The sequence below is a fragment of the Fodinibius saliphilus genome (genome assembly GCF_005869845.1).
Taxonomy (GTDB): domain Bacteria; phylum Bacteroidota; class Rhodothermia; order Balneolales; family Balneolaceae; genus Fodinibius; species Fodinibius saliphilus.
This window is the reverse complement of the sequence record NZ_VAWF01000003.1, coordinates 57,672-173,014: the sequence shown is the minus strand read 5'-3', so window position 1 is coordinate 173,014 and position 115,343 is coordinate 57,672. Positions and strand designations below refer to the sequence as shown.

Annotated in this window: 95 protein-coding genes and 2 tRNA genes (2 of these 97 cut by a window edge); 50 read left to right on the top strand and 47 right to left on the bottom strand. The window is 43.3% G+C overall.

Annotation, left to right across the window (positions count from 1 at the left end):
- Together hemG and pruA are read left to right on the top strand one after the other, a co-directional pair.
- Positions 1-1,296, top strand: partial view of a protoporphyrinogen oxidase gene (hemG, locus tag FCN14_RS11395; protein ID WP_138431408.1) — the 3' portion only. 75 nt of this gene lie to the left of the window's left edge; only the last 1,296 of its 1,371 coding nucleotides appear in the window; its start codon lies off the left edge, out of view; its stop codon occupies positions 1,294-1,296.
- A gap of 103 nt (positions 1,297-1,399) precedes the next feature.
- A complete protein-coding gene (pruA, locus tag FCN14_RS11390) occupies positions 1,400-3,031 on the top strand; it encodes an L-glutamate gamma-semialdehyde dehydrogenase (protein ID WP_138431407.1) in 1,632 nt (543 codons plus the stop codon).
- Positions 3,032-3,182: 151 nt separating this feature from the next.
- On the opposite strand, the gene FCN14_RS11385 is transcribed toward pruA, so the two are convergent.
- Positions 3,183-3,623, bottom strand: a complete 441-nt coding sequence (locus tag FCN14_RS11385) for a sll1863 family stress response protein (protein ID WP_138431406.1) — start codon at positions 3,621-3,623, stop codon at positions 3,183-3,185.
- A gap of 153 nt (positions 3,624-3,776) precedes the next feature.
- Between FCN14_RS11385 and FCN14_RS11380 the strand changes: the two genes are divergently transcribed.
- From FCN14_RS11380 to FCN14_RS11365, 4 genes are all read left to right on the top strand, one after another.
- Positions 3,777-4,592, top strand: coding sequence for an SDR family oxidoreductase (locus FCN14_RS11380; protein WP_138431405.1), 816 nt, complete (start codon positions 3,777-3,779; stop codon positions 4,590-4,592).
- A gap of 97 nt (positions 4,593-4,689) precedes the next feature.
- Entirely contained in the window at positions 4,690-5,337 is a 648-nt protein-coding gene (locus tag FCN14_RS11375; RefSeq protein WP_138431404.1) for a CDGSH iron-sulfur domain-containing protein, read from the top strand.
- A 142-nt stretch (positions 5,338-5,479) separates the two neighbouring features.
- Positions 5,480-5,854 carry a DUF423 domain-containing protein gene (locus FCN14_RS11370; protein WP_138431403.1) on the top strand — a complete coding sequence of 125 codons (375 nt, stop codon included), beginning with the start codon at positions 5,480-5,482 and terminating at the stop codon, positions 5,852-5,854.
- 359 nt (positions 5,855-6,213) lie between these two features.
- A complete protein-coding gene (locus FCN14_RS11365; protein ID WP_138431402.1) occupies positions 6,214-6,576 on the top strand; it encodes an MmcQ/YjbR family DNA-binding protein in 363 nt (120 codons plus the stop codon).
- Positions 6,577-6,579: 3 nt separating this feature from the next.
- On the opposite strand, the gene FCN14_RS11360 is transcribed toward FCN14_RS11365, so the two are convergent.
- The 11 genes from FCN14_RS11360 to FCN14_RS11310 all read right to left on the bottom strand — a co-directional run bounded on the left by FCN14_RS11360 (position 6,580) and on the right by FCN14_RS11310 (position 18,125).
- Positions 6,580-6,891, bottom strand: coding sequence for a DUF6787 family protein (locus FCN14_RS11360; RefSeq protein WP_212747631.1), 312 nt, complete (start codon positions 6,889-6,891; stop codon positions 6,580-6,582).
- An 18-nt stretch (positions 6,892-6,909) separates the two neighbouring features.
- Positions 6,910-8,205, bottom strand: a complete 1,296-nt coding sequence (hemL, locus tag FCN14_RS11355) for a glutamate-1-semialdehyde 2,1-aminomutase (RefSeq protein WP_138431400.1) — start codon at positions 8,203-8,205, stop codon at positions 6,910-6,912.
- Positions 8,206-8,274: 69 nt separating this feature from the next.
- Positions 8,275-9,273, bottom strand: coding sequence for a porphobilinogen synthase (gene hemB / locus FCN14_RS11350; RefSeq protein WP_138431399.1), 999 nt, complete (start codon positions 9,271-9,273; stop codon positions 8,275-8,277).
- Positions 9,274-9,418: 145 nt separating this feature from the next.
- Positions 9,419-10,360, bottom strand: a complete 942-nt coding sequence (gene hemF / locus FCN14_RS11345; protein WP_138431692.1) for an oxygen-dependent coproporphyrinogen oxidase — start codon at positions 10,358-10,360, stop codon at positions 9,419-9,421.
- A 72-nt stretch (positions 10,361-10,432) separates the two neighbouring features.
- Positions 10,433-11,479, bottom strand: coding sequence for a uroporphyrinogen decarboxylase (gene hemE, locus FCN14_RS11340; protein ID WP_138431398.1), 1,047 nt, complete (start codon positions 11,477-11,479; stop codon positions 10,433-10,435).
- A gap of 75 nt (positions 11,480-11,554) precedes the next feature.
- On the bottom strand, positions 11,555-12,295 hold the full coding sequence (locus FCN14_RS11335; protein ID WP_138431397.1) for a uroporphyrinogen-III synthase: 741 nt from the start codon (positions 12,293-12,295) through the stop codon (positions 11,555-11,557).
- A gap of 71 nt (positions 12,296-12,366) precedes the next feature.
- Entirely contained in the window at positions 12,367-13,293 is a 927-nt protein-coding gene (gene hemC, locus FCN14_RS11330) for a hydroxymethylbilane synthase (RefSeq protein WP_138431396.1), read from the bottom strand.
- Complete coding sequence (gene hemA, locus FCN14_RS11325) at positions 13,286-14,551, bottom strand: glutamyl-tRNA reductase (RefSeq protein ID WP_138431395.1); 1,266 nt, start codon at positions 14,549-14,551, stop codon at positions 13,286-13,288. Before hemA ends, hemC begins: the two co-directional genes overlap by 8 nt.
- Complete coding sequence (gene hemH, locus FCN14_RS11320; protein ID WP_138431394.1) at positions 14,552-15,673, bottom strand: ferrochelatase; 1,122 nt, start codon at positions 15,671-15,673, stop codon at positions 14,552-14,554.
- 230 nt (positions 15,674-15,903) lie between these two features.
- The gene (locus tag FCN14_RS11315) at positions 15,904-17,301 is read right to left on the bottom strand and encodes a sensor histidine kinase (RefSeq protein ID WP_138431393.1); all 1,398 of its coding nucleotides are present in this window, start codon (positions 17,299-17,301) and stop codon (positions 15,904-15,906) included.
- Positions 17,302-17,423: 122 nt separating this feature from the next.
- A complete protein-coding gene (locus FCN14_RS11310) occupies positions 17,424-18,125 on the bottom strand; it encodes a response regulator transcription factor (RefSeq protein ID WP_138431392.1) in 702 nt (233 codons plus the stop codon).
- 175 nt (positions 18,126-18,300) lie between these two features.
- Here FCN14_RS11310 and FCN14_RS11305 point away from each other — a divergent pair, with 175 nt between their 5' ends.
- Positions 18,301-19,095, top strand: coding sequence for an SDR family oxidoreductase (locus FCN14_RS11305; RefSeq protein WP_138431391.1), 795 nt, complete (start codon positions 18,301-18,303; stop codon positions 19,093-19,095).
- 92 nt (positions 19,096-19,187) lie between these two features.
- Here the strand turns inward: FCN14_RS11305 and FCN14_RS11300 are convergent, their stop codons facing one another.
- Positions 19,188-20,108: a DUF58 domain-containing protein gene (locus FCN14_RS11300; protein ID WP_138431390.1), complete on the bottom strand. Its 921-nt coding sequence runs from the start codon at positions 20,106-20,108 to the stop codon at positions 19,188-19,190.
- Between the two features lie 181 nt (positions 20,109-20,289).
- Here FCN14_RS11300 and FCN14_RS11295 point away from each other — a divergent pair, with 181 nt between their 5' ends.
- From FCN14_RS11295 to mdh, 11 genes are all read left to right on the top strand, one after another.
- The gene (locus FCN14_RS11295) at positions 20,290-21,243 is read left to right on the top strand and encodes a dimethylarginine dimethylaminohydrolase family protein (RefSeq protein WP_246043154.1); all 954 of its coding nucleotides are present in this window, start codon (positions 20,290-20,292) and stop codon (positions 21,241-21,243) included.
- Between the two features lie 62 nt (positions 21,244-21,305).
- Positions 21,306-23,735, top strand: a complete 2,430-nt coding sequence (locus FCN14_RS11290) for a penicillin acylase family protein (protein ID WP_138431389.1) — start codon at positions 21,306-21,308, stop codon at positions 23,733-23,735.
- A gap of 4 nt (positions 23,736-23,739) precedes the next feature.
- Positions 23,740-24,087, top strand: a complete 348-nt coding sequence (locus FCN14_RS11285) for a hypothetical protein (protein ID WP_138431388.1) — start codon at positions 23,740-23,742, stop codon at positions 24,085-24,087.
- Between the two features lie 175 nt (positions 24,088-24,262).
- Positions 24,263-24,466, top strand: a complete 204-nt coding sequence (locus tag FCN14_RS16095) for a CPXCG motif-containing cysteine-rich protein (protein ID WP_138431387.1) — start codon at positions 24,263-24,265, stop codon at positions 24,464-24,466.
- A 305-nt stretch (positions 24,467-24,771) separates the two neighbouring features.
- The gene (carA, locus tag FCN14_RS11275) at positions 24,772-25,890 is read left to right on the top strand and encodes a glutamine-hydrolyzing carbamoyl-phosphate synthase small subunit (protein ID WP_138431386.1); all 1,119 of its coding nucleotides are present in this window, start codon (positions 24,772-24,774) and stop codon (positions 25,888-25,890) included.
- A 108-nt stretch (positions 25,891-25,998) separates the two neighbouring features.
- On the top strand, positions 25,999-28,836 hold the full coding sequence (carB, locus tag FCN14_RS11270) for a carbamoyl-phosphate synthase large subunit (protein WP_138431385.1): 2,838 nt from the start codon (positions 25,999-26,001) through the stop codon (positions 28,834-28,836).
- 177 nt (positions 28,837-29,013) lie between these two features.
- Positions 29,014-31,188, top strand: coding sequence for a DNA helicase RecQ (gene recQ / locus FCN14_RS11265; protein ID WP_138431384.1), 2,175 nt, complete (start codon positions 29,014-29,016; stop codon positions 31,186-31,188).
- Positions 31,189-31,599: 411 nt separating this feature from the next.
- Positions 31,600-32,790 (top strand): D-alanine--D-alanine ligase family protein, encoded by a 1,191-nt coding sequence (locus FCN14_RS11260; protein WP_138431383.1) that lies wholly within the window; start codon positions 31,600-31,602, stop codon positions 32,788-32,790.
- A gap of 38 nt (positions 32,791-32,828) precedes the next feature.
- Entirely contained in the window at positions 32,829-34,319 is a 1,491-nt protein-coding gene (locus FCN14_RS11255; protein ID WP_138431382.1) for an ABC transporter substrate-binding protein, read from the top strand.
- A gap of 8 nt (positions 34,320-34,327) precedes the next feature.
- A complete protein-coding gene (locus FCN14_RS11250; protein WP_138431381.1) occupies positions 34,328-35,203 on the top strand; it encodes an NAD(+)/NADH kinase in 876 nt (291 codons plus the stop codon).
- A 311-nt stretch (positions 35,204-35,514) separates the two neighbouring features.
- Positions 35,515-36,471, top strand: a complete 957-nt coding sequence (gene mdh / locus FCN14_RS11245) for a malate dehydrogenase (RefSeq protein ID WP_138431380.1) — start codon at positions 35,515-35,517, stop codon at positions 36,469-36,471.
- Positions 36,472-36,592: 121 nt separating this feature from the next.
- Here the strand turns inward: mdh and FCN14_RS11240 are convergent, their stop codons facing one another.
- The 6 genes from FCN14_RS11240 to FCN14_RS11215 form a co-directional block, all read right to left on the bottom strand.
- Positions 36,593-38,269, bottom strand: coding sequence for a formate--tetrahydrofolate ligase (locus tag FCN14_RS11240; RefSeq protein WP_138431379.1), 1,677 nt, complete (start codon positions 38,267-38,269; stop codon positions 36,593-36,595).
- Positions 38,270-38,523: 254 nt separating this feature from the next.
- Positions 38,524-39,333: a LabA-like NYN domain-containing protein gene (locus tag FCN14_RS11235; protein ID WP_138431378.1), complete on the bottom strand. Its 810-nt coding sequence runs from the start codon at positions 39,331-39,333 to the stop codon at positions 38,524-38,526.
- 78 nt (positions 39,334-39,411) lie between these two features.
- Entirely contained in the window at positions 39,412-40,905 is a 1,494-nt protein-coding gene (locus FCN14_RS11230) for a lipopolysaccharide biosynthesis protein (RefSeq protein ID WP_138431377.1), read from the bottom strand.
- 52 nt (positions 40,906-40,957) lie between these two features.
- Positions 40,958-41,392, bottom strand: coding sequence for a type II 3-dehydroquinate dehydratase (gene aroQ, locus FCN14_RS11225; protein WP_138431376.1), 435 nt, complete (start codon positions 41,390-41,392; stop codon positions 40,958-40,960).
- Positions 41,389-41,787, bottom strand: a complete 399-nt coding sequence (locus FCN14_RS11220) for an HIT family protein (RefSeq protein WP_138431375.1) — start codon at positions 41,785-41,787, stop codon at positions 41,389-41,391. Before FCN14_RS11220 ends, aroQ begins: the two co-directional genes overlap by 4 nt.
- 94 nt (positions 41,788-41,881) lie before the next feature.
- Positions 41,882-42,835 (bottom strand): MBL fold metallo-hydrolase, encoded by a 954-nt coding sequence (locus tag FCN14_RS11215; RefSeq protein ID WP_171032900.1) that lies wholly within the window; start codon positions 42,833-42,835, stop codon positions 41,882-41,884.
- A gap of 174 nt (positions 42,836-43,009) precedes the next feature.
- Between FCN14_RS11215 and FCN14_RS11210 the strand changes: the two genes are divergently transcribed.
- The 3 genes from FCN14_RS11210 (at position 43,010) to FCN14_RS15760 (ending at position 45,475) form a co-directional block, all read left to right on the top strand.
- Positions 43,010-43,082: transfer RNA gene (locus tag FCN14_RS11210), tRNA-Lys, on the top strand.
- 162 nt (positions 43,083-43,244) lie between these two features.
- Positions 43,245-45,269 (top strand): ATP-dependent zinc metalloprotease FtsH, encoded by a 2,025-nt coding sequence (gene ftsH, locus FCN14_RS11205; protein WP_138431373.1) that lies wholly within the window; start codon positions 43,245-43,247, stop codon positions 45,267-45,269.
- 32 nt (positions 45,270-45,301) lie between these two features.
- Entirely contained in the window at positions 45,302-45,475 is a 174-nt protein-coding gene (locus tag FCN14_RS15760; protein ID WP_171032899.1) for a hypothetical protein, read from the top strand.
- Between the two features lie 104 nt (positions 45,476-45,579).
- Here FCN14_RS15760 and FCN14_RS11200 read toward each other — a convergent pair whose 3' ends face one another.
- Positions 45,580-47,130: a Na+/H+ antiporter NhaC family protein gene (locus FCN14_RS11200; protein ID WP_138431372.1), complete on the bottom strand. Its 1,551-nt coding sequence runs from the start codon at positions 47,128-47,130 to the stop codon at positions 45,580-45,582.
- A gap of 136 nt (positions 47,131-47,266) precedes the next feature.
- On the opposite strand from FCN14_RS11200, the gene FCN14_RS11195 reads away from it, so the two are divergent.
- Complete coding sequence (locus FCN14_RS11195; protein WP_138431371.1) at positions 47,267-48,034, top strand: lysophospholipid acyltransferase family protein; 768 nt, start codon at positions 47,267-47,269, stop codon at positions 48,032-48,034.
- A 96-nt stretch (positions 48,035-48,130) separates the two neighbouring features.
- The gene (locus FCN14_RS11190; protein ID WP_138431370.1) at positions 48,131-49,042 is read left to right on the top strand and encodes an AraC family transcriptional regulator; all 912 of its coding nucleotides are present in this window, start codon (positions 48,131-48,133) and stop codon (positions 49,040-49,042) included.
- Positions 49,043-49,090: 48 nt separating this feature from the next.
- On the opposite strand, the gene FCN14_RS11185 is transcribed toward FCN14_RS11190, so the two are convergent.
- From FCN14_RS11185 to FCN14_RS11165, 5 genes are all read right to left on the bottom strand, one after another.
- On the bottom strand, positions 49,091-50,140 hold the full coding sequence (locus tag FCN14_RS11185; protein WP_138431369.1) for a WD40/YVTN/BNR-like repeat-containing protein: 1,050 nt from the start codon (positions 50,138-50,140) through the stop codon (positions 49,091-49,093).
- Between the two features lie 95 nt (positions 50,141-50,235).
- On the bottom strand, positions 50,236-51,498 hold the full coding sequence (locus FCN14_RS11180; RefSeq protein ID WP_138431368.1) for an NAD(P)/FAD-dependent oxidoreductase: 1,263 nt from the start codon (positions 51,496-51,498) through the stop codon (positions 50,236-50,238).
- A 70-nt stretch (positions 51,499-51,568) separates the two neighbouring features.
- Positions 51,569-52,570: a 4-hydroxyproline epimerase gene (locus tag FCN14_RS11175; RefSeq protein WP_138431367.1), complete on the bottom strand. Its 1,002-nt coding sequence runs from the start codon at positions 52,568-52,570 to the stop codon at positions 51,569-51,571.
- A gap of 5 nt (positions 52,571-52,575) precedes the next feature.
- Positions 52,576-54,123: an aldehyde dehydrogenase (NADP(+)) gene (locus FCN14_RS11170; protein WP_138431366.1), complete on the bottom strand. Its 1,548-nt coding sequence runs from the start codon at positions 54,121-54,123 to the stop codon at positions 52,576-52,578.
- Positions 54,124-54,183: 60 nt separating this feature from the next.
- Positions 54,184-55,104 (bottom strand): dihydrodipicolinate synthase family protein, encoded by a 921-nt coding sequence (locus FCN14_RS11165; protein WP_138431690.1) that lies wholly within the window; start codon positions 55,102-55,104, stop codon positions 54,184-54,186.
- Positions 55,105-55,388: 284 nt separating this feature from the next.
- On the opposite strand from FCN14_RS11165, the gene FCN14_RS11160 reads away from it, so the two are divergent.
- From FCN14_RS11160 to FCN14_RS11135, 6 genes are all read left to right on the top strand, one after another.
- Positions 55,389-55,913, top strand: a complete 525-nt coding sequence (locus FCN14_RS11160) for a class IV adenylate cyclase (RefSeq protein WP_138431365.1) — start codon at positions 55,389-55,391, stop codon at positions 55,911-55,913.
- Positions 55,914-56,093: 180 nt separating this feature from the next.
- Positions 56,094-57,662: a glycerol-3-phosphate dehydrogenase/oxidase gene (locus tag FCN14_RS11155; protein WP_138431364.1), complete on the top strand. Its 1,569-nt coding sequence runs from the start codon at positions 56,094-56,096 to the stop codon at positions 57,660-57,662.
- 210 nt (positions 57,663-57,872) lie between these two features.
- Positions 57,873-60,374 (top strand): glycoside hydrolase family 31 protein, encoded by a 2,502-nt coding sequence (locus tag FCN14_RS11150; RefSeq protein WP_138431363.1) that lies wholly within the window; start codon positions 57,873-57,875, stop codon positions 60,372-60,374.
- Between the two features lie 284 nt (positions 60,375-60,658).
- Entirely contained in the window at positions 60,659-61,129 is a 471-nt protein-coding gene (locus FCN14_RS11145; RefSeq protein ID WP_138431362.1) for a hypothetical protein, read from the top strand.
- An 85-nt stretch (positions 61,130-61,214) separates the two neighbouring features.
- Positions 61,215-61,691, top strand: a complete 477-nt coding sequence (locus FCN14_RS11140; RefSeq protein ID WP_138431361.1) for a nuclear transport factor 2 family protein — start codon at positions 61,215-61,217, stop codon at positions 61,689-61,691.
- 287 nt (positions 61,692-61,978) lie between these two features.
- Positions 61,979-63,370 (top strand): PAS domain-containing protein, encoded by a 1,392-nt coding sequence (locus FCN14_RS11135; protein WP_138431360.1) that lies wholly within the window; start codon positions 61,979-61,981, stop codon positions 63,368-63,370.
- Between the two features lie 260 nt (positions 63,371-63,630).
- Here FCN14_RS11135 and FCN14_RS11130 read toward each other — a convergent pair whose 3' ends face one another.
- Positions 63,631-64,401 (bottom strand): DUF5995 family protein, encoded by a 771-nt coding sequence (locus FCN14_RS11130; protein WP_138431359.1) that lies wholly within the window; start codon positions 64,399-64,401, stop codon positions 63,631-63,633.
- 234 nt (positions 64,402-64,635) lie between these two features.
- Here FCN14_RS11130 and FCN14_RS11125 point away from each other — a divergent pair, with 234 nt between their 5' ends.
- Positions 64,636-64,929 carry a GIY-YIG nuclease family protein gene (locus tag FCN14_RS11125; protein WP_138431358.1) on the top strand — a complete coding sequence of 98 codons (294 nt, stop codon included), beginning with the start codon at positions 64,636-64,638 and terminating at the stop codon, positions 64,927-64,929.
- A 396-nt stretch (positions 64,930-65,325) separates the two neighbouring features.
- Here the strand turns inward: FCN14_RS11125 and FCN14_RS11120 are convergent, their stop codons facing one another.
- Positions 65,326-67,551, bottom strand: coding sequence for an amino acid permease (locus FCN14_RS11120; protein ID WP_138431357.1), 2,226 nt, complete (start codon positions 67,549-67,551; stop codon positions 65,326-65,328).
- 1,164 nt (positions 67,552-68,715) lie between these two features.
- Between FCN14_RS11120 and FCN14_RS11115 the strand changes: the two genes are divergently transcribed.
- On the top strand, positions 68,716-70,539 hold the full coding sequence (locus tag FCN14_RS11115) for a DNA cytosine methyltransferase (RefSeq protein ID WP_138431356.1): 1,824 nt from the start codon (positions 68,716-68,718) through the stop codon (positions 70,537-70,539).
- On the opposite strand, the gene FCN14_RS11110 is transcribed toward FCN14_RS11115, so the two are convergent.
- A complete protein-coding gene (locus tag FCN14_RS11110) occupies positions 70,536-71,537 on the bottom strand; it encodes a hypothetical protein (protein ID WP_138431355.1) in 1,002 nt (333 codons plus the stop codon). The two genes, FCN14_RS11115 and FCN14_RS11110, sit on opposite strands and share 4 nt — an antisense overlap.
- A 15-nt stretch (positions 71,538-71,552) precedes the next feature.
- Between FCN14_RS11110 and FCN14_RS11105 the strand changes: the two genes are divergently transcribed.
- A complete protein-coding gene (locus tag FCN14_RS11105) occupies positions 71,553-73,832 on the top strand; it encodes a sensor histidine kinase (protein WP_138431354.1) in 2,280 nt (759 codons plus the stop codon).
- Positions 73,829-74,224 carry a response regulator gene (locus FCN14_RS11100; RefSeq protein WP_138431353.1) on the top strand — a complete coding sequence of 132 codons (396 nt, stop codon included), beginning with the start codon at positions 73,829-73,831 and terminating at the stop codon, positions 74,222-74,224. Before FCN14_RS11105 ends, FCN14_RS11100 begins: the two co-directional genes overlap by 4 nt.
- Here FCN14_RS11100 and FCN14_RS11095 read toward each other — a convergent pair.
- Positions 74,189-74,848, bottom strand: coding sequence for an HhH-GPD family protein (locus tag FCN14_RS11095; RefSeq protein WP_138431352.1), 660 nt, complete (start codon positions 74,846-74,848; stop codon positions 74,189-74,191). The genes FCN14_RS11100 and FCN14_RS11095 overlap by 36 nt on opposite strands.
- Positions 74,849-74,940: 92 nt before the next feature.
- Between FCN14_RS11095 and FCN14_RS11090 the strand changes: the two genes are divergently transcribed.
- The 3 genes from FCN14_RS11090 to FCN14_RS11080 all read left to right on the top strand — a co-directional run bounded on the left by FCN14_RS11090 (position 74,941) and on the right by FCN14_RS11080 (position 77,695).
- On the top strand, positions 74,941-76,155 hold the full coding sequence (locus FCN14_RS11090) for a type II restriction endonuclease (RefSeq protein ID WP_138431351.1): 1,215 nt from the start codon (positions 74,941-74,943) through the stop codon (positions 76,153-76,155).
- 10 nt (positions 76,156-76,165) lie between these two features.
- A complete protein-coding gene (locus tag FCN14_RS11085; protein ID WP_138431350.1) occupies positions 76,166-76,405 on the top strand; it encodes a hypothetical protein in 240 nt (79 codons plus the stop codon).
- A 180-nt stretch (positions 76,406-76,585) separates the two neighbouring features.
- Positions 76,586-77,695, top strand: a complete 1,110-nt coding sequence (locus FCN14_RS11080) for an alkene reductase (protein WP_138431349.1) — start codon at positions 76,586-76,588, stop codon at positions 77,693-77,695.
- A 269-nt stretch (positions 77,696-77,964) separates the two neighbouring features.
- Here the strand turns inward: FCN14_RS11080 and FCN14_RS16025 are convergent, their stop codons facing one another.
- The gene (locus tag FCN14_RS16025; RefSeq protein ID WP_281280658.1) at positions 77,965-78,099 is read right to left on the bottom strand and encodes a hypothetical protein; all 135 of its coding nucleotides are present in this window, start codon (positions 78,097-78,099) and stop codon (positions 77,965-77,967) included.
- Positions 78,100-78,188: 89 nt separating this feature from the next.
- Between FCN14_RS16025 and FCN14_RS11075 the strand changes: the two genes are divergently transcribed.
- Positions 78,189-79,013, top strand: a complete 825-nt coding sequence (locus FCN14_RS11075) for a collagen-like domain-containing protein (RefSeq protein WP_138431348.1) — start codon at positions 78,189-78,191, stop codon at positions 79,011-79,013.
- Between the two features lie 287 nt (positions 79,014-79,300).
- Here the strand turns inward: FCN14_RS11075 and FCN14_RS11070 are convergent, their stop codons facing one another.
- Positions 79,301-79,498 carry a DUF3185 family protein gene (locus FCN14_RS11070; RefSeq protein ID WP_138431347.1) on the bottom strand — a complete coding sequence of 66 codons (198 nt, stop codon included), beginning with the start codon at positions 79,496-79,498 and terminating at the stop codon, positions 79,301-79,303.
- A 309-nt stretch (positions 79,499-79,807) separates the two neighbouring features.
- Between FCN14_RS11070 and FCN14_RS11065 the strand changes: the two genes are divergently transcribed.
- Positions 79,808-80,278, top strand: coding sequence for a YehS family protein (locus tag FCN14_RS11065; RefSeq protein WP_138431346.1), 471 nt, complete (start codon positions 79,808-79,810; stop codon positions 80,276-80,278).
- Between the two features lie 254 nt (positions 80,279-80,532).
- Positions 80,533-82,203 (top strand): energy-dependent translational throttle protein EttA, encoded by a 1,671-nt coding sequence (gene ettA / locus FCN14_RS11060; protein ID WP_138431345.1) that lies wholly within the window; start codon positions 80,533-80,535, stop codon positions 82,201-82,203.
- Positions 82,204-82,386: 183 nt separating this feature from the next.
- Here the strand turns inward: ettA and FCN14_RS11055 are convergent, their stop codons facing one another.
- The 9 genes from FCN14_RS11055 to FCN14_RS11020 all read right to left on the bottom strand — a co-directional run bounded on the left by FCN14_RS11055 (position 82,387) and on the right by FCN14_RS11020 (position 94,711).
- Positions 82,387-85,539, bottom strand: a complete 3,153-nt coding sequence (locus tag FCN14_RS11055; protein WP_138431344.1) for a WD40/YVTN/BNR-like repeat-containing protein — start codon at positions 85,537-85,539, stop codon at positions 82,387-82,389.
- A gap of 94 nt (positions 85,540-85,633) precedes the next feature.
- Positions 85,634-85,774: a hypothetical protein gene (locus FCN14_RS15755; protein WP_171032897.1), complete on the bottom strand. Its 141-nt coding sequence runs from the start codon at positions 85,772-85,774 to the stop codon at positions 85,634-85,636.
- A 26-nt stretch (positions 85,775-85,800) separates the two neighbouring features.
- Entirely contained in the window at positions 85,801-86,745 is a 945-nt protein-coding gene (gene egtD, locus FCN14_RS11050) for an L-histidine N(alpha)-methyltransferase (protein WP_246043153.1), read from the bottom strand.
- 229 nt (positions 86,746-86,974) lie between these two features.
- Positions 86,975-87,226 carry a hypothetical protein gene (locus FCN14_RS11045; RefSeq protein WP_138431343.1) on the bottom strand — a complete coding sequence of 84 codons (252 nt, stop codon included), beginning with the start codon at positions 87,224-87,226 and terminating at the stop codon, positions 86,975-86,977.
- A gap of 180 nt (positions 87,227-87,406) precedes the next feature.
- The gene (locus FCN14_RS11040) at positions 87,407-87,604 is read right to left on the bottom strand and encodes a hypothetical protein (RefSeq protein ID WP_138431342.1); all 198 of its coding nucleotides are present in this window, start codon (positions 87,602-87,604) and stop codon (positions 87,407-87,409) included.
- Positions 87,605-87,754: 150 nt separating this feature from the next.
- Complete coding sequence (locus tag FCN14_RS11035) at positions 87,755-88,546, bottom strand: endonuclease/exonuclease/phosphatase family protein (RefSeq protein ID WP_138431341.1); 792 nt, start codon at positions 88,544-88,546, stop codon at positions 87,755-87,757.
- A 329-nt stretch (positions 88,547-88,875) separates the two neighbouring features.
- The gene (locus FCN14_RS11030) at positions 88,876-90,210 is read right to left on the bottom strand and encodes a Gfo/Idh/MocA family protein (RefSeq protein ID WP_138431340.1); all 1,335 of its coding nucleotides are present in this window, start codon (positions 90,208-90,210) and stop codon (positions 88,876-88,878) included.
- 30 nt (positions 90,211-90,240) lie between these two features.
- Positions 90,241-91,746, bottom strand: coding sequence for a RagB/SusD family nutrient uptake outer membrane protein (locus FCN14_RS11025; protein ID WP_138431339.1), 1,506 nt, complete (start codon positions 91,744-91,746; stop codon positions 90,241-90,243).
- Positions 91,747-91,792: 46 nt separating this feature from the next.
- On the bottom strand, positions 91,793-94,711 hold the full coding sequence (locus tag FCN14_RS11020; protein ID WP_138431338.1) for a SusC/RagA family TonB-linked outer membrane protein: 2,919 nt from the start codon (positions 94,709-94,711) through the stop codon (positions 91,793-91,795).
- A 222-nt stretch (positions 94,712-94,933) separates the two neighbouring features.
- Here FCN14_RS11020 and FCN14_RS11015 point away from each other — a divergent pair, with 222 nt between their 5' ends.
- Genes FCN14_RS11015 through FCN14_RS10990 form a run of 6 tightly spaced genes read left to right on the top strand, consistent with a single transcriptional unit; the run spans position 94,934 to position 101,656 of the window.
- Positions 94,934-96,124 (top strand): SIS domain-containing protein, encoded by a 1,191-nt coding sequence (locus tag FCN14_RS11015; RefSeq protein WP_138431337.1) that lies wholly within the window; start codon positions 94,934-94,936, stop codon positions 96,122-96,124.
- A 4-nt stretch (positions 96,125-96,128) separates the two neighbouring features.
- A complete protein-coding gene (locus tag FCN14_RS11010) occupies positions 96,129-97,052 on the top strand; it encodes a 1-phosphofructokinase family hexose kinase (RefSeq protein ID WP_138431336.1) in 924 nt (307 codons plus the stop codon).
- Positions 97,053-97,057: 5 nt separating this feature from the next.
- Positions 97,058-98,032 (top strand): carbohydrate kinase family protein, encoded by a 975-nt coding sequence (locus FCN14_RS11005; protein WP_138431335.1) that lies wholly within the window; start codon positions 97,058-97,060, stop codon positions 98,030-98,032.
- Entirely contained in the window at positions 98,016-98,837 is an 822-nt protein-coding gene (locus FCN14_RS11000) for a class II fructose-bisphosphate aldolase (RefSeq protein WP_138431334.1), read from the top strand. The genes FCN14_RS11005 and FCN14_RS11000 overlap by 17 nt, the downstream gene beginning before the upstream one ends.
- Before the next feature lie 6 nt (positions 98,838-98,843).
- Complete coding sequence (locus tag FCN14_RS10995) at positions 98,844-99,845, top strand: amidohydrolase family protein (RefSeq protein WP_138431333.1); 1,002 nt, start codon at positions 98,844-98,846, stop codon at positions 99,843-99,845.
- A 17-nt stretch (positions 99,846-99,862) separates the two neighbouring features.
- Positions 99,863-101,656 (top strand): sodium:solute symporter family protein, encoded by a 1,794-nt coding sequence (locus FCN14_RS10990; RefSeq protein ID WP_138431332.1) that lies wholly within the window; start codon positions 99,863-99,865, stop codon positions 101,654-101,656.
- 10 nt (positions 101,657-101,666) lie between these two features.
- On the opposite strand, the gene agaR is transcribed toward FCN14_RS10990, so the two are convergent.
- Both agaR and FCN14_RS10980 read right to left on the bottom strand, forming a co-directional pair.
- A complete protein-coding gene (gene agaR, locus FCN14_RS10985; RefSeq protein ID WP_138431331.1) occupies positions 101,667-102,434 on the bottom strand; it encodes a transcriptional repressor AgaR in 768 nt (255 codons plus the stop codon).
- Positions 102,435-102,511: 77 nt separating this feature from the next.
- Entirely contained in the window at positions 102,512-103,864 is a 1,353-nt protein-coding gene (locus FCN14_RS10980) for a DUF3472 domain-containing protein (protein WP_138431330.1), read from the bottom strand.
- Between the two features lie 362 nt (positions 103,865-104,226).
- On the opposite strand from FCN14_RS10980, the gene FCN14_RS10975 reads away from it, so the two are divergent.
- Positions 104,227-105,768 (top strand): Fic family protein, encoded by a 1,542-nt coding sequence (locus FCN14_RS10975; protein WP_138431329.1) that lies wholly within the window; start codon positions 104,227-104,229, stop codon positions 105,766-105,768.
- A 122-nt stretch (positions 105,769-105,890) separates the two neighbouring features.
- Here FCN14_RS10975 and FCN14_RS10970 read toward each other — a convergent pair whose 3' ends face one another.
- Both FCN14_RS10970 and FCN14_RS10965 read right to left on the bottom strand, forming a co-directional pair.
- Complete coding sequence (locus FCN14_RS10970; RefSeq protein WP_212747628.1) at positions 105,891-106,316, bottom strand: transposase; 426 nt, start codon at positions 106,314-106,316, stop codon at positions 105,891-105,893.
- A 408-nt stretch (positions 106,317-106,724) separates the two neighbouring features.
- Positions 106,725-106,798, bottom strand: a tRNA-Val gene (locus FCN14_RS10965).
- Positions 106,799-106,983: 185 nt separating this feature from the next.
- On the opposite strand from FCN14_RS10965, the gene FCN14_RS10960 reads away from it, so the two are divergent.
- The 4 genes from FCN14_RS10960 to FCN14_RS10945 all read left to right on the top strand — a co-directional run bounded on the left by FCN14_RS10960 (position 106,984) and on the right by FCN14_RS10945 (position 112,362).
- The gene (locus tag FCN14_RS10960) at positions 106,984-108,294 is read left to right on the top strand and encodes an acetyl-CoA C-acyltransferase (RefSeq protein WP_138431328.1); all 1,311 of its coding nucleotides are present in this window, start codon (positions 106,984-106,986) and stop codon (positions 108,292-108,294) included.
- 32 nt (positions 108,295-108,326) lie between these two features.
- Positions 108,327-110,450, top strand: a complete 2,124-nt coding sequence (locus tag FCN14_RS10955) for a 3-hydroxyacyl-CoA dehydrogenase NAD-binding domain-containing protein (RefSeq protein ID WP_138431327.1) — start codon at positions 108,327-108,329, stop codon at positions 110,448-110,450.
- Between the two features lie 314 nt (positions 110,451-110,764).
- Positions 110,765-111,076 (top strand): preprotein translocase subunit YajC, encoded by a 312-nt coding sequence (gene yajC, locus FCN14_RS10950; RefSeq protein WP_212747627.1) that lies wholly within the window; start codon positions 110,765-110,767, stop codon positions 111,074-111,076.
- A 20-nt stretch (positions 111,077-111,096) separates the two neighbouring features.
- A complete protein-coding gene (locus FCN14_RS10945; RefSeq protein ID WP_138431326.1) occupies positions 111,097-112,362 on the top strand; it encodes a bifunctional 3,4-dihydroxy-2-butanone-4-phosphate synthase/GTP cyclohydrolase II in 1,266 nt (421 codons plus the stop codon).
- Positions 112,363-112,649: 287 nt separating this feature from the next.
- On the opposite strand, the gene FCN14_RS10940 is transcribed toward FCN14_RS10945, so the two are convergent.
- The 3 genes in view from FCN14_RS10940 to ileS are tightly spaced (at most 28 nt apart) and all read right to left on the bottom strand, a layout consistent with a single transcriptional unit that may run on beyond the window.
- Positions 112,650-113,237: a signal peptidase II gene (locus tag FCN14_RS10940; protein ID WP_138431325.1), complete on the bottom strand. Its 588-nt coding sequence runs from the start codon at positions 113,235-113,237 to the stop codon at positions 112,650-112,652.
- A 28-nt stretch (positions 113,238-113,265) separates the two neighbouring features.
- Complete coding sequence (locus FCN14_RS10935) at positions 113,266-113,676, bottom strand: TraR/DksA family transcriptional regulator (protein ID WP_138431324.1); 411 nt, start codon at positions 113,674-113,676, stop codon at positions 113,266-113,268.
- A 16-nt stretch (positions 113,677-113,692) separates the two neighbouring features.
- On the bottom strand, positions 113,693-115,343 hold the 3' portion of the coding sequence (gene ileS, locus FCN14_RS10930) for an isoleucine--tRNA ligase (protein ID WP_138431323.1). 1,520 nt of this gene lie beyond the right edge of the window; 1,651 of the gene's 3,171 nt are visible here — the last part of the coding sequence; its start codon lies beyond the right edge, outside the window — the gene reads right to left on this strand; the stop codon is at positions 113,693-113,695.

Genomic DNA, 115,343 nt, shown 5'->3' with positions numbered 1-115,343 from the left:
CAACAAAATGTATCGGTCACGGTTTATGATAAACGTGACGAAGTAGGCGGTGCGATTCAATCGAACCGTCGTAACGGCTGGCTCATTGAGGAAGGTCCAAATACTTTAATGGTACGCTCACAAGAACTGTGGGATCTGTTGGAGAAGTTAGATTTAAATGACAATATTCGGGAAGCAAATACCGCAGCAAAAAAACGTTTTATTGTCAAAGAAAAAAAACCCGTGGCTCTGCCCCATTCGCTGGGGAGCTTTCTATCTACGCCGCTATTTTCTACAGGCGCAAAACTGCGATTACTGAAAGAGCCCTTTGTTGGCGCTTCTCAAAAACAGGATGAAAGTATTGCTAACTTTATTGAGCGTCGCCTCGGAAAACAACCCCTTGATTATGGGGTGAATCCTTTTGTTTCGGGTATCTTTGCCGGCGATCCCAAACAGCTTTCTATTAAACATACCTTCTCGAAACTCTGGGCGATGGAACAAGAACATGGAAGTCTGCTTAAGGGCTTGTTTAAAAAAGGACGCTCCAATAATACTCCGCGAAAAGCGCTGCTTTCTTTTGATGAGGGGAACCAGGTACTCCCCCAAGCGCTGGCGAATACTCTTCCCGAAGGGGTTAATACTTCAGCCACCATCACCTCGGCAACAAATAATAACAACGGATGGACAATTGAAGCAAAAGTAGAAGGAGATACGATCAGGAATCGGCACCATTGTTTAGTATCCACCGTGCCTGTCTATACCGCATCCAACATTTTTAACAATCCCCTTTTTGATGAACTGGCAGACCTCCCCTATGCCCCTCTTAGCGTATTAGCCTTGGGTTATAAAAAAGAGCAGGTTAGTCATCCATTAGATGGATTCGGCATGCTCATCCCCGAAAAAGAAAAGTACAAACTGCTGGGATGTTTATTCTCTTCCACCCTTTTTAAAGGGCGTGCTCCTGAAGGGCATCATCTTATCACCTGTTTTATTGGAGGAGCTCGAAACCCAGATTTGGCCTCAAAACCTGAACAAAAATTACGTTCAATAGTAACAAACGAACTGAGTGAACTACTGGGAGTAGCAGGAGACCCCGTGTTTTGCCATCATAAATTTTGGAATAACGCTATTCCCCAATACGAGGTTGGCTATGATCACTTCATTTCCCAGATGCAAAAAATAGAGCAGCAACAACCGGGGCTCTTCCTCGATGGGAACTTTCGCAATGGGGTATCAGTACCCGATTGTATATCATCAGGAATGGAAACCGCAGAAAAGGTATCCTCATTCTTAAGAGATCATAATAAAAAGGGCTAAGCTCCCTTCGCCAATTCTGCTAAAATTTTAGTACCTTCATAGACGAAATCAAGGAACTATTTTTTGTAGCAAAGAAAATCTGAAAACAAAGTAAGACAGTATTATGGCTAATGCATTTTTTGAAATTCGGGAACCGGAAAACGAACCGGTTTATTCCTATGCTCCGGGTACTCCTGAACGGGAAAAACTTAAAAAAGAAATAGAACGACAAAAAGCACAGCAGATAGAGATACCTGCTATTATTGGCGGCAAAGAAGTAAAAACAGGACGCACTGCTGATCTTGTTATCCCCCATAACCATGATCACAAATTGGGAGAAACACATCTTTGTGGTGAAAAAGAAGTACAGATGGCCATTGACGCTGCTATGGAAGCCCGTGAAGAATGGGCTAAAATGGACTGGCAAGATCGTGTAGCCATATTTAAGAAAGCCGCAGATCTTCTTTCCGGCTCTTGGAGATACAAGATCAACGCTTCTACCATGTTGGCACAATCCAAAACGGCCTACCAGTCTGAAATTGATGCAGTAGCAGAACTTGCAGACTTCTTCCGTTTTAATGCCTATTACCTTACAGAGATCTATCAGGGCCAACCGGATTCTCCTGAGGGTATGTGGAATCGCTCGGAGTATCGTCCGCTTGAAGGATTTGTTTTTGCCGTTACCCCCTTCAACTTTACCTCTATTGCCGGCAATCTTCCAACGGCACCCGCCATTTGTGGTAATGTAGCTCTTTGGAAACCGGCAACTTCATCGGTCTATTCCAATTACTTTATCATGAAGCTTCTTCAAGAAGCAGGACTCCCCGATGGTGTTGTTAACTTCTTGCCCGGAAACGGTGCGGATATCGGTGACCCTGTTCTTGAAAGTGAACATCTCTCCGGGCTCCACTTCACCGGCTCTACCGGAACCTTCCAACACCTGTGGAAAAGCATCGCCGAAAAAATTGAAAAATATAATACCTACCCACGCATTGTAGGGGAAACCGGCGGTAAAGACTTTATCTTTGCCCACAACGAAGCTGATGTCGATGCACTGGTTGTTGCCGCTCTGCGTGCCGCTTATGAGTATCAGGGACAGAAATGCTCTGCTGCTTCTCGCATGTATATCCCAGAATCCATTTGGAATGAATTCCATGAAAAATTCACTGCTGAAGTGGAAAAAATAAAGATGGGCGAAGCAGAAGACTTTAGAAACTTTATGACCGCTGTTATCGACCAAAAAGCTTTCGACAGCATCACCGAATATATCGACTATGCACATGATGCTGATGACGCTGATGTTCTGCTCGGCGGTAACTATGATGACTCTGAAGGCTTCTTTATTGAGCCAACTTTTGTGCTTGCTGAAGACCCTCACTTCAAAACCATGGAAGAAGAGATCTTTGGGCCTGTACTAACGGCTTATGTATATGAAGATGATAAGTTTGATGAAACACTCGAACTCTGTGATAACACTTCCCCTTATGCGCTGACCGGGGCTATCTTCTCTCAAGACCGTTATGCTCTCAACAAGATGGCGGATCGTCTGCGACAAGCTGCTGGTAACTTCTATATTAACGACAAGCCCACAGCAGCCGTTGTTAACCAACAGCCCTTTGGTGGTGCACGAAAATCCGGAACCAACGATAAAGCCGGAAGTGCTGCCAATCTGATGCGCTGGATCTCAATCCGTTCTCTAAAAGAGACCCAGGAACCACCTAAAGACTGGACCTACCCTTTCATGGGTGAAGAGTAAAGTCGAACAGACTTCGCATTTATTATTTAGGCTCTCGATTTCTAATCGAGAGCCTTTTTAATTTTAAAGGAAGGAAACATTTAAGTACTACATTTAAAAAACACCAGTACCATTTTGTAGGTAACGCTTAGTATGCTACTTAAAATTCAGCTTAGGAGTCGGAGTTACCTCCCACCTCTTTCTTTAAATTACTAGATGAATCTTTTAGGCTATCAAGCTGATCGTTTACTCCATCCTTAAGCTCTTGCCAATTTTTCTTGGAACGGGCTCTTAGCTCTTCCAGATCGTTTTCCAGGCTTTTCTTCTCTTTCTTAAGATCTTCCCACTTCTTTTGGAGTTCACTCTTGGCATTACCGGATTCATTGTTGATCTTACTTTTTAACTCTTCCATATTACTTTCCAGCTTTGTCATCTGCTCTTCTACATTATTAACAAACCCCGTTTTGCTATTTTTGAGATCTTTCTGAGCCGATTTAATAACTTCTTGGGCTTCTTCTTTCACCTGGCTCATTTCCTTTTCTGACTTTTCGGAACAACCCATAAATACAAACGCTATTAAAATAGCAGAAATCAATATTATAATACGTTTCATAATAATAGAAATGTAAATTACTTCATTTTCGTTAGGAGTAACTATTATGGTTCTAAATACTATCACAATACGATAGTGTTCCGACTACCAACAAATGATATTGGATAACACTTTTTAGATATTAAACTTCATTTTTAATATGATTAATTAACTATGACGATCAGCATTTTAGGTTGTGGATGGCTAGGTCTTCCCTTAGCAGAAAAACTTCGTGATAAGGATCATCTTATAAAAGGATCCACAACTTCTGAAGAAAAAATCGAACTACTTAAAGGGAAGAAAATCATTCCCTTCTTATTGACTCTGAACCCAACCCTCAACTGTGAAGATTGCACTGATTTCTGGGATTCCGATCTACTCATCCTAAATATTCCTCCGGGCCGGGGAAGAGATAACATTGTGGAACACCATCTCCAACAGATTAAATCGGTCATCAAACAGCTTGAAAACTCCCCTATTAATCGACTCATCTTTATTAGCTCAACATCGGTATACCCGCCTAATCCGGGCATTGTTACCGAAGAGGAAACAGAAGAAGGAAATGCCAAACGTCCCTCAGGCAATGCCTTACTCAAGGCCGAAAAGTTATTAATGAAGCAAGATTCTTTTGACACCACCATCATCCGTTTTGGTGGACTGTATGGCTACGATCGAAATCCTGCAAACTTTTTGGCAGGGCGTAAAAATGTATCCGGTGGAGAGGCCCCTGTGAACCTTATTCATCGCGATGACTGTATCGGTATTATTGACCGTATTATCGATGAAGATGTTAGAGGTGAGATATACAATGGGGTTTCTGACGGACATCCACCAAAAAATATGTATTACCCTGCTGCCGCCCGGGCTATGGATCTGGAACCGCCCACTTTTGAAGATGATGACACCGAAAATCATAAAGTAGTATCAAACAAAAAAGTTACAGAGCTTTTGGGATACGAATTCAAGCATCCAAATCCAATGGATTTTTAATTATTATCAATAATGACTTGGGCTTGCTATTATTATAGCCAAGACTTGATGATCCGTATAAATCGTATATTTTACTATAAAAAACAGAGTATAAATTATGGATAAAAAGATACATACCTACGAATCTGATGACATTACAATAGAATTTGACAGTAAGCGATGTCTCCATACGGCAGAGTGTGTAAAAGGAATGCCCTCTGTTTTTAATCCCGATAACAAGCCTTGGATTCAACCAGAGAAAGCCTCGGCTGATGATATTAAAGAAATTGTTCATCGCTGCCCAACGGGGGCGTTACAATATCAAGACAAAGAGGAAAAACCCCCTCGCGAAAATACCATAACCATTGTACCAGATGGCCCACTATATATGCGCGGTGATATAGAAATTCAAAATTCTGAAGGTGAGACTCTTCTTGAAGATACCCGAGTAGCTGTTTGTCGCTGTGGCAAATCTAAAAATAAGCCACTCTGTGATAACTCACATCAAGATATTGATTTTAAAGCTCCGGCCTCTTTTAAAGAGTCTAAACTTCAACCCACTGACAGTGGCGATCCATCCAAGAAAAAACTAACACTAAAATTGATGGATGATGGCCCCATCCTGCTTGACGGCACCTATCGTATTCATTCTATTGCTACTCAGTCCGTGAATAGCTCTAAAAATGTGGCTCTTTGCCGATGCGGAGAATCCGAGAGTAAGCCATTTTGTGATGGCACCCATAAAGATATAGGCTTTGAAGGATAGTCCATTTTCAATTGATATCACTTCTCCAATTATAGGCGGAGAGGTGATATTTTTTTTACTATTTATATTTACTTCATCTAGCCTCGGTACATTTTGTTTACTCAAAAGTAAAACAACCTGTACACCTTTAAGATAAAAACCTATGGCAAAGATTTTTTTAACGGTAGGCAGTATCGCTATGGTACTGGCTGTAACCCTTGGAGCTTTCGGTGCTCATGGCCTCAAAAATTCGTTAACACAAGAAATGCTTGATATTTTTGAAACAGGAGTACAATACCATTTCTATCATGCCCTTGGCCTTCTTGCTATTGGACTTACAGCTAAATATCTGCCAAGTTCGAGTCTGCTTTCCTGGTCTGGTTGGCTCATGATAACAGGAATCTTCATCTTTTCAGGAAGCCTCTACACACTTTCCATCAGTGGAATTCGCTGGCTCGGAGCCATCACACCAATAGGTGGCATCTGTTTTATTGCTGCATGGGTATTACTGGCACTGGCTATCTGGAAAGGATTTTAATTTCTCTTTAGAGATGTATTGCGGTAAACGTAGCCATTGATTATTAGCAACCCTACTCCCCAACTTCACTATATTAATTAGGCGGGAAAAATCCCTTATAGGTCTTCTCAAAAAATAAACTTGCAGTTCCCATTGATTATTATAACTTAACACTAATTATAAAAGGTAGTTTTACTGTGCTTAAAGCCAACTTTGTGACTTTCTACAAGCACAAAACTACATTTGTGTGTAATCGAGGCACATAAAAAGCTGACAGACGGCAGGGCAATACCATATCGAACTTAGCCCCTTCTGAAATTATAAATCACACTGCTACGTTATATAAGCAGTAGCTAACTCTTCACAAATATACAGTTTCCATGAATATAGAAGACTTCAGAGAATTTTGCCTATCATTTAATGGCGTATCCGAAGGCTTTCCTTTTGATGATGAATCCACCTTGGCTTTTAAAGTCATGGATAAAATTTTTGCTATTACTGATGTCGATGATTTCGATGGCATCAATCTCAAATGTGACCCCATTAAAGCAGCTATGCTCCGCGACTTATATAAAGATGTAGAGCCGGGATATCACATGGATAAGAAACATTGGAATACTGTTAATCCACAAGGAGAGCTTGATGATGAAATTATCAAGGAGTGGATAAAGGATTCATACAATTTAGTTGTAGAAGGTCTTTCGCGAAAGAAGCAGAAGAAGTTGGAAAAGATGGATAACTAATAACTAGTCGCGCACAAAAAGGTTTTTTATACGATGGAGACTCTTCTTCTCGAAGTTCCATACGAATTCAAATTGGCCCAATAAAAAGCCGTAGATCAAAAACAGAATTTGATACGATGGGAACACTACCAAAACCCATGCTATCAATTCTATCCAGAGAGGAGTCTCCGCATCAAAACCCAGCCACCCAAAAACAAACTTTCTAACATAAAGCGCTGTCATCCCGGTAATAGAAAAAATGAATAGGATGAGAAGCACCCCTCCCAAGGTCTCCACCCCCCACCGCTTTTTCATTTTCTCAATCAATTCACCCATTAATACCCTCATTATGAATTAAACCTCGGCCAATGCTTGCTGGATAGATTTATCCGCTACTTCAATTGTTTTATCTAGCAACTCTTCGGTTAACGAATTAGCAAGAAAGAGGGCCTCAAATGGAGAAGGTGGCAAGTAAACCCCATTTTGAAGCATTCCATGAAAATACTTCTTAAACAGTTCCTGGTCCGTGGTATTAGCAGTTTCAAAATCTACCACCTCTTGTTCAGTAAAGAACACACTCATCATTGATCCCACACGGTTAATAGAAACAGGAACATTATGATTTTGGAATACTTCTTTGAGTCCTGTAAAAAGATAGGTCGTTTTTTCCTCAAGTTCGTCGTAATGACGTGGATTTTCATGTAACTCTGAGAGAAGCGCATATCCAGCCGCCATTGCCAGTGGATTACCCGACAATGTTCCGGCCTGATAAACAGGGCCAACCGGCGAAACAACATCCATAATCTCTTGGCGACCGCCAAATGCACCAACCGGTAATCCTGCACCAATAATTTTGCCATAGGTAACCAAATCAGCCTCTACGCCATAACGTTGCTGGGCGCCCCCTTGTGCAACACGGAATCCAGTCATCACTTCATCAAAAATAAGTACTACTTCATGGGCATCGCAAAGTTCTCGCAGCCCATCCAAAAATCCTTTTTTAGGTGGGATACACCCCATATTACCGGCCACCGGTTCCACTACCAGTGCTGCCACTTCTCCTTCATTTTCACTGAGGATTTTCTTCACAGAATGAAGATCGTTAAAATTTGCTGTAAGCGTATCTTTTGCAGTTCCCTCAGTTACCCCCGGACTACTGGGTTGGCCCAATGTCAGCGCTCCGCTACCCGCGTTTATCAGGAAAGAATCGGCATGCCCGTGATAGTTTCCCTCAAACTTTATCACTTTATCACGATCAGTATATCCACGAGCTACACGAATGGCACTCATACACGCTTCGGTACCAGAATTTACCATTCTGATCATATCAACGTTTGGAACCATCTTCTTAACAAGCTCGGCAATCTTTATTTCAATATTGGTAGGCGCCCCAAAAGAAGTGGATTTTGCTGCCGTCTTCTGCACAGCTTCAACAACCGGCTCATAAGAATGGCCCAAAATCATTGGTCCCCAAGAGCCTACATAGTCTATATACTCATTTCCATCGACATCAGTAAGAATTGACCCTTCAGCTTTATCAAAGAACACAGGCGCCCCTCCAACAGAGTTAAAGGCGCGCGCCGGTGAATTCACACCACCGGGAATAGATTTTTGTGCTTGCTCAAATAATTTTTCACTCGTTTCAATCATAGCAATAAATAATATTTTAATAATTAGACAGTAGGCATAAGGGATATCAAATTCTCACCCATCCTTCTATTACTCATTTTCTGCATTAATCAATTTCGATGCTTCTTTTGCAAAATAGGTTGCAATAAGATCGGCACCGGCTCGCTTAAATCCGACAAGTGTTTCCATCATAACCTCTTCTTCATCAAGCCAGCCTTTCTCAGCCGCCGCCTTTAACATCGCATACTCACCGGATACATTATAAACAGAAACCGGTATTGAGACGTTTTCTTTAACGGCTCTGATTACATCCATATAAGGTAACCCCGGCTTAACCATTACAATATCGGCTCCTTCCTGCTCATCAAGCTGTGCCTCCTTTATCGCCTCTTGCACGTTTGCAGGATCCATCTGGTAGGTTTTCTTATCACCAAAACCGGGCGCAGAGTCCAAAGCGTCGCGGAACGGCCCGTAATAGCTTGAAGCATATTTGGCACTGTAGGCCATAATTCCGGTATGCTTAAAGCCTGCTTCATCCAATTTTTCACGCATAGCCCCAATACGTCCATCCATCATATCAGATGGTGCTACCATATCGGCCCCAGCTTCGGCGTGGCTAACCGCCATCTGCTTCAATACTTCTACAGACTCATCATTAAGAATCTCGCCACCTTCAACAATACCGTCATGCCCGTAGCTAGAGTAAGGATCCATGGCAATATCGGTCATCACCAACATATCCGGAAATTCCGCTTTTATTTTGCGAACGGCCCTCTGCATTAATCCTTCAGGATTCAAAGCCTCAGTTCCCTTATTATCTTTCTTTTCATCAGGAACTTTTGCAAATATTACCAGCGATCGAATTCCAACTTCTTGCAGCTCTTCAACTTCTTCAAGCAGAAGATCCAGTGTATACCGATAGTAGTCTGGCATGGAAGGGATTTCTATTTTTTCGTCCTCTCCTTCCATAACAAATACCGGTGCAATGAAATCGGCGGGTTTAAGATTATGCTCAGCTACCATATCACGAATTGCTGCTGATGTCCGCAGGCGACGTCCTCGTATGTAGGGAAATTGTCCGTGTGTCATATCAATGTAAGCTGTTGGGACGTATCGCAATACGCCATTTCGTTCTCGATTTTTAATTCAAAATTCCTTCTTAGTTCTAACATACATAACGCGAACGTCTCACTCGTACAGTTTTTAACTGGTCTAAGTACCTGTTGTTCTCAGCCTAGTTATGCAGCATTCCTTCTTCTTTACCATATTCAATCCAGTTAATAGGGTTTTGGAGCCGCTCAATTAAATAGGCTTCTCGGCTATTTTCTTCAATCTCAAAATCATAATCCCAACGAACGCGTGGCGGTAAACTCATCAAGATCGACTCAGTTCGGCCGTTAGTTTTAAGACCAAATAAGGTACCACGATCGTGGATCAAATTAAACTCTACATAACGACCGCGCCGTACCTCTTGAAAATAACGCTGCTGATCATCATAGACCTCATCTTTGCGGCGCTCTATAATAGGAGCATAGCTGTCAATAAACGCATTGCCGACCTCGGTTGTAAAATCAAACCAGTCTTCTGCAGATCGCTTGTCTGTAGGACGCAAGTAATCAAAAAACAGGCCACCAATACCCCGCCCTTCCGAGCGATGACTATTATAAAAGTATTCGTCACATTCTTTTTTAAAGTTGGGATACAGATCCTTGCCATGTTTATCACACGCAGCCTTTAGCACTTGGTGAAAATGAACAGCATCTTCATCCCATAAGTAATAAGGCGTTAAGTCTGCTCCCCCACCAAACCAGCAATCACGCACGTCAATCATCGACTCATCATCATAAAGCTCAAAATAACGGTAGTTGGCATGTACGGTCGGTACCATGGGGTTACGGGGATGAATAACCAGTGATAAACCGCCGGCCCAAAACCAACCTTGATCAACCTCAAAACGTTTACGAATCAGCTCAGGGAGCTCGCCATACACGCTAGAAATATTGACGCCTCCTTTCTCAAAGACATCTCCCCCTTCAATAACGCGGGTATGTCCCCCGCCCCCGCCATCACGCTCCCAATCATCATGTCGAAAGCGAGCCTTATTATCTATTAGTTCAAAGCGGTCACAAATCTCATCCTGCAAGTTCCGGATATAGGCCTCAAACCGATCTTTAATACTTTCTTTACTCATTCAATTTTAATTATTAGAACAAATATTCAACTGACCACTATATGTGTTATCAGCGTACTAGCTAGTTGAGTATTCTTTAACCGTATCTACAAAAGCACGGGCATGGTCAACCGGGATATTCGGCAGAATACCGTGGCCAAGGTTAGCTACATATTTCTGGGAACCAAAACGATCTATCATGCGCTTGGTTTGTCGTTCAATATTTTCAATAGGCATCATTAGTTTGGAGGGATCAAAATTTCCCTGCAGCACGATATCACCTCTTGTTTTTTCACGAGCATATTCTGGAGTGATCGTCCAGTCAACGCCTAGGGCCGCTGCATTACTTTTGAAACTCAATCGCTCCAGTGCATACCAGCTGCCTTTGGCAAATAAGATTACCGGCACTTCATCAATAGCATCACAAATTTCCATCAAATACGGCATGGCCCATTCATTAAAATCCTCAGGGCTTAGCAAGCCGGACCATGAATCAAACAGCTGCACAGCCTGTGCACCGGCATCAATCTGTGCTTGCAGATAATCAATAGTTGCTTTAGTAAGCTCTTTCATTACATGCCGTGCTGCATCGGGGTGCTGATACATGAAAGCTTTTGCCTTGGCAAAGTTTTTAGATCCTTCGCCTTGTACCATATAACAAAAGAGTGTCCACGGTGCCCCTGCGAAACCGATAAGCGGTACTCGTCCATTAAGCTCTTTGCGTGTTAATGTTATGGCATCCATCACATGACTCAATTTCTCTGGCACATCTTCTGCAAGTATAGCAAAAGCATCATCCACATTTTCAATAGGGTTTTCCATGACCGGCCCCTTACCTTTTACCAAATCGACATCAATACCCAGTGCTTGTGGTACCGTTAAGATATCCGAGAAAATAATAGCGGCATCGGGCTCTAGCTCTTCAATAGGCTGGATGGTTATTTCGCAAGCCAATTCCGGTGTTTCAACACGTTCAAAAAAAGTGTATTTCTTACGCAGTTTCATGTATTGCGGTAAATACCGGCCCGCTTGGCGCATCATCCATACCGGTGGTCGTTCAACTTCTTCGCCACGCAGTGCGCGTAAAAAAAGATCATTCTTCAACTCTGGAAAATCGTTACTCATAAGTAATAATATTTGCTGATAATATCGGGAGTACAACTCCCGTCAAACGTTCTAAATTTTATGTTTGGTGTCTATTTACTTTTTATGCTCTTCTTTATTTTCATCCCTGAAAATATAATTAGAGACTGTACGCAGGAGTACCTCCGTATCAGGTCGCTTAGCGATCTGGACTTCCTGTCCCGACTCTTCTTTTAATGCTTTAGCCGTAGTAGGCCCAATAGCGAAAAGGGTTGGCAACTCACCCTCAAAACCATGTCCGCGCTTAAACCCTTCAACTGCGCTGGGACTATAAAACAGAATTCCCTTCACAGGCACATGCGGCATTTCAACCGGATTAATGATGGTTTTATATACCTCCAATTCTATTACTTCTATACCGTCATCCTCTAATCGACTTACCATCTCGCCGCGGCTTAAATTACCGTGAAAATAGATAACTGAATTAATTTTCCCTTCCTCAATAATTAGCTCAGCTAAATGCTTGCTATCTTCGGTTCGCGGGATTTGGGCATCCAACCCCAGGTCCTGTAGGGCTTCCTGTGTTTTAGAACCAACTGCAAAAATCTGGACCTCGGGACGAACCTGCAGGCCCGACTTCATCAGCTCCTCAAGAGCTTTAACGCCATTAGTACTCGTAAATATCCAGTCTGATTTGTGATATTCTGTAATAACTTTCAGTACCCCATCCCAGTATTCAGGAAAGTTAAACTCCAGGGCAGGCTCAACAATAGGTTCAAGACCTAAAATACGGGCATATTCAAATTGCCGAGCAGATAAAGGACGTGTAACTAAAATATTTTGCTTGTTTTGTCGCATGGAACACTGATTTCGCGGTTTAAGCTGATTCTCACAGGCTATGCTGTGTTATCTGCGTTACCCATGTTCAATTATTTTTCTGATTTCATCTGTTCAATAACTTTGATAGCTCCTTCGCCCAGTAGGGCTTGAGCAGCAGAGTGGCCTAATCCCCCAGCTTCGCCTACAGATACAACCTCTTCATAGTCATAAGATTCGCGTCCATCCAAGGTGAGGGCAATTGCTTTAAAGTACACTTTACTATCATCAATAAAAGCATACGCTCCTACCGGGGCACTGCAGCCCGCTTCCATGTCGTGTAGAAAGTCGCGCTCTATCATCGTACACAGGGCGGTTTCGTCATGGTTCAACTGAGAAATAATCTCTTCCATCTTTGAATCCCCTTCACGTATCATGACGGCCATTGCGCCCTGGGCCGCAGCTGAAACCATCCAATCCAAATATTCACTGATATGATGTCCCAAATCAATACGCTCCAACCCAGCTGCAGCAAAAATTGCGGCATCCCAATCATTCTTTTCCACCTTCTCCAGTCGGGTATTCACGTTTCCGCGGATATTCACAATGTTATGGTTTGGATAACGGTGTAACCATTGTGCGCGCCGCCGATTACTGCTGGTAGCTATCGTAGCTTCATAGTCCGGATCTTCAAGAAAACCTATGCCATCAGGCGCAACTAAAGAGTCCCGGGGATCGGCCCGCTCCATAATTGCTGCTACTTTAAGGGGAAGCGGATTTTCGGTGGGCAAATCCTTAAAAGAGTGAACTGCTATATCGATCTCGTCATTAAGCTGAGCATCATCCAAGGCTTTGGTAAATACACCCTTGCCTCCCATCTCGGTAAGTGGAGTTTTCAGATCAATATCACCCTCCGACTTCACAAAGATAAGTTCAGTATCATGACCAAGCTCCTGTAGCTTTTTAGCCACTTGTTTTGCCTGCCAAGTAGCCAGTTGGCTATCTCGAGTACCAATATGAATAACGTTCTGCTTACTCATTACTTGCTTTCGTTTCGAGCTTAAACATATCATTAACTACTTTTGTAACCTGTTCAGACTCGTGATGATCACGTAAGTGCTCTATTGAGTAAGCGGCAATCTTATTAACAATTCGACGGGTCAAGTTCTCAACTTTGTCCTTATCGGTATCAGATATTTTATTTTTGAAGAAGTCGAACTCATCTTCCCGTATAGTATCAAACTTATTCGTCAGTGCTTTAATAGTTGGCACAATTTTCTGCTTACTGAGCCAGTTTTTGTAATCCGTTAATTCATCGTCAATAATCTTTTTAACAAGCGGAATATTCTCCTCACGTCGCCGATAGGCCTCATCGGTAACATCCGTCAAAAAGTCCATATTCGCTAAATCAACAAATTTAAGCTCGCCTATCTGCGGATCTATATTTCGAGGTACCGACAGGTCTACCATCACCTTAAAGCTTGGGGCCATCACTGACGGTTTCATATCATCAAGCGTCAGCACGGGCTCTTGAGCGCCTGTTGCTACAATAACCAAGTCAGCTTCGGCAATCTCTTGGGGCAACTCTTCCATATCGGCCACCTTTAAATCAAACTTGTCGGCCACAAACTCAGCACGATCACGCGTACGATTTATAAGAGTTAATTTCTTAGCTCCCAGGTTAATCAGGTTCTTGCAGGTCACCTTTCCGATCTTGCCCGTGCCTACCAATAGAATATTTTTATCCTTAAGGTTGTCGAACGTTTCTATAGCAAATTTCACTGCTGCATAGGCCGTTGTCGCTGCTCCTTCGCCCAGTGAAGTTTCGTTGCGCGAGCGCTTGTGTGCCCGAAATACATGCTGCATCAAACGATGGAGCTCTCCTCCAACTGCATCTAACTCACCGGCAAACTCATAGCCTTCCTTTACCTGGTTTACTACCTGTACATCACCAAGAATCTGAGAATCGAGCCCTACCGTAACTTGGAAAAGATGCTCAACGGCTTGTCGACCTTCTTTCTCAAAGCCGTAATTATGGAACTCTTCGAGTGTACCATCTGAATAGGTAACCAACAAGCGAATAAGCTCTTGTAAAGAGACATTCTGGGCAAAAATCTCGGTGCGGTTACAAGTTGAAACCACAAACAAGCTCTCTATCCCTTCACGCTGGGCGCCATCAATAAGGTCCTTCTTCCGTGCATCGCTTAAACTAAAACGCTCACGTACATCGATACTCGCCTCCCAGTGATTTACACCCACTGCACAAAAATCTGATATTTTGGGGGCTTCAGCTGACATCTATTCTGCAGAAACTTTTTTTGATTCTGATTCCAGTTCTTTTGTACTCAATGTATGATCCAACTTATCCAGTACTTGAGTGCCTAAGGCTTCAATGTATTGAGGATGATCATTTATACCCGGCATAACCTTCAGATTTTCAAACTCATAGCCTTCTTCTTCAAGATCTTCAACCAGCTCAACACCCAATTCGTACAGGGTTTCAATATGATCAGTCACAAAGGCAATAGGGATCATCAAAAAGTTCTTAATACCATATTCGATATGACGCTCAACCAATTCGGCGGTATTAGGCTGTGTCCACTTTTGGGGCCCTACTTTAGACTGGTATCCTAACCAGTAATCGTAATCATATCCTCGCATTTCCATAATCGCTTCCATCGTCTGGTTGATCTCATTTGTATAAGGATCACCACTTCGCACTTCAAGTAATGGAGTACCGTGAGCACTAAAAATAAAATGCGTTTTATTGCGAGTCTCTTCATCCATTTCTGCTAAAGCCTCGTCGATACGGTCATTCATGGCCGACAAGTAACTTTCGTCAAGGTGATAGTTTTTGACATGAAACTCTTTCCAGGGTGTATCATGGCCAAACTTCTCATCACGTTTGGTTTCCCAATCACGATAACTACTTCCAGTCGTGGTCCATGAAAACTGAGGATAAAGCGGAACCATGACGGCATGCGTAATGCCATCTTCTTCCATATCGTCCATGGTCGTATCAGCAAAAGGAAGCCAATAACGCATACAGGTATACACCTTGACCGTATGATCTGGAATAACCTTCTTCAAATGCTTCTCCAAAGCCCGGCGCTGTTTTTCGGTAAGACTATTAATTGGTGAACAACAGGTAGACTTAATACTGTTTTTACGATTCAGGCAATGCTTGTTACCCATACAGCCTTTAGGACAACCGTTAATCTCTTCATAATCTTCCTGAACACTGGGCGCTCGAAATTTAGAAATTATCTGGGCAAAGAGGTCCTGAAACTTCCCCCCTCCCAATTTTATAATATCTTCATCACTGAAAAGATTATTCAGAAATGGGCGAACGGCATAGTCGGCCGTTGGACCGCCCAAATTCATTAATACCACACCAATACGTTTTTCGTCTGTCGACATTTCAACTCTTTTTTACTCTGGCATCGAATGCCTGTTATCAATTTCTTTAAACGCTAAACTAGTCTCCTGTTCATCAGGGTAAATAAACCCAATCTTTATGAAGGGAATTTGAAGAAAGGGAGTCATATTTTATTTAGAACGAATCTATCCAAAAAACCTTCACATCCCCAATAGAAGTGCCTTAAAGCCCTACTTCAGAAATACATTTCCACCGTATACTCTCTCACAATCTATCCTTTGGGGAGAGTGAATGAAAACCGTGTTCCCTCACCAACCTCACTTTCAACCTTAATTTCAGCTCCATGCCCATCAATAATACTTTTCACCACCGCCAACCCAAGTCCCGTTCCTCCCTTATCGCGAGAACGCGCTTTATCTGTTCTGTAAAATCGATCAAACAAACGGTTAATATGTTCCTCTGAGATTCCGATACCATCATCTTCAATACTTATGTCAACCTCTTCTCCATCAGAATCATACTGCACTCGTACCGTTCCTTCATTAGTATATTTCAGGGCATTAGTGACTAAATTATCAATTACCTGTTCAATTTTCGGTGGGTCACCAATAACTGTACACGAATGCTGATCGAGCACTAGATTAATTCCTTTCTTTTTTGCACGATCACCGTACAACTCCTCCATATGCTTAGTGATAGGGCTCAGATCAAACTCCTGTTTCTCTACGAAATACTCATCCGAATCGTAGCGCTGCAGGGTCTTTAAATGCTTAAAAAGATGAGAAATACGATCCGTTTGTCGCCGGGCAGACCGAATATATTTTTCTTCTTTTCCGGGATCCAGGTTCGGAAGCTGCAACATCTCGAGTGCCCCTGAAATAGTATGCAGCGGGTTTCGAATCTCATGTGTAATATCTGCAAAAAACTGGCGCTGTTTTTCAGCAAACTGCTTAATCTGCAAGGTATCGGCTCGCAATTTTGAGGCCATCTGGTTTAATGCATCAGCCAGTGTCCCAAACTCATCGCTCCTTTTAATATCGATCTGTCGGTCTACATTACCATCAGCAATATCCTGTGCAGCGTTTTTAATCTGAGTTATCGGTTTCGTCAAATAGCGTGATATCCAGAGGCTTACCATTACCACCAACCCAATGGAGATAAACATTCCGTAGTAAATAATCCATCGAATAGTTTTAATAGGCGCATATATTTGATCTTTCAACTGGCTGGCCAACAGGTAATGGGCAGAACTATTCGAAGAAGGAATAGCTATATAGCTTGTTAAAGTCTCAGACTGCTCATCTACAGGCAACAGGGGAAGATCTTTGCGGGCCTCAAGGCTTTCCAATATACCTGCTGTTAGCCGCTGATTAGGAGCAAAAGTAGAATCATTGTTGCTATAAGCTTCAAGCAGCATACCTGCTGAGTCATATACTGCCAACTTATAGCCTGATGTTTTAGCTGCCGAAGCAAGGCGTTTATCAAGATTTTCACCATCGGCTAAATTTGCTACTGTAATCGCGAGCCAACGTGTATCCTGCTCCATCTCCTCGCGCCCCTCTTCCAGCAGATAGTCGCGTATAAAAACAATGGAATAACTACTGATAGAGGTAATCCCAAAAATCAAAAGTAAAATAAAAGTCCACGCCAGTTTCGAACGTATACTCATCGCAGTTTCATAAATTTATTAATTATCTAAACGGAGGTTTCGTTGTTGGATGCCTTATTAATCAAGAAAAAACAATAAAGCAGCATTAAACCTCCTGTAACAACAGTCTTCCAAAAGCAATGTCACACTTTTACAATTTCACGATTTAACCCATAACCAATACCGCGGTAGGTTTTAATTACCTCACCGGCCTCTCCCATTTTGAGGCGTAAATTTTTTACATGCACATCAACAGTTCGGTCAAAAACATACCGATCCTCTTCAGTTATATGCTCCAAAATCTCTTGACGGGTATATACCCGCTTGGGATTTTTATAAAAAAGTTCAATGAGCGTGTACTCTGTAGAAGTAAGTTCAATTTTCTCATCATCCACATACAACTCCTTTGCATCGGTATCCAGGTATGTATCTCCGTACTGTAACCAGTTCGCTTTTTGTGGATTTTGGCGACGAAGTAGCGATTCAACATGTGCTTTTACCAAATTTAAGCTTGCCGGCTTAGGAATATAATCGTCCGCGCCCAGCTCTAAACCCTCAATTTCATCCTGCTCTTCGTCCTTTGCCGTCAGAAAAATAACTGGTATATCATTCAATACCGGATGCTTCCGAATATGCCTGCAAATTTCTTTGCCGTCAACATTGGGAACCATGATATCAAGAATGGCCAAATGGATTTCACCGGCATGTTCTTCGATAAGTTCTAACGCTCTATTTCCTTCATGCGCTACTAATACTTCATAATCATTCATCTCAAGGAAATTGGCTAACATTTCGGCCGATTCCTCTTCGTCCTCAACTAATAGTATGCTGTGCTTGGGTTTCACAATAATAATTTTTTCTTAGAAGAATGAGATCAAAACAGGAGTTCTATTTAAATCGTTGGCACAATAAAATATGAAACTTTATTCAGTATCTGAACAGAACTTAATAAGCCCTTGTCATGCTGACATTGATTCAGCATTTTAAGTAGAACACAAAATTATAGTTGCATACAGCAAAATGTCTTTTGAAAACAAAGTAGCATGGATTACCGGGGCCTCATCGGGAATTGGTGAAGCACTGGCTTATGCTCTCCATAGCGAGGGAGCAAAGCTTATTCTATCTTCGCGTCGAGAAAATGTACTCCAAAAAGTTAAAGACAACTGTCGGGGCGATACTTCGGATATTTATATATTGCCCATAGATTTGGCCAAAGCAAAATCACTCTCGGCCAAAGCCCAAGAGGCACTCGATGCCTTTGGTCATATCGATTACCTTTTTAATAATGGTGGTATTAGTCAACGGTCAAAAGTTGTTAACACCGATATGGATGTCACTAGAAAGGTGATGGAGATTAACTTTTTTGGTTCTGTAGCCCTCACCAAAGCCATTCTACCTTCAATGATGGATCGCCAGACAGGTCATATTATTGTTACCAGCAGTGTCATGGGTAAGTTCGGCACCCGACTACGATCAAGTTATGCGGCTTCTAAACATGCCCTCCACGGATATTTTGACAGTCTGCGACAGGAGGTGCATAAAGAGAACATCCACGTTTCTCTTGTCTGTCCGGGCTATGTAAAAACTGATGTGACAAAAAATGCTCTAGAGGGAGATGGAAGCAAACATAACCAGATGGGAAAAGGACAGCAACATGGCATGACTCCTACCAAATTTGCACAAAAACTACTTCCTGAAATTATAGCTAAAAAAGAGGAGATCTATATCGGCGGTAAAGAGATTTGGGGCATCTATCTTAAACGCATAGTCCCTAGTTTCTTCAATAAAATACTGCGTAAAATGGAGGTCACTTAGCGCTAAATGCTCATGGGCACTTAATATAGCTTGTTTTAGAGGGTCCCGAATCCTTCTAGCAAGCACAAAGTACATCAAGAAACTGCCTATTCTTACCCCAGCCGCTTCCTTTTATTCAGATAAGAGAGCAGTGCCATATCAAATTCACGTTGTGTATCCAACTGGTCAAAATCGATCTGAAATTCACTGCACGCCATTTTAAAACGATGAGTTAATTCTTCAATCTTTTTTTTGTACTCCTTTCTAATCTGATCAGGCTTTACTTCCATCTGCGCACCGGTCTCCATATCTTGCATCATCAACCGACGATCTGAAAAAGCAAGTTCACGTTCGCTCTTTTGCTCAAGCACGTTGAATAGCAACACTTCATGTTTTCGATGCCGTAAATGTTTAAGAGAGGAAATGAGCTGGTCATGTTTATCCACATTTTCAAATAGATCAGTTAAAACCACCACCAGACTTCGATGATTTAGTCGTTCGGCCACCTCATGGATAACCTGAGCTGTTGCTGTCTTACGATGCTCTTCGCTCCCCTCCTCTTCCTTTTCCAACAGGTTCTCAAACTCTGAAAAAAGCATTCGCAGATGTGAATATGAGGACTTTGCCGGTATGAAACTTTCTATATCTTCACTAAAGGTAATCAAGCCGCAAGCATCACGCTGCCGATTCATCAAGTACATAAGAGAGGAAGCAAAATGAATAGCATACCGCAACTTAGTCCAAGGGCTAAAGTACTTATAAAACATAGACCCACTTGTATCTAAAAGTACATAGCACCGCAGGTTTGTTTCTTCTTCGTACTTCTTAACAAATAGCCGTTCCGTCTTGGCAAAAACCTTCCAATCGATATGTTTAATCTCATCACCCGGATTGTAAGGACGGTGTTCTGCAAACTCCACACTAAATCCATGGTGAGGACTTTTATGCAGCCCCGAGATAAATCCCTCTACGATTTTACGGGCCCTCAACTCAAGTGGAGCTAATTGCGACAACAATTCGTGATCTAATAGCATAATATCTCAAAGATATCAATTGGCACTCTAATAACGGCACCTAATAATAGGTAAAAACGAACACTATTTAAGTTATTATATACAGTTCAAAATTAAACATCCCCCTTTAAAATAAAGGCACATTAGAATCTGTGAGATATTTATCCAAAAGTTTATTCTTTGCTACAAATGATTATCTTTCATGCCCAAAAAACAAAAGAGATCTAAACTCACTTCACCCGAAATAATTGATTTACCTATGGGCCAAGTCATTACCTCAGCAGACCAACTCAATTTTTCTATTGAAGATATTTCAGACATGCCATTGCCGACAGATGTACTTATGGTACGTCCCCTTCATTTCTCAGTAGATTACGTCATCAACCCCCATATGGCAGACCAAGTAGGCAAAGTAGACAAAATTGAAGCACATAACGAATGGGGACTTGTTCGCTCTCTCTTTGAACAAATAGGTATGAATATGCATATTATTGAAGACCAAGAAGGCCTACCGGATATGGTTTTTTGTGCAAATCAGAGCCTGCCCTATATCGATGAAAGTGGTAAACGCCACGTATTTATGAGTATTATGCATGCTGATGAACGTAAAAATGAAGTACCCTATATAGAACAATGGTACCGCCAGCATGGTTACGAAATTTATTTTTTTGATGAAAATGAAATTAGCGACTTTGAAGGATGCGGTGATGCGATCTGGCATACCGGCAAACGAATGCTTTGGGGCGGATACGGTTACCGTTCTTCATTAGATGCTTACGATACTATATCTGAACAATTTGATATCCCTGTACTGGCTCTTGAATTGACAGATGAATCGTTTTACCATCTCGATACCTGCCTGTGCGTACTTGATAATAATACTGCCTTAATCTACCCGGAAGCATTTACAGATGAAGGGCTGAAAATGATCGACATGATGTTCGACACTGTAATAAGAGCTTCTAAATATGAAGCCGAAGAACTTTTCGCCTGTAATGCTTCATGCCCCGATGGACGAAATGTAATAATCCAGCAGGGTTGTACCGACGTAAATAAAAACCTTCGTGATAATGGATTTTCTGTACACGAGGTTAGTACCTATGAATTCCTTAAAAGTGGCGGTAGTGTATTTTGCATGAAAATGCTTCTTTGGTAGCATGAGCTTACATATCACCAATACTGAGCCATATTAACCTCTTAAAAAACGGAGTTTATTATATGAAAAGAGCAGGGCTAAAACTTGGTATCTCCAGTATTGTAACTGCATTCTTTTTTTGGCTTCTTTCAGTGCCGCTGGGACCGGCCCCACCGCTTGGAAAGTTTTGGAATCCCCAATCAGGATTTTGGGCCAATACCCAAAATACTATACGGGCAAACCAACAGATCTCAATTCATAATAATGCACTCTCTGATTCTGTTACCGTTGCTTTTGACCAACACCAGATTCCTCACATTTTCGCCTCCTCTAGTCATGATCTTTATTTTGCACAGGGATATATAACAGCTCGTGACCGGCTTTGGCAGATGGAGTTACAAACACATGCTGCTGCCGGTCGCCTTTCAGAAATATTGGGTCCACGAACCCTTCAATATGACCGCTACCAACGTCATATTGGTATGGGATTTGCTGCTGAACAAGCTCTTGATGAACTCATGAATGATGAACATACCGCCGAAGCCGTGAAAGCTTATGCTGCGGGCGTCAATGCCTGGATTGACCAGCTTCAACCAAGTGAATACCCGCTGGAATACAAGTTTCTTGATTACGCTCCCGAAAAGTGGACACCTCTCAAAACCGCTCTACTGCTTAAGAACATGACCTATACTCTGGCAGGCAGCAATGGTGACCTACGAATGAGTAATACACGGGCCGTCTTCGGCAATGACTTCATAAAGCAAGTCCTCGATTTAGAACACCCGTTAACTGATCCTATTATCCCTAAAAGCAAAAAATGGGATTTTACATCACAGGCTCCTCAGAAGCCTGAAGATAGTTTTACTCCTTCCATTGTTGATACAGTAATGCCCTTTCAACCGGACCCTCAAAACGGCAGTAATAACTGGGCTGTTAGTGGATCTAAAACAGCAAAAGGCTATCCGATTTTAGCCAATGATCCACATCTTAATATGACTCTGCCCTCTATTTGGTATAGCTTACAGCTTAACGGACCAGACCAAAATGTAATGGGAGTCTCACTTCCGGGGGCTCCATCAGTCATCATTGGCTTTAATGAAAATGTAGCCTGGGGCACGACCAACGTAAGTGCAGATGTGTGGGATTGGTACGAAATTACTTTTCGCGATTCAACCTTTAGCGAATACAAATATAATGGCAAATGGCGTTTTACGAGTAAACGAATTGAACAAATTAAGGTAAAAGGCCAGCCAACCGTTACAGATACAGTGGTTTATACTCATCATGGCCCGGTGGTACAAACTTCTGATCAGGAAGCCATGCGTTCCAATATCCCTAAATATCATGCGATGCGATGGGTTGCTCATAAAAAATCTAATGAACTTCGCTACTTCCTTAATGTCAATAAAGCCGAAAATTACAGCGACTATCGAAAAGCTCTACAACATTATGAAAGTCCGGCCCAAAACTGGATTTTTGCCGACAGTACCAACATCGCACTAACTGTTACAGGGAAATATCCGCTTAAGTGGGATGAACAAGGGCGCTTTATTGGTGATGGCTCTAACCCCAAATACGACTGGCAAGGTTGGATCCCATTTGAACAAATACCCTATATCAAAAACCCTGACCGTGGTTTCATAAGCTCCGCTAACCAGAAACCCACTGATTCCACCTATCCGTATTACCTAGATGATAATTTTGCCCCTTACGAACGCGGGCGGCGAATAAATGAACAACTTGCAGCGATGGACAACATCACACCTAAAGATATGCAGCAGCTGCAGATGGATGTTTTTAGCTATCATGCCAAGAACATATTGCCAACGCTATTACAACATTTAAATACCGATACCTCATCCCAGCTTCACAAAAAAGCTGAAGAGAAATTGGCAAACTGGCGTTACTATAATAAAGGAAAACTCATTGCACCGTCTATTTTTGACTCGTGGTGGGATGAACTCTACGAAGCAATTTGGTATGACGAATACTCAACAGCAGATATCCCACTGGAATGGCCCAACCGAGACCAACTGGCAACATTTATACTCAATAACCCAAGCAGCCAATGGTATGACAACAGGAATACACCGGAAAAAGAAACGCTCAAGGAGTTAATCAATCAAGCTTTTAACCAAGCAATATCAGGTCTTCAAAACAGATACGGCGATATGGGTGATAATTGGCAATGGGGGTATGTCAACAATACTGATATTGAACATGTCGGTCGCTTACCCGGCCTGGGCCGCGAGAATGTATTCACCGACGGTGGTGGAGAATCGGTAAATGCCATACGTGGCAGCCACGGCCCTTCTTGGCGTATGGTTGTGCAATTAGGGCCTAAAATAAAAGGGTGGGGCATTTATCCAGGCGGGCAGTCCGGTAATCCCGGTTCAAAATATTATGACAATATGGTTGATGAGTGGCAAAACGGAGAACTATTCCCACTTTGGTTTATGCAGCAACGCCCCCCTGCGTCTGACTCTCTCCACTATACCATCACTTTAAATTAATACTATGCTTTTAGCTTTCTTTCTTGCCCTGACGGCTTGGTTATTAAGTCTTGTTTTCCCTTGGTGGTCACTGGCTATATCGGGCCTGGTACTGGGCGCCTTGCTTGGCAAATCAGGCCGACACTCTTTTGGTTATGGATTCCTGGGAATTGGCGGACTTTGGCTTTTACAATCACTGATTGCCCATATCAATGGCAACGGAATACTAGCTGAACGAATAGCTAACATCTTTAGTCTACCTCAACCATGGCTAGCTATTATCGGTACTGTTGCAATAGGAGGATTAGCAGGAGCACTTACCACCTTAACCGGGTATTACTTTTCTGAGACCTGGCATAAAACAAAAAGGTAGTCAGTTTTTTCTTTCAATTATTGCAGTTTATCCATTCCGCAAGTTTAAAACTATAAAAAACATGGGCAGGTTGGATTTTTTCAAGTCATAATTTGTTATGTCATGTAGAGTGAGTTCAATACCTAAGGACCTAACTACTCTTAAATCAAAAAACCTAATACTCAACTCTCATAACATGAGACAACCTGAAGAATCACAAAACTCGACATTCCATTGTGCTTATTGTGGAGAGGTTAATCATACCATTATTGACCCATCTCAAGGCAAGACTCAAAAGTATATTGAAGATTGCCAAATCTGCTGCAAACCCAACAATCTGTCAGTTTCGTATGACAAATGGAACAAAGATTTCATTATTCAAAGCCATCAATCTCAGTAGAAATACAAAAAGATAAATTATCGTTGAAAAAAAATAATCGGATTCGTATCTTTGTACAGTTTTGCGCTGGAAAAGGGCCGGCACGCACAAAAAATGACGCACACCAAATTAAATTCATTTGATCTTTAACGAAGGATCTACAAATACGTACGGCAGAAGACACTGCCTCAAAAAATATGAACACATATCTGGCTGGCTCCAGATACCGCGCATTCCATTCCCTTTTTTTAAGTCCGGCTTCGCATTCGTTGTCGGATTTTTTTTATATCTGAATTTTAACCTCTCAAAACACGACCCCTCTCGATATGTCTCAGTATCCCAGAGATAAAGCTATCATTGCCCTATCTGATGGAACCGTTGAACACGGTTTTGCCATTGGCCAAAAAGGTACCACTGGCGGCGAACTTTGCTTCAATACCAGTATGGTGGGCTACCAAGAAATTTTCACCGATCCCAGTTATTATGGTCAGCTCATGATGATGACCTACCCACACATCGGAAATTACGGCACGATGAGTCGCGACGATGAAGCCAGAAAAGTCATGATCTCAGGACTTATTGTCCGTTCATTTTCCTGGGAACATAGTAACCCACAGGCCGATGGCAACCTACAAGAGTACTTAGAACGCAACGAAGTAGTAGGTATCAGCGGCATAGACACCCGAAAGTTGGTACGCCATATCCGTTCTAAAGGCGTGATGAACGCCGTTATCTCCTCCACTGAACTCGATGAAGATAAACTCGTTGAGAAAGCACAAAATTGGGATGATATGGTTGGCCTCGAACTAGCTACTAAAGTAACCCGCCAAGAACCGGGCACAGTACACAGCGACGGACCGTTCAAAGTTGCCGCTTTCGACTATGGTATTAAACAGAGTATAATCGATAACTTTGTGGACCGTGGTTGTACACTGCGCGTATTTCCTGCTAAAGGTGATTATATAGACGAGCTTAAACAATGGAATCCCGATGGATTCTTCTTTAGCAATGGTCCCGGAGATCCCGATGCAACAAGCGCATATGCCTTAGACATAGTAAACTACGCTAAAAGTACAGGTAAACCATTATTTGGGATCTGCCTGGGGCACCAACTAATGGCTCTCTCCGAAGGTATTGCCACAAAAAAGATGTTTGTAGGTCACCGTGGAGCTAACCACCCGGTAAAGAATAAAGAAACCGGACTTGTAGAAATTACTACACAAAATCATGGCTTTGCGGTAGATGAAGATGACCTCGATGAAGACAAGGTGGAAGTCACTCATGTAAACCTTAATGATGATACCATCGAAGGGTTGCGTTTTAAAAACTTCCCGGGTATGTCGGTACAATACCACCCAGAAGCCTCACCTGGTCCGCACGACTCGCGTTATCTCTTTGACCAGTTCATTGACATGATTAAAGAAGGAAAGCAAGAACCAGTCTGACGTTTAAGCACCTGAATGATAGCTAAAGCAGCTTTCTATTGTACTGTTTTGGCATATCAGCTGATTATATCCAGAATAAACTTTCTAAAAAACTCAACACTACACAGAATGCCACGACGCGACGACATAGAAAAAATTCTTATTATTGGCTCCGGCCCCATCATAATTGGACAAGCTTGTGAATTTGACTACTCAGGATCACAGGCGTGCAAATCACTTATGGATGATGGATACGAGGTTGTTCTTATCAACTCAAATCCTGCTACCATTATGACGGATCCTATGATGGCAGATGAGATCTATCTAAAGCCTCTTACCATTGAATCTATCAAAGAGATTGTTGAGAAAGAAAAACCGGATGCTGTACTGCCTACTATGGGTGGCCAAACCGGTCTTAACCTTACAAGAGATTTACAACACGAAAACTACTGGAGTGAACGTGATATTAAAATTATCGGGGTCGACATTGACGCCGTAGATATCACCGAAGATCGCCAGGAGTTTCGCGACCTGATGGAGGAGATCGACATCCCCCAGTGTCGCAGTCGTGCTGCCGAATCTTTACTTGAAGCTAAAGAGATTACCGAAGAACTTGGCGGACTGCCTATCGTGATTCGTCCTTCCTTTACCATGGGCGGTGCCGGGGGCGGTATCGTATGGTCGGAAGATGAGTTTGAGCGCAAAGTAATGCGCGGCCTGGAGATGAGCCCTGTTCACCGGGTACTTATCGAAGAATCTATATTTGGATGGAAAGAGTACGAGCTTGAACTGCTTCGCGACCCCAACGACAATGTTGTTATTATCTGTACCGTCGAAAATGTCGACCCAATGGGAGTACACACCGGCGACTCTGTGACGGTAGCCCCATCACAGACGTTAACTGACAAACAGTTCCAGATGCTTCGTGATGCTGCCATTAAGATGATGCGTTCGATTGGTACCTTTGCAGGGGGGTGTAACGTGCAGTTTGCAGTAGAACCGGGAAGCGATCGTTTTGTGGCTATTGAGATTAACCCGCGGGTGAGTCGATCCTCAGCCCTTGCATCTAAGGCAACAGGGTACCCGATTGCCAAAATTGCTACCAAGCTGGCAGTAGGATACAATCTCGACGAGCTCGATAATCCTATTACCGGAAATACTTCCGCTTGCTTCGAACCTTCAATCGACTATGTCATTGTAAAGGCTCCACGATTTAACTTTGAGAAGTTCCCCAACGTTGATGAAGAGCTTACAACCCAGATGAAAGCAGTAGGTGAAGTGATGTCTATCGGGCGTAACTTCCCCGAGGCCCTCAATAAAGCGTATCAATCGCTGGAGATTGGACGCTCCGGATTGGGTGCTGACGGCTATAATGAGCTCGACCGCAAAGAAGTTCGAGACCGGCTCAAAAAACCATACTGGGATCGCATGTTAAATATCCGAAATGCCTTTAAACTGGGCGCTTCGGTAGAAGAAATTGCAGATATTACAAAAGTGGATCCCTGGTTCTTGCAGCAGATTCGATATATGGTCTCGCTCGAAAACAGAACCGAAGGCCAAACACTTGATAACATTACCAAAGAAGATCTCTTTGAGCTTAAGCAGGCCGGTTTCGGAGACGAACAGATTGCCTGGCTGCTAAGCCAAGGCGATGAAAAGGTTACTGAAAATGCGGTGCGTGCAAAACGTAAAGAGTTTGACCTCAAACCCTCATTTAAGGTTGTAGATACCTGTGCCGCAGAATTTCCTGCAGAGACCCCTTATTTCTACTCCGCCTATGATGGAGAAAATGAGAGTAATGTCACCGACCGTAAAAAAGTGATGATTCTGGGCAGCGGTCCAAACCGTATTGGCCAGGGTATCGAATTTGATTACTCTTGTGTACATGCTGTTAAAGCAGCCCAGGAAATGGGCTACGAAGCCATCATGGTGAACTGTAATCCCGAAACCGTTTCCACCGACTTCGACACGGCCGATAAACTCTACTTTGAGCCTGTATTCTGGGAACGTGTTATGGATATCTATGAACATGAACAGCCTGAAGGCGTTATCCTGCAGGTGGGTGGACAAACAGCGCTGAAGCTCGGTAAACGTTTTGTTGAAGAAGGAATTAAAATTTTCGGCACCGATTTTGAAATGATCAATTTTGCCGAGGATCGTGGGTCCTTTTCCGAGTTTCTCAAAAAGCTCGATATCCCTTTCCCTTCCTATGGAACGGCGGAAGATGTAGATGGAGCACTTGAGATCGCAAACCGGATTGGCTACCCCGTCCTGATTCGCCCAAGCTATGTTCTTGGCGGACAGGGAATGCGGATTGCCGTTAAAGAAGATGAGCTTGAATTTTATACCGAACGGGTCCTTAAAACCCATCCCGAAAATGCCTTCCTAATCGATAAATTCCTGGAAGATGCAGTAGAAGTTGATGTTGATGCCGTATATGATGGCGACGAGCTTCATATCGCGGGAATCATGCAGCATATTGAGCCTGCGGGTGTCCACTCTGGAGACTCTACAGCCGTAATTCCAACCTATTCACTTAGTGACACAGCACTGGATAAAATTCGGGAATACCACGAAAAAATTGCTGCCAATATGGAGATTCAAGGTTTTCTGAATGTCCAATATGCAATCAAGGGGGATAAAGTCTATGTACTTGAAGCAAATCCTCGTTCTACACGAACCATTCCGTTTCTTGCTAAAGCAACAGGTCGTCCGGAAGCTAAAATAGCCGTAAAAGTAATGATGGGAGCTAAACTCAAAGATTTTGACGATCAAGAGTTAACATCATCTCTTGAAAAATGGGCTATCAAAGAACCTGTATTCCCCTTTGACAAATTCCCCGAAGTGAAAAAAGAGTTAGGCCCTGAAATGAAATCTACCGGTGAAACGATCTACTTTATGGAAGATTTCAATGACGAACACTTTAAAAAGCCGTTCGAATTCAAAAACCTATATCTTAGCAAATAACATCTTTACTGGTTCTGTTACCACTGGTAACGGAACCAGCTTTTTATTTAATGGAATTTTGAAAACTGAATTTTGCGGTCACAGCGAATTAACTCGCCATTTTTATTGTATACTATATTGTCTAAATAAAAAATAATTCGGTAACCGTTCTACATCTCAAACTATTGTACCTAGTCAATGATTAAAGAAGCACGTAACAAATTAAACAACGTTTTTGGATATGAAGATTTTCGGCCCCTGCAAGAAGAAGTTATCTCACAGGTTCTAGATAAGGATGATGCATTAGTCATCATGCCTACAGGAGGCGGAAAATCTCTTTGCTACCAGATACCTGCCCTCCTTTTTGATGGGCTAACCATCGTTGTCTCTCCACTCATCTCGTTAATGAAAGACCAGGTAGAACAGCTACAACAGTATGATATCCCTGCCATCTTCCTTAACAGTACTTTGAGCCCTGACGAATATCAGAGAAACGTTGATCGGGTACGAAACGGAGAAATAAAGATGTTGTATCTGGCTCCCGAAACACTGATGATGGATAAAACCAGAAAGCTCCTTGCAACCCAAGATGTCGACCTCTTTACCATTGATGAAGCACATTGTATTTCGGAGTGGGGACACGATTTCCGTCCCGATTATCGTGAACTTACAGAAATTCGAAAAGATTTCCCCGATGCAACCTGCTTGGCCCTTACTGCTACGGCAACCCCTCGCGTACGGGAAGACATTGAAGACATTTTAAAGCTCGATGATTCCGAAACCTTCCTAGCAAGTTTCGACAGGAAGAATCTTTTTCTTAAAGTTGCCGATAAAGAAGATCCGCTGGAACAAACTCTGGATTTCCTCTATACCCGGAAAAAGCAATCGGGGATTATCTACTGTTTTTCTCGAAAACAGGTAGAAGAACTCTATGTTGAGCTCAAGAAAGAAGGCCACTCGGTAAAGCCGTATCATGCGGGACTTTCGAAGAAGCTTCGAAACCGAAACCAAGAGATGTTTATTCGCGATGATATTCAGATTATTGTTGCGACTATCGCATTTGGAATGGGTATTGACAAGCCCAACGTGCGGTTTGTTATGCATTATGATCTGCCCAAAAACATCGAGTCGTATTACCAGCAAATTGGACGTGCCGGCCGAGATGGCCTACGTGCCGACTGCCTGGTGCTATACAGCCGATCCGATAAACAAAAAATCCAATACTTCATCAATCAAAAAGAAGGTACGGAGAAAAAAGTCGCCGAGAAACACCTTAAAGATATGCTGAAGTTCATGGAGACGGATGAATGCAGGCGTATTCCGTTAATGGGATACTTTGGCGAAACCTATGAAAACGACAACTGCGGCATGTGCGACAATTGTCTCTCTATTGATGCCGAGGTAGAAGATTTAACAGTACACGCACAGAAATTTCTGTCTTGCGCAGTACGCACCGGCGAACAATATGATGCCTACTATATTGCCGATATCCTACGTGGATCTACTAAAGACAAGGTACTTGAAAATGGCCATGCTGAACTCCCTACCTACAATATTGGTAATGAGTGGGCCAAAGAACAATGGATCTTACTGGGACGCATGCTCGTTCACCAAGGATATCTGGAACAAGATGAAAGTCACGGTCCCCTATCACTAACCGATCAGGCTCGTGCTGTACTCGACGGTAAAGAGAATGTATTTGGTGCTCTCGACCGCTCAGATACTGTTGTGGGTGATCAAGCAATGGATCGCACATCTTCTGAAGTTGAAAAGAATTATGAAAAAGATCTCTTTGAGCAACTTCGTGATAAGCGAAAAGAGCTGGCCGACGAACAAGCTGTTCCACCCTATGCCATTTTCCCGGATACTACGCTCATGGAGATGGCCTATTACTTCCCCCAGTCTACCGATAATCTTATTCCAATTTATGGAGTGGGAACGGTCAAGAAGAAAAAATATGGAATGGATTTCCTCAAGATCATTCGCAAATACTGTGCAGAAAATGAGATCGAGGAACAAGAAAAGGTACTAAAAGAAAAGAAAGAAGAGCTTTCTAAGAAGGAGAAGTACCAACGAATTGGCGAATCATTTAATGAGGGTAAATCAGTTGAACACCTTGCTGAGCAGTATGGGGTTAAAAACGTGACTATTATTAAACATCTTAAAACATATTTAGAAGATGGTAATGAGTTACGTCCCGAGGGCATCGTCAAAGCTTCATCACTTTCAACCCGCAAAAGGAATAAGGTACTGGAAGTCTTTGATGAAATAGCTCCACATATGCTGCGTCCTATTTATAACAAGCTCGACAAAACAGTAGGGTATGATGAGCTTCGAGTTATACAACTCTATTATATGGCCCAACAAAAGTAGTATCTGCTAATTACATTTTGGAGTTTCCATAGGCACGGGTCCCAGGCTCGTGCCTTTTTTATTAGCTTTATTCGATATCCCTTTTGTACCGAGATCCTGAACTTGTTTCAGGATCTGCCGTTTATTTTTTCTAGTATTCTACCTATCTCAAAACAAGTAGGAAAAACTCATGTAAAGCCCGACAAAGTACCTATCAATAAGCAGTTATCAATTCGATGGTTAAGTAAATACATGACCTCAGTGCCTTAATGGTTAGAATATAATGGCCAACTAATTATTAACGTTTACAACTTTCAATCATCATGAGTCACGCATTATTCCTTCAATAAATAGTCCACTTTCATTATCACATCTGAGGTGATCTTTTATTATCATTAAAGCGATTGGTAACCATAAATTTCAGACTGTTTTATGAGTTCAAAAAATATTGTCGTAGCCTTTGGCGGTGTCTCACCCGAACATGAAGTATCGGTGCTCTCTGCCATGCAGGTTATTGCATCCCTAAAAGAGAGTAGGTTTAATCTCATCCCTTTATATATTACCAAATCGGGGCGCTGGTTAACAGGGACACCCCTGTTGGAGCTCGAAAATTATCAGGATCTTGACCAGCTCCGTAAACAGGCTACTGATTGCACTTTTTCTCATAATGAGCTTGGGAAAGCTATTCTTCTGGAAACTGAAAAAAAGAGCTTCTTCGGTAGTCCCGAGGAGTATCCAATCCACGCTGTAATACCGGCCTTTCATGGCTCTGAAGGGGAAAACGGATCGTTCCAGGGCACCTGCGAAACATATAACATTCCCTATGCCGGCAGCGGTGTTTTTGCCTCTAGCATTGGCATGGACAAAGTTAAAGCGAAAGAGCTATGTCGTGCTCATAACCTACCCGTTGTTGACGAATTTGATTTATTTGAAAAAGAGTGGGAGAACGATCAACAAACCGTGCTGCATTATGCCAAGCAACTGGGATATCCCGTAATCGTAAAACCCACTACCCTGGGGAGCAGCATCGGTGTGACAAAAGCGGAAGACGAACAAGCCCTTATCAAAGCCATAGAAATGGCCTTTCGGTACGATAATAATCTGATGGTAGAGAAAGCAGTGACACCTCTCATGGAGATCAACTGCTCTGTACTTGGCACCACCGAGGAGCTACAAACCAGCGTCTGTGAACGTCCACTGGGGCAAGAAGAAACACTCTCTTTTGAAGACAAATATCAAACTGAAGGGGGGCAAAAAGGGATGGCTTCTGCCGATCGGGTAATTCCCGCTGATATCTCTGATACAATGACCGAAGAGATCCAATCTCTTTCCAAGCAGATCTTTAGAGTTTTTCGGGCCAGTGGTGTGGCTAGACTCGATTTCCTGATCAATGAAGACACAGAAGAGATCTATTTTAACGAAATAAATACCATCCCGGGCTCATTTTCTTATTACCTGTGGGAAGAAAGTGGAATGAATATGAAAGAATTAATGCTAAATTTAATCGAAATTGCACAAGATCGTCATCAGAAAAAAATAGGGCGTATTCGGTCCTATGATACCAACTTGCTTGATGAAAAAGCGATCAAAGGTATCAAAGGATTAAAAGGTTCAAAAAATTAAGTGCCGGCAAAACTATTACAAACAAAAAGGTGCCTCATATGAAATCATTAATTCTGCGCAATAAACTGTTCGTTGTTTTTTTAGCTCTTTTCATCATAATAGGATGTAAGCAAACTGAAACGGTAATTGTAAATGACAGTCCAACAGCAATTGCTACAGACACCACCGGTACAGAGGGTGCCAATGAAAATGAAGCTGGATTTCGCAAACTTGTCATTGGAGATGATCAAAAAATCTATTCTTTAGATCCTCTTTTTGCCGACAATACGGTCTCAATGCAGGCTACACAGTTAGTATACGAAGGCCTTGTTCGTCTCAATACCAATGGCGACGTAGCTTCTGGCATTGCTGAAAGCTGGACTGTAAGTGACGATTCTCTTCGTTATACCTTCAAATTAAGACCCGACATATTTTACCAAGACAGTGAGGTTTTCAGCACCGGTACAGGACGCCGACTTACAGCCCATGATGTTAAATATAACTTTAACCGAATGGCCAAAGCAGAGGTACCTCCCCGGGCTGCACAGCTTTTTATGAATATTCGAGGGTTTGAACCGTACTTCCAAGAACAACGCATGGTATACAACCCCGAAAAACGCAACATTAATGACATTTCCGGGATCTCCGTCCCAAATCAAGAAACCATCGTTTTTAAACTAGAACAGAAGGATCCTCAGTTTTTAAAAAAACTAGCTACTCCTTATGCCGTTATCTATCCCGAAGAAGCAGTAGGCGAAGAACTCAAGGACTTCTCTCCTGTTGGTACAGGTCCCTTTAATTTTTCGAAACAACCTTCTGACTCAACATACATTTTCTCTAAGTTTAATGATTATTATGATGCTAACAGTATAAAACTTAATAGGGTAGATATTACTAGCCATTCTAATGAGCAGGATCTTTTTAAATCGATGAGTACTGGAAATCTGCATCTGATCCCTCAATTGGGACCACAGTTGATTAATAGTCTCTTAAATTCCGACAACACCTTACAAAGTTCTTATACCAACCTGTATAACCTATATAAAGGGGGAGCCACGACCTATACGCTCCGATGGAATGCTCACAGTACTATTTCTAAAGACGAAGCTGCTAAAGTCAGGCGTATTTCCTCCTCTGATTCAATCAGTTTTTTCCGTTCTCTTCCGGATGAATATATCACTTCAACTGTTGTAGATACCACAAGGCCAAAAACCACTTCGCCATCTCAGTTACCCCCAATCTACGCTATGTATTCTGATGATCCTTTTATACGTACGTATCTGGGCAGCTTATCGGAAGCCCTTAGCAAAGAAAACGGATCCCTAAAGATGATTCAACACCGAGCTCCAAGCCGTAAAACCGGACTATTCCTTACCAAGAGCTATCCACTTATACCAGACAGCCAGTGGAGCAACTATGAACCAATATTTCAATTTTCCATAGATCAACTGGCATTAGTGCGTAATGAAATTGAACAACTCCATTTCAATCAGTATCCTTGGTGGTTTAACCTTCGGAATGTAACACTGCCTGCTGCAGAAAATATGTGATTGAAAATATGAAATTTGCCGTAATTGCAAACCCTCAAAAATATTCTGTCAAAAAGCCGTTTATTGAACTGCTCAACTGGGCGGATGACCATAAGGCGGTAGACGTCATTTTCTGTGAAGAATTGCAAGAACTATATAATGGAGACGAGCACCCCTCAGCTATTGTAGTAGAAAACGAGCAGCAAGCTATTGATCAAGCTGATATTATTATTGCCATTGGTGGTGACGGCACAATGCTATATACCGCAAGGTTGATGAAAAACATTCCAAAACCAATTTTAGGTGTTAATAGCGGACGTCTGGGGTTTATGGCATATACGCAAAAAGAGCAGTTGCCCAAAGCCCTGCACTCCTTGCTAGACGGAAAATATCGAATAGATAAACGTTACCTACTAGAAGCCGAAGACCAAGAAGGAACTATTTATCATGCGCTTAATGAGTTTTTGTTTTCTAAAAAGGACTCAACCTCGATGGTAAAAGTCCATGCTGAGTATGATGACATGTTCATCAATGATTATTGGGCTGATGGGTTAATAGTTGCATCCCCCACCGGGTCTACGGCTTATAACCTCTCTTCTAACGGACCTATTGTTATGCCTAATACAGATGTGATGGTACTCAACCCCATCAACCCACATACGCTCACCACTCGTCCCTTGGTACTACCATCCAACAAATCGTTGAAAATACGAGTCAACGAACAAGATCATGAAGTACTTTTTTCGTATGATGGGCGCATCAAAGAGATTGATTCCTATCCTTTCGAGGTAGCTATTCGCCGGTCCAACTTTACCATTAACCTAATTGAACTGCCGGAACAAAGCTATTTTGATACCCTCCGCCATAAACTCATGTGGGGTATGGATTCACGGAATAGAGATTAGGGGTTAAAAATTTCATCACTGCTAAAATAATTAATTCCATATTCTTACTTGGCAAATCATTTAAAAACCAACTTCCCTTATCTAACTTCCAGTTTCGAACTTCTAGTTTCTTTATCCCAGAGATATTCTAAAGTATAATTGACCGGAATAAGTAAGAACAGTAATAAAGCTCATCACCAAAAACATCGAACTTTACCACTATGCATTTCAACACGCAAAGATCCCACACTTATTTAACTCTCGCGGCTGATATTCAACAATAATCGCCTTATCTTTGAGGTGAATTTTTAATCCCTAAAACTATTAGTATCATGAAAGTAACAGTAGTCGGTGCCGGAGGTAATGTCGGCTCTACCGTATCCTTGTCAGTTGCACAGCGCGATTTCGCCAAAGAAGTTGTTATGGTTGATATTGTGCAGGAACATAATGGTGAAAAGATTTATCCCTCTAAAGGTCGAGCACTTGACCAGTGGGAATCATCACCTATCCATAAATTTGATACCAAACTGACCGGGACCGTTGATTATGAAGATACTGCCGGTTCTGATGTTTGTGTCATTACGGCTGGTGTTCCTCGAAGACCGGGAATGAGTCGAGACGATCTGCTTGAAACCAATGCGAATATCGTACAGGATGTTGTTAGCAATCTTGTTGAGCATTCTCCCAATACAATATTGATTATTGTTTCCAACCCGCTTGATGTGATGGCACAGGTTGCACTCGAAACCAGTGGTTTCGACTCTAGCAGAGTAATGGGAATGGCCGGTATTCTTGATACGGCACGCTACCGTTCTTTCTTAGCAGAAGAGATCAACGTCTCCCCGAAAGATATTCAGGCGTTGCTGCTCGGTGGCCATGGCGATACGATGGTACCTTTGCCTCGCTTTACCACTGTTTGCGGAATGCCTATCAAGCAGTTCATTGACGATGAAAAGCTTGAAGAAATTGTAGAACGTACCAAAGGTGGCGGAGGTGAACTCGTCAACCTAATGGGAACCTCTGCATGGTACGCTCCCGGTGCTGCTGCCGCACAAATGGTAGAAGCCATTGTGCTCGATCAAGATCGTGTTTTCCCATGCGCAGCCCACTTAAACGGCGAGTATGGCCAAGAAGACCTGTTTCTCGGAGTTCCGGTTAAGCTTGGAGAGGGCGGAATTAAAGAAATAATAGAAGTTGACTTAAACGATGAAGAACAAGAACTTTTAGATGAGTCAGCCGACCATGTTCACTCTGTACTTAAAGAGTTCCGTCTGCTGATGGATAAATAAATCGCAATAAATTGAGGACATAAGGCCCTCACTACTTGCATTTAAGAGAAAAGGACTCCGCAGACCATAGCGGAGTCCTTTTCTTCTTTTAGTCTATTTCGGGATCTATTTTGACTCCCAACTAAAACAAACCGGTAATCACCCCGTCCTCATTTACATCCATATCCATGGCGGCCGGCCGTTTGGGTAGTCCCGGCATCAGCATCATATTTCCACAGATAATCACCAAGAACCTTGCACCGGCCGATAACTGCACATCCGTAACAGTTAAGGTGAAATCCTTTGGTGCCCCCTTCAATTTAGGATTATCGGAAAGGGATGACTGGGTTTTGGCAATACAAATGGGAAGATCTCCATAACCCAGCTCTTTAAACCGAGCTAAGTTTTTGAGTGCTTTCTTTTCGAAATAGATGTCATCAGCACCATATATTTCTGTAGCCACTTTTTGCACTTTCTCTTCTACAGGCTCTTCCAGATCATAAAGCGTTACTTTTGAAGGGGTGGGATTACCATCAGCAAGAGCCGCTGTTATATGGGCGAGTTCTGTGACACCTTCTCCTCCTTTTGCAAAACCATCATGTGAAGCACATTTTACCCCCAACTCCTCACAGGTTTCAATAATTTTATCGATATCTTCCTGTCGGTCTCCTTCAAATCTGTTGACGGCAACTACGAGTGGCACATCAAACTTTTTCATATTCTTAATATGGGCTCTGAGATTTTCCAAACCCTTTTCAAAAATCTTGGGGTCTTTATATCCATTTTGAGCCTCATCTACAGATAAACCGCCGTGATACTTAATAGCACGACAGGTAGCAACAAGTACAACGGCCGAAGGCCAGATGTCAGAAGATCGGCATACGATGTCAAAAAATTTCTCGGCTCCTAAATCAGCTCCAAAACCGGCTTCTGTCACTACGTAATCGGCCAGCTTTAAACCAATCTTATTGGCTATGATACTACTAGTGCCATGGGCAATATTGGCAAAAGGCCCCGCATGAATAAGCGTAGGTACATGCTCTAATGTCTGTACCAAATTAGGCATGATCGCCTCATTTAATACCATGGCCATAGCTTTATGGGCTCCCAGATCACGGGCTCTTACCGCCTGACCGGAACGTTTATACCCAACCACAATATCACCGAGTCGTTCTTTTAAATCAGTTCTGGAAGTGGCAAGAGCCAATATAGCCATAATCTCTGATGCTGCAGTTATTAAAAAACTGCATTCTCGAGGGATGCCATTCACTCTTCCCCCCAGGCCTACTACCGTATTGCGTAGCGCTCTATCATTCATATCCATCGCGCGATCCCATAATTCATTAGTAACATCAATATCTAACTCGTTACCTTTATAAATGTGGTTGTCAACCATCGCAGCCAAGAGGTTGTGGGCTGTCGAAAGGGCATGGATATCTCCATTAAAATGAAGGTTAATACGTTCCATGGGGATAACCTGAGAATACCCACCACCGGCGGCTCCTCCTTTGATTCCGAATACCGGTCCCAGTGAGGGCTCTCGCAACGTGATAAGTGATTTTTTACCAATTTTTTGTAATCCCTGCCCTAATCCTATCGATGTCAGCGTTTTTCCTTCACCGGCCGGAGTCGGAGTCATGGCTGTAACCAAAATCAGTTTGCCATCCGGGCGATTTTTAAATTTTTCCATGACGTTTAACCGTATTTTACCGGTATATTTGCCATAGAATTCAAAGTTTTCTTCATCCAATTCCAATTCCGCCATAAACTGGCGCATGTGATTTAGCGGGGCCTGTTGCGCAATCTTTATACTTTCCATAGTGATTATTCTTTTTATATCATTTTTAAAAAACTCATCTACCTCTACCTCCGGCAAAGGCTAGAGGCACAGCCCTTAATTTAAGATAAAATAGTCTTAAATACTATTTTAATATTGCTTAGAAATATACTAACCCACAATAAAGTCCGGATAATCCAGCCTAACAAAAAAGCTCTATTGACCTGTTTTACAATCTATAACTTATGAAACAAGAGCTCCCTTATGGTCAAGAAAATGAAGCTCCCGGCCGACAATTAGGGGGCCGACACTAAGACAATATCTTCGGCTACCAACCCCTTATCATTTTCGACCAGGTCAAATTCAAAAATGAGGTCACGACTCGGCAGAAAACTGGTATCGAAGTTTTCTTCGAACTGTGAGATATGAGCAAATACCGTGTTATAAGGAGACTCGTCAAAGCGGGAGTCAGTAATCCACAAGTTTTCATTCATCTTCACGAGGAATCGAAGGAAGCCGTAACCGTCGTTATGTGAAAAGTCATAACATACGCCCCGTACGCGTGAACCTGTTTTGCCCCATGCATATGGTGATTCAATGGGAAGCAACCCCGGGATGAGATAACCCGAGATATACATATCGGCAGCTTTTTTAAGGTCTTCAGCCATATCATCAAATCCAATAACCTCAACACGTAAGCCTTTATCCTGTACAGCATTCACTACGCTCTCATAGCTGGCATTGTTGGTAAGTAAAATAAGCTTATCAAGATGATCGGCCTGCATCAACATATCTACTGCCATATCCATATCTACAGTAGATTGGGTGATAACCTCTTCGGTCTCTTCATCCTCGTAATACTGAACGGGTCTCTCAATCACTTTATACTCAAAATCACGAAGTACTTCGCTAAAACGAGCTGTTTTATTACGATACGATTCATCCTCTTCTGCCCGATCTTCATCATAGGCAAGATATACATTCATTCGGGCAGGAATAGAACCGTCACGACAAGCAAACTTCCGTAGAATATCGTATCGAAGCCCAAAGCCTCCATTCATTGTTACATTTACCGCATCTACATAAATACCCACTTTACCTTCCATAATAATAACCCCTTAATAATTCCTTAATTATTTCGAAATAATTTTTGGTCAGTAGCAGGATGGCGATCCAAAAAATAATTATCTATTATGCAAAAACCATAAGCGTGTGCTGATTGAACATGGAATCGATAACAAAAGTATTCCTGCACTGCCTAATGATAACATCATAAAGCGACCTGTCCATTCCGATTGGAACCATTCTGTTGCCATCGGCAGAAAATAAATTGCGGCTGCAGCAATACCCATCATTAAAGATGTACGAATAATCTGATAGTTAACCGGATATACCTGTGTACTTTTGTAGTATAAGAACATCGCCATAACACCATAGCTAATGAGCGTGGCAGTAGCAGACCCCATCATGCCATAAACCGGGATTAAGAAGAGGTTAGCCAAAATTGTAATCCCTGCCCCAACCAAGGTAATAACGGGCAGTATTTTTGTTTTTTCTTTAATGAAGATTCCTGCTGTAAAATTCATATACCAACCATGAAACCAGTAGGCTCCCAACAGGACCGGCACAATACTGAGTCCGGCCCAATACTGCTTGCCAACAATATATGCATCCATTAACGGTACTTTTATCTGAACAATATATTCGGCAAAAAGAGCTACAATCAAGAAACAGATACCTGCTATGGCATTGTAGTAGCGAAAAACGTCTTTGAATAATCCCGGGGCTTCCGGGTCATCAGCATTACGTAAAAAGAAGGGCTGCCAAGCCATGCGAAACATCTGCACCAGCAACAACATAAAGACCGAAAGTTTATAACAGGCACTATATATTCCTACAATATCGTCGGGTACCAATTCGGGCCCATATAGCTGGGTTACTGTCTCCTGCGACATATAGTTACCCAAGAAAAAGCGATCGAGCATTTCATTAATAACAAATCCGAGGCCAGCCGGAATAAAGGGGATCCCAAATTCCAGGGCTTTCCGTAATATGGGCGTATCCCAACGACCAAAAAACATATCGGCTGTGACCATCCAAATCACCAGAGCTGTTATTGCTGATGCCAGAAAGCTGGCAAAGAAAACAGAATCGATACCCCAGTTGAGTTCCAAAATCAGGTAAAACTGAAGCCCCACATTAACCACGATATTGCCAGTTTTTAAGAGGGCAAAGAGCCATTTGCGTCGATCAAGACGCAACTCAGCAAAGGGAACCAGCACCATCGTATCGAACCAAAGGATACCGAGCATCAGCCAAAAGAGATTCTCATGCCCTGTTTCAACCAGGTTCATCGTTGGCATAATAAGCGGTGCCAGTAACATCAATAATATTACTAACAGCGTGGAAAGGGCCCCCAATCCCATCTGCAGGGTGGTAAAGATATCTTTGGCCTTATCACGGTCTTTGGCATATCGCAAGTAGCCCGATTCCATACCAAAGGTAAAAACAACATTCAGGAAGGCGAGACCAGCATATACCAGGCTCACAACCCCATATTGCGAGGGTAGAAAAGCCCCCGTATGCAGTGGAACCAACAGATAACCGATAAATCGCGCCAGCACATTACTAATGCCATAGACCAGACTATCTGAAAATAATTCTTTAAGTTTCTTCAATTGGGATTAGTTTGGCAGCTTTAAAAACGATATACAGGTTGGTAATAATCCATCAGGCATCTCGTATTAATTGTTCAACAGCATGTACGCCCAGCACATAACTTTGTTTGCCTAAGCCGGTAATGATACCATTAGCTACGGAACCGGTAAGCGTCTTTTCCCGAAATTCTTCACGGGCATGGATATTTGACAGATGTACTTCTACAATAGGAATTTCGAGTAGAGCCAGGGCATCGCGAATTGCTACCGAAGTATGCGAATAGCCTCCAAAGTTGACGATAAGCCCATCCACATCAGACTCTACCAAGGACTGGATAACCTCAACAAGTTGTCCTTCCAAATTACTCTGAAAGAAAACCATTTCATGATCGGCGAAACGATCAATAAGAAGCTGCTCAATATCTTTAAGCGTCTCTTTACCATATTGTTCAGGATCGCGCTTACCCAGCATATTCAGGTTGGGACCATTTAGAATCGATAACTTCATAAATCTACTCTCGCTGCAATTTGTTTTTTTATTTCGAGCATCCGGTCTTCTTCTACATTAACGTTATGCCCCAACGCCATCACTTGGGTCTCTTTATAAAGCGGCACCAAATGGACATGCGCATGCGGCACTTCCAGCCCTTGCACAATAACTCCTGTCCGCAGGGGATTTAACGCATCGTCAATGCCTTTGGCAATCGTTTTGGAAACATCCATTGTTTGTTGCATCAGAGTATCCGGCAGATCAAAAAAGTAATCAACCTCCTTTTTAGGAACCACCAACGTATGCCCTTCTGCAATAGGATTGATATCCAGAAAAGCTATATGCTCTTCTGTTTCTGCCACTTTATGACATGGAATATCGCCCTCAATAATTTTGGTGAATATTGTAGCCATATTGTTTTATCGTTATGGATTACTGTTTATCGAAATGTTGTTATAGCTCATTCAATTATCAAATTCTAAATTCGCAATTCCTAATTCTGAATGCTCAAATCTTGTGATACTCCATTTTATCAGGTTCCAGTGCAATTCGCTTTTCCTCAACACCCCAATCTAAATATCCTAATATTTCTGACAATACTAAGAAAATAGCTCCTTCTTCTATCGGTTTGGGAAACATTGTATGAGAAAGCTCCATCAAGTTCATCGGCTGTTTATCAATCAGTTCTATTATTTCTTGATATCGCTCCTGATGTTCCGAAAGGTGATGATCTGCTACTTTCTTAATATCGTTAATCTTTTTGCCATGCCCCGGCAACACCACTCCCTGCTGCTCTCGCATCCACTGCAAGGATTCGCGATACTGCAGCAAGCTTTTGTTTCTTTCGCCGCTTTCGGCATCAAAATTGATAAGAGCATTCGTACTGATATGTTCCAAAAGAAGATCCCCACTTAAAAAAAGGTTCTCACCCAATACAAATGTTACATGCCCTGGAGCATGGCCGGGGGTCAGCTGAACCGTCGCCTCCAAAGTACCACTACTCAATTTATCACCGGCGCCAACCCATTCTGGCTCAATGGGTTGTTGATACTGTTTTAGCCACTCCAATTGCTCAATCATTTTTACCGTAAGCATAGATGGGATATTATGGCGCTCAAAAAATGCCTTAAACAGTTCGCTGTTATTGTTGGTTGCAAAATTTTGACGCTCTTTAGAATGCCCGTATATCACCGCCCCTGACCGCTCAGCCAAGAAAGATGCTTGTCCATAATGATCGGGATGACCGTGGGTTAACCAGATTTCATCAAGATCACGCACAGTAATGTCATATTCTCCCAACTTTTTTTCTATGATGGTCAGAGCATCCGGGGAATAATGACCGGTATCAACCAATACATTTTTTTCATCTTTAATTAAATAGCAAAACACATCTCCCACTGCAAAAGGAGTAGGAATACAGATGGGATAGATAAAAACGTCGTTTACTTTCTCTTCTTGCAAGATTCCGATTTTAAATTATTAACTCAATGCCTCATAAGGTATTAATTTTTTTGATCAAACTAACTTGCTTATCCTGTGTTAAGAGCCTAGTAAAGGGATAATAAAATTTTGTTATTTTTTTCTTGAAATTAACTGCATGAAACCTGTATATTTGGACTCTCGTTTTTAACCCAAGAGTCGGTAGCTCAGATGGTAGAGCAACGCCCTTTTAAGGCGTGGGTCGTGGGTTCGATCCCCTCCCGACTCACAATTATGTAAAGAATCTCTCTCTTAAGCCTCTGCTGGTTGATAGCCTCAGAGGCTTTTTTGCTATAATTTATTTATTGTTAATGGAATGTCTTGCCCGATAACTTTCGTTAACTTGTTATGAATTTATCCAACGTTATCGGATCTCATTTAAATACACTTTATGTCTGAGAAAAAGAACCAACAGAAGAAGAACAAAGACTCTAAAAAGAACAAGGGAATTCAAGGTCCCGGCGGAAAACACCAGTATACTTTTTATTGGATCGTTATAGCTGCCCTCCTCGGATTTTGGCTCTTCAGCTCCCAAAGTGGCGGCTTTCTAGGAGGTCCTCCCATCATTGATTACAGTGAATTTCGAACACAGATCCAAGATAACAATGTTCGAAAGGTCACTATTCGAGGTGAACAAGTTGAGGGGAAACTTAAACAGCGTACGGCCCTCAAAGCTTCCGAAAATGACACTACTCGCTATAACAGCTTTATAACCTACTTGCCCTCATTTGGTGATGAAAAGCTTCTAACGATGCTCGAAGAGCATGGAGTGCAAGTTCAAACACTTCCCAAAAGTGATTTCAACTGGTGGACCGTTCTGCTGTGGGGTATACCTCTTGCTTTTTTAGTTCTTATTGGCCTGCAATTTTTCCGACAGATGAAAATGCAGGGTCAAAACATGTTTCAGATTGGTGAGAGTAAAGCCAAACTACAAGATGCAGAAAAAGTAAACACCACCTTTGACGACGTTGCCGGACTAAAAGGGGCCAAAACGGAGCTACAAGAAATTATCAGCTTTTTAAAGAATCCCGATAAATTTGATTCTCTCGGTGGCGAAATTCCAAAAGGAGTACTCATGGTGGGTCCTCCTGGTACCGGTAAAACATTACTGGCTCGTGCTGTAGCAGGAGAAGCAGGCGTACCATACTACACCATCACCGGCTCTGATTTTATGGAGATGTTTGTTGGTGTTGGAGCCAAGCGAGTGCGTGATATGTTTGAAAAGGCTAAGGAAAAATCTCCGGCTATCATCTTTATTGATGAAATTGACTCTATCGGTCGTAAGCGTGGTGCCGGACTGGGCGGTGGACATGACGAACGTGAACAAACGCTTAACCAATTGCTTTCTGAGCTTGATGGTTTTGAACCTAATGCAGGCGTTGTAGTAATGGGCGCTACTAACCGTCCCGATATTCTTGATAAGGCACTGCTACGCCCCGGGCGTTTTGATCGCCAAATTACTGTACACTTGCCCACACAAGAACATCGTGAACAGATTCTGGAGATCCACGCAGAAAACAAGAAACTTTCTGATGAAGTTAATCTCGAAGAAATTGCCCGATCAACACCCGGGTTTAGTGGTGCTGATCTCCAGAACTTACTGAATGAGGCTGCCCTTATTGCTGCCCGTCACAAACGCAAAGCAGTTGAGCAACAAGATATCGATCAGGCCCGTGATAAAGTTATGATGGGTCTCAAGCGCGAAGGAATCAGACTTTCTGACCATGAGAAGAAGCTATTAGCATACCACGAAGCAGGACATGCTATTGTTGCTGCCGTACTGCCTAATGCCGATCCGATCCATAAAGTTACCGTAATACCACGTGGTAAGGCAATGGGCGTTACCATGCAACTGCCAGAAAAAGAGAAACTCCTGTACGAAAAGAAATATATGCTTGATCGCATGGCTGTTATGATGGGGGGGCGTGCTGCCGAAAACCTCATTTTTGATACCGCTACCAGTGGTGCAGAAAATGACCTCAAACAGATTCGCCAATTGGCCCGCAAAATGGTTCTTGACTGGGGAATGAGTGAAGAGTTTAACAACATTGCCTTCGGGAGCCAGCGCGAACAGGTTTTCCTCGGTGAACAGATGGGTAATCCCAAAGAGTATAGTGAAAGTACTGCTCAAAAAGTGGACCAAGAAGTTCAACGTATTCTCGTAGAGGCTTACGATCGTGCTATCGAAGCAATTACAGAAAACAGAGAAATCCTTGACCGACTGGCTGATGAACTTATTGATCGTGAAGAGGTGCCCGGTAAAGAAGTTATGGAATGGCTCAATGGCAGCTTAGATAAGGATAAAAAGCAAGCCGGCGAAGATGAAGAGCAAACTAACGAAGAGACCGAAGCCAGCGAAAGCGAGGACTCTAAAGAAGAACATACTGAAGAAAAGGAGAATAGCTCTAAAGAATAATAGTTTCTAATTCGCATCTAAATTTTCGTAAAATGGAATACAAAATCATTTTCGAAAGTGGCGTTACAGAAACGATAGAAGCTGAATCAATTACCCCTAATGATGTTCTCGACAAGGTCGAGATCAAGGATAAAGATGGTAATGAGTTAGAAGAAGTGTACCTCAACTTTGAACATATCTCTGCCATTATTCCACAGGGTGATTGATAACAAATTATAAAAGCCGGTAAATCCCATGTGGGTTTACCGGCTTTTATATCTGAATCTTAAATTAACAGCATTCAAAAGAACTTCCCTCTCCTACCTGTAATTTATAGCATAGTCATCACTATTAAAGTATAAAAAACAGCTCCTAACCCTGCTGCCGTAAGTGCCAGTGGTATCTGTGTATACACATGATCCATCAAGTCACAACCGGTAGCCAGTGATGAAAGGATGGTTGTATCGGAGATAGGCGAACACTGATCACCAAACACACTACCACCAACTACAGCGCCAAAACAGAGCGTAATAAAAAACTCGTCCGGCATCACGGCCCATGCTAACGGCATCGCCACCGGAAATACTACCGCGTACGTACCCCATGACGTTCCTGCAGCAAAAGCGATAATCATACAAAGGCCCATTAATATAGCCGGCAGAAAAGCTGGCATTATTGAACCTCCCACGAGCTCAACAACATATTCTGCAGTACCCACTGACTCAGCTACTCCTTTGAGCGTTACGGCCAGTGCCAAAATGATAGCACCAATGGTTACCCCTTTACATCCATCAACAAACCCATCCATTACTTCTTTAAGCTCCATCCCTTTGGCAAGAGCGATAAACATTCCAGTTAATACCGCCAGCACAAATGCTTCAGCAATAAGCAAGGTCGGATCTTCTGTATTTCCCATAAAATAAAAGGTCGTCACATAAGGAATAATAGCTACGCCCAGCAAGGTCCCGATAGGGCCAAAGAAATCAACCAACCCAGAACTATACCCCTCAGGTATATTCATTTCTGTCAGTTCTGATGCCGACATCGGTGAAGCATCATCGCGATCTAGCTTGCCCTCCTTTTGAACACGGTCAATCGCTTTTCTCATCTTCTTTCCGGGCACCCAAGGCAGTAGCTCCCAGGCAAAAAAGAACGTCATGATTAAAGCGATAATCGCATAAAAGTTAAATGGTAATGCCTGGAAAAAGAAGGCCACCCCGTCCTGAGTTGTCTCAAAAAGGGGAATTGTTCCCACAACCAAACCGGCAATATAGATAGGCCATACATTGAACGGGATCACTGTTGCTGCCGGAGAGGCGGTAGAGTCAACCATATAAGAAAGCTCTTCGTGTGATACGTCATGCTCATCCGCTATGGGGCGCACAGTTGCTCCAGTAAGCACTGTACTAATGGTACCGCCTTGATGAAAGACCAGTCCCATCATCCAGGTAAAGAATTTGGCACTCTTTCGGCCCCTTACAATCTTATCACTGGCCCAGGCTGCAAAACGTTCGGCACCACCGGTACGCGTCCAAATTCCAATAAGGCCACCTAGCGACCACAAATAAACAAGCAATATCAGCGCAAAATCTTCTGTACCGATAGAGGGAATCAGGTAAGCATCAATAATATTGATATTACCGGATATAAATCCCCCGAGAGCAATACCTACAAATAATGAACTGATCACTTCTTTGGTCCAAAAGGCCAATACAATTGCTACCAGTGGGGGCAACACCGACCAAAATCCAAAGTGCCCCCCTTCTTTAGGAAGCTCACCAGCGAAAACCAGCCCTAAAACCAATACTACCAGGATGATGCTTAAGTTGATCCAATTTCCTTGCGAAATATTCGATAACGAATACCCTTTAGATTCAGCCATACTGTATTTTTTGTTATTAAAAATGTCACTCTAACCTGCTTAAAACAGAGCATCAAATCAAATAGGAGTTATCCTATCATTCCATAATCATTTTGCTATATTTACGCGGACATTAGATCTTAGATCAAACGCTCTTATGAAAAAAACTGATTTTGGCTTTTGGGAGTATGTACGTAGCATTCTTACGATCATCATATTTTTTTTCACCTTTTTGATTTTTACCCCTGTCATTCTTTTTCTATTGCTCATAAGTTTTGGGAAAGCATCCAATTTAGTTGTTGAATATATTGCCCCCATTATGGTACGCCCTGCGTTTTGGGCCAGTGGCATTCGGTTTAATGTAAAATACCATACCGATGAGCTAACCAGCCCGGCGATCTTTATCATCAATCACAGTTCTACGCTGGATGTTCTAACACTTCTGGCACTAGGATTACCTAAAATTCGTTTTGTTGCCAAGTGGGAGTTCCAGTACAATCCCATCTTCCTCATTCTCGGCCGTTTAACCGGGCAGATTTTTATCAAACGTGAAAAGTCAGACAAAGCAATAGAAACACTTAAGAAAACACACCAGCGTATCCATCGCGATGAACTTTCTATTATGATGGCGCCCGAAGGCTCACGAAAACATCCGGGTATTATCGGTCCTTTTAAAAAGGGCCCTTTTCGTATGGCTATGGACTTGGATTACCCCGTCGTACCTATCTATTTCGAGGGTAACCGACAATTAAGCAGAGGTGGTACCCTTATCACCAAATCAGGAGAACTTACGGCCCATATTCACGATGCGATCGACACCTCTGATTGGACTCTCGAGAACCTGGAAGAGCATATAGAGGAAGTTCGAGAACAATACCTGGAGTGGGCAGGCGTAGAAGATGATAACGTGCGACCTATCGCCTAACTACGGAAGTTGATATTAATTTTTTAATCCTTCCGATATCCGTTTAATATTATTATGAAAATCGAATCTTGTCTCTATTTTGGATAATATTGTACTATGGCATCAAGTAACTCGATCTATTTTCAGATCCCAAAAATTGACGAGGAAGGTATAGTAGTACAATACGACAACCAACCTCATTTTTATGATCAGCTGCACCATCATCCCGAGCTGCAGTTAGTGTATATTCTTGAAGGTACCGGCGACCTCTTTATTGGCGATTCGATCACGACCTTTAAACCGGGCAACCTTTTCCTATTCGGATCCAACCAGAGTCATATCCTCAAAAGCGATAACAAATATTTCCAAGATGACTGTCAACAGCTTTCGCGATCTGTCTCCATCTTTTTTCACAAAACCTCATTGGGAAAAGGGTTCTTTGACATTTCCGAAACAGCCATTATTAAAAAGTTGATAAAACGTGCAAACCGGGGCCTTGCTTTCTCTTCTGAAGTAGCACAAAAAATTGGCAATCGTATGCAAGCCCTTCTCAATATCTCCGGCTTTGATCGATTTTTAGAAACGCTATCTATTCTACATGACTTATCCCAAACTGAGAAATATGCCTATTTAGCACAACAAAGCAGTACGCATCCTCCTGATGATAAGGAAAGTGAACGCATTAATAATATTATAAACTATATCCTGAATCATTATAAAGAGGATATTAAGCTAGAGACTATTGCCGAAGTTGCCAATTATAGCAAAACCTCTTTCTGTCGCTTTTTTAAAAAGAGAACGCGCAAAACATTTACGCAATTTTTGAATGAAGTGCGCATTGCCCAAGCTTGTAAGTTATTGCGGAACACCGATCTCAACATTTCTCAAATTTGCTATGAAAGCGGCTTTAACAATGTTTCTAATTTTAACAGGCAGTTTAAGCGCATAACAGATACCACCCCTCGTAAGTATGCTGATAAATTCGACAGTGTTTCTTCCAGCCTTCACCTTATAGAATATGACACCTAACTATCCCTCCCATTTTATAGGAGAATAATGAATATAACTAGCCTCTATTTACTTAATATTGAGCTTGGCAATACGACCACTGCTTCCCGAAGCCCAAACAGAACTTAACCCCTCAGCTCCAACACTGATAGAATGGAAACCTGGTCCTTCAATTGACTTCCAGCTATAGCCTCCGTCTGGGGAGTATTCAGAACCTGATGGACCTGCCGCAATAAAATAGGGCGTTGTATACCGAACCACCGATCGATAGTCTAAACCCGCATCTTCAACCAGTTTCCACGAAGCACCACCATCTTCTGTTACCGCCACATTCTTCTTTTCTTGCAGTTCTTGATTATAATCGCCCCCTACGGCTACCCCATAATCTTCGTCACGGAAAGAAAGAGAAAAAATCCCGGTAGATGATCGACCAGCAATAAAGGGTGTTTCATGCGTAGTCCAACTCTGTCCCTTGTCAGTAGTTTTAAAAACATGTGCCATATGGCCTCCTGTGCCCAACCAGCCCGTACTTTCTCCTTCTACCGTTAAATGAGTACCACTGGCTGCAAAACCGTATTCTCCATCGGCAGCTTTGGGCATTTCCTGTCTCGGAATTTCAGTCCAACTGTCGCCTCCATCAGAGGTTACCAAGATAAAAATATGTCCACCTATAGGATCTCCCTGTAACACTCCGTATTTGCCATCCCAGAACGCTATAGCATTAAAAAAGCCCTCGCCATATTTATTTTCATAAACCTTTTTCCAGCTTTTCCCGCCATCTGCTGTTTTATACAATTGCGAAGCACTTCCTTTACCCGCCGACATAACAACTGCTGTCTGGCGATCAAAAGCTTCAATATCTCTAAAGTCTAAGGTGTCTACCCCAGGGATAACAAGATTCTCCCAGTTCTTGCCACCATCTGTTGTTTTTAGCACCGTTCCATCCGTACCGCTGACCCAACAAACAGAGCTATCAACAGCAGAAATACCTCTGAACGAAAGTTTCTCCTGCTGATGAACAATCTCCCAAGAAAAAGACTTTTCCTGGCTACAGGAAACAACAATCGTTAAAATTATAGAGAAACAAATGAGGGGTATAATATTATTGAGTCGCTGCATATTTTGCTGATTTATCAATTCGTCATTTTGCTCTATAAAGCAATTATAACACTCTAAGAAGTCAACTTCAGGATAATAATAATTTCGTGAACTTTTTATCTATTATATCTGTCAGGATCAATTAAAGAATCTTCAAATGCGGTTTTCTCTCCCATGATTAGATCTGCTACCGTCTTACCACACACCGCCCCCAAGCTCATTCCCATCATTGCATAACCGGTAGAAGCAAACACATTTTTATATTCATCAAAGGGGCCTACATAGGGCAACCCATCCGGGGATATCGGTCGCAATCCTACCCAGATATCGTCAGTATCAAGATCTTCCATTTTATACTCTGGCAAGTATCTACACACTGATTTTTTGAGACCAACTATCTTCCTTGAAGTGATACTGGTATCAGTGCCGGTGATCTCCATCGTCCCGGCAAACCGTAACCTACCATTCATAGGTGTCATCGTCACTTTCGCTTCCGAAAAGATCCCACAATGTTGTGGCATCACCGGAGCTTCGGGGAGGGTAATACTATATCCCTTTCCAGCCTGCATCGGGATCTTAACATCAAGTGCTCGGCACAATGCAGGGGTCCACGCCCCCGTTGCTATGACCACATCTGTACATTTGAATACCCTGCCATCTGCTGTTTGCACTTTTTGTATTTGCCCCTCTTGCTTCACAAATGACTGCACATCACTTTTATACTCAAAGTGTACACCTCTCAGAGTCAACAGCCTTTTTAACCCTTCCATCAATAAGCCGGGGTGTAGGTGGGCATCTTTAGGAAAGTAAGTAGCGCCTATGATATCGAGGTCAAGGGCAGACTCTTTATTCCGAACTTCTGCGGGAGACAGCACTTCTGCCGGAATGCCCAGCTCTCTTGCCTTACGAGCAACTTCGGCCTCTTCCTCTAGTCCTTTTTCGGTCTTGCAAAACATAAACAGCCCGTTCTTCTGAAAATCAAAGTCCAATTCCTCTTCCTGCTCCAGCTCTACCAGCAGCTCCCGGTTTTTAAACAATAAATCTCTGAGTAATGGCGCTGATTTCTCGACATGTTGAGCGGTAGAAGCCTTTTTGAATTTCCATCCCCAATCGAATAATTCGCGACTCAGGCGCGGGCGAATATAGAATGGGCTTTCTGCACTGAGCATCCATTTAAGTCCCTTTTTAATGATTCCTGGAGATGCCAATGGGATAATGTGACTGGGTACGATCATTCCGGCATTTCCATAAGAGCAGTTATCCCTGCCGTCCCCTTTATCCAGAATCGTCACATCCGCGCCGGCTTTGTTCAGGTAGTACGCTACGCTGATACCGGCGATACCGGCCCCTATAATAATCACATCTTTGCTACCGCTCATAATACTGATATTAATTCGTTTTGTCCCCTAGTTACTTCTGCCGCAAAGCCGTAGAAGTAGATTGGAATAGCTACATCACCTGGAATCCATGAGCATAGGGATCGTCATCATCAATCACGATGGTATTGTAACCGGTAATGCGGGCCCATCCTTCGATGCTTGGGATAATGGCTGGCTGATCGCCTACGGTTGTTTCATCCTCAATACGCCCAATAAATGTACTGCCAATAATACTTTCGTGGATGAACTCCTCCCCCTTTTCGAGCTTTCCTTTGGCGGCCCACTGTGCCATGCGCGCCGAAGTTCCAGTACCGCAAGGAGATCTGTCAATAGCATTACCCCCATAAAACACCGCGTTACGCGCTGTTGCACTATCATCCATGGTATCTCCGGTCCACATGATATGGCTAAGTCCCCGAATGCGCTCATCTTTGGGATGCACAAAATCATATTGTGCATTCAGTCGTTTGCGAATCTCTCGACTCCAACTAATCAGCTCATCCGCCCGATAGTCCTGCAGCCCCTGAAAGTTTCTCTGGGGATCTACAATCGCATAAAAGTTACCCCCATAAGCCACATCAACGGAAAGCGGTCCCAGGTCGGGGCATTCCACTTCCAGCTCTTCGGCTGCCTTAAAACTAGGCACATTCGTTATTTTCACCGAAGATACCCGGCCGCCCTCTTTGGTGTATTCTGCTTCAACCAATCCCGCCGGAACTTCCAGTCGTACCTTCCCCGGCTCATTGGGAGTGACCAACCCCTCCTCGATCATACTGGTCACCGTACCGATGGTACCGTGCCCGCACATCGGAAGGCAGCCGCTGGTTTCGATAAATAGGATGCCAATATCATTTCCGGGATCTGTTGGCGGATAGAGGATACTCCCCGACATCATATCGTGGCCGCGCGGTTCAAACATCAGGCCTTTGCGAATCCAGTCATACTCTTCGAGGAAATGTTGGCGCCTTTCGGCCATGGAATCCCCTTCCAACAGAGGACCGCCGCCCGCTACCAAACGTACGGGATTGCCACAAGTATGGGCATCAATACAGAAGAATCTTTTTTTAGCCATAAAATTTATTTACTAATTCGCTTTCCATCTACGTTGCGATAAATCTCCAATGGATTATCATCCTTAAGTGCATCTGGCAGTAATGCCTCAGGGCAATCCTGGAAAGCAACCGGCCGAGCAAACCGCTCAATAGCGGTCGTCCCTACAGAGGTAAACTTCGAATCGGTCGTAGCAGGAAATGGTCCGCCGTGATGCATCGCCTGACATACCCGTACCCCGGTGGGCACCCCATTAAAGATGACTCTTCCTGCTTTTTCACGACAGATACTTATCAAGGATCTATAATCAGCAAGCTCCTCGTCCTCTCCCATAAAAGTCACCGTGAGCTGTCCTGCTAGACTGCCAGCAACCTTATGCATCTCGGATTCGTTGCTACAAGAAACCACCAGAGTATAGGGACCGAAGACTTCTTCACCCAGTTTTTCGTTGGCAATAAAATGCTCTGCTGTCGTGGCGGCTACGGCACCGGCTCCCCTTGTTTGAGGTTCTTCGCCGGGAGCTTTCACCACCTCAATACCCGGTTGTTCAAACATAGTAGCTCGCTGCTGTTTGTAGTTATCCGAAATATTGGGATTCAACATACAGCCGGCCGACTGATTACTAAGCTTCTCAGCCAATACATTTTTAAAGGTATCCAGATTGCTCCCTGCTTTGGCAACAATCAGTCCGGGATTTGTACAAAACTGACCCACGCCCAAACTCACCGAGCCCGCGTATTCTTCGGCAAGCTCCTCAGCTGAGGCAGATAATTTCTCATCCAACAAAAACACCGGATTAATACTTCCCATCTCAGCATAAACGGGAATGGGCTCATCACGCTGCTGGACCATATCAAATATGGCTTTGCCGCCCTTAAAAGATCCAGTAAATCCAACCGCTTTGGTCAACGGGTCTGTTACAAGTTCACCGCCTACTTTGGGCCCGCCGTTAAGACTACTGAAGACCCCATCGGGCATCTCCGTTTTCTTTGCCGCTTCAATAATCGCCCCAGAAATAAGTTCATTGGTGCCGGGATGAGACTCATGCCCCTTTACCACCACGGAACATCCTGCTGCCAGGGCCGAAGCGGTATCGCCGCCAGCAGTAGAAAATGCTAACGGAAAATTACTGGCTCCGAATACAACCACCGGTCCCAGCGGCACCAACATGCGACGAACATCCGGCTCTCCATGGTCAATGCGTGCATCAACCCAACTGCCTTCGCGCAGCAGGTCCGCAAACATCTTCAACTGATTACAGGTCCGTCCTCGCTCGCCTTCTATGCGCCCGGTCGGCAGCCCCGATTCAGCAGAAGCCCGCTCTACCAACTCATCGCCTAAACTCATTATCTCCTCGGCAACCTGATCCAGAAAGTCGGCCTTCCTTTCTCCGCTCAAATGCCGGTAGTCTAAAAATGCCGCTTGTGCTTTCTGCAGGGCCTGCTTCACTTCTTGGCGGGTTGCGATACTAAACTGCTCCGCAAGCTCTTTATTTTCCATGGGGTTATAGGCCCGCAGCGTTTCGGCTCCTTCGCTGGATGTCGCGTTCCCAATAAAATTTACTCCTTCAATCATAAATCTATACCATTTTTACTCTTAAAAATTCAATGCTGTGCTATAACGAACGACCTAATACTAACTGACCGGTTGTTTGACTTCGGGCAATTCCGGTCTTTTTTCTAATGAATCTGTGATGACATTCTGTACATGCTCAAGCTCTTCCCCAACCAGCGGGAGACGCGGCTTACGTACATGCTCGGTGCCCACCCCTGCTGCCACCTCGGCAAGTTTAATATTCTGTACCAACTTTGAGTTGATGTCCAACTCAAGCAATGGCATGAACCAACGATATATTTTAAGGGCTTCTTCTATACGTCCTACTTTTACCAGCTCATAAATAACTACCGTCTCATCCGGAAAGGCCGAGACCAAACCGGCTACCCATCCGCAGGCGCCCATTACCATGGCTTCCATCGCCAATGTATCAACGCCACACAGTATTTTTATGCGATCCCCAAAACGGTTTTTCATACGCGTTACATTTGTCAGGTCCCGCGTCGACTCTTTTACAGCCTGAATGTTATCATAGGAAATGAGCTCTTCAAACATACCCATCGTCACCTCGATGCCGTAGTCTACCGGGTTATTGTATATCAGAATTGGCAGATCTGTTGCTTCGGCTACTGCTGAAAAGTAGGCCACAACTTCCCGGTCATCGGCTTTGTATTGCATGGGCGGCAATAGCATAATTCCGGAGGCCCCTTTTGCTTCAGCATCCTGAGTGAGTTTTATCGCATCTCGTTGTGTGCGTTCGGCAATATTCAGTAGCACAGGTATCTCATTCCCTATCTCATCCAGAGCTGTATCCAAGAGCTCTAGCTTCTCGTCCCTGCTGAGAGTGCTGGCCTCTCCCAGCGAACCTGCCAAAATAATTCCATGAATGCCTGCTTCTACCTGTACGCGAAGATGATCCCGAAATGTCTTCAAGTCCAGCGATTCATCTTTGTTAAACTTGGTTGTGATAGCGGGATAAACGCCATGCCAGTCGATATTCATACTCATACAGTCCACTACTTTCTAAATTAACAGTTTCTTTTGTGATACTTGATTAGCATAAAAGTCAATAACCGGACTGTATTCTAGTACAATATTACCAATTCCCTTGTAAATATTATCATGGTCTGCCTAAAGGCAATGTTTAATTTTGGATGTTGAATAATGAATTACATGCATCATGTCCTCAAGTCACTTCTCACGAATTACTTAGCCAGATTTTTAATTCTCAATTTCAAATCATTAATTCTCTATATACTGAAAGTAAATTCAATTAACACCAACGAATGAGTATACTTAACATCGAGATTAAAGCACGCTGTAATGGGCCGGATCGCATACGTACAATTCTAAAAAACAAAGGAGCTGAATTTAAAGGCACGGATCACCAAGTAGATACCTATTTTAATGTGCCGGATGGACGTCTTAAACTGCGACAAGGGACAATTGAGCAAAATCTTATCTTCTATAAACGGGAGAACACCAAAACTCCCAAGGCCTCTGATATAAACCTAGTCCCGGCTGAACACCCCAAACAATTGCACGCTCTTCTGGATAATGCTTTGGGCACAAAAGTAGTAGTCGACAAAGAACGGGAAATCTACTTCATCGACAATGTTAAATTTCATATCGATAAGGTGGAAAAGCTGGGTGATTTTGTGGAGATCGAAGCTATTGATAAGGATGGCAGCATTGGCAAAAAAAAGCTTCATCAACAATGCCGGCAGTATCTTGCGCTATTTGATTTAGCAGATGAACAGCTGGTTGCGAAATCATATTCAGATTTGGTGATGAATTTGGATAGTAATTAAGTGTAAGTTTTAAAGTGTATAGTGTTAAGCATCTGGGCAACAAAGCAGGACCGTTGACTGACGACTACCACCATTCAGTTTCCAATTACCAACATCCAATCGCTAGTATCCACGAATCACGTTTCACTATTCCTGATTTTCCTGTATTCTGCTAAAAATTTGACACAAAAAAACCCTGCTATGAATCCGGATAGAAATACATTAATAGAACAACTCGAAGACGATCCTGAAATATGGGATTTCATTATCATCGGCGGAGGTGCGACCGGGCTGGGTACTGCTGTAGAAGCGGCCTCGCGGGGCTATAAGACGCTGCTGTTGGAACAACACGACTTTGCTAAAGGAACCTCCAGCCGCAGTACCAAGCTCGTCCACGGGGGTGTGCGCTACCTGCGGCAAGGGAATGTAGCACTAGTGCTGGAAGCCCTGCGTGAACGCGGATTACTCCGAAAAAACGCTCCACACCTGGTAAAAAACCAATCCTTTATCGTACCTAATTATGACTGGTGGGAAGGCCCCTTTTATGGCATCGGTCTTAAGATCTATGACAAGTTGGCCGGCGACCTGGGACTCGGTCCCTCCGAAAACTTATCTAAAGAGGAAACGCTGGATTATATTCCCACGCTGGAACCAGGAGACCTAAACGGTGGGGTTATCTATTATGATGCGCAATTTGACGATGCACGTTTGGCTATAAACCTGCTACAAACCATCTTTGATCACGGGGGCACCGCCCTTAACTATATGAAAGTAACAGGCTTGCTCAAAGCTAATGGGCTGATCTCCGGTGTCACAGTGGAAGACCAGGAAGGTAACCATAATATGGAACTGCAAGCACGTGCCGTTATTAATGCCACGGGAATGTTTACCGATCAGATTCGGCAGATGGACAACCCTGAGGCTTCTTCACTGATGCAGCCTAGCCAAGGCGTGCATATTGTATTGGACAAATCATTTCAACCGGGTGAAAGTGCTATTATGGTGCCCAAAACCGATGACGGGCGTGTCCTTTTTGCCGTACCCTGGCATAACCGCATCATTGTGGGAACTACCGATACCCCACTCGAAGAACCGTCCCTCGAACCACGTGCTACCGAGGAGGAGATCAATTTTCTGCTAACCCACGCTGCACGCTACCTCACAAAAGATCCCGAGCCCGAAGATGTGCTCAGCGTTTTTGCCGGTATTCGTCCGCTGGTCTCTCCCGGCGGTGATGATGATACTGCTTCTATCTCTCGTGACCACACCCTGCTCATTGACCCTTCCGGACTTGTAACTATTGCCGGAGGTAAATGGACTACTTATCGAAAAATGGCCGAAGATACCATTAATGAAGCAACTGTGGTTGCCGGCCTGGATGAACGGGAATCGGTAACAGAAAACCTGCGGCTGCATGGCTGGCTCAAAAACAGTGATGCTGCCGAACCCTTTGAGCTCTATGGCTCTGATGCGCTCTCCCTAAAAAAAATCGCCCAAGAGCATGAAGGGTGGGCCAGTCGCATGCATCCCAACCTGCCCTACACTCCCGCCGAAGTGGTTTGGGCTGCCCGCAATGAGATGGCCCGCACGGTCGAGGATGTATTGGCCCGCCGTACACGTGCCTTGCTTCTGGATGCTCGCGCCAGTATAGAGATTGCCGATTTAGTTGCCGATCTGCTTGCCGAAGAGCTCAGCCGAGATGAACAGTGGAAAAGCAAACAGGTAGCAGCTTATCAGGAACTTGCGAAGGGTTATTTACTAACCTCTTAACAAGCAGTACTTTTTGTAGCGAATATAAATCGTGGAGGTTGAAAATTGAAGGTCACAGGTTGAGGAGCATCATCAGTCAGTTTACTCTCCCACATCAACGCATAAACCTTCAGCACTGCCCCCTGAAAAACAGCATTTTAAGAGGTTGTATTCAAGCGATGATTTCATATTTTCGAATAACCCAATAAACCAGCAATTATTATTTGGTATATGGCCGACAATACCTCCAAAACTAGTAATACTACAGAGGAAGAGAACGACCGACAGGCTGATGTCCGTAAGAGTAGACAGCCTAGCGAAATCACCTCCTATGCTATTGAAGGCAAGCACGTTACTTTTCAATCTAAGAATGAGATTAAGCTACGGATTACCGTCCACAGCTCGAAAATATTTCAGCTTAAATACATTTGCTCGGGAGACCAGCCTACTGATTTTTCTTATGCCATAGACCCCGACTGGGGAACGCCCGAAACCCCTTTTGAAGTGCATGAAACTGAAGACTATTACGAGATCTCGTCCGGGACCATCCGCTGCCGCATCAAAAAAGAAAATATGCAGGCAACATTCTTGGATAAGGAGGGCAACACCCTTTGTGAGGATGCCGAACCATACCGACGTAAGGAAAGTTTAATGAAGGGAATTACCGAGGTTCGGGTTACGCAGTATGCACCCGATGGCATGCAGTATTTTGGGCTGGGTGACAAAGTTTGTGAAGAAGGGCTGCGGGGGGAGGTCTTCGAAAACTGGAATACAGACGCCTATGGCTACGAGCGCGGTGATGATCCGCTGTATCGCAGTATCCCCTTTTATGCTTCGCTTTATGATGGAAGCGCTTTCGGTATTTTCTTGGATAGTCCCTACCGTTCACACTTCGATTTTGATTCGGATGGGGATAATACCTGCTCCTTTTCGGCGGCCGGCGGCTGTATGAACTATTACTTCATTTATGGTCCCACACTTACTGAGGTGAGCCAGCGATATACCCGGCTTACGGGCACCCCTGAACTGCCGCCAATGTGGGGACTGGGTTATCACCAGTGTCGGTGGAGCTACTATCCAGAGGAAAGAGTACGCGAGCTGGCCGAGACTTTCCGCGAAAAGCAGATTCCATGTGATGCTATCTACCTGGATATCGACTATATGGATGATTATCGCATATTTACCTGGAATAAAGATCGCTTTCCCAATCCCCGAAAGCTGATTGATGATCTTAAGGAGGATGGCTTTGAAACGATTGTGATGATCGATCCGGGTGTAAAGGTGGATGATGAATATGAGGTTTACCGGCAAGGGTTAGAACAAGACGTATTCTGTAAGCGTCCCGATGGGGAGCTGATGATTGGTCCAGTTTGGCCGTCAGAAACTGTTTTTCCCGATTACACAGATCCGGACGTAAGAGCATGGTGGGGAGATCTGTATGAGAACCTGTTAAACAACAAGGGAGTTAGTGGAGTCTGGAATGACATGAACGAACCCGCTGTCTTTGAGGTGGAAAGCAAAACCTTTCCCGAAAATATCCGTCACTCTTATGAAGGCGAAAAGGTTAGCCATAAAAAGGCACATAACATCTACGGCATGCAGATGGCTCGGGCTTCCTATGAAGGAATCAAGAAGCATAACAACGGGAAACGCCCCTTTTTGCTGACACGGGCCAACTTTTCGGGCGGCCAGCGGTATGCGGCCCTGTGGACCGGTGACAATATCGCCGACTGGGACCACCTGAAGCTAGCCAATGAGCAGTGTCAGCGGTTAAGCATTTCGGGCTACTCTTTTGTGGGAACCGATATCGGGGGCTTTGTTAAGAATCCCAGTCCCGAACTTTTTACGCGCTGGCTGCAGCTGAGTATTTTTCACCCTCTCTTCCGCAACCACACGATGGGCTATAATGTGGAGGGGGCTGCGGCTGTCAAAGAGGAGGAAGTTAAAAAGAAGCGCCTGGAATCTGACAGCCACCAAGAACCCTGGACCTTCGGTGATACATATACCGATATCAATCGCTCAGTGATAGAATTGCGCTACCGCCTTTTGCATTATCTTTACACCGCTTTTTACCGGTATGTACAACAGGGCACCCCTATTTTGCGCCCCCTCGCCTATTACGACCAAACTGATGAACGCGCCGCCGAAGTGATCAACCAGTTTATGTTTGGGGATCAGATCATGGTGTCGCCCGTTCTTAATAAGGGTAAAAAAGAGGTCGAAACCTATTTTCCTAAGGGCCAATGGTATAACTTTCGAACCAATGAGGCCTCTGATGGCCGCGTTACCAAAACGGTAGAAGCCCCTATGGATGAGATCCCCTTCTTCATCAAAGCAGGAACCGTATTGCCGTTACGTGAGGTGATGCAGTATACCGGTCAGCATGACGAAAACCAGCTGGAGCTTAATCTATACTATGGGAATAAAGCAACTTCCAGCCACTTGTATGAAGATGCCGGGGAAGGCTATGAGCATACGAAGGGTAACTACCAACAAAGCCGGTTTCACTGGCAACCGAATGTTGCTGATGCAAAGGCCAGCTTATCTGTAGATCGAAGTGGCAGCTACAAGCCGGCTTATACGAAAATTCTTCTACGTCTCATCGGCTTACCTTTTGCCCCCGAAGAGATCAGCGTTGATGGGGAGCCCGTATCATTTGAAAAAGAAGTCAGCAAACAATCTGTATACAGACTCACCACCACCTCCGGTTTTAAAGAAGTTATGATTCGGTAGCTATCCTGTTCTTTCGGATCAGATAAAAAACATCCTTTCATCCCGAAGTAAGAGATAGCGTTTTAGAAAGAGTAATAGGAAATACGGGATTCAGAAATTGACTGGCTATGTATTGGCGCTTTCCGAATACAGAATTCTAAATTAAACCCATTGCCAATATCATACCCACCCTTGCTGTCAGGGTTCTCCCCACCTTAACTACTACACAAAACCTTACCAAGGTGTAGCCGCTTATATCCTATCTACTAACATGCTAAAAAGTATAAACAAAAGGATGAGGTGTTATGAGACAACTAATAGTGAGTAGTGTTTTTATATGTTTCTTTATGATGAGCATTTCTACTGCAAATGCACAAGAAATGCCAAAAGCAAAAAAGATGGAAGGCCATACCTGGCACCAGGTAGTACTGGTAAAATATAAACCGGGTACTATCAACAAAGCTAAGAATATTATCAAAAACCATTTTGAAAAAGCCGGTATGGAATCAGACGTACCAGGTCCGCAAGTTATGGAGATGAAAACCGGCGAATGGGATATGATGTTTATTTGGACCATGAAAGATATTTCTGAAATGGAATGGGAAGTGCATCCAAATGACGAAAAATGGTGGGCCGCCATGGCCAAACAGGAAGGCGGGATGGAAAAAGCTATGAAAGTCATGACTGATTATATGGATCTCATTAACCAATCCACTTCATACTTAGCTACCACTCAAGAAGAGATGACTTCCAAAACCATGGGTAGTAACAACTAATCAGATAATTTTTCAGGGGCTTATAACTAACAAAAAGCCCCCCTGTTTCTTTTTTAACCAAAACACAAATACAAAGGGAGTAACTATGAAACGTTCACTAATAGGAACAATAATCCTCTTATTTATAGTCTCAGTTTCATATGGGCAAATGAAAGAGGTGAAAGAAGCGATAAAAGCCAAAGAAAAAGCGATTTATGAAGCTATTAAAAATGGTGACATAGAAGTGTTCAAAAAAAGTACCGCCGATGATATGATGTCGGTATACAATAGTGGCTATACTAGCAGAATGGATGAAATAGAACGGTTATCCGGAATGCAAATGGATTCATATAAACTTTCTGACTTTAAATTCATGCATCCTGCTGATAATGTAGTGGTTGTAATATATACCGCAGAAGCATCAGGAATGAATGCCGAAGGCACAGAATTTGACGGCAAATATTATTCAACCTCTACATGGGTCAATGCCGATAATGATTGGAAAGCTATCCTCCATACCCAAGTTGAAGCAATGCCCATGACGAAACAAACAACTATGGAAAGTGATTATGAGAAGGAGTAATAATGTGTATGCCTAAAAATAAATATTCATTTAACTAACTAGATAACCATATTCCTCTTCCGGCAAGAGCCACTTACCCTTCTTGTCTATTCCAATTCTCAGCTGACTACGCACTATCTACAAACTGGCTATTTGTGTTTTTTCGCCGGAGAGGATCTTTTTTTCTGACCATATTTCGAACTTTTCCCTTTCTCATGGATACTATATCAGCTACAAGTATATCATTAAAGGTTTTAAAGATATAGACGATAAAAGTGGTGCACATAAGTAGTCACAATATCATAACTATGATTTCTGAAAAAAAACTGAAAGATCTGCGAACTGCTGTTCCCACAAACCAGGAAAGTCCATTTAAAATTTACGAGCTCTTTTTCTCGGTTACCGATCCTAAATCAAATATGACCTTTGTCAATGAAATATTTCAGCGGGTCAGTAAATTCGATCACGATGAAATTATCGGGCAGCCCCATAAGCTTATTCGCCATCCCGATATGCCGCGAGCCCTATTTAAAATCTTTTGGGACCGATTGAAAGCCAATAAACCGGTTGGTGCTTATGTTAAAAATATGGCGAAAGACGGTTCATATTATTGGGTTAAAGCACTAGCCTTTCCCTGTGAAGACGGCTATCTCTCAATTCGTTTAAAACCCACAAGCCATCTTTTTGGCAAGATAAAAGATATTTATGACGAAACGCTGCAAGTGGAAAAGAGCAGAGAAAAGGAGGTCGGAAAACGTGAAGCCTTAGAACAATCTGAGCAGTACCTGCTGCAACTTTTGAAAAATGAAGGTTTTGCCAATTATGAAACTTTTATGTGGGATGCCTTGCGGCAAGAGATGTACAAACGCGAAGAAGCACTGGCTAACACATCCAAAACCACACGTAGCCAAACTCATACTGATGAATTCCCTGACGCTTTACTGGAACTGGAACCGGTACTCCAGGAATTGGTTATCTCACTGAATACACTCAAAGACATTCACTCGGACTTGGTTCAATATTCAGACTACATCCTGGAGCTGGCCCGTTCTATTCTACTCTTGTCCATTAATGCACAGATTGGCTCTTCAAAACTGGATCAAGACGACATTGCCTTATCGGTGATCGCTGAGCAGATGGGAGATCAATCTATTGAAGGTGAAGAAAAGCTCCTTGATATGAAAAATAACATACAGGGATTAAGTGACCTCATCAGCATGCTCAATTTTGACATCCTATCCTCTAAGCTCCAAGTCGAAATGGCTATCGACTTTATGGATGAAATTGCAAACAAAGTTTACGAAGACAAAAAATCGACCATTACCCCTGACAAAGTGATAGAACTGCTCTACGATTCTTTTTTGCCTCGCCTCTCCTCTATCAGCAACGGCTTGGGGAAACTCCCTGACTATCTGAAAAATCTTCTCGGTAATGTAGAAGAGATCGAAAAATTCCTGCTTATTTTACGATTAATCCATAATACCGGTAAAGTAGAAGTCGCCCGTCTTAATGATGATGGAAATTCTTTTCATACCACTATTAAAGAATTGTTACAAGAGGTAACAACAGCTCAAAACCATCTCGACAAACTATCTAACCTCATACATAGACACCAAAAGATGGGAGTGGAGTACAAAGAAAGAGAAAAAGATCTGAAATCATTGGCCTCAAAACTAAAGAAACATACACATGCTTCTTGATGCTTTGAGAAAGTGAATGAGGAAGATTTTATTACAAAATTACTTTTCCGTACACACCTCGATTATTGAAACCCACCGGAGGAATGCCGAGGTATGAGACGGGATGAGTCCAGTTGCCAAGTTACTACTAATACACACCGCCCCTCCGGACAACCACCGAGTGCCTACCCTCTCTAGAGGGGAATTTTTCAAAAGAACCTATTTCACCGATACTCTCACAAAATAACTAAAGGCACCTTCAATCTTACAACTTTCAATATCTAACCCTCGCCCTTCAACTTCTCAACAACCACCAAGATTTCTTTTTCCTCAAACATGCCTATCAGGCTAAGGACTTTGGGAATCAAAAAACCCGGAGGAGCAAGCACACCCTTAGCAACCTTTGCAATGTGCTCATCCATATCACGAATAATATGCTCCTTCTCCTGCTCATCGGCATGCGACAGGGTTACAGCGGCATTCCATGCAAAATATCGGGCCCTCCTGATGCTGAAATTAACAACAGCCTCATCATTTTTCTTCCCCATCCAATCGATCAAAAACAGCAGCGGTGACGCTCGGGCAATCCGTTCTTGCATCTCATCTATCAACTCCTCGAGCAGGGTATTTACCATCATAAAATCTTTCTTGAGGGACTGTATTTGTCCCTCTGGAACAGTCTCAGCTGCCGCAATACTTAGGTCCAGGTTAATATGTGCATTCATTCCCAACAGAAGGTGCTGAAGAATAACCGCTTTTCGACCGCCAGAATCCACTGCAGCATCAAAAGCAATTTTCCACACAACCGCTACCGGCTTATCATGGCGGTAAGACCAAAAGGCCCGAATATATTTCTTCGCAAAAATGACGTCAAAACGCTCCATCCTTTGGGGATCTTCGAACTGCCCCTTGGCAATCCCCTCCGCTATCTTGGCAGTAGTTCTGCGATATACAAAGGCAAAAATTGCCAGCGGGCTCCCCTCTTCCACCGTAGTTTCGATGATATTATTGAGCTCATCAAGTACGCCGTCAATAGTAGTGATTTCTGACATAGCCCTATTCCTCTATTGTATAACTATTTTATCCGGTTATATACAATGGCACAAGGAAAGAGGCAAATAGGAACGTTAGTACTCCCATCACCCAATTTCTTTTACGTACACACCTCAACCGGTTGCGTCAAGGAGATTGCCGCGTCGTCCCGTCAACCCACGGTACTCCTCGCAATGACAGGCGTTGTTTAACAAGATCGTAAGGGATACCGCTCAAATAGGTCTTACCACCTTATGGAGCAAAAATACCACGTCTATATCATGACCAATCCCCACCACACCGTACTCTACACCGGTATGACGGGAGATATTATAAAACGGGGCTGGCAACACAAGCAACAATTGACAGATGGCTTTACAAAACGGTACAACTGCACAAAAATGGTATATATTGATGAATACGACCATCCGCAAGATGCGATCGACCGAGAAAAACAGATTAAGGCAGGTTCTCGACAAAAGAAAATAGACTTGATCGAAGAGTTAAACCCCGACTGGCGGGACTTGTATGAAGAGCTTATACGCTAACAAAATAAAAGCAATGTCATTACGAGGAGTTGCTTGTAACGACGAAGTAATCTACCCATTACCGCTCGCCTAGTAGCTAAAGGGTAACCTTCACACCTCAACCGGTTGCGTCAAGGAGATTGCCGCGTCGTCCCGTCAACCCACGGTACTCCTCGCAATGACGAGCGTTGTTTTAATGTGTACCTTTTAAAGTAGTGTCATTTCGTGAGTGGGTGCCAAAAGCAGTGTCATCCTGACCGGAGCGGAAGGATCTCCCGATGGCAATCCGCGTAGAATCTAAAGGGCACCAATTATTTCTGGGAGATGGTTCGGCTACGCCTGCCCTTCGAAGCTTTAGCATAGATGGGCTCACCATGACAGCCGTTGATGGGGGAATAATAAAAGCAGTGACAAACCCTACGCCAATATATTCTCATTGCCCGAATCGGCCACAAACACACAGGCCGACTGAGTTAACTCCACATACGAACGCAGCTCATCCAAGTCCGGATTTTCAGGCAACCCCAACAGATCGAGATCGGCTTGCGGGGCCTTCTGAATAGCTTTATCAAAGGTACCCACTTCAACATGGGGCTCGGCACCCGGCAGGCGCGCTGCATCCAGCAGGTTATCCAGATAACGGTACGCCTCTTCCTCATGATCCTCTTCTACCACAGTAATGACCCGCATCTGTGCATTCCAGTTAACTTTGAGCTTATAAGCCGTAAGCAGTGCCAGATCCATATTGCCCAGCTCCATACTCAGATCCCACTCGGGACTCTGCTCCCTAATCCACACATTGATAGACGAACTTCTCCCCAGTTGCGCAATGGGATCTTCGACATAGAGCTGAATACCCATATTGTTGAGGCGCGCCTCGTTGATGATTGAGTAAAGCTCTTCATCGTACCGTTTGTGCCCCGGCAATCGAAGAAAGAGAATATTAGGCCTGAAAAAAGTGCCCTGAAGCGTCTGTAGTGACGTGAGAACTGCCTGTTTAAAATCACCTGAATCAATGACACTCCATCGGCTGTAAACATTTTCTCTGCTGAACGCCATAGCAAAATCCATCAGCGAATCCCTGAACGTACTGCTTGCATTGCTGCCATTCATACCCACCAGCTTTACCGATCCCTTCGGATACACCAGGTTACGGATCAGACTGAAACTCCCCCGTAATTCCCGGGTACTGCGCACCGGCACCAACAGGTTGGCTTTCCAGGCCCGCTCATTATTTTCCGGAAGCAGGGAAACCCGCTTGGCCGCCCACTCAGCCAGGGATACAAAAAGCCCACTCCGCATATCCCCATAAGGAACCTCAAGTTTTCTGTTGGTAAGATACAGATAGGTAATAATGACAAAGCCGAGAGAGATGAGCCCAAAAGTAGAATTAATAATAAACATGGTAAACAGGCAGCCCACCGTACCCAGGAAAGGCACAAACCTGGGGATCGCAAAGGTTGGCCGAAAACTGATCATATCCATCCGCTGCTCAATAAACACCACCAGGTTGATCATCATATAGGTAATCAGGAAAAACATGGTGATGAGCGGGGCAATGGTATTTAGATCCCGAAGCAGTAACGTTGCCAGTACCAGTCCGCCAGTCATTAGAATAGCATTGCGCGGCTCCCCATTGGCCGCAAGTTTTGAGAAAATCTCACCGCCCGGAAATATCTTATGGTCCCCCAGCGCCTGCAGAATACGCGGTGCCCCAACAATAGAAGCCAGTGCCGAGGAAAAGGTCGCCCCCAGCAGCCCCCCCAGCACAGCCGGAGCCCACAGCGCATAATCGATCATCACGTTGTAATTGCTAACCAGCTCGTCCACCGGGGCCACCCTGGCCATCCAGTATCCGGAAGCAATATAAATCACATAACTCACGGCAATGGCAGAGAGCGTGCCCAGCGGAATACTTCTTTTGGGATTTTTGAGCTCTCCCGACATATTAGCCCCGGCCATGATCCCCGTTGCCGCCGGAAAGAAAACAGCAAAAACCACCCAAAAGCTTATGCCCTCAAAATTGCCCTCGGGGTCACCGGGAAAATCGCCCCACCACTGTATGCTGTGCTCCATCGCCCCGGTAAAAACCGTAGCCCCTACCGAAACCAACGCACCGACAATAACCACTAGTATAATATACTGGATACGAAAGGCCAATTTCGCACTTAAGAATGCGACAATAAAGAGGATGGTAAATACTGAAATATCAACCAGAATAGCATAATGATCCGGAAAGATATAGAGCCACCCCTCCCGGAAACCAAAAATATACATGGTGATGGCAAAGGTCTGTGCCAGGTACAACGGTACGCCCACACTGCCCCCGACTTCAAGCCCCAGCGACTGCGAAATAATCGAATACGCACCCCCGGCCTTAATACGGATATTGGTAGTAATACACGACATCGATAACGCGGTAAAGGTAACAATAGCAAAGGCAAGGGTTATATTCAGCCACCCCCCGAGTAAACCGGCATTTCCGATCACCCACCCTTGACGCAGAAATAAAATCACTCCCAGTATGGTCAGCAGTGTTGGTACAAATACCCCCCCAAAAGTACCATACTTCTGTTGGATGGTGGATTCATGATCCTCCACTTGCTCTTGCAGCGTGGATTTCTTTCCTGATTCATTTTCCATACACAACCCAAGTTTATGACAGGTTATATGTTCTAGTCTGTCGTACAAAAGAAATACTATCATCCTAAAAGCTATAACTGTCGCGGGATGATAACTACTGCCATGTTAGGCACTGCTGGACTTATTTGCAACATTCCGGACCGGCAACATAGAGCTGAGCCGCCTCTGTCATACATCGAACTCGCCCTTTCCAACAAAAAAACTGCACCCTGAATTTCTGTAAAAATAAAAGCAGTGTCATCACGAGGAGGCTTGCCGACGAAGTAATTTCTCCATCACCGCTCGCGTAGTAGCTAAAGGGGGAGCCTCCCATGCTTCAAAAAATTGCTTTTCCTATACACACCCCGACCTTCTGGGCAATCACCAGAAGCTCACCCCTCTCCAGAGGGGACTTTGTAGTGCCGGGTATTTGGTTACTGCTAAACCCGGAATTTCAGCAACGATCTTGATTGCACTCCACACTATTCCCCTCCACCGGAGGGGTGCTCGGCCGGCAGGCGGAGCGGGGTGGGTGCTAAAAGCAGCGTCATCCTGACCGGAGTGGAAGGATCTCCCGATGGCAATCCGCGTAGAATCTAAAGGGCAACCTCCCCACACCTCAACCAGTTGCTTCAGGGAGATTGCCACGTCGTCCCGTCAACCCACGGCACTCCTCGCAATGACGGGCGTTGATGTATTTGTAATAAAAGCAATGTCACTGCGAGGGCTTCCGGCGACTTTCCGGAAGACCGCGGCAGTCTCCCTTTTCAAGTGCGCCTAGTAGCTAAAGAGTAATCTTCACGCATCAACGAATTACTTTACCTTACACACCCCTATTTTTGAAGTGCCGGTTATTTCGTTCACTAGTATTACTGCCCTATTTCCCTTTACGAGTAAAAACGCACAACGTATATGACTTTCTGGATAAAGAATCATCACTAAGATAGGTAACTTAAACTTTCTGAATAACTTACTTTTCCAAAAATCTATATTTCCTCATTATTTAGCTAATATTTTAGTTATCTATACCTTAAATTTAACAGGATCAAATCCTGGACTTTTTCAATTCTATTCCTTAAGATATTATTGCTACACCCAATCTTTCCTAGATTGAGGTGACATAATGGTGTCAGTCCAATTTTTTACTATATAAGTTGAGTAATAACAATCGGGTCAAATATTGATATGAGTAACAAGAAAATCACATTTATTGATCTATTTGCTGGCGCTGGTGGATTCAGTGAAGGATTCCTCCAGGCAAAAAAGGATGGGAAAGAGTATGATTTCCTATTAGCCAGTGATATAAACAAAAATTGTGAATTGACGCATAGAGTTCGATATAACGAACAACTTGGACTTAAAACGAAATTTTTAAGAAAAGATATAACTGACCCAGATTTTATTAATGTGTTACAAGATGAACTTGACGGGGAAAGTATTGATGTAATAACAGGAGGGCCACCTTGCCAAAGTTTTAGCTTAGCGGGTAGACGTAGAAAGTTTGACAAGAAAGATAAACTTTTCAGTAAGTACTTAGAAGTTATTGAGGTTTTAAAGCCTAAATACTTTGTTATGGAAAATGTTTCAGGATTAAAAAATAAAGAAGGGGGGCGTTTTCTGAAGAAAATTATTGAAAGAATTAATTCAATAGTTGACCGCTCTGAATTAGACGATATTATTAACACAGCTGAGCAATTAAGACATACTATTAAAAATGAAAACAAAGCAGCATTTGACCTATACATTCAACGTATAAAAAGCGAAAAAAATAATAGTTCAACTTCTTTCAATACAGAATTCGTAACAACCCTTCAAAAACTCCTAAAAGACTTAACTGCAAAACATATTAGCTATGCAAAAAGCAAAAATAACGAGGAAATAAATACCATCCGACATGGATTAAGAATACTATCGAATTGGGAACAGCTTAAAGAAATTAATAGGAGTGTTCTCAACTTTAAGTCAGCCTGTGATATAGATAACGATAATTTTGAAGCAGGGTTTAATAACTTCTTACAATTTATCGATGGTCAAAGCATCACAAATCATATCCAAAATGCCATTGACAACTTAGATTTTGAACACTTTTCCTTATTAAAAAAAGGATTGAATATTTTCCTAAAGCCTCTTGACGAATGCCTTAATGATCTCGTAGAAATTGTAGAAGAAACAGGTAATACTCTTTCTGAAAAAGTAAAAAATGCTAGCCTTTATCATGTTGAAAAAGAATTTGACTTATATGCTTCTGATTATGGAGTTCCCCAAGAACGTCATCGAGTTATATTTATAGCTTCAAAAAAAGGCCAAAATAAGATTACAAATAAGCCAACCCCTACAGTTTTATCACAAAATAAAGTCACTATTAAAGAAGCGCTTCATGACCTTGAAACTCTTAAAAGTGGTGGACACATCAAAGAATATAGTACCAACTCGACGAACGGCCAGTATCTACCCAAAAGAAATATTGATGGTAGCCTAAATAAGAAAAATGGCAAAACCTATTCAGAGTGGTCAAGAGAAGGCAGATTACTAGAAAAGTATTCGATTGAAGAAAACTATTACCATGATGGTAGAGGAAAAATTAATAGTGCGAACTTAAATCGCGTTAAACTGCCAAATCATAAAGCTAGTAATCATACTGCCGATATAATAAAGAGGCTCCAAATAATACAAAAGAATGGCAGTTATGATAACGCCAAAGAAGAATTAAAAGAGAAAGGAGTAAGTACAAAGAAACGAAACTATAACTTGCTCGACCCCAACAGTACCTCTCCTACAATCGTCACTTTGCCTGATGACTTTATTCACTATAAAGAACCTAGGGCATTAAGTGTTAGGGAAATGGCCCGCCTACAATCTTTTGACGACTCCTTTGTGTTCCAGGGTAAAAGAACCACAGGTGGTAGTCGTAGAAAACATGATGTTCCCCAATACACACTTGTTGGCAATGCAGTTCCTCCATTAATGGCTAGAGCTATAGCGATGCAAATACTTACAAATATTGACTAATCCAAGCGAAAATACTCGAAAGAATTAAGATCATTATGTAATGCACCTTGTAAACTTTCCCTGATACTACCATCAAAGGCATTCATGAAATTATTATCAAAAATTTCTTTAATTGAACCAGCAACACTTTGCTTCCTTGGGAACCCCCAATAGTTACCGCCAGTTAAGTTCTTAACCCTATTTACAGCAAGAGAAGTTGCTTTGTAATTTGCCCGGGGATTAGTTGGTACAGTAACAAATGAATATGTGAATTTTTTCAACTGCATCTTACTAAAACCATTCGCACCAATTTTAAAGTTGGGAATGTCTTGATCTACATTATCCCCAAGCCTATAGATAATGTCCCAAAGCATTGGAATTTGTGAATTTTCATTCCAATTTGTTTTACACTGTATTACCCCGACCTCAAATTCATCTATTTTTTCTTCTGTTACTTTATCTACATATGCTTGAATCGAACTTTTATCTGGGTAAGAGTCCGAAAATAGATTTGCTGGTCTCATATTTTTATCTGGCACATAAGGCACTGACCGCTCATTAGTTATAGGAACTTGTAATATTTCATCGGTAAAATGAGGAGTGTCAGGAAAAACTACGACTAGCAAATCTGACTCAGAATTCGTTTTAGTATTTTTGTGTAACACTTCAAGACCATCTGTAAGTGGAGTTGGCACGTCTCCTGTCTTTTTAAAAACAACAGCCCTACTATTAACAAATACTAGGTTTAGGTACCAAGCAACTAAGCATTCCCAAGCTGTACCCGAAGTAGAAGCTTTGCTATTTGCTTCAGCAACACTTAATCCTTCTTCAACATCTCCCCTTGTTGATAAAAATACCTCGGATAATTCTTCACCTAAGTTTAAAATGTCATCCCAATTATAATTTTTCCCTAGTTTTTGTTTAATTAACTTGCCCCATATTTCCCAAGCGTTACTAAAAGATTTGGTTTTATAACAATTGGCAACCACATCTTTTCTTAAAAACTCAAGTATATTCATCGAATAACTATTTTAATGGAAGATTTATCATTTAAAATCAGCTCTGCCCTTAAAGACATCATTGGTCGGGATCTTATTACTGATGATCACATTGCTGTTTTCGAACTTGTGAAAAACTCCTATGATGCTTACGCCACAAGGGTAGACATTACCTTTGAAAATATCTACTCCGAAAACTCTAAGATTATTATTAAAGATAATGGAAAAGGTATGGGTTTGGAGGATATTAAAAATAAGTGGCTTTTTGTTGCTTATTCTGCTAAAAAAGAAGGTACTGAAGATGATTCTTTTGACTATAGGGACAATATTTATCAAAAGCGAGCATTTGCTGGAGCAAAAGGCATTGGCCGTTTCTCTTGTGACAGGTTAGGAAAAGAACTGCTGCTTGAATCAACCAAAAAAGAAAAAGACGCTAAAACAGAAGTCATTGTAACTGATTGGACCCTTTTTGAAGAGGATTTACAAGATGAATTTATTAATGTAACGATACAGCACGAGACAAGGGATGAAAGTTACTATGGGCTTGAACATGGTACAGTATTAGAAATCACTGATTTAAGAAGTGATTGGGATAGAAAAAAGCTACTCCGTTTAAAACGCTCTTTGGCAAAGTTAATAAACCCAACAAATGATGAAGGGAGCCAAAGTTTCAAAATATTTCTAAATGTCCCAGAAGAAAAAGAGCAAGATCGCAAAGAAGAAGACTACAGGAAACGTGTAAATGGGGAAATACAAAATAGAATATTCGATACACTAGAAATTAAAACCACTAAGATAAAGTCTTACATAAGTGAAGATAAAGAGTATATAACGACAGAATTATTAGATGGGGGGACTCTTATATATAAGGTTGAAGAAAAAAACCCTTACAAAAAATTATATGATATCTCAGTTGATTTATTTTATTTAAATCGATCGGCTAAGGTAACATTTACTAGAAGAATGGGATTAAGATCTAAGGAATATGGACATGTATTCATCTATAAAAACGGCTTTAGAATATATCCATATGGTGAACCAGGTGAAGATCCATTAAAAATTGATGCTCGCAAAGCACAAGGTTTTGGTAGATACTTAGGAACAAGAGAGTTAATTGGACAAATAAATATTAATTCTGATAACGATGAGCTAAGAGAAACAACAAGTAGAGGCGATGGATTAATCAAAACCAAGGCTTATGAACAATTAGAAAGTTTTTTTTGGGACACTCTAAAAAGACTTGAAAAATATGTAGTAGATGTTCAAAAGTGGGGTCTTAGTATTGAAAAATTGGAGGACGAAGACCTTGAACAAGATGAAAAAACTTTTCAAGATAGAATAAGCAAATTAATTGCTGACTTATCAGGCAATGATAATCTCATTGATTTTGAATATGGGGATAAGTTATTAGAACAACTTGAGGAAGCCCAAAGTGAAAGCACAGAGACATTACTAGGTAATCTTGAAAAGCTTGCCGAAAAGAAAAAAAATGAAGACCTATTAAAGGATGTAAAGAAAGTTAATACGCAAGTCAAAGAATTAAAGAAGGCTAAAAGTGAAGCTGAAAAAAAAGAAAAAGAAGAAAGGAATAAAAGGGTAGCCACTGAAGAAAAACTAGAAGAAAAAGAATCTCAGAACCTATTCCTAAAATCAGTAAAGTCTCAAGATTTTGATGAAGTTATCAGCTTTATTCATCATATGGGCATTTCAGCGTCTAAAATTGACAATATACTGACTGCACTTTTTAATAAGCTACGAAGAGGTAAAGAATTATCACATGAAAGGATTCAGGATCTAATCAAACAAGCTGTATTTGAAAATAAAAAGATAATGAATATTAGCCAGTTTGCTACTAAGGCAAACTTTAAACTTTACACAGATGCTATCGAAATAAACATCGGTGAATATTTGCGTGAATATATATCTAATATTGTTGATTTATATAACGATGACGGTGTTGAGATAAGCTTCAAAAATAAGACTGAGGGCAATCCTAAAATATTTAAAACTAGACCAATTGAGTTAAATATTTTAGTTGATAACATGTTGAGTAATTCAAAAAAAGCAGGTGCTTCAAAATTTGAAGTTCGACTTGAGAATGAAGGAAGCCGACATTACTTGGTTATAGAAGATGATGGTAAAGGTATTCCTGAGGATAAGATAAATGAAATCACCGAATATGGTTACACATCAAATAAAGGTGGATCAGGAATTGGGCTTTACCACATAAAAGAAATTATTGATCGAATGAATGCAGAATTAAAAGTAAAAAGCAAAATTAACGAAGGAACTAAATTCAAAATATTTCTCCCATGAATGAAATAAAAATTTTCTGGATCGAAGACGATTTAACATTTGGAAATACTGTACATTTAAGAATCGAGGATGAGTTAGAAGACAATGGTATTTCATTGGCAGATCCAGAATTAAGCAAAAATGGTGATGGTTTTAGGAATGTTATGCGTGACTGGGAACCTGATATCATAATGATGGACCACAACCTAGATAATGTCCGTGTTAATGGAGCTAATTTAATTGTTGAAATAAGGCTTTATGATAATGATACCCCAATAATATTCTATAGTTCAGAAATGGATCAAACTCTTACAGATATGGTTGATGGGGAGCAAAACATTAAAATATCTCAAAGAAATAATGTTCATGATGAATTATTAACCCTCATTCTGAAAGAATTCACACCTGCCTGATATTGGGCACACCTTACATTTGGGATTCCTTTTCTTACAGATAGAAGAAGCAAAATCCAATATAGCCCAATTAATTTTTTGATGATCGGGATGATCAACAACCTTTTTTGAAAGCTCTTGTAAGTATGGATCATACCTAATATCTGCTAACTCACGTGGCCCGAAGAAACGTTCAAGTAATCGGGCCATATTTACATCAAGTAATGGTGCTTTTTTTTCGTGAACATAAGAAATAACTGCACTTGCAATATACTGCCCCACTAGCGGGATCTCTTCAAGCTCCTCCCTAACCACCGGAAACTGACCTTCTTTTTGCACCATTTTTTCTGCAAGATTTTTAAGGCGCTTTGCTTTCTGTCGGTATAACCCAAAAGGCTTTAATACTTTCTCTAATTCTTTTTTACCTGTTTTATTAATCGATTCCCAAGAAGGGAAATTACCCAGAAATGACTCAAAATTCTTCGCGACTGTTTCTGCCCTAGTTCTCTGCAATAACACTTCAGCTATAACAAGTTCATAGCTCGTTAACTCTTCCTTTCTCCATGGAAATTTTCTTCCATTCTCCTTAAACCAATCCAATAAACGTTCACGGAAAAAAATGATTTTATCTTGTTCAATATCCATTCTAATAACTTGTTTAGTAACAAGGTTAGGAATTTAGAAATAAATTATTAGTTTCTTGCTCGAATAATCATTAGAAGATAGTATCCACCACAATGAAACAAGGCTATTTATCAAATTATTTTTCCGGTGTTGGTGCAAAAAGGTTAACTGCATCAGAAGTAAGTCCTAACGTTTCAAACCAACACCAATTTCAAGGTATTAATGATTTTATAAAAATTTTCGGCACTGAAAATCGAAAAGACATTCCCGTACAATTAGTATGGATAGATGATGAAGACAAGACTTATTTAAACACATCAATTACTTGGACAGATGCTAGAAAAAAGGATGAAAATCGTAGCCCAGAATATCGAATATATTACAAAACAATAGCTGAGGAAATAATATATAGAGCAGAGCCAAATGACATATTAGTGATATGTGAAGATAAAGTTGGTAATTTTCTAATGATAATTACACCTAAAGGCTCTTCAGTCGAAAGCCAATTAATTTGGCTTTTTGACTTATTTACTAATGAAAAAGATGTATATGCAGAACGTTTTGAAGGATACAAAGATCCTCAACTAACATTTGCTTCGCGTCTTATATTAGAAACGATAGGTGTCGAAGTTGATGAAACAGATAATAACTATCTTGACCAAATATTAAATAAGTATGGCAATAGTTTTCCAACTACAAAAGAGTTTTCAAAATTTGCTAGGGAAAGCTTTCCTTATGAAATAGACCCTCAAAAAAACCCTGATGCAGCTATTCTTGAATGGATTGAACACGAAGAAATACTATTCAAGACTTTTGAAGAATACTTAGTTGAGAAAAAATTAGACAAAGGTTTTAATGATGTAGATTCATTTATATCCTTTTCTCTCAGTGTCCAAAATAGGCGAAAATCAAGAATGGGTTATGCTTTAGAAAACCATTTACAACAAATATTCACCGATTGTGATTTAAAATTTACCCATAATGCAATAACTGAAAACAAAGCAAGACCTGATTTTATTTTCCCTGGAGAAAATAAATACCATAAAGAAGATTACCCTAAGAGATGCTTAAATATGCTTGGGGTTAAGTCCACCTGTAAAGATAGATGGAGACAGGTTTTATCTGAGGCTGATAAAATTCAAAAAAAACACTTGTTTACTCTAGAGCCTGGAATTAGCAAGAATCAAACAACAGAAATGATCTCGAATGACTTACAACTAGTTCTACCTAGAGGTCTTCATAATACTTATTATGACTCTCAAAAGAATACTTTGTTAACTCTTGCTGAATTCATTGAACTAATCATTGAAAAACAAAAAAACTGTTAAACAATTATTTATGCCTACCCCATACCATCTTGCCCAATCAGCCATTTCTGATTTAAAAGCAGCCATATATTCCTTATTAGCTAACAGTTCTAAAACCAGCTTGAAAAACGCAGAGATAGGCCGCTCCCTTGGCATTTACTCTGGCCATGAGGGGCATGAAGGTCACATCTCAAGAACCTTACTTGCAATGATGGAAAAGGAAGGGGTAGTTGAACAAGATGAAGAAACAAAAGAATGGTCCTTGACCTGAGCAGCTTTCTTATTACTGCACTCCACAAATATTTAAGTAGTTTACGAGAAAGTATTTTCAAGTAATTCATCAATTCCCTCTATCCCACCCATTGAAAAAATCGACCGGCCGGCAGGAATGCTCCGCCACTTTCAGGCGTTGTGGTAGCGAAATATTTCAACGTGAAAATAAATTACCGCAATGTCTGATCAGAAATTATTTACCCCTGTTACCGTAGGAAACAACACCTTAACAAACCGGCTGGCCATGGCGCCGATGACGCGCAACCGGGCCCATAACGAGGCCAATGCGCCCACCGACCTCCACGCCGAGTACTACAGCCAGCGGGCCTCGGCCGGGCTTATCCTCTCCGAAGGGTCCCAGGTATCGCAACAAGGCATGGGCTATATCGACACGGCCGGCATCCACAGCAAGGAACAAGTGAAGGGCTGGAAGACCGTCCTCGACCGGGTGCACGAGAAGGGTGGGGTGATGTACTGCCAGCTCTGGCATGTGGGCCGCGTATCGCACGCCTATTTCCAGGACGGCGACGCCCCTGTTTCATCATCTGCCAAAAATGCCGGGGGAAAATCCTTTACCCCCAACGGCTTTGAGCCTACCGCTACCCCGCGCGCCCTCTCCACGGATGAGGTTGTGGAGGTGGTGGAAGAGTTTCGCCGGGGCGCCCGCAATGCCATCGACGCGGGCTTTGACGGGGTGCAGATCCACGGGGCCAACGGCTACCTGGTGGAGCAGTTCCTGCATGACTCCATTAATGATCGCACCGACCGATACGGAGGATCCATCGAAAACCGCGCCCGCTTTCTTTTTGAGGTGCTGAATGCGGTCATTGAGGAAGTTGGAGCGGAACGCACATCGCTGCGCCTGTCGCCCAGCAACCTGATGAACACCGACAACGATTCGCAGTCGAAGGCGCTGTATGAGTATGTCATTCGTCGCCTCGACGAGGAGTATGAGCTGGCCTTCCTGGAGCTGGTGGAGCCGCTGGCGGACTTGAGTAATCATGAGCACCTGGCGAAGAATGTGCTGGATACCTACGGGCCGCTCTACAACGGCGTGTTAATGACCAACGGCGATTACAGCCGCGAGGAGGCGATCGCCATCGTTGAAGAAGGCAAGGCCGATATGGTCTCCTTTGCCAAGCTCTTTCTGGCCAATCCCGACTTGCCTAAGCGCTTTGCAATTAATGCGGAGCTGAATGAACCGGATACGGCTACCTTCTATGGCGGCGGTGAAGAGGGCTATACCGATTATCCCTTCCTGGATGAGGTAAAGGTGAACACTGAATAAGCGGTGGTGTAGAATCTAAAGGGCATCCCCTATACCTGTGCCAATCGATTCAAAGAGATGGTTCGGCTACGCTCACCATGCCAGGCGTTGATGGGGAATAATAAAAGCAATGTCATTACGAGGAGGCTTGCCGACGAAGTAATCTCCCGGAACAGGTTCGCCTAGTATCTGAAAGGCAGCAGATTCAGGATACGGGGTAATTGGGAATTCGTGATGAGTGAAGGCAGGATGGTGGAGGTTGGATATTTTAGTCCGTCGGCCATCATCGGTCACACTTTGTTACAGGAGATTGCTTCTTTGCCGACCGACGGTTCGCGATAACGGGCATTGGTGTTTGAGAATTTTTTGAGCCTGTTGTTATTGCCATCCCGCATATAGGTATAGTAACCAACGTGTTTTTTCATAATATCCTCCAACTCTATAGTACATATCTATGGTACCAACCTTGAGACAACTATTCGTAAAGAGTTTTTTACTCATAACAGCAGCTTGTTTGTTGACATTAGTAAGCTGTGAAGGTCCGCAGGGACCTGAAGGCTCCCAAGGGATCGAAGGTCCACAAGGGCCGATTGGCCCGTCCGGTGAGGATGGCAGTGTCATCTATGCCGACCAAGGGGCACCAACCGCTGATATCGGCAAAAGTGGTGATTATTACCTGAATCAAAATACCGGTGAACTATACGGCCCAAAAGACAGTAACGGCTGGGGAAGTCCTGGTATCGTATTAATGGGCAGTGATGGACAGGACGGAGCCGACGGACAGGATGGTGCTGACGGTAATGAAATCCACTCCGGAAGCGGCCCGCCTGATGCCACAGTAGGTTCTGTGGGTGATTTTTACCTGGACAAAACTAATTACGACCTTTATGGTCCCAAAACGTGGCCTAACAAAATCAGTAATGGGTGGAGTACTCCATTGAACCTGAAGGGAGCTGATGGTAATGCCAATGTAACACGGTATATCTTTCCCGGGCATGATTTTTCGGCTGATGACTATGCCACTGCCAGTATTTCCGGAATTACTAATCCGGAGGAAAGTGCCTGGGTAGTGTATTTACAAGTTAGTAGCTACACCTATCATATGCCGGGATGGGGATTAAATGGATCCAGTGAATATCGGGTCTTTCGCAGGAACTCCACGTTTGGGATCCATTTGCAAACGGGATCTGGGGAAGCATATGATCACATTGAAATTGTTCGTATTGAATCCAGTAGTACTGAAGATCAAACAACACAGATACAATCCATTATCCCTGAGCAGCTGGATATTTCGGACTATGAGGCGGTATCTGACTATTATGGCTTTGAACAGCAATAATCAATTAGTTTTCAGTAAGTAAACCGTTTTAAAAACGCCCAGATCCAGAACTTTAGCGGATCCAGCAGTTATACTCACCAGCCGCTCCACGGGTACTCGGCCGACAGGCGGAGCGGGGTGGGTTTTAAAAGCAGTGTCATTACGAGGAGGCTTGCCGACGAAGTAATCTCCCGATCACCGCTCGCCTAGTAGCTAAAAGATAACCTTCACACCTCAACCAGTTGCTTCAAGGAGATTGCCGCGTCGTTCCGTTAACCCACGGTACTCATCGCAATGACAGACGTTTGTCACTTCCCTTTCCACAGCCCTACGGCACCGCCAACAGTAGCAGCTGCTCCGCCCACCATCATCCAGATGGCTTTATCAGAGCCAGAGCCCCCGAAGAATTTATCTACCTCCGATTGAAAGGACTGGTATTCATCATATCCGAAATAGAGTAACAGGAGTCCACCGACCAAGAGTGCTGAAAAGATGACTTTTTTCATGCTATATGGGTTGATTAATGAGTATGCCCATAGCTACTAAAAATTACCACCATCGTCAATTTCTATTCCGGGGCTTGGAAGGTGATAATTGACTCGTGTTATTGGAGGTTAAAAGTTACATGTTAAAATGTTGGATGTTGAAGGTTGGAAAGTTAGATGCTAAAGGTTGGATTCGTCGGTCGTCTGTCATCGGTCACCCGTCGTCCGTTATTCACACTTAAAACTTAATCACTAAAAAAGTGTCTTTCCCCTCAACAAAACCGTACCTTTCATCGAACCACTTCTAATTTTTTTAGTACTCCCCTTTTTATGAGAAATGACGACGTCATCCAAAGCATCCGCTATATGCTGGATATTGATGATCACGAAATTACCAAGATTCTGAAACTCCGCGGCTATAAACCGGAACGGGGAGAGGTTGCTGCTATTTTTGAAACCCAGGATCTGCCGGAAGGCGAAAAAGGCCCGGATTGTAGTCATGAGCTGATGGGCCATTTCCTGGACGGCCTGATCTATTATAAACGTGGCAAAAGCGATAAGCATCCACCCCGACCGATTAAAACACCCATTACCAATAACATTGTGCTCAAGAAATTGCGAGTGGCGTTTAAACTGCGCGAAGAAGATATGCATGATGTACTGGAGGAGGGCGGCTTTTCGATATCCAAACCGGAGATGAGTGCTCTGTTCCGTCGTGAGGGACATGAGAACTACCGCGAGTGCGGGGATCAAATATTGCGCTACTTCCTGAAGGGACTGACGGAAAGGTTTAGAGGTTAGGGGGTTGAAGGTTAAATGTTAAAGGTTGGATGTTGAAAAGTTGCAGGCTAAATGTTGGATGTTGGGTTGGCGGTCGTCCGTCCACCGTCAGCGATCGAGTCTTGTTGCCCAGTTGCTTATAAAGCTTAATCCCCGGTAAAAACATCGAACTCCAAAATCAGCGAAAAAGTATGATTTTGAGTGCCGATTATGCTTATCTTCAGCCATTGTTTTGAGTTCCATTCATTCTATTCCTAAATCAATTTTATATCTCCGTGAGTGATCAGAAAGTAATATTCTCGATGGTTGGGGTCAGTAAGGTTTATAAGCCCAACAACTTTGTACTTAAAGATATCTACCTCTCCTTCTTCTATGGAGCCAAAATTGGGGTCCTCGGTAATAATGGATCCGGTAAAAGTACGCTGCTAAATATTATTGCCGGCAACGATGAGGAGTACCGGGGCGAGATATCCCGACAGAAAGGGGTAACCTTTGGAATGCTTCCGCAAGAACCCAAACTCAATCCCGATAAAACGGTAAAGGAAATTGTGCAGGAAGGCGTGCAGGAAAAGATCGACCTACTGCAGGAATATGAAGATGTAAATGCGGCTTTTGGAGATCCCGACGCCGATATTGAGAAGCTGGTCGAAAAGCAGGAAAAGCTGCAAGAAAAGATTGAGCAGATGGGCGCCTGGGACCTGGACAGCAAGCTCGATCAGGCGATGGATGCCCTGCGCACTCCACCGGGCGATACATCGGTAGAAGTGCTCTCGGGTGGTGAAGCACGCCGGGTTGCGCTCTGTCGACTGCTACTACAGAAGCCCGATGTTCTGCTTCTCGATGAGCCTACGAATCATCTGGATGCAGAATCGGTGGCCTGGTTGGAACAACATCTGGATCGCTATGAAGGTACGGTTATCGCTGTTACGCACGATCGTTACTTCCTGGATAATGTTGCAGGGTGGATCCTGGAGCTGGATCGTGGTGAAGGTATTCCCTTTGAAGGAAATTACAGCTCATGGCTGGAGCAGAAGCAGGATCGCTTGAAACAAGAAGAGAAACAGGAGTCGAAACGACAGCGTACCCTGCAAAAAGAGCTGGAGTGGATTCGGCAAAATCCGAAAGGCAAGCGCTCAAAAAGCAAAGCGCGTATCAACAAGTATGAAGAGCTTCTTTCTGAAGAACGCAAAAAGAAGCGGGAAGATATGGAGATCTTTATCCCGGCCGGACCGCGCCTGGGTGATAAAGTGATTGAAGCTAATGATGTATCCAAGGGCTTTGGCGAACGCCTTCTCATTGAGGATATGAATTTCAGTCTGCCTCCCGGCGGTATTGTAGGAGTCATCGGTCCCAATGGTGCCGGTAAATCGACGCTCTTCAAAATGATTACGGGTGAAGAAGAGCCGGACAGCGGTGAAATAGAGATTGGAGAAAGTGTGGAACTGGGCTATGTGAACCAGAAGCGTCCGCTCAATCCCGAGAAAACCATATGGGAGGAGATCTCCGGTGGCAAAGATACGGTGAAACTGGGTAACCGAGAGATCAACTCACGGGCCTATACCGCACGGTTTAACTTTAGCGGCAGCGATCAGCAAAAGCGCTGCAGCGAAATATCGGGTGGCGAACGCAATCGTGTACACCTGGCTAAAATGTTAAAACAGGAGGCCAATGTGCTGCTGCTTGATGAGCCTACTAACGATCTTGATGTGCATACGCTACGTGCCCTTGAAGAGGCCCTGCTTGATTTTGCGGGCTGTGCAGTGGTTATTTCGCACGACCGCTGGTTCCTGGATCGTATTGCTACCCACATGCTGGCTTTTGAAGGCAACAGCCAGGTATACTGGTTCCACGGCAACTACTCGGAGTATGAGGATAACAGGGAGAAACGACTGGGCTCACGCTACCATCCTGAACGCGTACAGTACAAGAAGCTGATGCGCGACTAGTAGCATTTGTGAGAACAGCGAGTGGACAGGAATGAATCGGTCGGACGTTACTCCTTTTTCATGCCGGTCTGAGTTACAAAGTTATGCCAGCAGGAGAAATGTAATTCATAATTCAACATTCAGAACCCAACATTCCCTTGTCACCTAATCACCTATTAATTCATACTCCGAATCCCAAAAAAATCAATCAATAACCTCCCCAGGTAACTTCACTTTTTTCTGAAACTCCTGCCATTCACTTTCAATTTTTTCAAGCTCTCCATTGAGCGTTTCAAAACGGTTGTAGGCATCATTACCGGGACGCTGATCCGCTGAAATGGTCATATAATATAGATACTCCAGCTGGTCGATAAGCATAGGTGGTTGGTAACTCCCTTCTTCAGAGGTCACCAGTTCGCGGTACAGTTCGTCAAGCGTGTTAGTCACTTCTTGGGCTTTGTCACCAGTAATATCTCCACGCACCCTGGCAGAATCCACGCGGCTCCGCATCGTATCCATAGCTGCAGCCATTTTCTGTGACTTCCCAATGGCATCACGAATATCCAGGTTAAGCTCTAACTGTGCCTGCAAGTCTGCTTTACTTACCCCATCGGTTTTTATGCGTGGATCAATCTGTAGATCTAACTCACGAGTCTGACTCCAGTCGCCAATTGTCAGACGTACCTTGTATTTACCCGGTACGGCCAGCGGTCCGGCACCAACGCCAAAGTACTGCTCCCCTTCGGAGGAAGCGATCGTTTTATCGGGATACCGGAGATCCCAAGTAAAACGGTTGTGCCCTTCCTTAATCTTAAAACGGTCAGGCTTTCCAATTTTTTCAGGGCCAGGGGCTTTCATATTGGCTTGATCAGCTTTAGGAGTCTCAGTCTCTTCATCGCCACCAGCTTTTCCCACAAATTGACGAATAACCGTGCCCTCGTCGGTCAGAATATCCAAGACAACGGGCTCCTCTGGTATTTCATCCAGGTAGAAATCGAGCATTGCCCCTGCCTCTGGGTACTGCGGCACATCAGACCCGAACCCCCAATAGTCCATCCGATAAGCGTCACGCGGCTCGAATAGGTGATGTTTAGTCTTACTAAGTTCATCACTTAGCTGATGTAGCGGCGTCAGGTTATCCAAAATCCAAAAACCACGCCCCATCGTCGACAACACCAGGTCTTTCTGGTGCACCTTAATTTCCGTGATGGGTGAGACAGGCAATCCCTGCTCCAACTGTTGCCAGTGCGTACCATCATCAAAAGAAACAAAAAGCCCAAAATCAGTCCCTGCATACAACAGGCCTTTGCGATCAGGATCTTCCCGGACAACACGCGTCGGGTAGTCCGAGGGAATACCGTTTTCACCATTGCTCAACAGCTTCCAGCTTTCACCAAAATCGGTGGTTTTATAAATATAGGGATGAAAATCATCCAACAGGCGACGCTGCACAGCAATATAGGCTGTACCCGCGGTATGAGGAGAAGGCTCAATGCCATCCACACGACCATCTTCTGGAAGATCCTCGGGCGTAATATTGATCCAGTTTTCTCCCCCGTCTTTAGTAATATGAACCGGCCCGTCATTGGCCCCGGCCCAAATGACATCCGGACTATGGGGAGAAACTTCAATGGAATAGAGCGTACTATAATGCTCTTCCCCGGTGATATCTCGCGTAATAGGTCCACCCGAAGCTACTTGGTACTTATCTTTAAAAGCCGTTAAATCGGGACTGATCGTTTCCCACTTTTCACCTCCGTTAGTGGTGCGATGCACAAACTGTGAACCGTGATACACTACGCTGGAATCGTGTGGCGATACCTCAATAGGCGATACTCGCTGAAAACGATACTCCAGCTTGGCAGGATTTCGTCCATACATATACTGCGCTCCCACCCAATACTGCTTCTCCTGTCCGGTCTCTTTATTGTACCTGCCAAAGCGCCCCTTACAGTTAGCAAATACAACAGTATGATTATTAATTTGCGGTACTGCCGGCCCCGTTTCGCAACCTCCAATCATATGCCAAAGTCCTTGCGGGGTTTCCGAACTCTCAGCCGGGGGCAGGCTGGGTACTGAAATTGTTGAATTATCTTGCTGACCGGAGTACAACCAATACGGGAAACGATTATCCACGTTAACCTGGTAGAGTTCTGCTGTTGGCTGATTGTACTGCGTAGACCAGCTTTCTCCACCATCCAGTGTTACGGTAGCACCACCGTCATTCCCCTGCACCTGTATGTTAGGATTGTCGGGGTTGATCCACAAATCATGCACATCGGCGTGTGTTACTGATTTGCGTTCAAACGTTTCGCCTCCATCATCAGAAACCCAGTAGCGTACATTTCCCACATAAATTTTATCGGGATCTTTAGGGTGGGCTGTAATATTCGTGAAATAAAAGGGGCGGCTCATAATATCCTCTTTATCGCTGATCTGCTTCCAACTCTCGCCGCGATCCTCAGACCGATAGAGTCCCTGTTTATCACCCGGAGCTTCAACAAGGGCATAAATACGATCCGGATTAGCAGGCGTCACCGCAAAATCAACTTTCCCTATAAGTCCCTGTGGCAATCCTTTTTCCAGCTTTTTCCAGTTATCACCGCCATCCATAGACTTATAGATACCATCCTCTTTAGCCGCACCGCTGATAATCGTCCACGGCTTTCGTTCGGCCCGCCACATGGCAGCATAAATTTCGTCCGGGTTCTGGGGATTCAACTCCAAATCAATCGCCCCGGTAGAATCAGAAAGGAAAAGCACCTTTTCCCAGTTTTCTCCTCCATCCTTAGAACGAAACACGCCACGCTGTGAATTTTTACCAAAAGGATGACCCAATGCTGCAACATACACTAAATCAGGGTTTTCAGGATGCACCTCTACCGCTCCTATTTGTCCAGCTTCTTCCAGACCAATAAACTCCCAGCTGTTGCCGGCATCCGTAGATTTATACATTCCACGACCGGTCGTCACATTTGCACGAATACCATCAGTGCCTGTTCCTACATAAATAGTACTCGTATCCGATTCTGTTACCTCAATAGCCCCTATGCTGGTGCTCTTAAATCCTTTTCCGTCGGTAAGATTTTGCCATGAACTGCCATAGTCCGTTGTTCGCCAGACTCCACCACCACCGGCAGCCCCCATATAAAAAGTGTGGGGATGCCCCGGATGGCCCTCAACTGCTGTTACACGTCCACCACGACTAGGTCCAACTGTGCGAAATTCCAGATCTTGATAAAATGAATGGTCATAGGTATTGGATTGCTCTTCTTGTCCTACTACCTGTTGGGGAGACAAAAAACATCCTCCCAAGAAAATTAAAAAGCCTGCCGCAATTGATTTTACCAATTTCATAGATACCCTTATTGATTAACGCCGTATTTAATGCAAAATAATTAACGAAATAGAAGGAGAGATAAAAGCAGATTTATCAGGGATTTACATTTTTCTATGGTACCGGGCAGATTCCCATACTCATCTGTAAAAAGAACGATCCAATAATTAAGATCATTAGCAGTGTAAAAATCACGGTCTTCACCGGAGAGTTGTTTGATTCATCCTGCGTATCCATGCTAAAGAAACGTATCATAACTGACCTCACTGTTTCATCGTAATTTATTTACGTTCGAGGTATTGGATTGAAAAGTAATTATTGTTATCAGTCCAAACCTGCTCAACGGAGTACCATTGACTCACCAACTCCTCAAAATCACGTAACGAGTATTTATACGAATTTTCGGTGTGGATGGATTCCCCTTCTTTAAAATAAATCTGCTCTCCGGCAATTGTTACTGTCTGTTCTTGTTGGGATACCAGGTGCATCTCTACCCGCCCGCACTCTTCATTATAAAATGCATCATGTTTGAAGGCATCGATATCAAAGTCGGTACCCAACTCTCGATTTAACCGCACCAATATATTTTTATTGAAAGCAGCGGTTATCCCCTGCTCATCGTTGTAGGCCTTCTCTATTATTGTCTTATCCTTTTTTAAATCAACCCCTATCAACATCGCTGAATCAGCATCGGTGACTGAGCATACGGTAGCAAAAAATGATCGGGCTTCTGCAGGCCGAAAATTTCCAATAGTCGATCCCGGAAAAAACACCAGCTGCTTTTGATAACTGTCACCAAGGTTAGGTAAGTCAAACTCTGAGGTGTAATCAGCAAATACCGGTATAATCGATATTCGGGGATACTCCATCCGCAAATTATTAACCACCTTAAGCAAATATTCTTCTGATATATCTACCGGCACATACGCTGCAACTGATGAAAGCTTTTCAAAAAGCAACCGCGTTTTTGAACTACTTCCGCTTCCTAGTTCTATAAGTAGTGATTTGGGACCAACCTGCTCACCGATCTCCACTATATTCTCCTGTAAAATGGAGCGTTCTGTTCTCGTCAGGTAGTACTCATCCAGGTAGGTTATCTGTTCAAACAGTTCCGATCCTTTTTCATCATAAAATAATTTTGACGGTAATTCTTTTTGCTGCTGTTGTAATCCTTCTAAAACCTCTTCCAACATCGATTCGTGATTTACTGTAGCGCGATCATCCATAGATATTGACTACATTTATGAATAGTTTGATGTGTGATCAGTCCTCTTTTTAAGCATTGTAAAAGTCGATACGTTTAGTGCTTGATTAAGCAGCATATCTATAAAGAGTAACGAGAAAAACAGTATACTTTTACAACAAAAAGCATGGTAGCATTTTTTTTATCACAGATAACTTCCAGGAACTTATTTAGCTATCGAAATACTTTACAATCAAGACTTATTTCAATTTCTACTTTTCTCTATAGAAGTAAACTTTTTTTCTGTCAGGGTCTTTTCCGCTTCTTATTTTAACTCCTTTTTCTTGGTTATATTGATATACTGCTGTCCGCATGGAGTTAACACTTTTGTCACTTTCATAGTCAACTTCAATAGCCTCTCCCCCTACCTCAAGCTTATCAAGCGCCTTTAACAAGGGTTTAAACTTAGAGGCCCTTTTTTTAGAGCTGTATATCTTTTCCCTGTCTACAAACTTAATATCCATCTTTTACCCTATAACTATTAATAAAGCATTCTAGAAAAATATAAGACAAATTATATTGCGTTACATACTAATGACATTAGCAAATAACCATTATTGCCTTATATACATTCATTATTCAATAAAAAAAGTCTGCAGGAAAATATCCTACAGACTTTGAACATGAATGTTTAGTTATATCAATTATTGTATTTCGTAAAATTGTTTGTAGACATAATCCCAAAAATCTGCCAAGTTAGAACCCTTATTATGTGGATTCTTTGAAGTGGATGATTTCATTGCATCCAGACAGGCTTTTTCTTTTGCATCATAGTAGGCTTTTAACTGATGCGCAGTGGGATCTTCGATCATCTCTTCGAACTTCTTAACTTTCTCAGGCATAGATAATAAGTTTGGTTCTTTTTTATCTGTTAACGTAGGAACAGGGCAAAAAATTTCCCACTAATTTCTAATAAAGCAGTTTAAACGTGAGATTGCAAGAGTTTCGTTCGGCAAATCCCCTTATATACAGCCCTATTTTAAAGGGAATAATCAAATTACCACCTTCAATACAAGAGGCATATGATCGGAATTGTTCTCTCGCAAAACTTTCATTTCAATAATTTTCCAATTTTGTTCTGACAGAAAGAAATAATCAATTCTGCTTGAAGGATTATCATACGGTATTGTTCGTTTTATGTTTCCTGCTAACTTGGCAGCATCAACCCATTTTTTAACGGTAATGTGATATGGCTTCTGTTCTGGAGTAAAATTAAAGTCCCCTGCAATGATGGCAGGGGAATCGCCATTAGAAAAATAGCTGTTTATTTTTTCTATTTGTGCAACCCTGTTTTTTTGATACTGATGACACAGATGTGTTCCTCCAAATCTAATATACTGCTGTTTATCAATTGGATATTCTGCTACTATAAGAGTACGGGGCTCTCCACCTTTAGGAATGGGAAGTGCAACTTTTTCAACGTTCAGAGATGTATTCGCCAATAACCCTTCCCCATACCCTCCACCATCAAAATCCATAGCCTTACCAAAATACCCATACATGCCTGTTTGTTCAGCCAGCTTTTTCACTTGGTTAACCGGAACTCCATCGTTTAGGTCAGCCGATCGCCCTGTTAAGCTATCAACCTCTTGCAGGGATACTAAATCCGGACTTACCCGATTTATGACCGAAGCGATCTCTTCCAGGTTACTTTCTCCGCTCTTATAAAAATGCTCTCCGTGATAAATATTGTAACTCATTACCGTCAGGGTATCCTGACCAGCTGCAGGGGAAGCCAGAAAACTGAGAACGACACAACAAAAGATCGATAGATAATTAACCATAACTATACATTTTAGGGTATACAATTTTTGCCCTCAGATTCAGCTATTATAACTATATTTTTCTACTCACTCATGAAATTAATTCCTCTGGCCATCCGAAAGCGGCTGTACTCGGGCTCGAACGACCATACACTGATCGAAGACGTGCCTGCGTTAGAAGTTTCTACAGATTAATACCTTGGCGTATTCTAGGGGGGCAGTCATTACCCAAAAGGTCGGAGTGGGCCAGTAAGAAATTTTAAAATTACAAAAATAAAACCCCCTGCCTCTATATACAGGGGGTTTTATGCTCACTTATCACTATTCAGTACAATTATATTGGCTATTTTTTAAAACGGGCCATTAGGATCAAAAATGCGATCATTTTCGATCCACTTTCCACCTGTAAAGTCGGGAAACTCTACCGGGGCCCCGCCCTCTGCAATGGAGTTTTCTGACAGAGGTGAAATTACGCTCCACGCCGCAGCATCATATACATCTTGTGGCGTTGGCGCTTGGTTCTTAATAGCTTCCACAAAAGCATTCCGAACGAAGTAATCCATACCTCCATGTCCGGCCCCCTCTGCTTCACGCTCGTACCGTTGCCAAAGTTCAGAATCAAACTCATCCTGGTACTTGTCGAAGTCTTCCCAACGGTGAGCATCGCTGCGCCCCCTGATGTGAACGGCATCGCGTTCCATCTGCCAGATACCGTTAGTACCCTGCGCTCTAAAGCCCAACGAATACGGTCTGGGAAGAGTAGTATCAAAGGTAATGATGATCGTCTCACCATTAGCCGTTGTTATCGTTGAGGTAACAATATCGCCAGTCTTCCAGTCAACCTCTTCATTGGGATGATCCTTGCCACCATAATGTTCGATATGACTTTCCAGTCCTTTCGCTTTAGTAGCATTGGCCGTAAGCTTCACAAATCGATTTCCACGGTTAATATCCAACCAATGGGCTACAGGACCGATACCGTGGGTTGGGTAATGATCCCCGTTTCGTTTTGTATAGTGCTCGGTTCGCCAGCTTGACACACTGCCCGTACCGGGTCCATACTCCAGATCCTCATTAAAAATATAGGGTGTTAAATCGTGCTGATATCCACATCGTGCATGGATCATCTCTCCAAACAATCCTTCGCGCACCATATTTAAAATGGCCATTACATCTCGCCGATAGCATACATTTTCCAGCATCATACAGGGCATACCCGTACGTTCCGAAACCTGTACCAACTCCCAGCAATCTTCGATGGTGAGTGCAGCAGGCACTTCAACGCCGGCGTACTTACCGTTCTCCATGGCTGCCACGGCCTGCCGGGTATGATCCACCCAGGGTGAAGCAATAATCACCCCGTCAATATCATCGCGTTCACAGAGCATAATATAATCCTCTTCATTGGAGTACCCTTCAGGACGATCCTGTCCCGCCTTTTCAACCATATCCAGTGCACGGTTCAGGTTCTCTTTTTTGGGGTCCAGTATGGCATTGACTTCCACATCATCACGATTTAGAATGCCACGCAGGTGACTGGTTCCCCGAGCCCCTACACCTAGAAATCCAAGGGACACCGTTCGGTCATCTTTGCCCATAAGCGTTGAGTAGGGTGCCAATGACAGCCCCAGCCCTGTAAGAGCTGAGGTTTTAATAAAGTCTTTACGATTCATCTTCTTTCCCATTTGGCTAAATATTTCTCTTTAAAAATCTAATTATGGATTTTGCTCTAAATTCCTATTCAGCTGCATCTCGCTTTCCGGGATAAAGAACACCATACGAGGATCATTCGGCTGAATAACCTGGGTCGTTTCTCCTGCTTCCAAATGTGTTCCGGGATAGTCACGCACTACTGCACGATCGTTCCTCAACAGATCATACTTACGGTGCCCTTCAAAAGCAAGTTCAAGACGACGTTCTTCAAGCACCACATCCAACAATGTTGAATGATGCTTATAATTACCCACAGTATACAATTCACTACCAGATAAACCGGCTCGCTCACGCAAGCGGTTTACATCATCAATAGCATCCTGATCATTACCAAGCTTAGCATTTGCTTCGGCCCGATTCAAGTACATTTCTGCCAACCGCAGTACCACCGGCGAACTCAGCGAAACGACCCCACCTTGATATGAAAACTTATTGACATAATACTTAGGATAACCATTACGCTTCTCCAATACCGGGTCGCCATTGGGGTCGGTAATAATATTACCATTAGAATCTCGCTTATATTGTGGTTCAATAAAATCGTGACGGGCGTCATCTTCGTAGCGGCCCAGTGCATCACGATATGATTCTGAGGCATACATCTCGCCCCAGCCAACGCCATCAGGTCCTTTCAGGTACATAGATCCGATATTTCCGTACCCATGATCGTTTTCTTCGGTATGCTTGATAGCAAAGATTGTTTCCGGGTTATTTTCATTGGGAATTGTAAAGTATTCACGAAAAGTTGGGGTATCTACAAGCTGGTACCTGTTAGAATCAATAACTTTATTCGCATATTCCCTGGCCAGCTTATTCTCTTCCATATTAAGATATATCCTGGATAACAGTGCATAGGCTGTCTCCGTAGACGCAAAACTGCTATTCTTTTGCTGGGTCATCAAAGAGGCTGCAGTCTTCAGATCATCAATAACAAAGTCATAAACCGCTGCTACCGTTGCTCGCTCAGGACGTTTTTCAACATCCGTAAAATCTACAATGGGGACACCGAGATTCTGCTGAGGATTTTGTACATAAGGCCGGCCAAATATGCTAACCAACTGATGATGAACCAGCGCCCGTAAAAAGAGGTTCTCCCCTTTTATCTGGTCGTACTCAGCTGAAGACTGATCTCCAATGGCCTCTATTACCTTATTGGCTCCAGCAATAACTTTATAACCATCCCGCCACAAGCGTTCGGCATTACCCATGCCTTTGAAATGCTCATAGTTATAGGCGTAAAACAGAGGATCTGTTGTAGTTCCACTTAACGAGACATTATCACCGGGAAACTCATTCATATAAAACAAGTGCTTGGCATAGTAGTAATAGCTATCACCACCAACCAAGATCTGATAATTTCCGCGCGTTGCGGCCTCGAGCCCCTGAACCGTATCAAGGGCCTGTTCGCTGGACTTTCCGTCATAAGGATTGGTAGCCAAATCACAGCTACTCAATACAAACAACATTAGTCCGCATATTGCTACTAATATCTTTCTAACGTCTTTCATATTACTGTATATCAAAGAATTCATAATTATATCTCTCGCACTTAAATTAAAGTCCTAATTCAATACCCAGCAGGTATTTTTTACTTATCGGATACTTGGTACCGGCATATCCTCCGATACCGACCTCCGGATCCATTCCCGAAAAGTTAGTCAGCGTAACTAAATTATCACCACTGACAAATATCCGGGCAGAACGAATACCGATCTGCTCAACAAAAGTGCCGGGTAATGAGTAAGAGAGTGAAACATTTTGCAACCTCAGGTACGAACCATCTTCTAAATAGCGTGACGATGGTTTATTAGATTGTTTATTGCCCCCAAATACTGGCTTAGGATGGGTAGCATCATCACCGGGCTGTTGCCAGCGATTCCAATCGTCTTTCAGCACCATCTGATTATATGTAGCATAAGCTCCATCAGAATCAAACAGCTCGCGCGCCGAATGGTATATTTTATTACCATACACAAAATTGATAAAGGTGTTTAATCGTATACCTTTATATTCCACAACATTTCTAAGTCCGCCACTGAATTCTGGTGAAGCGGACCCAACCTTTTGTAAGGTGGCTTCATTGTAGTTATTGGTTGTTTCCTCTGATACTACATTTCCATCTGCATCTTTGGTCTGCTTAATCCAGAGCGGATCACCGTTATCAGGATCAACGCCTGCCCATTCGCGCATATACCATGTTTGCAGCTCGCTCCCTTCCATAATACGCTGCAGGCCGTTGGGAATATCTTCCCCATCATTAAGCGACAACACCGAATTACTATTAAATGATATATTAAAATCAGTAGTCCAGTTTAACGCTGAGGACTGGATATTTTGAGAAGTAATACCAATTTCGACTCCTCTATTCCGCACGGAACCGATATTCTTCGTTATGCTATTGAAGCCGGTAGTACCCGGAAGACGAACATTTTGCAGGAGATCTTCATTATCTTTTTGATAAATATCCAGCGTCAAATCCACACGATCATACAAACTAATATTGATTCCTACATTAGTCATTCGCGCAACCTCCCACGTCAAATTAGGGTTGGCTATTCGTGCAGGCTGGCTGGCGGGGTTACCGCTATACTGTACCGAGTACCTGTACAATCCACTCTGAAGGTAATTACCGATATTGGCATTCCCGGCAGTACCGTAACTGGCGCGTAATTTCAGGTTTGTAATGGGATCAACATCCTCTAAGAATGCCTCATTACTGATAATCCAGGAACCACCAATGGAATAGAAATTTCCATAGCGGTTGTTATCCCCAAAACGAGAAGACCCATCGCGGCGATAAGAAGCCTTTAAGAAATAGGTCGTATCATAATCGTAGGTGAGCTGGGTCAATGCCGAAGCAAAACGACTTTCTGTTTTGAACCCGCCAATAGAAAAAGCCTCAGCGGTAACGTCAAGGATCTCTAGGCCCGAGAAAATACCCACACCGGTACCCCCCATGCCGTCAGAAAAGTTTCTTTCGTACTCAAAACCGGCAACACCACTTAGACTGTGTTTATCAAACTCTTTACTGAAATGAACCAAGTTTGAAGACAGAAATGAACTCGACTGTGAATAGTAATTATATAACTCTCCACCATTGGTACTCCCTGCCGATGTTCGTTGATCTAAAAATGACTCATTACGATATGTGGAGTAGGTAACCCTATTTGTAGATGTTACATACAACCAATCTGTGATATCATATTCTGCTCGTATATTCGTGGTGAGCTTTTTAGAGTTCTCATTATTGTAATTATACTGCAACGGGTATAAGAAATTGGATTGGTCACGCCCGATCCAACCAGTCTCTTTCCCTGTTTTTAGTTCTCCGTTATTGGTACGGGGTGTATCCCAAGGCATATTAATATACGACTGATATAATGCACTGGTCGGATTATTGTCACTATTGGTATATCGGCCAGACAAACGAGCTTCTACCTTAAAATCATTAGTGAACTGATGATCAACATTGACCCTTCCGCCAAATCGTTCAAAGCCGGTAGCTACCAGCGTACCTTCTTCCTCGTAATAATTTCCTGATACATAAAAGGTCGTATTCTCATTACCGCCAGAAGCCGTTGCCTCATACTTAGTAGTCAATCCCTGTCTAAAAGCAAGATCTTCCCAGTCGGTGTTCACATCTTTAAAAGCGGGATCAAGAATAGGACTGTTAAACGCTTGCTGATAGCTATAGAGCTGCTGACTGTTCATTACTTCAAAGTTCCCGTTCGTATGCCTGTTCCAACCGGCCGTACTACTAACATTAATTTGAGTATCTCCATTACTGCCCGACTTAGTTTGAATAACCACCACTCCGTTAGCGGCTCGCGAACCATACATCGCTGTTGCAGAAGCATCTTTCAGTACGGTCATCGATTCAATATCACCGGGATCAACGGTACCGCCAATCACGCCATCTACTACATACAACGGACTTGCGCCGGCTGAAATAGAGCCGGTACCCCGAATACGGATATCAGCTCCCTCTCCGGGCTTACCGGTACTCGATGTTACAAAAACACCTGTTGCCTTTCCCTGTAATGCTTCAGTAGCCGAAGACGTTGTTACATCATTTAGGTCTTCTGAGCTCACTTGCACTACCGAACTGGAACTTTTCTCTTTCGATTGTTGGGTATATCCTAGTACAAACACCTCTTCCAACGCTTCTGTCGATTGAACCAGCTGCACATCAACGGTTTCCCGTCCATTCACCGCAACCTCTTGCGTTTCAAATCCAATGAACGAAAAAACCAAGACCGCATCAGAACTAACAGTAAGCTCATACTTACCATCTGCTGATGTTGTAGTACCCCGATCACTCGATTTTACACCTACATTTACTGCTGGTAGTGGCTCTCCATCAGCAGCAGAAGTAACAGTTCCACCGACCGTTATATCCTGCGCCTGTAGTGAAAGCGTACCAAATAGAAACAAAACGAAACCTATTATGGTTATTTTTAATTTTTCTGACATATCAACTAACTATTATTAGCGTTATTGCTTGTTAAACGAAAAATCACAACTATATTATCTTTCATTTGCTTACAAATTAAGACTATGTAAACAAAAAGCAACCATTTTATTTTCATTTTGTTTTCATTTAATTTTTTATACATTTCGAAATCTTATTAATTGCAAATTACCAACTAATAAGTATTTTTATAGAACTACAGTAGCTGACTAAAACCATTTTGTATGACCGACTTATTTAATTCAGACATTGAAAACGGTAATCCTTCAAAGGAAAATTATACTTCCTCAGAAATTATTCGTCAGCCCGAAACATGGGAATCGACCTGGAAAAAGGTTCAGGAAGAAAAGGAGAGACTTACAACCTTCCTGAAGAACGTAATAGATCTGGAAAAGCTTAATATTGTACTTACAGGAGCCGGCTCATCCGCATTTGTAGGAAATGTAGTTGCATCTACCTGGCAAAAAGAAACAAAGCATTCTGCAAAGGCTGTTCCTACTACCGACCTTGTTACTCACTGGAAAAATTACATATTACCTTCCGAGCCCCTGCTGTTAATCTCTTTTGCACGGTCGGGAAATAGCCCGGAAAGCACTGCTGCCATTGAGCAGCTTACCAGAGGATGTGATAATGTTTTCCACCTTATCATAACATGCAATCCGGATGGACAGCTTGCCCAAAGGAAAAAAAATAAAAATACTTGTGTCTTCTTGCTCCCTCGCGAGGCCGAAGACCGAAGCTTGGCTATGACCAACAGCTTTACCAGTATGGCTTTAGCAGCCACACTGATTCCGAAACTTCTCACAACCGAAACCGACTATCTTGATTTTCAGATTGATACTCTTTCCGCATATGGTAAAAAGGTGCTCAACAAATATAGCACCTTACTCGAAGAGGTAGCACATAAAGACTTCAATCGGATCGTTTTCCTGGGAAGTGGTCCCCTCCAGGGTATTGCCCGTGAAGCACATCTTAAAGTGCAGGAATTAACCAATGGACAGGTAGTCGGGAAGTTCGATTCCTTTCTTGGCTTCAGGCACGGACCCAAGGCTATTATTGATGACAATACCCTTTTGGTCTATCTTATTTCCAATAATAAAGATACAAACAGGTACGAAAGTGATTTAGTCCGACAAATCAACCAGCATGATATCGGTTTACTTACGCTGGGAATTGCCGAAACCGAATGCATTTCTTCCAATATCGATTATTGTATAACATTGGGCGAGAAACAGCAGCTTGATGAAGCCTTCTGGGCAATTCTCTGTACCATACCTGCCCAAATAATTGGGTTCTATAAATCCATAGATCTTGGTTACAACCCTGACAACCCCTCTCCCGACGGCACCATATCACGGGTAGTAGAAGGCGTGAACATCTATCCGGACTCCATACCCAACGACTTAAAAAACTAACCAGATGATACTCGCTGTCTGCGCCAACCCTTCTGTAGATGCCTTTTGGAATATTGATGACATACAGAAAGGGACAACCAACCGTTCAACGAATGAACAATACTTTCCGGGAGGCAAAGGCATTCATGTGGCCTTGGCACTTAAAGAGCTTAATAGCATCGTTGCTACTCTGGGGGTATGGGGAGGAATTACAGGACAGTGGATAAAGGAAGAGTGTCATAAAAAAGACATTTTGACCATTGGTCCGGACGTGAAAGAATGGACCCGGACCTGCATCACCAATAAAAGTAATACGCAATGGAAAGATACTGAGTTTTTAGGGGCGGGACCTTCACTAACCGCAAGCCAAACAGAGCAGTTTCTTTCTTCTTATACGCAAGAACTCAATAAATCATCTGTTGAGGCCGTCATATTAAGCGGCTCTGTTCCAACGGGAATGGACAAAGATATCTACAAACAGATGGTATTAGAGGCCCGATCCCATGATATCCCGAGCTATGTTGATGCCAGCAATAAACTATTAGACCATGCGCTGGAAGCCCAACCCTTTGTTGTTCATATTAACCGGGAAGAAGGTAAAGCATTAACCGGCCATGACGATCCCATTACTATTGCAACGTCCCTCCGGGAACATTGCCAAATAGCAGCCGTAACAGCGGGTAAAGATGGATTATACCTGGCCGCAGACAACCATATCTATCACGGCCGCCACACGATCAATCAAAAAAATATTATAAGTACCATTGGCTCGGGCGACTGCCTGCTTGCCGGACTTTGCAAAGCGATTTTAACGCGCGAAGATATCGGGGAGTGGGCAAAGTTGGCCACGGCATGTGGTAGTGCTAACTGTATTCATCCCCAACTGGGAATGTTCAATGCCCAAGATGTAAATAGGATTTTTAACCAAGTTCGTCTCGAAATAATTTGACCACTATGGACAAAACAGACACACAACCACTGGATATCTTGGTTATCGGCGAGCTCAATATGGACCTCATCCTGAATGATCTGGAATCCTTCCCCGAACTGGGAAAAGAGAAAGTGGCCCGGAACTTTAATCTCACTATGGGAAGCTCTTCAGCCATATTTTCAGCAAACTGCTCCCGACTGGGTAAAACAGTTGGATTTTGCGGATTGGTAGGAGACGATGATTTTGGACAACAAATACGAGATCAGCTGCTAGCGTTCGGTGTCGATATTCGGCATGTTGAAATCTCTCCCTCGCATAAAACGGGCGTTACAGCCATCTTGCGATATGATGATGACCGGGCAATGGTTACCTACCCCGGCGCCATGGATCACTTTAGCTTGGACAATATTCCCGTAGAAGCTTTTGAAAATGGACGGCACCTGCATATCTCTTCCCTTTTCTTACAGCCCGGCATTAAACGAGATCTGTTTAATATTATTGAACGGGCACAATCTCAAGGAATGACTATCTCTATCGATCCCCAGTGGGACCCCAATGAACAATGGGATATTGATTTTAACAGACTTATTGGCGCGATCGACTTTTTTATACCCAATGAAGATGAGTTTCTAAATATCACCAACTCCCCGACAATCAAAGAGGGGGCGAAAAAGGTGCAACCCCATCTCCATAATGGTGCCATCATTATAAAGCAAGGGACCGAGGGGGCAACCTATATAACTGCCAAAGAAATAAAACAAATTAGCGGATATACTAACGAATCACCTGTTGATACCGTAGGAGCCGGCGATAGCTTCGATGCGGGATTTGTCTGTGAATACCTAAACGGCAAACCCATCGAAAAGTGCATAAGGTTAGGCAACATTACCGGAGCGGTATCTACCACCAAGGCTGGGGGCACCGAGGCCATTCAAAGTTTGGAGCACGTACAAAAAATTGCAAAACAGAAATTCTCTATTGATGACCCTACAAGATAAGTTTTCGGAACTGGACAATCAGAACAAAGCATTACTGGCCGTTAATTTCTACAATTTTGAAACACTTTCCGGAGTACTTCGGGCAGCGGCAGCACAGGATACCGCAATCATCCTGCAATCCACCAAAAGCACCATCGATTATTTGGGCTTGGAGGTAACGGCCAAGCTAGCCCGGGCTGCAATCAGTCAGTACGAGGTAGAAGCATGGCTACACCTCGACCACGCCCAAGATGTAAACCTCGTAAAACGAGCTCTGGATACCGGCTATGATTCCGTAATGATCGACGCGAGCGAACAACCCATCGAAGAAAACCGCGAGGTTACACAACAAGTTGTAGAGATGGCTAAGCCGTACGGCGCCAATGTTGAGGCCGAACTCGGATATATTGCAAAGCTGGGTCAGTCAAAAGAAAAAGCTGCTTTTACGCAGCCCGAAGAAGCACGCGACTTTGTTGAACAAACCGGCATTAATGCCCTGGCTGTAGCTATCGGCTCGGCCCATGGGTTTTATGACAAAGAGCCCAACTTAGATATCCCATTATTAAAACGGATCCGGGAAGAAACCCCTGCCGCCTTGGTCCTACATGGCGGTTCCGGCATTCCGGATTCCCAGATACAGGCAGCCGTTACAAATGGCATTCGTAAGATAAATGTGGCTACAGAAGTTAAAAACGGCTTTATGAATACCTTGCGACAAGAGGTGCCTAAATCAGATGAAATTGATCTTCGCAAAATATTTCCTCCCGCCATTGAACATGTGCAATCTCTACTCGAAGAAAAAATTGCGATGATAAACCAAGCGTAAACGACGATGCTTTTTATTGACGATTTTCAAAAGATTGATGCTCATATCCATTTTAATGCCAACCGCACAACAATTCCCGAATTAGCCGAAGAATATAGTTTCGATCTGCTCACGATAAATACGGAGGTTCCGGAATTTCCGGCTATCAGCACCCAGCAGGAACGGGCCATTAGGTATAGCAATAATTCACACTGCACAATACACCATGCTGCTACCATCAATACAGAAAACATCCTTGAAGATAGATGGGCAGATAAGGCTATACTACAAATTAAACAAGCTATAGAACAGGGAGCCTGCGGCATTAAGTTCTGGAAAAATATAGGGATGTCGATTCAACGGCCCGATGGTTCTTTTCTGATGCTCGATGACCCGGAGCTCGAAGCAGTCTTTGAATTCCTGGAACGACAGCAGATTCCGGTACTGGGCCACCAGGGAGAACCCAAAAATTGCTGGCTGCCCGTTGATGATATGACCGTACAAAGTGACAAAGACTATTTCTCGGCCCATCCCCAATACCATATGTACCAACATGATGAATATCCCGGCTACTGGCGTCATATTGAAGCACGGGATAATGTTCTTTCCCGGCATCCCCAGCTGCAATTTGTGGGGCTCCATATTGCCAGCCTTGAATGGAACCTGGAGGAGGTTGAACAACGGCTTGATCGATTCCCCAATATGGCCATTGATCTGGCTGAGCGTATTTCTCATCTCTATTATCATGCAAGAGAAGATCGTGACCATCTTATTCGATTTTTTAAAAAATACCAAGATCGTATTATCTACGGAACCGATATTATTGATGACCCCGATACCGATCCTTCTGATATTGTTGAGGAACTTACCCATCGATGGAAGAACCATTGGCATTTTTTAGCAACGGACAAAGAGCTTTCATCACCACAAGTTGATGCTCCTTTTCAAGGCCTCAATCTCCCCCTATCCATATTAGAAAAAGTCTATCGCGGTAACGCCATGCACTGGTATCAACTTTCAAATAAGTAGAACCCCATACTCCCTTTATGCTACTCACTACTTTTGATTGGATTATTATAGCTGCATATTTGGTATTCTCCCTTGTAATCGGCGTTTGGGTAGCCAGAGAGGCCGGCAAAGATTCTACTGAATTTTTTGCCGCCGGTAAGAATATGCCGTGGTGGCTGCTCGGTATCTCCATGGTAGCTACTACTTTTTCAACAGATACCCCAAACCTGGTCACCGATATTGTACGTACCCAGGGCGTAGCAGGAAACTGGGGCTGGTGGGCGTTTCTTCTCACCGGTATGCTCACCGTTTTTGTATATGCCCAGCTCTGGAAACGTTCCGGGGTACTCACCGATGTTGAATTCTATGAACTGCGCTATAGCGGAAAATCAGCGGCTTTTCTGCGTGGATTTCGCGCCGTCTACCTGGGCTTTTTATTCAATATCATCGTAATGGCGACGGTCTCATTGGCCGCCATCAAGCTGGGTACGGTACTTATGGGACTTACGCCCCTCCAAACTATTCTTATTGCCGGCACCGTGACCGTTATCTACAGCTCCCTGGGAGGATTAAAAGGAATCCTTATTACCGATTTCTTCCAGTTTTTTCTCTCACTGCTTGGAGGCATTGCTGCTGCCTACTACGCCCTGCAACATCCTGATGTGGGCGGACTACAGGGACTGATCACCAATGCAGACGTAGTACCCAAGCTTAACATCTTTCCTGATTTTAATAATCCTTCTGAAATGCTGGGACTACTCATCATTCCATTAGCGGTACAGTGGTGGAGCGTATACTACCCGGGATCAGAACCGGGCGGAGGCGGCTATATAGCCCAGCGCATGTTTGCCGCCAAAAATGAAAATCACGCTGTAGGTGCCGTCTTCTTTTTCAATGCGGCACACTTTGCACTTCGTCCCTGGCCATGGATTATTGTAGGACTGGCATCCCTGATCGTCTTTCCTGACATCGCTTCTCTAAAAGAAGCATTCCCGGCTGCTGCCAATGTTGCCGACCATGATATGGGGTACCCGGCTATGCTTACCTTCCTCCCCAAAGGACTGGTGGGACTGGTATTGGCTTCGCTCATTGCGGCCTATATGTCGACCATCTCCACCCATTTAAACTGGGGATCTTCTTACTTGGTCAATGATTTCTATAAACGATTTATTCGCCCTGAATCGTCCGAGAAAGAACTGGTAACCGTCGGACGAATTTCTACCGTTATACTAATGGTTCTCTCCGGGGCACTGGCCCTTGTTATGCGCTCGGCCCTGGACAACTTCCAGATCTTGCTCCAAATTGGGGCCGGAACGGGCTTAATATTCATCCTCCGCTGGTTTTGGTGGCGTGTTAATGCAGCAAGTGAGATCGCTGCCATGATCATTTCATTCCTGGTAGCAATCTATTTCAAGTTCTTCCATTTATACACCGGCCTTCCCCCATTAACCAGTTGGCAAGAACTCCTTTGCGGCGTCATTATTACAACAATTGGATGGGTAACCGTAATGCTGCTCACTCGCCCCACCCACCAACAACAGTTGGTAAAATTTATAGATCTTGTTAAGCCCGGTGGGCCCGGATGGCAAAAAGTGCGGGCAAAAGCCAAAGCCGGGGGACATACCTTTGAAGAAGAGGAAGGGGGCTGGATGGTACCACAGGGAATTCTATGCATGGTCCTGGGTACCATCGTGATATATGGCGCATTGCTGGCAACGGGCTACTGGATCTACGGGAATACCATTCCGGCAGCTAGTTTAACTGTTATAACAGTGGTAGCCGGCCTTCTTTTATATCAAGCCTGGAAGAAACTACTGGCGATAAGAAGGTGAACGAAAGCCCTTACACCTTAACCACTTCTATATCTCGCTTCTTGAACTTCTCCTCAAATTCAGCAGAGATCTTATCATCTGTGATGATCATATTGATGGGTTCTAAATCACAGATAAAAGAAAAACTGTGACGGTCAAATTTTGAAGAATCCGTCACAGCTATAACGCGATTGGCTCGTTCCACCATCACACAGTTTAGCTGAGCCTCCAGGGGGTTCGAAGTTGTCAGCCCGTGCTCAAAATCCATACCGTCAACGCCCAAAAAGAGCGTATCAAAATAATAGTGCTTCATATTACGCTCTGCCTCAGGCCCTACGAGCGAATATGATTTATCACGGAGTACTCCTCCCGTCATCATCACCTCTACTCCTCCTGATGCCCCGGCCAGTTCCAAGCCGATATTAAGGGCATTGGTCATAACCGTAATATTCTTTTTATCCTTAATACGAAGGGCAATTTCTCGGGTAGTTGACCCCGAATCCAGGATTACCGACTCCCCATCGCTGATCATACCGGCAGCATATTCACCAATGCGCTTCTTTTCCTCAGCATTTATTTTTTTCTTCTCCTCGATAGAGGGATCGTTATATACATTGTTGCGTAATAACGCGCCACCATAGGTGCGATCGATTAACCCCTTTTGCTCAAAGAAATCCAGATCATTTCGAATGGTCACCGTCGAGACATCAAACTCCTCGCTCAACTCATCAACCCGTACTGAACCTTCACTCTGAATCTTTTGTATAATCTTATTCCGTCTGTCAACTGTTGATTTCATCTATTTCTTTCTGACATTATTAAAGGTCACTCATTTATAACAGCAAATGCCAAGATAAGAAAAGAAATCAACTTTTTTTATTGCCCCTTTGGAAGGCTATCGAAAGCAATATCCGGAGGAGTTCCTGTGGCATCCCTGTTAAACTCTGTTTGCAAAGTCACCTCTCCAACCTCAAAACCACCATTTCGTAAATAAAACCTTTTACCGTCAACGCCGCTAGAGAAATCTACCCGAAATCCGGAATTAGCTATCTTATCTCCCGTAAAGGTAATTCCGGTGATTTCGTGCCAGCTCCCTTCCTTGTCTCGTACCCATTGGTTGCCGTAATACCCTTTCCGTTTTTTATATCCATTACTTGCCGCAAAGTTTTCTAAAAAGGAATAGATCCCCGTCATCCATTTATCAGTCTTCGGCCGCAAGAAACTGACAATGAGCTTCCACTCTCCAAGCTCGGGAGCATAAAAATAAGCCGTATTAATGGTATTTCCTTCACCGTCCGGTTTTACCCTGTTTAAAAACTTATACGTATTACCGGGTTTCCAGGGAAACACCCAATAACTCTGCCCCCCAGATCCCTCATTACCAAATTCACCGGCCTCTACCCCATCCCCCTTTGCAAGCAGCTGTATACGCTCATCCGCAGGAATATCATCCGGGTTATCCGTATTGTAGGGACTCCAGACCGAAAACAGTACGCGCCGCTCCTGTTCCGAATTCACCTGTATCCCGAAATACCCTTCCGAAAACCCATTTGCCATAAAATAGGACCCCACGGGATCTTCGCCCTTTCTGACTGTTATTTCACTATAAAACCATTCAAAATCGGTATTCTCAGGCAGTTTATGCTGCAGGTGCACCGAGGGACCTCTTCGTCCCCAGTAGAAATTATTCTCTTCATTATTCTCGATATACGTTACCGATGCCTGCTCCGGGATATGCAAAATAAGGTCTCTCACTTTTGCAAAATTGGTGCCCGTTTTATCAACCCCTTTTATGTCAATCTGCACATACCCCTCTTTTTCAATGGGAAATACAGGGGCTTCTGTTGCCACATAACTATCACTTTCAGAGAGCTCCACCTCTTTGGTGCTTCCCCCGACTGTAATAGCTATCGTACTGTTGGCTGATGATAACGTAGCCTTGGCCGATACCTTAACACTATCGGCCCCGGTGACTTTAACAAAGGTACTGAAGATGCTCTTTACATTGCTCCACTGCTGAATACCTTCCGTAGTAATCGACTCATTACTTTCGGGATTGGTTTGATAGGTATTGCCCCCTAGCGGTACAACAACTTCTTTTTTAAACCCTTCCTCCTGATTTTGCCCACTTACCTGGGTATTCCCGGCACATCCCAACAGAATGGGGACTACAAATAATAAAACAACCGCCTTTACCCTCTTTACACTCGAATATAACTGATCTCTCATCACACTAGGTATCTTTCATTAAACTCAAAAAAACAAAAGATATAATATTTTATTTCATTTCGAAATATATATTTTTCTTTCGTTTTATTTCTATATTTGAAATATAGCAGAGTCGGGAGCGTATACTAGAGAGAAGCGTTTGTTAGGTCCTCCGGCCACAAACAGCGGATCAGACCCTGCGTTTTAGGGATTCATGGCCGTAATAATTAGATCGAACTGGAATGGACTTGGTTGGAATAAATCCGACGGGAAGATATAAACGTTTTTTATAAATTACCCCCTTATATAAACGATTTTTATAAAAAGTAATCAATTTTGGTAATATTAGTATCAAAATAATTGGTAATCGATATGTATAAATTATGCCCGAAAATAATCGATTTTCAGATAATGTAACCGTTTTTCGTAAATATACCCTTCCTGAAATCGATATGAAGCTGGCTGGGTATAGTGCATTAATTTACCGGTATGATTTAGAAGTACCATTGCCTGAACTTCTTTCTGCAATAAGTGAGAAACACAGAAGCTACACAGAAGGTAAATGGCAGGTATTTAGAACAGTACAGGAACCAGACCCGACCTTACTTGGGCATTTAACTTTTGCTTTTAGATATGAAGGAGTTAATCTGCTGATCTTAAAAAAGCTATTTGAAGCAATAGATAAAACCGAAATTGAAGCTATTGTTAAGAATCAACCCACCGGCCGTAATAGCCGAAGAATATGGTTTTTCTATGAATGGCTGATAGGTGAGAAACTGGATCTGGAAGATGCCAAGTCAGGGAACTATATAGAAGCACTTGACCCAGATTTGCAATATCCCGGATCAAGGCAAAGATCCAAAAGGCACCGGGTTTGGAATAACCTACCGGGAAATAAAAATTTCTGTCCACTCATTCGACGGACAGATAAACTAGAGAGCTTTAGTACAGAAGAATTAGAAGAAAACGTACAAGAAACTATAGGTAAGATTCATCCGGACTTACTATCCAGAGCTGCTGCTTTTCTACTGCTACAAGACTCCAAAGCATCCTATGCTATTGAGGGAGAAACTCCTCCGGAAAATCGTGCAGAACGGTGGGGTAAAGCCATTGGTCAGGCTGGCCAGAAAGACCTTACCAAGGATGAATTATTACGACTCCAGGAGATTGTTATAGAAGATCGGCGATTTGTGGATATGGGTTGGCGTAAAGAAGGAGGTTTTGTAGGAGTACATAACCGTGTGAATAGTAAGCCGGTCCCAGATCATATCTCAGCCAGATGGGAAGATGTTCCTAAATTAATAGATGGTTTATTAGATACTAATGAATCATTAATAGAAAGTGATTATGATCCAGTTTTAGCAGCCACTCTTATTGCATTTGGCTTCGTATTCATCCATCCTTTTACAGATGGAAACGGCCGTGTACATCGATACTTAATACATCATGTATTGGCCAAAAAAGAGTTCACCCCCAAAGGACTTATTTTTCCTGTTTCATCAGTGATCCTTGACCGAATTGATGAGTATAGGGAAGTACTGGAATCTTATTCCAAGCCACGTCTTGATTTCATTGAGTGGGAAGCAACACCTGATGGAAATGTCGAAGTCTTAAACGATACGATTAATCTTTATCGCTACTTCGATGCTACCAAACATGCTGAATTTCTCTATAAATGCGTAGAAAAAACGGTTACCGATACGTTACCGGAAGAAGTTCAGTACCTGGAGCGACATGATAAGATGAGAACCTTCATTTCTGAACACTTTGATATGCCGGATAAGGATATGGAAAATCTTATCGGCTTTTTGCGTCAAAATGATGGCACACTATCTAAACGTGCGAAGGCAAAGGAGTTTGAAGCAATGACCGAGGATGAGATTGCTATGTTAGAGGAGAAATATCAGGAAGTTTTTGAGGGTTAGATTTTTTTCAAAACAGCAGCTATGTGACTGACCGTAAATAGTCACTGTACCCTATATCCTCATCTCCGATGATATCGCACTCCCAACCTTTTAAACAACCCCATTAGCAGTGATGATATAAATTAAACATTTATCGGATTATTCTGATCTTCCTGCCATTGGGCTGGATTCTGAATAATATAATAGCGGATGCGCTCCAATGATTTTTTATCCCGGATGATGTGATCATAATAATTTCGTTGCCAAACTTTTTCGCCCGGTGAATTTCTAATCTTGTTAATCTGTTTGGTAACCGTCGATTTATATCCCCGAACAATTGCCCCAATAGTTTCGGATGGTGATTTAAATTCCGATTGGTTTACAGGGCTGTCTGATCGTAGGGGTGTATTGCGATACACCCCTACGATATTTTTAGAATCAACAATCTCAATGATACCATGTATATGATTCGGCATAACGACAAACACATCCAATCTCACATTATCACGAATGGATTCGGTATTTATCCAGTTTTCCCGGGCGATTTCTCCCCAAGAATTTAACAACATTTTATCCCCTTTTATCTCCCCGAAAATACATTGGCGTTTATAGGTACAAATGGTCAAAAAATACAGACCGGGCGATGCGTAATCATGTCCCTTTAGACGGATAGAACGGCGGTTATGTTTTTTGGGATCATAAACCATCATTACTCCATTTCTATGGCTTCAGGGGCACTATTTCTCTTGATAGAATGTAACGCAACATAATAATTTCGAAAGATTGGTCAAACCCCAGCGCTAAAATATAGAATTTACTTTTTACAAAACAGGGACTCTTCACTCTTTTTATTACCATAGGGATTTGGACACCAGTTAGAAGGGCTGATAATTCTTGGTTCTCCAATATCTACCGAGAAAAGGTTTCTACAAAAACAAAAAAAGCCTCACAAGTCAATGACTTGCAAGGCTTGAGAGTGGGCGATGCAGGATTCGAACCTGCGACTTCTTCCTTGTAAGGGAAGCACTCTAAACCGCTGAGTTAATCGCCCCTTTTTGAGAGAGCACAAATATACGGATTATCTACAATCTGACAAAACAATTTCTAAATCAATTTTAAAGCAGGGAATTTCCCCCAGGTTAACACTGTTAAGTTTTCTCTTGATTTAGGGGTTGGTTTCACCCATTTTAGAGTTGTATTAACATATTCGTTGTCTTTCACTCGTACATATATATTATGACTGATCAATCAACCAATGGATCTCAGTTAGAAGCAGTAATTGTCGACGGCGGCAGAATTCCCTTTCAGCGTTCGGGGACCGGCTACAACGACTTAATGGCCTATGACCTCGGCAGGCTGGCGGTAGAAGGCATCATCAGCCGCGCCCCTATCGATGGCGGCAATCTCGACCGGGTTATCATGGGGACGGTTATACAGGATGTTAACACCAGCAACGTAGCGCGGGAGTCGGCACTGGGCGCAGGCATCCCCAATCACGTTCCGGCCCATACGGTAACGCAAGCCTGCATCTCTTCGAACCAGGCCGTTACCAGTGCTATCAACCTGATTAAAGCGGGACAAGCCAAAGCGGTACTTGCCGGCGGCACTGAAACGATGTCCGACATCCCCATTCGCTTTCGCAAGACGTTTCGGCAAAAACTGTTGGAAGCGCGTAAGTATAAATCGATCAGCGATTTTCTGAAGTTTTTCAAAGGCTTACGCCCCTCCCACCTGCTGCCGGAGATACCCGCTATCGCTGAATTTTCGACCGGCGAAACGATGGGCGAAAGCTGTGATCGGATGGCCGCCCACTTCGGAATCAGTCGCCAAGAGCAGGATGAGTATGCGCTTCGCTCGCATCAGCTGGCGGCAAAAGCAACAAAGGAAGGATGGCTCGATCCCGAGCTGCTGCCGGCAGCGGTACCTCCCGATTTCGATACGATTGAACACGACAACACCTTCCGCGAAGATACCTCGATGGAGAAGCTGGAGAAACTATCGCCGGCATTCATAAAGCCCCACGGGACCATTACAGCCGGAAACTCATCGGCCTTTACCGACGGAGCCTCTGCCTCTCTCATCATGGAGAAAGAAACGGCCTTGCAACAAGGAATTACGCCCAAAGCGTATTTAAGGGCCTATACCTATGTAGCTCAGGATCCCGAAGATGAACTGCTGCTGGGCCCCGCTTATGCGGTCCCGAAGGTGTTAGATGCCATGGACCTGCAACTTTCCGATATCGATGTGTTTGAATTTCATGAGGCTTTTGCCGGACAGATTCTGACGGTACTCAAAGCATTAAACTCCGACACTTTTGCCAAAGAGAAGCTGGACCGCGATCAAAAGGTGGGCGAAATCCCCATGGATACGTTCAACTGCTGGGGCGGCTCCCTTTCACTGGGACACCCCTTCGGAGCTACAGGCGTCCGCCTTGTAACAACCGCAGCAAATCGCCTTCATCACGAAGACGGTGAGCTCGCACTTGTGGCCGCTTGCGCTGCAGGCGGACAGGGACATGCCATTGTCCTGGAACGCTTTGACGGCTAATTTCAGATTCCAATTTCTTATAGACTACTATTATGAGTTATCTATCGACAGAAAATGAAGACGGTGTACTGGTTGTAACGCTGGATCAACCCGGCGAAAAAGTAAATAAACTGGACGAACAGTTAATCGGTGAATTCCAGGATCTCTTGCAAAATACCGACCCCGACTCTATTGATGGGATTGTGCTGGTAAGCGGCAAAGAGAGCAATTTTATTGCCGGCGCCGATGTGGAGATGCTCAAAAACAAGTCAGCCCCGGAAGGTATTGAAGAGTTGAGCCGGCGAGGCAACAAGCTACTGCTAAAGCTCGAAAACTATGCCAAGCCCGTAGTAGCAGCCATTCACGGCTCCTGTATTGGCGGGGGCATGGAGGTAGCCATGGCCTGTAACTATCGCGTGGCTTCGGAGCATTCCGATACCACGATGGGGCAACCCGAAGTACAGCTGGGACTGCTTCCCGGCGGCGGAGGAACCCAGCGCCTGCCCCGATTAATAGGTGTTCAAAATGCGCTCACCTATATGTTAACGGGCAAAACGATCTATCCCCGCAAAGCGTATAAACTGGGATTGTTGGATGAGCTTACCCACCGCGATGCCGTACTCACAGCAGCTAAAAAGGCAGTTGCAAAAATTAATAAAGGTAACTTTGAGCGAAAAGATAAGCGAAGCTTGCTCCACCAGCTTATGGAGGGGTTGAGTCCGCTCCGGAAGATTATCTACTCCCAGGCCCGCAAGCGTTCAAAATCCAAAACCAAAGGAAATTACCCTGCCCCCGACAAAATTATTGATTGCGTAAAAGAGGGCTATGAAAACGGTATGGAAGCCGGACTTGAGCTGGAGTCCGTCAACTTTGGTAAGCTGGCAGCCACCCCGGAATCAAAAGCCCTGGTAAACCTCTTCTTTGCCATGCAGGGGGCCAAGAAAAATTCCGACGAAGATAAGGTTCGGGAAGTCGAAAAAATTGGCGTGCTTGGGGCCGGGCTCATGGGCTCGGGTATTGCAGATGTAAGTGCCAATAATGACTACCGCGTTTTACTGAAAGACCAAACCGTGGAACAGGCCGGAGAAGGCAAGAAAGATATCTGGCAACGGCTGGAAAAGAAACGCGAGAAACATATTATCTCCTCTTTTGAACGAGATCGCATCTCCAGCCTGGTAACTCCTACGGAAACCTACAAGGGCTTTAAAAATACGGACCTGGTTATCGAGGCCGTTTTTGAGGACCTGGATCTCAAACAATCGATATTACAGGAAGTGGAGGAGGCCACATCGGACCACACTATCTTTGCTTCGAATACCTCCTCCCTGCCTATTGGGGACATTGCAGATGCTGCCGACCGTCCGGACCAGGTGGTGGGCATGCACTACTTTTCGCCGGTGCCCAAGATGCCACTGCTCGAAATTATCACCACAGATCAAACCGCCGACTGGGTTACCGCTACAGCACGAGAAGTAGGCATTCAGCAGGGCAAGCATGTGATTGTAGTAAATGACGGACCGGGCTTTTATACTACCCGTATCCTCTCCCCCTTTATGAATGAAGCCCTGATGCTGCTTGAAGAAGGCATTGCTATTAAAGAGCTGGACAGCCATATGAAAGACTTCGGCTTTCCGGTGGGGCCGGCGGCACTCTTTGATGAAGTGGGTATTGATGTGGCAGCCCACATTACCAAAGTACTCAATGAGCTTTTTGCTGAACGCGGGGTAAATCCCAGTACCAAACCGGAAGAACTTTTTGAGGCGGGCTACAAAGGTCGGAAGAATCAAAAAGGATTTTACCGCTACAAACAGAAAAACGGAGAAACCAAGAAAGATGCACCCAATGAGGATATTTATGAATTTTTCGGGGGCTCCGGGCGCACTTCCATGGATGCCGAAACCGTGCAGCAGCGCATGACGCTGACTATGGTCAATGAGGCCGCCTGGTGCCTGCAAGAAGATATTTTACGGTACCCCGTTGACGGTGATCTTGGGGCTGTACTGGGACTTGGATTTCCCCCATTCCTCGGCGGACCGTTCCGCTACATCGACCGCGAAGGGGCTGGTACTATTGTCGAACGTCTACAAAATTACGAGCAAAAACACGGAGCCCGATTTACACCGGCCGATATCCTAAAAAAATATGCGGAATCAGATAAAAAATTCCACCAGGATTAAGTCGCAGTTGTATCTACAGCCAGAAGTCCGGAATTCTAACCAAGAAATTTAAATGTGAGAGGGCTTTGCGAAACTATCTCCATTTGTCATTCTGACCTTGTTTCAGAATCTTACAATGCAGTTATAGGTGTTTAAACCAAGATCCTGAACTGAGTTGAGGATGACAAGCTAGTTTTACAAAGCCTTCTATGGGAAATTCGGCTTAGCTGCTGCGGATTGCCTTTTTATCATCTCGTAAAATTGGAGCAGGCCGGCAAAAATGGTATCTTTAGTAGCTATTTTTAACAATCAGCTGTAATAAAACTAATTATTTCATGTTCAATATTGCGTTACTTTTGATGGGAGCCCCTGAAGGGGGTGGTGGAGGATGGATGAATCTGATCTTCCTCGGGGCTATTTTTGCTATCTTTTATTTCTTTATTATTCGTCCTCAAAAACAGCAACAGAAAGAAATTGAGGAGAAAGTTAACAACCTTGAAAAGGGTGATAAAATTATAACTTCAGGCGGCATGATCGCTAAAGTTAAAAGTGTTGATGACGATACTGTTCTTGCTGAGATCGACAGTGGAGTTAAAGCCCGATTCAAAAAGAGTTCTATTGCGGATGTAAATCCGAATCAAGATTAATAAGCTTATCCAGTAATATTATGTCCGGTGAAATTGAATTCGATAGCATAGAATCGGCTATTGAGGATATTAAAAATGGTCGTATGGTTATTGTCGCGGATGATGAAGACCGCGAAAACGAAGGCGACTTTGTTATGGCTGCAGAAAAGGTCACAACCGAAGCCGTTAACCTGATGGCCAAATATGGACGCGGACTCATTTGCGTGCCTATTACCCGGGAAAAAGCGTATGAGCTTGATCTCGACTATATGGTGACTGACGGTGCCGACCCTGATGAAGCCGCTTTTACGGTTTCTATCGATCATAAAGAATTAACAACTACCGGGATCTCTGCCTCAGATCGAGCTAATACGATTAAGGAGATGATCAAACGTGAATCGAACCCGGAAGATTTTCGCCGACCGGGACACATTTTCCCGCTTATCGGTACCAATGGCGGTGTACTCCGCCGCGCCGGACATACTGAAGCAGCTATTGACCTGGCACGGCTGGCCGACATGGAGCCTGCTGGCATTATCTGCGAGATTATGAAAGACAATGGAGCAATGGCGCGCCTGCCGGATCTGGTAGAAATTGCTGATGAATTCGATATGAAGTTAATCAGCATTAAAGACCTCATCTCCTATCGCATGGAAAATGAATCGCTGGTCCGTAAAATTGTTGATGTAGATCTGCCCACTATTTATGGCGACTTTACCCTCCATGCTTTTGAGGAGCGCCTTACCGGCGATCATCACCTGGCGCTGGCCAAAGGAGAATGGGAAGAAGGAGATCCTGTTCTTGTTCGCGTGCACTCTTCGTGTATGACAGGCGACATTTTTGGCTCCAAGCGCTGCGATTGCGGTGAGCAGCTGCACCAGGCGTTGCTACAGGTTGAAAAAGAAGGTCAGGGTGTTGTACTGTACATGAACCAGGAAGGTCGCGGTATTGGCCTGATAAACAAGCTTAAAGCTTATAGCCTACAAGAGAAGGGCATGGACACGGTAGAAGCCAATGAAGCCCTAGGATTTGAACCTGACGCCCGTGACTATGGGGTTGGAGCCCAGATCCTGCGTTCACTGGATATTTCTAAGCTGCGGCTGATGACCAACAATCCGGTAAAACGTGTGGGACTCAAAAGCTTTGGACTAGAGATGGTTGAAAGCGTACCTATTGAAGTGGGTGCCTATCCTGAAAACGTAAAATACCTAAAAACAAAGCGTGACAAAATGGGCCACGAGCTGAAGCTGGATGAACTTGATCCTCACAGCCCCGAATTTATCGACAGTATTGTTACGGATGAATAGTGTGGTTGTTGGTTAATTGTAAAGTGACTATTTGTTGTCCTCGGCATGTAATCAAATAAATGAGCGATTAACAAATAACCAATAACTACTCTGACCAATTGAGTTAGCAGGACCTCCCCTACTTTATTAGCAGCATTTTCTTGTTTTCAACAATCTTCTTCATTCCCGGAATCCACAGGTTTTGCGATGACTAGTAACTAATTGAAGATGAGACAAAAGCTTTCATCTTTGTATTCATAGGAAAGACAGCGAACTCGATGTTTCTATAGAAAAGAAGAGTGCTATTGCTACTCTTCTTCCAAAGGCTCAGACACAGCTTGGGAGCTCTGCTCCATCCCATCAGAATCATCAGGTGAAGCATAGTCCTCGGGCATTACTTTTTTGTGGAAGAGGATCATAGCAATAATAGCTGTGCTTATGGCCACATCAGCTACATTAAAAATATAGGGGAAAACAGGGTATCCGCTAACGACCAGATCGAAGTGAATAAAATCGACAACATGCCCCTCTAAAAGCCCGCCATATGATTCAAGATATCCCATCACCAGGCGATCAATAATATTACCGAAAGCACCACCAAGCACCAACCCCATACAGAGCAGATATCCTTGGGTAGCCTGCTCTCTGTTATAAAGCACATAGGTCAAAATTCCCATTGTAGCAATAATAGCAACAATGCTGATGACCTCCGTAGAGGCCCATCGCATCCCCAGCGCCATACCGGGGTTTTGGGTATAGTTAAAAGAAAGCCAACCCGGAATAATTTCCCAATGGTGATAGCTCGGTGATATACGGATCCAGTGCTTGCTCAACTGATCTAAGATGACAACAATGACAGCAGGAACCGTTAGCGCAGTTAGTTTTGATCGATCCAAATGAATACCGTATTACTGGAAAATTTAATTATCTGCGCTTGAGCTTCGCCTCAATACTAAGCTGTGTATGCGGTACCGCTTCAAGTCGACCTTTAGAGATCTTATCACCGGTTACCTTGCATACGCCGTAAGTTTTATTATCGATACGCTCCAAGGCACGATTCAAATACCGTACAAACTTCTTCGTACGATTGAAGAGCATATAGGTCTTCTCACGTTCCTGGGCTTCGGTACCTACATCAGCCATATGGAAAGAATAGGCCGTATCTTCGCCGGCATTTTCCATGCTGTCTTTCAGAGAACTTTGTAGCGAGTCGAGCTCCTTTTCTGCTTCTTCAAGCTTTTTGAGGATAATACCTCTGAAATATTCTAGTTCCTCGTCTGAATACGGAGATACTCGTTCTTCGTCTTTGTTGGTATCGTTTTTTCCTGATGCCATAATGCACTCACTTTTCTTAGTTAGGATTTCTTCTGATGGAAATAGTGGATTCTTCATCCCCAATTTCCCAATTCTTTACAAAGTCTGATACTTCTAATTCCTCAGCGACAATTTCTTCGGCCAGCGTCTCACTTTTAATATATTCTTTCATCGACCCAACAGCTTCTTCTAATTTCTCAGAGCCATTAAAACCGATAACGATACGATCAACGACGTCAAAGTCGGCCTCTTTTCGCATATTCTGGATTCTATTTACAAACTCACGGGCCAATCCTTCATTAACAAGTTCGGGCGTAAGTTCGGTATCCAGTGCTACGCTTAAGCCATTTTCTGTTTCAACCGACCAGCCTTCCAACCCAGTACGTACAATCTCCAGTCCATCGCTACCGAGCTGTACGATTCCTTCTTCTCCAAGATCCAGCTCGATAGAGCCAGTTTCTTCAAACTCCGTAATTTCTTCGGTACTTAACTCAGCCACTTTAGCTGCAACAGGCTTCATTTTACTGCCCAGCTTACTACCCAGTTTCGGATAATTAGGTTTGGCCGACTTGTGGACGATACCAGAATCGTCATCAACGAATTCAATTTCTTTAACATTTACCTCATCGAGAATGATATCCTTGACTGACTCAACGGCTTGTCGGTCATCCTCTTTGTCTATAGGCAGAATGATACGGGCCAGCGGCTGTCGTACATTAAGCTCCAACTTATTACGCAGGCTCAATACCATCGACGAAACTTGTCGGGCCATCTCCATTCGGCGTTCCAGCTGTTTATCAATAGCTGTTTCTTCTACCGTCGGGTAGAATGAAATGTGTACCGATTCTTCATCTACTTCGGTCACATCATTTAACTTCTGGTACAGCCATTCTCCTGAAAAAGGTGCTATAGGACTTATTAGCTTTGCCAGATCTACCAAGCACTCATAGAGAGTTTGGTAGGCAGCCGTCTTATCCAGACTCTTATCTTCTTTCCAAAAACGACGACGATTACGGCGCACATACCAGTTGCTGAGTTCCTCAACAAACTCTTCAATAGCCCGGGTCGCTTTTGTTGGCTCATAATCATCCAGATACTCATCAACCAACTTTACCGTGGTATTGAGTCGCGAAATAACCCAACGGTCCATCTCCTGACGATCACCCACCGGGATAGGAGAACCCGTATAAGTAAAGCCATCGATGTTCGCATACATGGCGAAGAATGAGTATGTATTAATGAACGTATTAAAAAACTTACGCTGTGTTTCTTGCAGGCCGTGCTCACTGAACTTCAAGTTCTCCCATGGCGAGGAGTTACTCATCATATACCAACGTACAGTATCGGCACCATACTTTTGAATAACTTCAAAAGGCTCTACTGCATTGCCTTTTGACTTACTCATCTTATTGCCGTTCTCATCGAGCACCAGTCCATTTGATACCACATTTTTGTAGGCCGGCTGATCGAACAGCATCGTTCCCAGTGCATGCAGGGTGTAAAACCAACCGCGTGTCTGATCCACCCCTTCCGCAATAAAGTCGGCAGGGAAATTCTCTTCAAACTTATCTTTATTCTCAAATGGATAGTGCCACTGCGCAAACGGCATCGATCCAGAATCAAACCAAACATCCATCAAGTCCGGAATACGACGCATCGTCCCGCCATCGGGACCTTCCCATGTAATT

What these genes read in the sequence shown, in the direction of transcription:
- FCN14_RS11165 (WP_138431690.1), bottom strand. Translation starts at nt 55,104, where the DNA reads ATGAATATCGACTGGCATGGCGTTTATCCCGCTATCACAACCAAGTTT.
- FCN14_RS11010 (WP_138431336.1), top strand. Translation starts at nt 96,129, where the DNA reads ATGATACTCGCTGTCTGCGCCAACCCTTCTGTAGATGCCTTTTGGAAT.
- FCN14_RS11190 (WP_138431370.1), top strand. Translation starts at nt 48,131, where the DNA reads ATGGCATCAAGTAACTCGATCTATTTTCAGATCCCAAAAATTGACGAG.
- FCN14_RS11020 (WP_138431338.1), bottom strand. Translation starts at nt 94,711, where the DNA reads ATGTCAGAAAAATTAAAAATAACCATAATAGGTTTCGTTTTGTTTCTA.
- FCN14_RS11090 (WP_138431351.1), top strand. Translation starts at nt 74,941, where the DNA reads ATGAAACAAGGCTATTTATCAAATTATTTTTCCGGTGTTGGTGCAAAA.
- FCN14_RS11110 (WP_138431355.1), bottom strand. Translation starts at nt 71,537, where the DNA reads ATGAATATACTTGAGTTTTTAAGAAAAGATGTGGTTGCCAATTGTTAT.
- FCN14_RS11250 (WP_138431381.1), top strand. Translation starts at nt 34,328, where the DNA reads ATGAAATTTGCCGTAATTGCAAACCCTCAAAAATATTCTGTCAAAAAG.
- FCN14_RS10970 (WP_212747628.1), bottom strand. Translation starts at nt 106,316, where the DNA reads ATGTTGTTAAATTCTTGGGGAGAAATCGCCCGGGAAAACTGGATAAAT.
- FCN14_RS11295 (WP_246043154.1), top strand. Translation starts at nt 20,290, where the DNA reads ATGCCCAAAAAACAAAAGAGATCTAAACTCACTTCACCCGAAATAATT.
- FCN14_RS11025 (WP_138431339.1), bottom strand. Translation starts at nt 91,746, where the DNA reads ATGAAAGACGTTAGAAAGATATTAGTAGCAATATGCGGACTAATGTTG.
- FCN14_RS11305 (WP_138431391.1), top strand. Translation starts at nt 18,301, where the DNA reads ATGTCTTTTGAAAACAAAGTAGCATGGATTACCGGGGCCTCATCGGGA.
- FCN14_RS11160 (WP_138431365.1), top strand. Translation starts at nt 55,389, where the DNA reads ATGAGTATACTTAACATCGAGATTAAAGCACGCTGTAATGGGCCGGAT.
- FCN14_RS11150 (WP_138431363.1), top strand. Translation starts at nt 57,873, where the DNA reads ATGGCCGACAATACCTCCAAAACTAGTAATACTACAGAGGAAGAGAAC.
- FCN14_RS11220 (WP_138431375.1), bottom strand. Translation starts at nt 41,787, where the DNA reads ATGGCTACAATATTCACCAAAATTATTGAGGGCGATATTCCATGTCAT.
- FCN14_RS11055 (WP_138431344.1), bottom strand. Translation starts at nt 85,539, where the DNA reads ATGAAATTGGTAAAATCAATTGCGGCAGGCTTTTTAATTTTCTTGGGA.
- FCN14_RS11125 (WP_138431358.1), top strand. Translation starts at nt 64,636, where the DNA reads ATGGAGCAAAAATACCACGTCTATATCATGACCAATCCCCACCACACC.
- FCN14_RS10995 (WP_138431333.1), top strand. Translation starts at nt 98,844, where the DNA reads ATGCTTTTTATTGACGATTTTCAAAAGATTGATGCTCATATCCATTTT.
- pruA (WP_138431407.1), top strand. Translation starts at nt 1,400, where the DNA reads ATGGCTAATGCATTTTTTGAAATTCGGGAACCGGAAAACGAACCGGTT.
- FCN14_RS11200 (WP_138431372.1), bottom strand. Translation starts at nt 47,130, where the DNA reads ATGGCTGAATCTAAAGGGTATTCGTTATCGAATATTTCGCAAGGAAAT.
- FCN14_RS11285 (WP_138431388.1), top strand. Translation starts at nt 23,740, where the DNA reads ATGCTTTTAGCTTTCTTTCTTGCCCTGACGGCTTGGTTATTAAGTCTT.
- egtD (WP_246043153.1), bottom strand. Translation starts at nt 86,745, where the DNA reads ATGGATGATCGCGCTACAGTAAATCACGAATCGATGTTGGAAGAGGTT.
- hemB (WP_138431399.1), bottom strand. Translation starts at nt 9,273, where the DNA reads ATGACACACGGACAATTTCCCTACATACGAGGACGTCGCCTGCGGACA.
- agaR (WP_138431331.1), bottom strand. Translation starts at nt 102,434, where the DNA reads ATGAAATCAACAGTTGACAGACGGAATAAGATTATACAAAAGATTCAG.
- FCN14_RS16025 (WP_281280658.1), bottom strand. Translation starts at nt 78,099, where the DNA reads ATGAAAAAACACGTTGGTTACTATACCTATATGCGGGATGGCAATAAC.
- FCN14_RS11155 (WP_138431364.1), top strand. Translation starts at nt 56,094, where the DNA reads ATGAATCCGGATAGAAATACATTAATAGAACAACTCGAAGACGATCCT.
- carA (WP_138431386.1), top strand. Translation starts at nt 24,772, where the DNA reads ATGTCTCAGTATCCCAGAGATAAAGCTATCATTGCCCTATCTGATGGA.
- hemC (WP_138431396.1), bottom strand. Translation starts at nt 13,293, where the DNA reads ATGAGTAAGCAGAACGTTATTCATATTGGTACTCGAGATAGCCAACTG.
- FCN14_RS11140 (WP_138431361.1), top strand. Translation starts at nt 61,215, where the DNA reads ATGAAACGTTCACTAATAGGAACAATAATCCTCTTATTTATAGTCTCA.
- hemE (WP_138431398.1), bottom strand. Translation starts at nt 11,479, where the DNA reads ATGAGTAACGATTTTCCAGAGTTGAAGAATGATCTTTTTTTACGCGCA.
- FCN14_RS11095 (WP_138431352.1), bottom strand. Translation starts at nt 74,848, where the DNA reads ATGGATATTGAACAAGATAAAATCATTTTTTTCCGTGAACGTTTATTG.
- FCN14_RS11145 (WP_138431362.1), top strand. Translation starts at nt 60,659, where the DNA reads ATGAGACAACTAATAGTGAGTAGTGTTTTTATATGTTTCTTTATGATG.
- FCN14_RS11370 (WP_138431403.1), top strand. Translation starts at nt 5,480, where the DNA reads ATGGCAAAGATTTTTTTAACGGTAGGCAGTATCGCTATGGTACTGGCT.
- FCN14_RS11255 (WP_138431382.1), top strand. Translation starts at nt 32,829, where the DNA reads ATGAAATCATTAATTCTGCGCAATAAACTGTTCGTTGTTTTTTTAGCT.
- aroQ (WP_138431376.1), bottom strand. Translation starts at nt 41,392, where the DNA reads ATGAAGTTATCGATTCTAAATGGTCCCAACCTGAATATGCTGGGTAAG.
- FCN14_RS11365 (WP_138431402.1), top strand. Translation starts at nt 6,214, where the DNA reads ATGAATATAGAAGACTTCAGAGAATTTTGCCTATCATTTAATGGCGTA.
- FCN14_RS16095 (WP_138431387.1), top strand. Translation starts at nt 24,263, where the DNA reads ATGAGACAACCTGAAGAATCACAAAACTCGACATTCCATTGTGCTTAT.
- FCN14_RS11300 (WP_138431390.1), bottom strand. Translation starts at nt 20,108, where the DNA reads ATGCTATTAGATCACGAATTGTTGTCGCAATTAGCTCCACTTGAGTTG.
- yajC (WP_212747627.1), top strand. Translation starts at nt 110,765, where the DNA reads ATGTTCAATATTGCGTTACTTTTGATGGGAGCCCCTGAAGGGGGTGGT.
- hemL (WP_138431400.1), bottom strand. Translation starts at nt 8,205, where the DNA reads ATGATTGAAACGAGTGAAAAATTATTTGAGCAAGCACAAAAATCTATT.
- FCN14_RS11375 (WP_138431404.1), top strand. Translation starts at nt 4,690, where the DNA reads ATGGATAAAAAGATACATACCTACGAATCTGATGACATTACAATAGAA.
- FCN14_RS10960 (WP_138431328.1), top strand. Translation starts at nt 106,984, where the DNA reads ATGACTGATCAATCAACCAATGGATCTCAGTTAGAAGCAGTAATTGTC.
- FCN14_RS11005 (WP_138431335.1), top strand. Translation starts at nt 97,058, where the DNA reads ATGGACAAAACAGACACACAACCACTGGATATCTTGGTTATCGGCGAG.
- FCN14_RS11335 (WP_138431397.1), bottom strand. Translation starts at nt 12,295, where the DNA reads ATGCGACAAAACAAGCAAAATATTTTAGTTACACGTCCTTTATCTGCT.
- FCN14_RS11290 (WP_138431389.1), top strand. Translation starts at nt 21,306, where the DNA reads ATGAAAAGAGCAGGGCTAAAACTTGGTATCTCCAGTATTGTAACTGCA.
- FCN14_RS11170 (WP_138431366.1), bottom strand. Translation starts at nt 54,123, where the DNA reads ATGATTGAAGGAGTAAATTTTATTGGGAACGCGACATCCAGCGAAGGA.
- FCN14_RS11175 (WP_138431367.1), bottom strand. Translation starts at nt 52,570, where the DNA reads ATGGCTAAAAAAAGATTCTTCTGTATTGATGCCCATACTTGTGGCAAT.
- FCN14_RS11185 (WP_138431369.1), bottom strand. Translation starts at nt 50,140, where the DNA reads ATGCAGCGACTCAATAATATTATACCCCTCATTTGTTTCTCTATAATT.
- FCN14_RS11105 (WP_138431354.1), top strand. Translation starts at nt 71,553, where the DNA reads ATGGAAGATTTATCATTTAAAATCAGCTCTGCCCTTAAAGACATCATT.
- hemA (WP_138431395.1), bottom strand. Translation starts at nt 14,551, where the DNA reads ATGTCAGCTGAAGCCCCCAAAATATCAGATTTTTGTGCAGTGGGTGTA.
- FCN14_RS11030 (WP_138431340.1), bottom strand. Translation starts at nt 90,210, where the DNA reads ATGGGAAAGAAGATGAATCGTAAAGACTTTATTAAAACCTCAGCTCTT.
- FCN14_RS11195 (WP_138431371.1), top strand. Translation starts at nt 47,267, where the DNA reads ATGAAAAAAACTGATTTTGGCTTTTGGGAGTATGTACGTAGCATTCTT.
- FCN14_RS11135 (WP_138431360.1), top strand. Translation starts at nt 61,979, where the DNA reads ATGATTTCTGAAAAAAAACTGAAAGATCTGCGAACTGCTGTTCCCACA.
- FCN14_RS11045 (WP_138431343.1), bottom strand. Translation starts at nt 87,226, where the DNA reads ATGGATATTAAGTTTGTAGACAGGGAAAAGATATACAGCTCTAAAAAA.
- FCN14_RS10935 (WP_138431324.1), bottom strand. Translation starts at nt 113,676, where the DNA reads ATGGCATCAGGAAAAAACGATACCAACAAAGACGAAGAACGAGTATCT.
- FCN14_RS15755 (WP_171032897.1), bottom strand. Translation starts at nt 85,774, where the DNA reads ATGATACGTTTCTTTAGCATGGATACGCAGGATGAATCAAACAACTCT.
- FCN14_RS11180 (WP_138431368.1), bottom strand. Translation starts at nt 51,498, where the DNA reads ATGAGCGGTAGCAAAGATGTGATTATTATAGGGGCCGGTATCGCCGGT.
- FCN14_RS11000 (WP_138431334.1), top strand. Translation starts at nt 98,016, where the DNA reads ATGACCCTACAAGATAAGTTTTCGGAACTGGACAATCAGAACAAAGCA.
- FCN14_RS11360 (WP_212747631.1), bottom strand. Translation starts at nt 6,891, where the DNA reads ATGGGTGAATTGATTGAGAAAATGAAAAAGCGGTGGGGGGTGGAGACC.
- FCN14_RS11070 (WP_138431347.1), bottom strand. Translation starts at nt 79,498, where the DNA reads ATGAAAAAAGTCATCTTTTCAGCACTCTTGGTCGGTGGACTCCTGTTA.
- FCN14_RS10975 (WP_138431329.1), top strand. Translation starts at nt 104,227, where the DNA reads ATGCCCGAAAATAATCGATTTTCAGATAATGTAACCGTTTTTCGTAAA.
- FCN14_RS10955 (WP_138431327.1), top strand. Translation starts at nt 108,327, where the DNA reads ATGAGTTATCTATCGACAGAAAATGAAGACGGTGTACTGGTTGTAACG.
- FCN14_RS11130 (WP_138431359.1), bottom strand. Translation starts at nt 64,401, where the DNA reads ATGTCAGAAATCACTACTATTGACGGCGTACTTGATGAGCTCAATAAT.
- FCN14_RS11040 (WP_138431342.1), bottom strand. Translation starts at nt 87,604, where the DNA reads ATGCCTGAGAAAGTTAAGAAGTTCGAAGAGATGATCGAAGATCCCACT.
- FCN14_RS10990 (WP_138431332.1), top strand. Translation starts at nt 99,863, where the DNA reads ATGCTACTCACTACTTTTGATTGGATTATTATAGCTGCATATTTGGTA.
- mdh (WP_138431380.1), top strand. Translation starts at nt 35,515, where the DNA reads ATGAAAGTAACAGTAGTCGGTGCCGGAGGTAATGTCGGCTCTACCGTA.
- FCN14_RS11235 (WP_138431378.1), bottom strand. Translation starts at nt 39,333, where the DNA reads ATGGAAGGTAAAGTGGGTATTTATGTAGATGCGGTAAATGTAACAATG.
- FCN14_RS10945 (WP_138431326.1), top strand. Translation starts at nt 111,097, where the DNA reads ATGTCCGGTGAAATTGAATTCGATAGCATAGAATCGGCTATTGAGGAT.
- recQ (WP_138431384.1), top strand. Translation starts at nt 29,014, where the DNA reads ATGATTAAAGAAGCACGTAACAAATTAAACAACGTTTTTGGATATGAA.
- ftsH (WP_138431373.1), top strand. Translation starts at nt 43,245, where the DNA reads ATGTCTGAGAAAAAGAACCAACAGAAGAAGAACAAAGACTCTAAAAAG.
- FCN14_RS10980 (WP_138431330.1), bottom strand. Translation starts at nt 103,864, where the DNA reads ATGAGAGATCAGTTATATTCGAGTGTAAAGAGGGTAAAGGCGGTTGTT.
- FCN14_RS11015 (WP_138431337.1), top strand. Translation starts at nt 94,934, where the DNA reads ATGACCGACTTATTTAATTCAGACATTGAAAACGGTAATCCTTCAAAG.
- FCN14_RS11085 (WP_138431350.1), top strand. Translation starts at nt 76,166, where the DNA reads ATGCCTACCCCATACCATCTTGCCCAATCAGCCATTTCTGATTTAAAA.
- FCN14_RS11380 (WP_138431405.1), top strand. Translation starts at nt 3,777, where the DNA reads ATGACGATCAGCATTTTAGGTTGTGGATGGCTAGGTCTTCCCTTAGCA.
- FCN14_RS11120 (WP_138431357.1), bottom strand. Translation starts at nt 67,551, where the DNA reads ATGGAAAATGAATCAGGAAAGAAATCCACGCTGCAAGAGCAAGTGGAG.
- FCN14_RS11315 (WP_138431393.1), bottom strand. Translation starts at nt 17,301, where the DNA reads ATGAGTATACGTTCGAAACTGGCGTGGACTTTTATTTTACTTTTGATT.
- FCN14_RS11240 (WP_138431379.1), bottom strand. Translation starts at nt 38,269, where the DNA reads ATGGAAAGTATAAAGATTGCGCAACAGGCCCCGCTAAATCACATGCGC.
- FCN14_RS11260 (WP_138431383.1), top strand. Translation starts at nt 31,600, where the DNA reads ATGAGTTCAAAAAATATTGTCGTAGCCTTTGGCGGTGTCTCACCCGAA.
- FCN14_RS11065 (WP_138431346.1), top strand. Translation starts at nt 79,808, where the DNA reads ATGAGAAATGACGACGTCATCCAAAGCATCCGCTATATGCTGGATATT.
- FCN14_RS15760 (WP_171032899.1), top strand. Translation starts at nt 45,302, where the DNA reads ATGGAATACAAAATCATTTTCGAAAGTGGCGTTACAGAAACGATAGAA.
- FCN14_RS11385 (WP_138431406.1), bottom strand. Translation starts at nt 3,623, where the DNA reads ATGAAACGTATTATAATATTGATTTCTGCTATTTTAATAGCGTTTGTA.
- hemH (WP_138431394.1), bottom strand. Translation starts at nt 15,673, where the DNA reads ATGTCGACAGACGAAAAACGTATTGGTGTGGTATTAATGAATTTGGGC.
- FCN14_RS11035 (WP_138431341.1), bottom strand. Translation starts at nt 88,546, where the DNA reads ATGGTTAATTATCTATCGATCTTTTGTTGTGTCGTTCTCAGTTTTCTG.
- FCN14_RS11080 (WP_138431349.1), top strand. Translation starts at nt 76,586, where the DNA reads ATGTCTGATCAGAAATTATTTACCCCTGTTACCGTAGGAAACAACACC.
- FCN14_RS11100 (WP_138431353.1), top strand. Translation starts at nt 73,829, where the DNA reads ATGAATGAAATAAAAATTTTCTGGATCGAAGACGATTTAACATTTGGA.
- carB (WP_138431385.1), top strand. Translation starts at nt 25,999, where the DNA reads ATGCCACGACGCGACGACATAGAAAAAATTCTTATTATTGGCTCCGGC.
- FCN14_RS11115 (WP_138431356.1), top strand. Translation starts at nt 68,716, where the DNA reads ATGAGTAACAAGAAAATCACATTTATTGATCTATTTGCTGGCGCTGGT.